108 protein-coding genes and 1 tRNA gene (1 of these 109 cut by a window edge) are annotated in these 111835 nt (G+C 68.1%); 43 read left to right on the top strand and 66 right to left on the bottom strand.

Going from position 1 to position 111835, the window contains the following annotated elements; all coding sequences use genetic code 11:
* From ACM14_RS09265 to purU, 3 genes are all read right to left on the bottom strand, one after another.
* Window positions 1-610, bottom strand: the start of a protein-coding gene (locus tag ACM14_RS09265) for an FAD-linked oxidase C-terminal domain-containing protein (protein WP_065345986.1). Its footprint begins 902 nt before the window's first position; 610 of the gene's 1512 nt are visible here — the first part of the coding sequence; its start codon is at window positions 608-610; its stop codon lies beyond the left edge, outside the window.
* A gap of 160 nt (window positions 611-770) precedes the next feature.
* Window positions 771-1694 (bottom strand): LysR substrate-binding domain-containing protein, encoded by a 924-nt coding sequence (locus ACM14_RS09260; protein WP_012203013.1) that lies wholly within the window; start codon window positions 1692-1694, stop codon window positions 771-773.
* Window positions 1695-1713: 19 nt separating this feature from the next.
* Window positions 1714-2562, bottom strand: a complete 849-nt coding sequence (gene purU / locus ACM14_RS09255) for a formyltetrahydrofolate deformylase (RefSeq protein ID WP_013804418.1) — start codon at window positions 2560-2562, stop codon at window positions 1714-1716.
* A gap of 73 nt (window positions 2563-2635) precedes the next feature.
* On the opposite strand from purU, the gene ACM14_RS09250 reads away from it, so the two are divergent.
* A complete protein-coding gene (locus ACM14_RS09250) occupies window positions 2636-4591 on the top strand; it encodes a bifunctional diguanylate cyclase/phosphodiesterase (protein WP_013804419.1) in 1956 nt (651 codons plus the stop codon).
* Between the two features lie 79 nt (window positions 4592-4670).
* On the opposite strand, the gene hmpA is transcribed toward ACM14_RS09250, so the two are convergent.
* Window positions 4671-5897, bottom strand: a complete 1227-nt coding sequence (hmpA, locus tag ACM14_RS09245; RefSeq protein ID WP_065345985.1) for an NO-inducible flavohemoprotein — start codon at window positions 5895-5897, stop codon at window positions 4671-4673.
* Window positions 5898-6017: 120 nt separating this feature from the next.
* Between hmpA and norR the strand changes: the two genes are divergently transcribed.
* On the top strand, window positions 6018-7601 hold the full coding sequence (gene norR / locus ACM14_RS09240) for a nitric oxide reductase transcriptional regulator NorR (RefSeq protein ID WP_065345984.1): 1584 nt from the start codon (window positions 6018-6020) through the stop codon (window positions 7599-7601).
* Here the strand turns inward: norR and ACM14_RS09235 are convergent.
* The 5 genes from ACM14_RS09235 to ACM14_RS09215 form a co-directional block, all read right to left on the bottom strand.
* Window positions 7585-8505, bottom strand: a complete 921-nt coding sequence (locus ACM14_RS09235; protein WP_034389992.1) for a DMT family transporter — start codon at window positions 8503-8505, stop codon at window positions 7585-7587. The two genes, norR and ACM14_RS09235, sit on opposite strands and share 17 nt — an antisense overlap.
* An 88-nt stretch (window positions 8506-8593) precedes the next feature.
* Window positions 8594-9013 carry an FKBP-type peptidyl-prolyl cis-trans isomerase gene (locus ACM14_RS09230; RefSeq protein ID WP_043820392.1) on the bottom strand — a complete coding sequence of 140 codons (420 nt, stop codon included), beginning with the start codon at window positions 9011-9013 and terminating at the stop codon, window positions 8594-8596.
* A 33-nt stretch (window positions 9014-9046) separates the two neighbouring features.
* The gene (locus tag ACM14_RS09225; RefSeq protein WP_013804424.1) at window positions 9047-10189 is read right to left on the bottom strand and encodes an alanine--glyoxylate aminotransferase family protein; all 1143 of its coding nucleotides are present in this window, start codon (window positions 10187-10189) and stop codon (window positions 9047-9049) included.
* Between the two features lie 100 nt (window positions 10190-10289).
* Complete coding sequence (locus tag ACM14_RS09220; protein ID WP_065345983.1) at window positions 10290-13583, bottom strand: carboxyl transferase domain-containing protein; 3294 nt, start codon at window positions 13581-13583, stop codon at window positions 10290-10292.
* Window positions 13584-13729: 146 nt separating this feature from the next.
* Window positions 13730-15328, bottom strand: coding sequence for an AMP-binding protein (locus ACM14_RS09215; RefSeq protein ID WP_065345982.1), 1599 nt, complete (start codon window positions 15326-15328; stop codon window positions 13730-13732).
* A 159-nt stretch (window positions 15329-15487) separates the two neighbouring features.
* On the opposite strand from ACM14_RS09215, the gene ACM14_RS09210 reads away from it, so the two are divergent.
* The gene (locus ACM14_RS09210; RefSeq protein WP_065345981.1) at window positions 15488-16210 is read left to right on the top strand and encodes a TetR/AcrR family transcriptional regulator; all 723 of its coding nucleotides are present in this window, start codon (window positions 15488-15490) and stop codon (window positions 16208-16210) included.
* A gap of 26 nt (window positions 16211-16236) precedes the next feature.
* Entirely contained in the window at window positions 16237-17505 is a 1269-nt protein-coding gene (locus ACM14_RS09205) for a branched-chain amino acid ABC transporter substrate-binding protein (RefSeq protein ID WP_065345980.1), read from the top strand.
* Between the two features lie 38 nt (window positions 17506-17543).
* On the opposite strand, the gene ACM14_RS09200 is transcribed toward ACM14_RS09205, so the two are convergent.
* Window positions 17544-18269 (bottom strand): YggS family pyridoxal phosphate-dependent enzyme, encoded by a 726-nt coding sequence (locus ACM14_RS09200; RefSeq protein WP_065345979.1) that lies wholly within the window; start codon window positions 18267-18269, stop codon window positions 17544-17546.
* Window positions 18270-18306: 37 nt separating this feature from the next.
* Between ACM14_RS09200 and ACM14_RS09195 the strand changes: the two genes are divergently transcribed.
* The 4 genes from ACM14_RS09195 (at window position 18307) to ACM14_RS09180 (ending at window position 22309) form a co-directional block, all read left to right on the top strand.
* Window positions 18307-19350 (top strand): type IV pilus twitching motility protein PilT, encoded by a 1044-nt coding sequence (locus ACM14_RS09195; protein WP_012202999.1) that lies wholly within the window; start codon window positions 18307-18309, stop codon window positions 19348-19350.
* Between the two features lie 31 nt (window positions 19351-19381).
* Window positions 19382-20014, top strand: a complete 633-nt coding sequence (locus tag ACM14_RS09190) for a cyclic nucleotide-binding domain-containing protein (RefSeq protein WP_012202998.1) — start codon at window positions 19382-19384, stop codon at window positions 20012-20014.
* Between the two features lie 121 nt (window positions 20015-20135).
* Window positions 20136-21272, top strand: a complete 1137-nt coding sequence (locus ACM14_RS09185) for a PilT/PilU family type 4a pilus ATPase (protein ID WP_012202997.1) — start codon at window positions 20136-20138, stop codon at window positions 21270-21272.
* Window positions 21273-21397: 125 nt separating this feature from the next.
* Window positions 21398-22309 (top strand): NAD(P)-dependent oxidoreductase, encoded by a 912-nt coding sequence (locus ACM14_RS09180; RefSeq protein ID WP_013804430.1) that lies wholly within the window; start codon window positions 21398-21400, stop codon window positions 22307-22309.
* 199 nt (window positions 22310-22508) lie between these two features.
* Here the strand turns inward: ACM14_RS09180 and ACM14_RS09175 are convergent, their stop codons facing one another.
* The 3 genes from ACM14_RS09175 to ACM14_RS09165 form a co-directional block, all read right to left on the bottom strand.
* Window positions 22509-23240: a BON domain-containing protein gene (locus ACM14_RS09175; RefSeq protein ID WP_063327425.1), complete on the bottom strand. Its 732-nt coding sequence runs from the start codon at window positions 23238-23240 to the stop codon at window positions 22509-22511.
* The gene (locus tag ACM14_RS09170) at window positions 23237-23845 is read right to left on the bottom strand and encodes an SIS domain-containing protein (protein ID WP_012202994.1); all 609 of its coding nucleotides are present in this window, start codon (window positions 23843-23845) and stop codon (window positions 23237-23239) included. Before ACM14_RS09170 ends, ACM14_RS09175 begins: the two co-directional genes overlap by 4 nt.
* A 73-nt stretch (window positions 23846-23918) precedes the next feature.
* On the bottom strand, window positions 23919-24335 hold the full coding sequence (locus ACM14_RS09165; RefSeq protein ID WP_043820402.1) for a YraN family protein: 417 nt from the start codon (window positions 24333-24335) through the stop codon (window positions 23919-23921).
* Between ACM14_RS09165 and rsmI the strand changes: the two genes are divergently transcribed.
* Complete coding sequence (rsmI, locus tag ACM14_RS09160) at window positions 24335-25276, top strand: 16S rRNA (cytidine(1402)-2'-O)-methyltransferase (RefSeq protein WP_065345978.1); 942 nt, start codon at window positions 24335-24337, stop codon at window positions 25274-25276. The genes ACM14_RS09165 and rsmI overlap by 1 nt on opposite strands.
* Here the strand turns inward: rsmI and ACM14_RS09155 are convergent, their stop codons facing one another.
* The 3 genes from ACM14_RS09155 to ACM14_RS09145 form a co-directional block, all read right to left on the bottom strand.
* A complete protein-coding gene (locus tag ACM14_RS09155) occupies window positions 25277-26533 on the bottom strand; it encodes an Hsp70 family protein (protein ID WP_043783186.1) in 1257 nt (418 codons plus the stop codon).
* Window positions 26534-26649: 116 nt separating this feature from the next.
* Window positions 26650-27489, bottom strand: coding sequence for a VOC family protein (locus ACM14_RS09150; RefSeq protein WP_065345977.1), 840 nt, complete (start codon window positions 27487-27489; stop codon window positions 26650-26652).
* A 25-nt stretch (window positions 27490-27514) separates the two neighbouring features.
* Entirely contained in the window at window positions 27515-28066 is a 552-nt protein-coding gene (locus ACM14_RS09145) for an OsmC family protein (RefSeq protein WP_013804436.1), read from the bottom strand.
* Between the two features lie 251 nt (window positions 28067-28317).
* Between ACM14_RS09145 and ACM14_RS09140 the strand changes: the two genes are divergently transcribed.
* The 7 genes from ACM14_RS09140 to ACM14_RS09110 are packed head-to-tail and all read left to right on the top strand — an operon-like array spanning window position 28318 to window position 35995.
* On the top strand, window positions 28318-29991 hold the full coding sequence (locus ACM14_RS09140) for a TIGR04028 family ABC transporter substrate-binding protein (RefSeq protein WP_065345976.1): 1674 nt from the start codon (window positions 28318-28320) through the stop codon (window positions 29989-29991).
* A gap of 28 nt (window positions 29992-30019) precedes the next feature.
* The gene (locus tag ACM14_RS09135) at window positions 30020-30967 is read left to right on the top strand and encodes an ABC transporter permease (RefSeq protein ID WP_043820406.1); all 948 of its coding nucleotides are present in this window, start codon (window positions 30020-30022) and stop codon (window positions 30965-30967) included.
* On the top strand, window positions 30964-31920 hold the full coding sequence (locus ACM14_RS09130; protein WP_065345975.1) for an ABC transporter permease: 957 nt from the start codon (window positions 30964-30966) through the stop codon (window positions 31918-31920). The genes ACM14_RS09135 and ACM14_RS09130 overlap by 4 nt, the downstream gene beginning before the upstream one ends.
* The gene (locus ACM14_RS09125) at window positions 31917-33608 is read left to right on the top strand and encodes an ABC transporter ATP-binding protein (protein WP_065345974.1); all 1692 of its coding nucleotides are present in this window, start codon (window positions 31917-31919) and stop codon (window positions 33606-33608) included. The genes ACM14_RS09130 and ACM14_RS09125 overlap by 4 nt, the downstream gene beginning before the upstream one ends.
* Window positions 33589-34719 carry a putative FMN-dependent luciferase-like monooxygenase gene (locus ACM14_RS09120; protein ID WP_065345973.1) on the top strand — a complete coding sequence of 377 codons (1131 nt, stop codon included), beginning with the start codon at window positions 33589-33591 and terminating at the stop codon, window positions 34717-34719. Before ACM14_RS09125 ends, ACM14_RS09120 begins: the two co-directional genes overlap by 20 nt.
* Window positions 34716-35411: a CMD domain protein gene (locus ACM14_RS09115; protein ID WP_065345972.1), complete on the top strand. Its 696-nt coding sequence runs from the start codon at window positions 34716-34718 to the stop codon at window positions 35409-35411. The genes ACM14_RS09120 and ACM14_RS09115 overlap by 4 nt, the downstream gene beginning before the upstream one ends.
* Window positions 35408-35995 (top strand): alkylhydroperoxidase domain protein, encoded by a 588-nt coding sequence (locus ACM14_RS09110; RefSeq protein ID WP_013804442.1) that lies wholly within the window; start codon window positions 35408-35410, stop codon window positions 35993-35995. The genes ACM14_RS09115 and ACM14_RS09110 overlap by 4 nt, the downstream gene beginning before the upstream one ends.
* Before the next feature lie 12 nt (window positions 35996-36007).
* Here the strand turns inward: ACM14_RS09110 and ACM14_RS09105 are convergent, their stop codons facing one another.
* A complete protein-coding gene (locus ACM14_RS09105) occupies window positions 36008-37513 on the bottom strand; it encodes a DASS family sodium-coupled anion symporter (protein ID WP_034389959.1) in 1506 nt (501 codons plus the stop codon).
* Between the two features lie 294 nt (window positions 37514-37807).
* Between ACM14_RS09105 and ACM14_RS09100 the strand changes: the two genes are divergently transcribed.
* Window positions 37808-38125, top strand: a complete 318-nt coding sequence (locus tag ACM14_RS09100) for a hypothetical protein (protein WP_012202980.1) — start codon at window positions 37808-37810, stop codon at window positions 38123-38125.
* A gap of 82 nt (window positions 38126-38207) precedes the next feature.
* On the opposite strand, the gene ACM14_RS09095 is transcribed toward ACM14_RS09100, so the two are convergent.
* The 25 genes from ACM14_RS09095 to ACM14_RS08980 form a co-directional block, all read right to left on the bottom strand.
* Window positions 38208-38284 (bottom strand) — tRNA-Met (locus ACM14_RS09095).
* A gap of 21 nt (window positions 38285-38305) precedes the next feature.
* Complete coding sequence (rplQ, locus tag ACM14_RS09090) at window positions 38306-38698, bottom strand: 50S ribosomal protein L17 (RefSeq protein WP_012202979.1); 393 nt, start codon at window positions 38696-38698, stop codon at window positions 38306-38308.
* Window positions 38699-38884: 186 nt separating this feature from the next.
* The gene (gene rpoA, locus ACM14_RS09085) at window positions 38885-39883 is read right to left on the bottom strand and encodes a DNA-directed RNA polymerase subunit alpha (protein WP_012202978.1); all 999 of its coding nucleotides are present in this window, start codon (window positions 39881-39883) and stop codon (window positions 38885-38887) included.
* A gap of 112 nt (window positions 39884-39995) precedes the next feature.
* The gene (rpsD, locus tag ACM14_RS09080) at window positions 39996-40619 is read right to left on the bottom strand and encodes a 30S ribosomal protein S4 (protein WP_012202977.1); all 624 of its coding nucleotides are present in this window, start codon (window positions 40617-40619) and stop codon (window positions 39996-39998) included.
* A gap of 90 nt (window positions 40620-40709) precedes the next feature.
* Window positions 40710-41114 (bottom strand): 30S ribosomal protein S11, encoded by a 405-nt coding sequence (gene rpsK / locus ACM14_RS09075; RefSeq protein ID WP_012202976.1) that lies wholly within the window; start codon window positions 41112-41114, stop codon window positions 40710-40712.
* 18 nt (window positions 41115-41132) lie between these two features.
* Window positions 41133-41498, bottom strand: a complete 366-nt coding sequence (gene rpsM, locus ACM14_RS09070) for a 30S ribosomal protein S13 (protein ID WP_012202975.1) — start codon at window positions 41496-41498, stop codon at window positions 41133-41135.
* A 22-nt stretch (window positions 41499-41520) separates the two neighbouring features.
* Window positions 41521-41634, bottom strand: a complete 114-nt coding sequence (rpmJ, locus tag ACM14_RS30570; protein ID WP_003050535.1) for a 50S ribosomal protein L36 — start codon at window positions 41632-41634, stop codon at window positions 41521-41523.
* A gap of 132 nt (window positions 41635-41766) precedes the next feature.
* Window positions 41767-43086 carry a preprotein translocase subunit SecY gene (secY, locus tag ACM14_RS09065; protein ID WP_012202974.1) on the bottom strand — a complete coding sequence of 440 codons (1320 nt, stop codon included), beginning with the start codon at window positions 43084-43086 and terminating at the stop codon, window positions 41767-41769.
* A gap of 24 nt (window positions 43087-43110) precedes the next feature.
* A complete protein-coding gene (rplO, locus tag ACM14_RS09060; protein WP_012202973.1) occupies window positions 43111-43542 on the bottom strand; it encodes a 50S ribosomal protein L15 in 432 nt (143 codons plus the stop codon).
* Window positions 43543-43553: 11 nt separating this feature from the next.
* A complete protein-coding gene (rpmD, locus tag ACM14_RS09055) occupies window positions 43554-43736 on the bottom strand; it encodes a 50S ribosomal protein L30 (protein WP_012202972.1) in 183 nt (60 codons plus the stop codon).
* A gap of 14 nt (window positions 43737-43750) precedes the next feature.
* On the bottom strand, window positions 43751-44272 hold the full coding sequence (gene rpsE / locus ACM14_RS09050) for a 30S ribosomal protein S5 (RefSeq protein WP_012202971.1): 522 nt from the start codon (window positions 44270-44272) through the stop codon (window positions 43751-43753).
* Window positions 44273-44287: 15 nt separating this feature from the next.
* A complete protein-coding gene (gene rplR / locus ACM14_RS09045; RefSeq protein WP_012202970.1) occupies window positions 44288-44653 on the bottom strand; it encodes a 50S ribosomal protein L18 in 366 nt (121 codons plus the stop codon).
* An 11-nt stretch (window positions 44654-44664) separates the two neighbouring features.
* On the bottom strand, window positions 44665-45198 hold the full coding sequence (gene rplF, locus ACM14_RS09040; RefSeq protein ID WP_013804444.1) for a 50S ribosomal protein L6: 534 nt from the start codon (window positions 45196-45198) through the stop codon (window positions 44665-44667).
* 24 nt (window positions 45199-45222) lie between these two features.
* Window positions 45223-45618, bottom strand: coding sequence for a 30S ribosomal protein S8 (gene rpsH, locus ACM14_RS09035; RefSeq protein WP_012202968.1), 396 nt, complete (start codon window positions 45616-45618; stop codon window positions 45223-45225).
* Between the two features lie 20 nt (window positions 45619-45638).
* Entirely contained in the window at window positions 45639-45944 is a 306-nt protein-coding gene (gene rpsN / locus ACM14_RS09030; protein ID WP_012202967.1) for a 30S ribosomal protein S14, read from the bottom strand.
* An 8-nt stretch (window positions 45945-45952) separates the two neighbouring features.
* On the bottom strand, window positions 45953-46492 hold the full coding sequence (gene rplE, locus ACM14_RS09025; protein WP_012202966.1) for a 50S ribosomal protein L5: 540 nt from the start codon (window positions 46490-46492) through the stop codon (window positions 45953-45955).
* A gap of 10 nt (window positions 46493-46502) precedes the next feature.
* Entirely contained in the window at window positions 46503-46823 is a 321-nt protein-coding gene (rplX, locus tag ACM14_RS09020) for a 50S ribosomal protein L24 (RefSeq protein ID WP_012202965.1), read from the bottom strand.
* Between the two features lie 10 nt (window positions 46824-46833).
* Window positions 46834-47202 (bottom strand): 50S ribosomal protein L14, encoded by a 369-nt coding sequence (gene rplN, locus ACM14_RS09015; protein WP_012202964.1) that lies wholly within the window; start codon window positions 47200-47202, stop codon window positions 46834-46836.
* A 687-nt stretch (window positions 47203-47889) separates the two neighbouring features.
* Window positions 47890-49479, bottom strand: a complete 1590-nt coding sequence (locus ACM14_RS09010; RefSeq protein WP_063327433.1) for a glycerol-3-phosphate dehydrogenase/oxidase — start codon at window positions 49477-49479, stop codon at window positions 47890-47892.
* Between the two features lie 343 nt (window positions 49480-49822).
* Window positions 49823-51556 carry an ABC transporter substrate-binding protein gene (locus tag ACM14_RS09005; RefSeq protein ID WP_012202962.1) on the bottom strand — a complete coding sequence of 578 codons (1734 nt, stop codon included), beginning with the start codon at window positions 51554-51556 and terminating at the stop codon, window positions 49823-49825.
* Between the two features lie 100 nt (window positions 51557-51656).
* Entirely contained in the window at window positions 51657-51965 is a 309-nt protein-coding gene (locus tag ACM14_RS09000) for a DUF2160 domain-containing protein (RefSeq protein ID WP_012202961.1), read from the bottom strand.
* Between the two features lie 182 nt (window positions 51966-52147).
* On the bottom strand, window positions 52148-52963 hold the full coding sequence (locus ACM14_RS08995; protein ID WP_013804448.1) for a carbohydrate ABC transporter permease: 816 nt from the start codon (window positions 52961-52963) through the stop codon (window positions 52148-52150).
* 75 nt (window positions 52964-53038) lie between these two features.
* Window positions 53039-53932 carry a carbohydrate ABC transporter permease gene (locus ACM14_RS08990; protein ID WP_013804449.1) on the bottom strand — a complete coding sequence of 298 codons (894 nt, stop codon included), beginning with the start codon at window positions 53930-53932 and terminating at the stop codon, window positions 53039-53041.
* Entirely contained in the window at window positions 53929-55011 is a 1083-nt protein-coding gene (locus ACM14_RS08985) for an ABC transporter ATP-binding protein (RefSeq protein ID WP_065345995.1), read from the bottom strand. The genes ACM14_RS08990 and ACM14_RS08985 overlap by 4 nt, the downstream gene beginning before the upstream one ends.
* A 1-nt stretch (window position 55012) precedes the next feature.
* Complete coding sequence (locus tag ACM14_RS08980) at window positions 55013-56092, bottom strand: ABC transporter ATP-binding protein (protein WP_065345971.1); 1080 nt, start codon at window positions 56090-56092, stop codon at window positions 55013-55015.
* Window positions 56093-56362: 270 nt separating this feature from the next.
* Between ACM14_RS08980 and ACM14_RS08975 the strand changes: the two genes are divergently transcribed.
* The 3 genes from ACM14_RS08975 (at window position 56363) to ACM14_RS08965 (ending at window position 59871) form a co-directional block, all read left to right on the top strand.
* A complete protein-coding gene (locus tag ACM14_RS08975) occupies window positions 56363-57127 on the top strand; it encodes a DeoR/GlpR family DNA-binding transcription regulator (protein ID WP_012202956.1) in 765 nt (254 codons plus the stop codon).
* A 73-nt stretch (window positions 57128-57200) separates the two neighbouring features.
* Window positions 57201-58697 carry a glycerol kinase GlpK gene (gene glpK / locus ACM14_RS08970; protein ID WP_012202955.1) on the top strand — a complete coding sequence of 499 codons (1497 nt, stop codon included), beginning with the start codon at window positions 57201-57203 and terminating at the stop codon, window positions 58695-58697.
* Window positions 58666-59871, top strand: a complete 1206-nt coding sequence (locus tag ACM14_RS08965; RefSeq protein WP_175403258.1) for an esterase-like activity of phytase family protein — start codon at window positions 58666-58668, stop codon at window positions 59869-59871. The genes glpK and ACM14_RS08965 overlap by 32 nt, the downstream gene beginning before the upstream one ends.
* 7 nt (window positions 59872-59878) lie before the next feature.
* On the opposite strand, the gene ACM14_RS08960 is transcribed toward ACM14_RS08965, so the two are convergent.
* Window positions 59879-60574, bottom strand: coding sequence for a GntR family transcriptional regulator (locus ACM14_RS08960; protein WP_065345993.1), 696 nt, complete (start codon window positions 60572-60574; stop codon window positions 59879-59881).
* 96 nt (window positions 60575-60670) lie between these two features.
* On the opposite strand from ACM14_RS08960, the gene ACM14_RS08955 reads away from it, so the two are divergent.
* The 4 genes from ACM14_RS08955 to proC all read left to right on the top strand — a co-directional run bounded on the left by ACM14_RS08955 (window position 60671) and on the right by proC (window position 65117).
* On the top strand, window positions 60671-62368 hold the full coding sequence (locus tag ACM14_RS08955; protein WP_065345970.1) for a thiamine pyrophosphate-binding protein: 1698 nt from the start codon (window positions 60671-60673) through the stop codon (window positions 62366-62368).
* Between the two features lie 64 nt (window positions 62369-62432).
* A complete protein-coding gene (locus ACM14_RS08950) occupies window positions 62433-63413 on the top strand; it encodes a tripartite tricarboxylate transporter substrate binding protein (protein WP_013804457.1) in 981 nt (326 codons plus the stop codon).
* A 40-nt stretch (window positions 63414-63453) separates the two neighbouring features.
* On the top strand, window positions 63454-64245 hold the full coding sequence (locus ACM14_RS08945) for a VOC family protein (protein WP_065345969.1): 792 nt from the start codon (window positions 63454-63456) through the stop codon (window positions 64243-64245).
* 32 nt (window positions 64246-64277) lie between these two features.
* Window positions 64278-65117 carry a pyrroline-5-carboxylate reductase gene (gene proC, locus ACM14_RS08940; RefSeq protein ID WP_065345968.1) on the top strand — a complete coding sequence of 280 codons (840 nt, stop codon included), beginning with the start codon at window positions 64278-64280 and terminating at the stop codon, window positions 65115-65117.
* Between the two features lie 74 nt (window positions 65118-65191).
* Here the strand turns inward: proC and ubiA are convergent, their stop codons facing one another.
* The 6 genes from ubiA to recG all read right to left on the bottom strand — a co-directional run bounded on the left by ubiA (window position 65192) and on the right by recG (window position 72294).
* The gene (gene ubiA, locus ACM14_RS08935; RefSeq protein ID WP_065345967.1) at window positions 65192-66061 is read right to left on the bottom strand and encodes a 4-hydroxybenzoate octaprenyltransferase; all 870 of its coding nucleotides are present in this window, start codon (window positions 66059-66061) and stop codon (window positions 65192-65194) included.
* A gap of 126 nt (window positions 66062-66187) precedes the next feature.
* Window positions 66188-66985, bottom strand: a complete 798-nt coding sequence (locus tag ACM14_RS08930) for a phosphatase PAP2 family protein (RefSeq protein WP_065345966.1) — start codon at window positions 66983-66985, stop codon at window positions 66188-66190.
* Window positions 66986-67044: 59 nt separating this feature from the next.
* Window positions 67045-67650, bottom strand: a complete 606-nt coding sequence (locus ACM14_RS08925) for a Dps family protein (protein ID WP_043822499.1) — start codon at window positions 67648-67650, stop codon at window positions 67045-67047.
* 120 nt (window positions 67651-67770) lie between these two features.
* Window positions 67771-68736, bottom strand: a complete 966-nt coding sequence (locus tag ACM14_RS08920; RefSeq protein WP_013804463.1) for a LysR substrate-binding domain-containing protein — start codon at window positions 68734-68736, stop codon at window positions 67771-67773.
* Window positions 68737-68962: 226 nt separating this feature from the next.
* Entirely contained in the window at window positions 68963-69736 is a 774-nt protein-coding gene (locus ACM14_RS08915) for an MHYT domain-containing protein (RefSeq protein ID WP_013804464.1), read from the bottom strand.
* A 335-nt stretch (window positions 69737-70071) separates the two neighbouring features.
* Window positions 70072-72294 carry an ATP-dependent DNA helicase RecG gene (gene recG / locus ACM14_RS08910; RefSeq protein WP_065345965.1) on the bottom strand — a complete coding sequence of 741 codons (2223 nt, stop codon included), beginning with the start codon at window positions 72292-72294 and terminating at the stop codon, window positions 70072-70074.
* A 194-nt stretch (window positions 72295-72488) separates the two neighbouring features.
* Here recG and ACM14_RS08905 point away from each other — a divergent pair, with 194 nt between their 5' ends.
* Together ACM14_RS08905 and queA are read left to right on the top strand one after the other, a co-directional pair.
* Entirely contained in the window at window positions 72489-73748 is a 1260-nt protein-coding gene (locus tag ACM14_RS08905; protein ID WP_065345964.1) for an HD-GYP domain-containing protein, read from the top strand.
* 98 nt (window positions 73749-73846) lie between these two features.
* Window positions 73847-74947, top strand: coding sequence for a tRNA preQ1(34) S-adenosylmethionine ribosyltransferase-isomerase QueA (gene queA, locus ACM14_RS08900; protein WP_034389929.1), 1101 nt, complete (start codon window positions 73847-73849; stop codon window positions 74945-74947).
* Between the two features lie 181 nt (window positions 74948-75128).
* On the opposite strand, the gene ACM14_RS08895 is transcribed toward queA, so the two are convergent.
* The 9 genes from ACM14_RS08895 to raiA form a co-directional block, all read right to left on the bottom strand.
* Entirely contained in the window at window positions 75129-75887 is a 759-nt protein-coding gene (locus ACM14_RS08895; protein WP_013804468.1) for an ABC transporter ATP-binding protein, read from the bottom strand.
* Window positions 75884-76882 (bottom strand): iron chelate uptake ABC transporter family permease subunit, encoded by a 999-nt coding sequence (locus ACM14_RS08890; RefSeq protein WP_065345963.1) that lies wholly within the window; start codon window positions 76880-76882, stop codon window positions 75884-75886. Before ACM14_RS08890 ends, ACM14_RS08895 begins: the two co-directional genes overlap by 4 nt.
* Window positions 76879-77862 (bottom strand): ABC transporter permease, encoded by a 984-nt coding sequence (locus ACM14_RS08885; protein WP_043780677.1) that lies wholly within the window; start codon window positions 77860-77862, stop codon window positions 76879-76881. The genes ACM14_RS08890 and ACM14_RS08885 overlap by 4 nt, the downstream gene beginning before the upstream one ends.
* A 46-nt stretch (window positions 77863-77908) precedes the next feature.
* The gene (locus ACM14_RS08880) at window positions 77909-78871 is read right to left on the bottom strand and encodes a siderophore ABC transporter substrate-binding protein (RefSeq protein WP_254662027.1); all 963 of its coding nucleotides are present in this window, start codon (window positions 78869-78871) and stop codon (window positions 77909-77911) included.
* A gap of 62 nt (window positions 78872-78933) precedes the next feature.
* A complete protein-coding gene (locus ACM14_RS08875) occupies window positions 78934-80700 on the bottom strand; it encodes an enterochelin esterase domain-containing protein (RefSeq protein WP_065345961.1) in 1767 nt (588 codons plus the stop codon).
* A 4-nt stretch (window positions 80701-80704) separates the two neighbouring features.
* The gene (locus tag ACM14_RS08870; protein WP_065345960.1) at window positions 80705-82894 is read right to left on the bottom strand and encodes a TonB-dependent siderophore receptor; all 2190 of its coding nucleotides are present in this window, start codon (window positions 82892-82894) and stop codon (window positions 80705-80707) included.
* A 240-nt stretch (window positions 82895-83134) separates the two neighbouring features.
* Window positions 83135-84091 carry an HPr(Ser) kinase/phosphatase gene (hprK, locus tag ACM14_RS08865; RefSeq protein WP_012202934.1) on the bottom strand — a complete coding sequence of 319 codons (957 nt, stop codon included), beginning with the start codon at window positions 84089-84091 and terminating at the stop codon, window positions 83135-83137.
* Between the two features lie 40 nt (window positions 84092-84131).
* Entirely contained in the window at window positions 84132-84605 is a 474-nt protein-coding gene (locus tag ACM14_RS08860) for a PTS sugar transporter subunit IIA (RefSeq protein WP_013804474.1), read from the bottom strand.
* A gap of 155 nt (window positions 84606-84760) precedes the next feature.
* Window positions 84761-85120, bottom strand: a complete 360-nt coding sequence (gene raiA, locus ACM14_RS08855) for a ribosome-associated translation inhibitor RaiA (protein ID WP_012202932.1) — start codon at window positions 85118-85120, stop codon at window positions 84761-84763.
* Between the two features lie 364 nt (window positions 85121-85484).
* On the opposite strand from raiA, the gene ACM14_RS08850 reads away from it, so the two are divergent.
* Window positions 85485-86408, top strand: coding sequence for a phosphoribosylaminoimidazolesuccinocarboxamide synthase (locus tag ACM14_RS08850; RefSeq protein ID WP_012202931.1), 924 nt, complete (start codon window positions 85485-85487; stop codon window positions 86406-86408).
* Window positions 86409-86565: 157 nt separating this feature from the next.
* Window positions 86566-87150: a DJ-1/PfpI family protein gene (locus tag ACM14_RS08845; protein WP_065345959.1), complete on the top strand. Its 585-nt coding sequence runs from the start codon at window positions 86566-86568 to the stop codon at window positions 87148-87150.
* A gap of 29 nt (window positions 87151-87179) precedes the next feature.
* On the opposite strand, the gene ACM14_RS08840 is transcribed toward ACM14_RS08845, so the two are convergent.
* On the bottom strand, window positions 87180-88040 hold the full coding sequence (locus tag ACM14_RS08840; protein WP_065345958.1) for a DMT family transporter: 861 nt from the start codon (window positions 88038-88040) through the stop codon (window positions 87180-87182).
* A 94-nt stretch (window positions 88041-88134) separates the two neighbouring features.
* Between ACM14_RS08840 and ACM14_RS08835 the strand changes: the two genes are divergently transcribed.
* Complete coding sequence (locus tag ACM14_RS08835) at window positions 88135-89031, top strand: LysR family transcriptional regulator (protein ID WP_065345957.1); 897 nt, start codon at window positions 88135-88137, stop codon at window positions 89029-89031.
* Between the two features lie 3 nt (window positions 89032-89034).
* Here the strand turns inward: ACM14_RS08835 and ACM14_RS08830 are convergent, their stop codons facing one another.
* Window positions 89035-89946 (bottom strand): LysR substrate-binding domain-containing protein, encoded by a 912-nt coding sequence (locus tag ACM14_RS08830; RefSeq protein ID WP_065345956.1) that lies wholly within the window; start codon window positions 89944-89946, stop codon window positions 89035-89037.
* 96 nt (window positions 89947-90042) lie between these two features.
* On the opposite strand from ACM14_RS08830, the gene ACM14_RS08825 reads away from it, so the two are divergent.
* On the top strand, window positions 90043-90849 hold the full coding sequence (locus tag ACM14_RS08825) for an aminotransferase class IV family protein (RefSeq protein ID WP_013804480.1): 807 nt from the start codon (window positions 90043-90045) through the stop codon (window positions 90847-90849).
* A 63-nt stretch (window positions 90850-90912) separates the two neighbouring features.
* Here ACM14_RS08825 and trxA read toward each other — a convergent pair whose 3' ends face one another.
* The gene (gene trxA, locus ACM14_RS08820) at window positions 90913-91869 is read right to left on the bottom strand and encodes a thioredoxin (RefSeq protein ID WP_012202925.1); all 957 of its coding nucleotides are present in this window, start codon (window positions 91867-91869) and stop codon (window positions 90913-90915) included.
* Window positions 91870-92144: 275 nt separating this feature from the next.
* On the opposite strand from trxA, the gene ACM14_RS08815 reads away from it, so the two are divergent.
* The 6 genes from ACM14_RS08815 to ACM14_RS08790 all read left to right on the top strand — a co-directional run bounded on the left by ACM14_RS08815 (window position 92145) and on the right by ACM14_RS08790 (window position 98171).
* On the top strand, window positions 92145-93131 hold the full coding sequence (locus ACM14_RS08815; protein ID WP_065345955.1) for an ABC transporter ATP-binding protein: 987 nt from the start codon (window positions 92145-92147) through the stop codon (window positions 93129-93131).
* On the top strand, window positions 93128-94516 hold the full coding sequence (locus ACM14_RS08810) for a hypothetical protein (protein WP_065345954.1): 1389 nt from the start codon (window positions 93128-93130) through the stop codon (window positions 94514-94516). Before ACM14_RS08815 ends, ACM14_RS08810 begins: the two co-directional genes overlap by 4 nt.
* An 83-nt stretch (window positions 94517-94599) precedes the next feature.
* Window positions 94600-95097, top strand: coding sequence for a 5-(carboxyamino)imidazole ribonucleotide mutase (gene purE / locus ACM14_RS08805; protein ID WP_012202922.1), 498 nt, complete (start codon window positions 94600-94602; stop codon window positions 95095-95097).
* Complete coding sequence (locus ACM14_RS08800; RefSeq protein WP_013804484.1) at window positions 95094-96257, top strand: 5-(carboxyamino)imidazole ribonucleotide synthase; 1164 nt, start codon at window positions 95094-95096, stop codon at window positions 96255-96257. The genes purE and ACM14_RS08800 overlap by 4 nt, the downstream gene beginning before the upstream one ends.
* An 11-nt stretch (window positions 96258-96268) precedes the next feature.
* Window positions 96269-97267 (top strand): L-threonylcarbamoyladenylate synthase, encoded by a 999-nt coding sequence (locus tag ACM14_RS08795; protein WP_065345953.1) that lies wholly within the window; start codon window positions 96269-96271, stop codon window positions 97265-97267.
* A 214-nt stretch (window positions 97268-97481) separates the two neighbouring features.
* A complete protein-coding gene (locus ACM14_RS08790) occupies window positions 97482-98171 on the top strand; it encodes an NYN domain-containing protein (RefSeq protein ID WP_225971041.1) in 690 nt (229 codons plus the stop codon).
* Window positions 98172-98207: 36 nt separating this feature from the next.
* Here the strand turns inward: ACM14_RS08790 and ACM14_RS08785 are convergent, their stop codons facing one another.
* Entirely contained in the window at window positions 98208-99107 is a 900-nt protein-coding gene (locus tag ACM14_RS08785) for a MurR/RpiR family transcriptional regulator (RefSeq protein WP_012202918.1), read from the bottom strand.
* Between the two features lie 100 nt (window positions 99108-99207).
* Here ACM14_RS08785 and iolC point away from each other — a divergent pair, with 100 nt between their 5' ends.
* From iolC to ACM14_RS08765, 4 genes are read left to right on the top strand one after another with little or no spacing between them, the layout of a single operon-like run.
* On the top strand, window positions 99208-101181 hold the full coding sequence (iolC, locus tag ACM14_RS08780) for a 5-dehydro-2-deoxygluconokinase (RefSeq protein WP_065345952.1): 1974 nt from the start codon (window positions 99208-99210) through the stop codon (window positions 101179-101181).
* A complete protein-coding gene (iolB, locus tag ACM14_RS08775; RefSeq protein ID WP_063327454.1) occupies window positions 101178-101981 on the top strand; it encodes a 5-deoxy-glucuronate isomerase in 804 nt (267 codons plus the stop codon). The genes iolC and iolB overlap by 4 nt, the downstream gene beginning before the upstream one ends.
* A 44-nt stretch (window positions 101982-102025) precedes the next feature.
* On the top strand, window positions 102026-103045 hold the full coding sequence (locus ACM14_RS08770) for a tripartite tricarboxylate transporter substrate binding protein (RefSeq protein ID WP_084027341.1): 1020 nt from the start codon (window positions 102026-102028) through the stop codon (window positions 103043-103045).
* 42 nt (window positions 103046-103087) lie between these two features.
* The gene (locus ACM14_RS08765) at window positions 103088-104068 is read left to right on the top strand and encodes a tripartite tricarboxylate transporter substrate binding protein (protein WP_065345951.1); all 981 of its coding nucleotides are present in this window, start codon (window positions 103088-103090) and stop codon (window positions 104066-104068) included.
* 10 nt (window positions 104069-104078) lie between these two features.
* Here the strand turns inward: ACM14_RS08765 and ACM14_RS08760 are convergent, their stop codons facing one another.
* A complete protein-coding gene (locus tag ACM14_RS08760) occupies window positions 104079-105053 on the bottom strand; it encodes a LysR family transcriptional regulator (RefSeq protein WP_034398090.1) in 975 nt (324 codons plus the stop codon).
* Window positions 105054-105135: 82 nt separating this feature from the next.
* Here ACM14_RS08760 and ACM14_RS08755 point away from each other — a divergent pair, with 82 nt between their 5' ends.
* Window positions 105136-106674 (top strand): CoA-acylating methylmalonate-semialdehyde dehydrogenase, encoded by a 1539-nt coding sequence (locus ACM14_RS08755; protein WP_013804491.1) that lies wholly within the window; start codon window positions 105136-105138, stop codon window positions 106672-106674.
* 64 nt (window positions 106675-106738) lie between these two features.
* On the opposite strand, the gene ACM14_RS08750 is transcribed toward ACM14_RS08755, so the two are convergent.
* The 3 genes from ACM14_RS08750 to dacB form a co-directional block, all read right to left on the bottom strand.
* The gene (locus tag ACM14_RS08750; protein WP_034389891.1) at window positions 106739-107410 is read right to left on the bottom strand and encodes an OmpW family protein; all 672 of its coding nucleotides are present in this window, start codon (window positions 107408-107410) and stop codon (window positions 106739-106741) included.
* Between the two features lie 31 nt (window positions 107411-107441).
* The gene (locus ACM14_RS08745) at window positions 107442-108575 is read right to left on the bottom strand and encodes an SGNH/GDSL hydrolase family protein (protein WP_065345950.1); all 1134 of its coding nucleotides are present in this window, start codon (window positions 108573-108575) and stop codon (window positions 107442-107444) included.
* Between the two features lie 252 nt (window positions 108576-108827).
* The gene (dacB, locus tag ACM14_RS08740; protein WP_238003595.1) at window positions 108828-110363 is read right to left on the bottom strand and encodes a D-alanyl-D-alanine carboxypeptidase/D-alanyl-D-alanine-endopeptidase; all 1536 of its coding nucleotides are present in this window, start codon (window positions 110361-110363) and stop codon (window positions 108828-108830) included.
* 102 nt (window positions 110364-110465) lie between these two features.
* On the opposite strand from dacB, the gene tsaB reads away from it, so the two are divergent.
* Both tsaB and rimI read left to right on the top strand, forming a co-directional pair.
* Window positions 110466-111206, top strand: coding sequence for a tRNA (adenosine(37)-N6)-threonylcarbamoyltransferase complex dimerization subunit type 1 TsaB (tsaB, locus tag ACM14_RS08735; protein WP_034398089.1), 741 nt, complete (start codon window positions 110466-110468; stop codon window positions 111204-111206).
* Complete coding sequence (gene rimI, locus ACM14_RS08730) at window positions 111203-111733, top strand: ribosomal protein S18-alanine N-acetyltransferase (protein WP_065345948.1); 531 nt, start codon at window positions 111203-111205, stop codon at window positions 111731-111733. The genes tsaB and rimI overlap by 4 nt, the downstream gene beginning before the upstream one ends.
* Window positions 111734-111835 lie beyond the last annotated feature (102 nt).

Below are 111835 nucleotides of genomic sequence, written 5' to 3'. Positions count from 1 at the left end.
CCAGCGCCGTGGAGCCGAACTCCACCGGCTCGCCCTCCACGGTGAAGCCGCGCACCTTGAGCACGTTGTGCACCGTCAGCCCGTACTTGAGGCAGTGCACGCCGCCAGAGTTCTCGGCCACGTTGCCGCCGATGGTGCAGGCGATCTGGCTGCTGGGATCGGGCGCGTAGTACAGGCCGAAGGGCGCGGCGGCCTCGCTGATGGCCAGGTTGCGCACGCCGCACTGCACCACGGCCGTGCGGCTGGCCGCATCGACCTGCAGGATCTTGTTGAACTTGGCCAGCGACAGCGTCACGCCCATGGGATGGGGCAAGGCGCCGCCCGACAGCCCGGTGCCCGCGCCGCGTGCGATCACGGGCACCTGGATGGCGTGGCAGGCTCGCAGCACGGCCTGGACCTGGGCCTCGGTCTCGGGCAGGCAGACCACCAGCGGGCGCTGGCGGTAGGCCGTGAGGCCGTCGCATTCATAGGGTGTGGTGTCCTCGGCATTCCACAGCAGGGCGTGGGCGGGCACATGGCGGGCCAGCGCGGCCACGACCTCGGCCTGGCGCCGTGCGCGCTCGGAGGTTGCAGGCTGTCGATGGGCGGCATCGGCGGCGGCCGACGCCATGGCGCCGGGAGCGGGGCTGGCTGGGGAGCTGGCGGGAGTCATGGAGCCTGACTTTAGGCGATGCCGCCGTCTTTGTGCAGCGGGGCTGCGCTGATGTTTATTGCAACGGCGCGTGAAATCCGTGAAATCCGTGAAATCCGCGAAATCAGTTATGGGCGCCTCAGCAGGCCATCGCCCTCTTCAACCATTCAGCAAAGGCCGCGCATTCCCAGCGGTCCATGGTGCCGGTACGCCAGCACAGGTAGTGGGCATGGGGGCTGGCCGTGTCCACGTCGAACAGGCGCACCAGGGTGCCGTTGTCCAGCCAGGGCGCGCCCAGCTTGTGGCGCACCAGGGCGATGCCCATGCCGGCCGAGGCCGCGTCGCACATCAGGCCGATGTCGTTGAACTGCGAGCCCTCGTGCGGCTCGGGCCAGTCCAGGCCGGTGGCGCCGAACCAGGTGCGCCAGGGCTCCAGCGGGCTGCGCAGCAGGGGCATGCCTTCCAGGTCCTGGGGCTGCTCGAAGGGGCCGTGCTCGCGGATGAAGGCTGGCGAGGCCAGCGGCGTGACCACGTCGCGCGCCAGCTCGATGTGCTCCACATCGGCATAGTGGCCGGGGCCGAAGCGCACCATCAGGTCGGCATCCTCGGCCACCACGTCCAGCAGCGGGATGGAGACCTGCAGGGCGATGTCGATCTCGGGATAGGTTTCCGTGAACTGGCGCAGGCGCGGGATCAGGATCACGCGCGCAAAGGTGGGCGTGACCGCAAGCTTGAGCCTGCGGCGGCCCGGCGCCGTCACCTCGCCCGGAAAGCGCTGCAGCGCGCCCAGGCCCTCGCGCACGTGGGACAGGTAGGCGCTGCCTTCGGTGGTGAGCGAAAAGTCCGAGCGGCCGAACAGCCGCGTGCCCAGGATCTGCTCGAGCTGGCGCACGCGGTGGCTGACTGCGCTGGGCGTGACGCACAGCTCCTCGGCCGTCTGCGTCACGCTGCGCAGCCGCGCCAGCGCCTCGAAAGTGAGCAGGCACTGTATGGGCGGAATGCGGCGGGCGCCGCTGCCGGGCGGGGCAAAGCCGCTGCCGGCGGCAAGGGTCACGTTCGCCATGGGCGGCCGGGAGCCGGCTTCAGCGGAAGACCACGGTCTTGTGGCCGTTGAGGATGACGCGGTGCTCGCTGTGCCACTTGACGGCGCGGGCCAGCACCTGGCTCTCGGTGTCGCGGCCGCGGGCCGTGAGGTCCTCCACGGTGTCGGTGTGGTCGGCGCGGGCCACGTCCTGCTCGATGATCGGGCCTTCGTCCAGGTCGGCCGTCACATAGTGGGCCGTGGCGCCGATCAGCTTCACGCCGCGGTCATGGGCCTGGTAGTAGGGCTTGGCGCCCTTGAAGCTGGGCAGGAAGCTGTGGTGGATATTGATCGCGCGGCCCGCCAGCTTGGTGCACAGGTCGTTGGACAGCACCTGCATGTAGCGCGCCAGCACCACGAGCTCGGCACCCTCGGCCTCGATGATCTCGAACTGCTTTGCCTCGGCCTGGGCCTTGGTGGCAGCCGTGACGGGGATGTGGTGGAAGGGAATGTTGTAGCTGGCCGCCAGCTGGTAGAACTCGCGGTGGTTGCTGATGATGGCGCGGATGTCCACCGGCAGCAGGCCGCTCTTCCAGCGAAACAGCAGGTCGTTGAGGCAGTGGCCTTCCTTGCTGACCATGAGCACGGTCTTCATGGCTTCGGCCTTGGTGTGCAGGCGCCACTTCATCTGGTACTGGCCGCCCAGGTCGGCCAGGGCCGCCCTCAGAGCCGCGGGATCGCAGCCGTTGCAGGCAAATTGCACGCGCATGAAGAACAGTCCGGTGGCCGGGTCGTTATACTGCGCGGCCTCTTCGATGTTGCCGCCTTGCTCGAGCAGAAAGCCCGAGACGGCATGTACCAGACCGAGCCGGTCGGGGCACGAAAGGGTAAGAATATAGGCTTGGGTCATAGCGGCGCAATTGTCGCAGCATGGACACGACCCTGCGCAAGTCACACGTTCTGGGAACGTTCTGAGGAACCACATGCAAGATCAGGGAGAGCAGCCCCGAATACCGCTCTGGGGCGCAATGACCCTGTACGTGTGCGCAGGTCTGCTGTGGCTCTGGGGCGTGGAATGGCTGCTGGCGCACCTGCAGATTCCGCCCGAGGCGGCGGCGCAGCGGCGCATGCTGTCCTCTGTGACCCTGGTGCTGGTCACGGCCGTGGGCGGCGGCTGGCTGCTGTGGCGCATGCGCCGTGGAGAGCGCACTGCCCATGCCGCGATGGCCGCCGGGCGGGAGGCCGACGAACGCCAGCGCCTGGCCGCCGCCGTGGTGGACAACACCATGGAGGGCGTGGTCGTCACCGACGCGCGCAGCCGCATCCTCTCGGTCAACAGCGCCTTCACGCGGCTGCTGGGCTATACCGAGCAGGAGATGCTGGGCAAGACACCGCGCATGTTCAAGTCAGGCCGCCACGACAAGGCCTTCTACGAGGCCATGTGGGACAGCATGCAGGCCACGGGCCACTGGCAGGGCGAGATCTGGAACCGCCGCAAGAACGGCGAGGTCTTCCCCGAGCGCATGTCGCTCAGCGCCGTCAAGGATGCACAGGGCAAGGTCACGCACTACGTGTGCATGTTCACCGACATCTCGGCCGAGAAGGCGCGCGAGGCCCAGCTCGAATTCCTGGCCCACCGCGACATGCTCACCGGCCTGCCCAACAGCGTGCGCTTCACAGCGCTGCTGGAAGACGCCGTGGCCGAGGCGGCCGCCGAGCAGGGCACGCTGGCCGTGATGCTGCTGAACATCGATCGCTTCAAGGACGTCAACGACAGCTACGGCCACGCCATTGGCGACCAGGTGCTGCGCCACATCGCCGCCCGTGTGCACGACTCCCTGGGACCCCAGGACCTCATAGGTCGCATGGCCGGTGACGAACTGGCCGTGCTGTGCAAGGGCATGAGCGAGCGCGGCGACGCCATCGCCCGTGCACGGCAACTGATCGCGGCGGCCGGCCAGCCCTGGAGCTCGCCGGACGGCCTGTCCGTCATGGCCGGCGTCAGCGTGGGCATCTGCATGTATCCCTCCCACGCCGGCAATGCCCAGGACCTGCTGCAGGGCGCGCACGCCGCCGTCTACGGCGCCAAGTCGCGCAGCGGCCGTGCCTGGTGCTTCTTCGAGGAAGACATGACCTCGGCCGCACGCGAGCGCCTGGCCATGGAGGCACGGCTGCGGCAGGCCATAGACCTGGGCCACCTGCGCCTGTACTTCCAGCCCCAGATCGACCTGGCCACGGGCCGCCTGGTGGGCGCCGAGGCCCTGGTGCGCTGGCTGGACCCGGACGAGGGCCTCATCTCCCCGGCACGCTTCATTCCCGTGGCCGAAAGCTCTGGCGTCATCGGCGCGCTGGGCCTGTGGGTGCTGCGCGAGGCCTGCGCCCAGGGCCAGCGCTGGCGCGATCAGGGCCTGCCCGAGATGACCATCGCGGTCAATGTCTCGCTGCACCAGTTCCTGCTGACCGACATTGCCGGCGCCACCGCCGACGCGCTGGCCGCCACGGGCTTCGCCCCGCACTGCCTGGAACTGGAAATCACCGAAAGCGCCCTGGCCGAGCGCCCCGAGGAGGCCCTGGCCGTCATGCGCCGCCTGCGCGCCCAGGGCCTGCGGCTGGCCATCGACGACTTCGGCACCGGCTATTCCTCGCTGGCCCACCTCAAGCGCTTTCCGCTGGACCTGCTCAAGATCGACCAGGGCTTCATCCGCGATATCCCGCACAGCGCGGACGACATGGCCATCAGCGGATCGGTGATCGCGCTGGGGCATGCCATGGGGCTCAAGGTTCTGGCCGAGGGCGTGGAGACGGCCGAGCAACTGGCATTCCTGCGCGGCAAGGGGTGCGACTTCTTCCAGGGCTATCTGTGCAGCAAGCCCTTGCCCGCACAGGCGTTTGGGGAGTGGGTGTCGGACAACCAGGGCATGTGGGCCGTGCAGGGCTGATCGCCCGATGCACGGCGGGCCGAGGCCCGACCCCTGCTCCACCACTCAGGCCAGGGGACCCGAGCGAATCGACGGCAAATCAGGCCAACGCCTCCGCCGGCCCAAAGAATTCATAGCGGACCTGCCCTTCCGGCACCCCCAACACCCGCAACGACTCCTTCACCGACCGCATGAACGGCCGGGGCCCCAGGAAATACACATCGGCATCCACTGAAGGCAGCCACTCACCCAACTGCCGGGCGGTCAGCAGTCCCTGCGCATCGACCTCATCGCCCTCCTCCACCCGGTCATAGCAGTAGTACCGGCTGAGCTGCGGATGCTCCGCGGCCAGCGCATCCACACGTTCACGGAAGGCGTGAACACCGCGCTCGCGTGCGCAGTGGATGAAGACCACGGGACGCTTGCTGGGCAAGGCCGCATCCAGCATGGGCAGGGTCGGCGTGATGCCCACGCCGCCGCTGATCAGCACCAGCGGACGCTCGCCGGGCTGCAGCGTGAAGTGTCCTGCGGGCGGGAACAGCTGCAGCGTGTCGCCGACGCGGACCCGGTCGTGCAGGAAGTTGGAGACCTTGCCACCTGCCTCGCGCTTGACGCTGATGCGCAGGCTGCGGCCATCGGCGGGCGCGGACAGCGAGTAGTTGCGCCGCTGCTCCTGCCCGTCAACCACCAGGCGCAGGCCGATGTACTGGCCGGGCTGGTGGGCGATGACGGGGCCGCCATCGGCCGGCACCAGGTAGAACGAGGTGATCTCGGCGCTTTCCGCCACCTTGTCCTCGACCACGAACGCACGCTCGCCGCGCCAGCCGCCCTCGGCCGCCGCCGTGCGGTCATAGGCCTGGCGTTCGGCGCCGATCAGGATGTCGGCCAGTTGCTGGTAGGCGGCGCCCCAGGCATCGATGACCTCGTCGGTGGCGATCTCGGCGCCCAGCACTTCGCGGATGGCGCGCAGCAGGCAGGTGCCGACGATGGGGTAGTGCTCGGGCTGCACCTGCAGCGCAACGTGCTTGTTGATGATCTGCGCGGGCAGATCGCCCAGGGCTTCGAGCCGGTCGATGTGCTTGGCGTACATGAGCACGCTATAGGCCAGGGCACGCGGCTGGGCACCGCTTTGCTGGTGGGCCATGTTGAACAGGGCGCGCACCTCTGGGTACTCGCCCAGCATGGTCTGGTAGAAGTGGGTGATCAGCGCCTCGCCGCCGGTTTCAAGCAGCGGGACGGTGGATTGGACGATGGCACGTTGGCGGTCGGTCAGCACAAGAAACTCCTTGGGTACGGTGACGGGCATGCCCGGTGCGATGCCGGGCATGCCTTGACAAAGGCAAGTGCCGTGCCAAGACTGCAGCCCTTGCAGAACAAGGGTTTGGCGTTTCATGCGTCAATATGACCTTCATCAAATCGAGTCTTTTTGACAGCGATTGCAGTCTTTATGACCACATCCACCGCCCTGCATGCCCTGACCCCTCTGGTGGCCGACCTGGCCCAGGACCTGCCCGAGCGCGAGCGCTTTCGCCGCCTGCTGGCAGCCCTGCGCGCCGTGCTGCCGGCCGATGCCGCCGCCCTGCTGCGGCTGGAGGGCGAGTGGCTGCGGCCCGTGGCCATCGATGGCCTGGTGCCCGATGCGCTGGGCCGGCGCTTTCGCATTGCCGAGCACCCGCGCTTTGCCCAGCTGCTGGCGGCGGGCCAGGCCATGCGCTTTGCGCCCGACAGCCCGCTGCCCGATCCCTATGACGGTCTGGTGGCCCAGGGCCACGGACCGCTGGAGGTGCACGACTGCATGGGCTGCGTGCTGCAGACGGGCGGCCTGCCCTGGGGCCTTCTCACGCTGGACGCGCTGGACCCCGGGCGCTTTGCCGACCCGGCCGCGCTGGCGGCGCTGCAGGCCTTTAGCAACCTGGCGGCGGCCACCGTGACCACGGCCGAGCGGCTGCGCCGGTTGGCGCGCAGTGCGCGCGCCCTGCCCGCGCCCGGCGCCGCCCCGGGGGGCGAGTCATCGCGTCCGCTGATCGGCCAGAGCCCGGCCATGCGCGCGCTGCAAAAGGACATCGCCCTGGTCGCGGCCAGCGACCTCAACGTACTGATCACGGGGGATACCGGCACGGGCAAGGAACTGGTGGCCCAGGCCGTGCATGCGCAGTCGGCGCGTGCAGGCCGGGCGCTGGTCAGCATCAACTGCGCGGCCCTGCCCGACAACCTGGTCGAAAGCGAGCTGTTCGGCCATGTGCGCGGCGCCTTCACGGGTGCGCTGTCCGAGCGCAGCGGCAAGTTCGAGCAGGCCGACCAGGGCACGCTGTTCCTGGACGAGGTGGGCGAGCTGTCCCTGCCCGTGCAGGCCAAGCTGCTGCGCGTGCTGCAAAGCGGCCAGCTGCAGCGCCTGGGCTCGGACCGCGAGCACCATGTGGACGTGCGCGTGATCGCCGCCACCAACCGCGACCTGGCCGCCGAGGTGGCGGCGGGCCGCATGCGCGCCGATTTCTTCCACCGCCTGAGCGTCTACCCGCTGCGCGTGCCCGCGCTGCGCGAGCGCGACAGCGACGTGCTGATGCTGGCCGGCTTCTTCCTCGAGGAAAACCGTTCGCGCCTGGGCCTGGGCGGACTGCGCCTGCACCCCGCCGCGCAATCGGCTTTGCTTGCCCAGGACTGGCCCGGCAATGTCCGGGAGCTGGAGCACCTCATCAGCCGCGGCGTGCTGCGGGCGCTGAGCCGTGCGCCCTCCGCCGCTCCAGCCGGTGGCCGGGCTCGCATGGTCACGCTGGGCCAGGCCGATCTCCGGGATGACGCGCAGCCCCCGGCGACGGCCACCCCGTCCCTGCCCGTCACACAGGCCGCATCGCCCGGCGCCAGCCCCCAAGGCCTGCGCGAAGCCGTGGAGAGCTACGAGCGCCATCTGATCGACGCCAGCCTGCAGCGCCACCACGGCAGCTGGGCCGCCGCCGCACGCGAACTGCAGATGGACCGCGCCAACCTGCAGCGGCTGGCGCGGCGGCTGGGACTGGTCAGGCAGGACGCCTGAGCGACTTCAGCCACCCATACCCGCTCACCAGCAACACCCCGGCCAGCACCATCAGTGCCCCGGCCAGGAAGTTGGGCTCGATGGGCTCGCTGAGCAGCCAGGCACCGAAGACCACGCCGAAGATGGGCGTCATGAACGAGAACACGCCCAGGCGCGAGGCCAGGTATTGCGTGAGCAGCCAGAACCAGACCAGGAAGCTCACAAAGCAGACCAGCACGGACTGGAAGGCCAGGCCGGCCCAGGCCAGCGGCGTGGGCTCGAAGCGGGTCTGGCCCAGCAGGAAGGCGGCGGGCAGCAGCAGCGCAAAGCCGGTGGCCAGTTGGTAGAGCAGGGTCTGCGCGGCGGGCAGCGATGCCAGCCGCGTGGTGCGGATGGCCACCGTGGTGGCGCCCCAGGCCACGCCGGCGGCCAGCGCCAGCAGGTCGCCCAGCAGCATGGCGGCGCCGGCTGCCTTCGAAGGCTTGCCGCCGCCCAGGAAGGCCAGCGCTATGCCGGCAAAGGCCAGTGCGATGCCCAGCCATTGCAGCGGCGCCAGGCGCTCCGAGGGCAGCTTCCAGTGCAGGCCCAGCGCCGCGAACACGGGAGCGGAATACAGGAAGACCACCACATGGGCGGCCGAGGTGTGGTTGATGCTCTCGCCCACCAGCAGGAATTCCAGAGCAAACAGCGTGCCCACGGCCAGGCCCGGGCGCCAGCTGCCGTCGCCCCACTGCACGCGCATGCCGCGCCAGCGCATGAACAGCCACACCAGCACGGCGCCCACGCCCGAGCGCAGCGCGATCTGCAGCGTGGGCGCAATGGCATCGGCCGTGGCCTTGAGCAGGATCTGCTGCAGGCTCCAGATCAGGCACAGCATGAGCATCAGCGCGGCGGCGCGCGCGTCCAGCGGTTTGCGTGAATCCACGGCATATCCCTTTCAACGACCGTAAAAAAGCCGGCCCGCAGGCCGGCTTTGCATCAAGCGGGGGCTGGCCCGGCCAGCGGGCCGGCCATCACTTGATGCCCAGCAGTTCCACCTCGAAGTTCAGCGTGGCGTTGGGCGGGATCACGCTGCCCGCGCCACGGCTGCCGTAGGCGATGGAGGGCGGGCAGGTCAGCTTGGCCTTGCCGCCGACCTTCATCTTCTGCACGCCTTCGGTCCAGCAGGGAATCACGCCGGTCAAGGGGAACTCGATGGGCTGGCCGCGCGTGATGGAGCTGTCGAAGTCCTTGCCCGTGTCGGGGAAGTAGCCGCGGTAGTGCACGCGCACCGTGTCGCTGGCCTTGGGGCTGGCGCCCGTGCCTTCCTTTAGGCTTTCATAGACCAGGCCGCTGGCCGTGGTCACGGGCTGGGCCGCATGGGCCGCCACGCCGGTCAGTGCGGCGAGCATCAGGCCGCAGGAGGCGGCCAGGGTGGTGAGGGTCTTTTTCATCAGGGTTCTTTCAATGCAATGTTTGCAGCGGGTTCACGCCTTGGCGGGGACACCGATGTCGTCCAGCGCTTTGGCGATGTGGCCGACGGTGCGATCCACGTTGTGCCATTTTTCCAGGCCGAACAGGCCGATGCGGAAGGTCTTGAAGTCCGGGCCTTCGTCGCACTGCAGGGGCACGCCCGAGGCGGTCTGCAGGCCGGCCTCCATGAACTTCTTGCCGCTCTGGATGCCGGGGTCGGTGGTGTAGCTGACGACGACGCCGGGAGCCTTCCAGCCTTCGGCCGCCACGCTGGGAAAGCCGCGCGATTCCAGCAGGGCACGCACCTTGGCGCCCAGGGCGATCTGCTCATCGCGCACCTTGGCGAAGCCGTAGGCACGCGTCTCCAGCATCACGTCGCGCAGGCGGACCAGGGCGTCGGTGGGCATGGTGGTGTGGTAGGCGTGCTGGCCTTTTTCGTAGCCCTCGGCGATCTGCATCCACTTCTTGAGGTCGCAGGAGAAGCTGGAGCTTTGCGTGTGCTCGATGGCTTCGCGCGCACGCTGCGAGAGCATGACCATGGCGCAGCACGGCGAGCTGCTCCAGCCCTTTTGCGGCGCGCTGATCAGCACGTCCACGCCGGTCTTTTCCATGTCCACCCACATGGCGCCCGAGGCCACGCAGTCCAGCACGAAGAGCGCGCCCACCTCGTGCGCGGCATCGGCCACGGTGCGCAGGTAGCTGTCGCTCAGCAGGATGCCGCTGGCCGTCTCCACATGGGGGGCGAACACGACCTTGGGTTTTTCAGTGCGGATGGCGGCGGCCACGTCCTCGGCCGCGCAGGGCGCCCAGGGGTCCTGGCTGCCCGGTCCCTGGCGACGCGCCTTGCAGACCACGGCTCCACCGCCCAGGCCGCCTTCCTCGAAGATCTGGGTCCAGCGGTAGCTGAACCAGCCGTTGCGCACGATGAGCACCTTTTCGCGATTGGCGAACTGGCGCGCCACGGCCTCCATGCCGAAGGTGCCGCTGCCCGGCACCAGCACGGCCGTGTGGGCGTGGTAGACCTCCTGCAGCGTGGTGAGGATGTCCTGCATCACGCCCGCGAAGCGCTTGGACATGTGGTTGAGCGCGCGGTCGGTGTAGACCACCGAGAATTCGAGCAGGCCGTCGGGATCGATATCGGGCAGAAGTCCGGGCATGGGGAGTCTCCAGGGGCAGCGGGGCCTGCACCGCAGGCCCGCCATCATGTTCGTCGGAAAGGCGGCCAGCTTAGCATGCCGTCCGTGGCGTTTTCAGGGCCTACCAGGTGTCCACGAAGCCGGCTTGGGCAGGCGCAACGCGCGCCCCTGCCAGGCCGCGCGACAGCCAGGCGCGCGTGTCGGCGGGGTCGATGACGGCGTCGATCTCCAGCGTGCCGGCCATGTGCATGGCCTCGCCGTGGGCGTACTGCTGGGCCAGCAGCCGGTCGAACAGGGCGTTGCGTTCGGCGCCCTCGGGCAGGGCCTCCAGTTCCTTGCGAAAGCCCAGGCGCACGGCGCCTTCCAGACCCATGGCACCGAACTCGCCCGTGGGCCAGGCCACGTTGAACACCGGCGCATGGAAGCTGCCGGCCGTCATGCCCATGGCCCCCAGGCCGTAGCCCTTGCGCAGCACCACGCTGAAATACGGCACGCGCAGCTTGGCCGCCGTGACGAACAGGCGGCTGACATGGCGCACCTGGGCCGTCTTCTCGATCTCGGGGCCGACCATGAAGCCGGGCGTGTCCACCAGGCTCACGATGGGCAGGCCATGGGCATTGCACAGCTGCATGAAGCGCGCGGCCTTGTCGGCCGCATCGGCGTCGATGGCGCCGCCCAGGTGGGAGGGGTTGTTGGCCATCAGCCCCACGGGCCGGCCTTCGAGGCGCGCCAGCGCCGTGTGGATGCCTGCGCCAAAGCCCGTGCGCAGCATCAGCAGGCTGCCTTCGTCCACCAGATGCGCCATGGCCGCACGGGTGTCATAGGCACGCAGCCGGTTCTCGGGCACCACATGGCGCAGGGCGCGCGTGTCGGGCGCGGTCCACTCCGTGGTGCGGCCCTGGAAGAAGGACAGGTAGTGGCGCGCGGCGGCCACGGCTTCGGCCTCGTCATCGACCAGCACGTCGATCACGCCATTGGCATGCTGCACGCTGCTGGGCCCGATCTGCTCGGGCCGGAAGACACCCAGCCCGCCGCCCTCGATCATGGCCGGCCCGCCCATGCCGATGCAGCTGGCGCGCGTGGCGATGATCACGTCGCTGCAGCCCAGCAAGGCCGCGTTGCCCGCGAAGCAGCGGCCATGGGTGATGCCGATCACGGGCACCTGGCCCGACAGCGCCGCATAGGCCGCAAAGGTGTGCACATGCAGGCCGGCGACCACGGGCGTGTCGGTGTCACCGGGCCGCCCGCCGCCGCCTTCGGCGAACAGCACCACGGGCAGCTTCTGCGCTAGCGCAATGCCCAGCATGCGGTCGGTCTTGGCATGGTTGCGCGCGCCCTGGGTGCCCGCCAGCACGGTGGCGTCATAGGACATGACGACGGCGCGCGAGCGCTCCTGGCCGAACTGCGCGCCGTTGATGGAGCCCATGCCCGTGACCATGCCGTCGGCCGGCGTGTTGGCGATCAGGTCGTCCATGCTGCGCCGGCGCGTCTGCGCGGCAATGGCCAGCGCACCGTATTCGATGAAGCTGCCTGCGTCGCAGAGGTCGGCGATGTTCTCGCGCGCGCTGCGGCTGCCCTGGGCATGGCGTTTGGCCATGGCCTCGGGCCGGGCAGCATCGCGCGTGAAGGCATGGCGGTCGATGACGCGCTGCAGGTCGGCGCGGATGTGGTCCGGGTCCTGTGCGGACTGCTGCGCGCGTGCGCCGGCCTGCACGCCTTCGGCGGCGGCCAGCACCAGCAGGGGCTGGTCCTGGGCCACATAGGCACCGGCCTCGGCCAGCCGTTGGGTGATGGTGCCGGCCTGCGGCGCCAGCAGAACATGCTCCATCTTCATGGCTTCGAGCACGCCCAGTTCGGTGCCTGCGGCTACGGCATCGCCCACGGCCACGCTCCACTGCACGATGCGCGCGGGCATGGGGGCCGTGATGGCGCCTTCGGGGACGGGCGCGCCAGCAGCCTCGGCCGCCGCCGGAACCTCGGCGCCCACAGCCGTGCGGCGCGCGCCTTCGGCCAACACCTGGGCGTCCGCCACCAACTCGGGAAGGGCCTCTTCAAGCCAGCGTGTGTGCACGGCCTGCGATGCCATCTCGGGCCGCCGGGCCAGCGCCTGCAGCAGCGGCAGGTTGGTGGCCAGCCCGTCGATGCAGCATTCGTCCAGTGCGCGACGTGCGCGGCGAAGCACGTCTTCAAAGCGCGGCCCGCTGCTGTGCACGATGAGCTTGGCCAGCAGCGTGTCGTAGTGCGGCGAGGGGCTGGCGCCCGCCACCGCATGCGTGTCGATGCGGATGCCGGGGCCGGCCGGCCACTGCAGTGCGCCTATGCGCCCGCTACCGGGGCGCGACTGGCCTGCGGCATCCAGCGTCTCGGCATTGATGCGCCATTGCATGGCATAGCCGCGCGGCGCGGGCGGCGTCCTGGCATCCAGGCCCAGCTCTCCAAGGTGATCGCCGGCCGCCACGCGGATCTGGGCCTGCACCAGGTCGATGCCGAAGACCTCCTCGGTGATGGTGTGCTCGACCTGCAGGCGCGGGTTGGCCTCGATGAAGACATAGGGCAGGGAGTCGGAGGCGGCATCGACCAGGAATTCGAAGGTGCCCAGGCTCTCGTAGCCGATCTCGGCGGCCATGCGCAGCGCGTCGCGCGTGATGCGCTCGCGCAGCGGCTGCGCCAGGCTGGGGCTGGGCGCGATCTCCACCAGCTTCTGGAAGCGCCGCTGCAGCGTGCATTCGCGCTCGCCCAGCGCGATGGGGCCTGCGCCGCCGTCGCCCAGGATCTGCACCTCGATATGGCGCGCGCCCGTCATCAGCCGCTCCACATAGACGCCGTCCACGCCGAAGGCGGCTCGCGCCTCGCTGCGGCAGCGCTCATAGGCGGCAGGCAGGTCCTCGGCGCGCGCCACGGCACGCATGCCGCGCCCGCCGCCGCCGCCGATGGCCTTGACCATGATGCCGCTGGCGCCCCCGGCCTGCTGCGCCTCGAAGAAGGCCTGGGCCTGTTCCAGCGTGACAGCCTCGCTGCTGCCCGGCATCAGCGGCACGCCGCAGCGGCGCGCCAGATCGCGTGCGCGGGCCTTGTCGCCCAGCAGCGCCAGGTGCTCCGGCGCGGGGCCGATGAAGCGCAGGCCCGCATCGGCGCAGGCCTGCGCAAAGCCCGCGTTCTCGCTGAGAAAGCCGTAGCCCGGATGGATGCCGTCGCAGCCGTGCTCGCTCGCAATGCGCAGCAGGTGGGCGCCGTCCAGGTAGGCCGAGGGGCCGCTGGCGTCCAGGGGCACAGCTGCATCGGCAGCGGATACATGGGGCGCCTGCGCATCGTCTGCGGCATAGACGGCCAGGCTCGGCACACCCAGCTCGCGCAGCGCACGCACGATACGCAGCGCGATCTCGCCGCGGTTGGCAATCAGGATCTTCTGGAACATGGGTAAAAGGTCCGGTATCAATGGTCAACAGCGTTTGCAACTGGCGCCCTCAAATGCAAGGGGCACCGAGGAAGGGCCGCCCCGCACCGAAGGTGTCGTCCCCCTCCCCCGCGAAGCGGGTAGAGAGGGGGAAGGCGCGAAGCGACTCAGGGGGTGTCTTTCAACATCCTGCGCAGCACTTTGCCCGCGCCGGTGGCGGGCAGCGCCTCGATGAAACGCACCTCGCGCGGCGCCTTGTAGCTGGCCATGTTCTCGCGCGACCACTGCACCAGGTCCTCGGCCGCGATCTGCTGGCCCGGCCGCGTGACGATGAAGGCGCGCACGACCTCGCCCTTGTGCGGGTCGGGCACACCGATGACGGCGGCCTGGGCCACGGCCGGGTGCTTGATGAGGATGGCCTCCACCTCCTCGGGGAAGACGCTGTAGCCCGAGACCTTGATCATTTCCTTGAAGCGGCCGATGAAGGTCAGGTAGCCATCGGCGTCGATGCGGCCCATGTCGCCCGTGTGCACCCAGCCATTCTTCAGGGTCTTGGCCGTGGCCTCGGGCTTGTTCCAGTAGCCCTTGAAGTTGCCAGGGCCGCGGATGGTGATCTCGCCCACTTCGCCGGCCGGCAGCGGCTCGCCCGTCTCGGGGTCGATGATGCGCACCTCGTTGCCAGGCAGCGGCTTGCCGTGCGTGCCCCAGCGGATGGCGTCGCCCGGCATGGAGGTGTCCATGGTGTGGGTCTCGCTCAGGCCATAGGCCGCCTCGCTGGAGATGCAGTTCGGGGTGAAGCGCTTCCACTGCCGCGCCAGCTCCTCGGTGTAGGCAATGCCGAAGCTGGTCACCGTGTTGCGGCGCAGCGCGGAAAAGTCCATGGCCTCCACGCCCGGCAGCTGCATCACGGCCACGTTCATGGGCGCGATGCTGTACCACCAGGTCACGCGGTAGCGCTCCAGCGCCTGGGCCACGGCCAGCGGGTCGAAGCGGTGCAGCAGCACGCAGGTGGCGCCGCTGTGCACGGGCATGTTCACGCCCATGGACATGCCGGCAATGTGATAGAGCGGCGCCACGGCCAGCAGCATGTCCCCGGCGTTCACGCCCGTGGCGCTGGAGGCGCCGGCCGTCTTGCTGGCCGCGTTGCCGTAGCTGAGCATGGCGCCCTTGGGCAGGCCCGTCGTACCCGAGGTATAGGTCATCAGCGATACATCGTCCATGGCGACATCGACGGGCACGGGCTTGGCGCCGCTGTGCATGACATCCCAGAACGATTCCACGCCCTCGGGCAGCGGCTGCACGGGGGCCTGCAGTTCGGGCGGCAGCGCCAGCGTGGCCGATTCAGGAAGCCAGTCGCCATAACGCACGGCCAGCACATGACTGAGCGCCGTGCTGGCGCGCACCTTGTCCACCACGGGCAGCAGCACATCGGCCGCGACGATGACGCGGGCCTTGAGGTCATCGAGCTGGTACTGCAGCTCATGCTCCTTGTTCAGCGGCCCGCAGGGGCAGACGATGGCGCCGATCTTCTGGATGCCGTAGTGCGCCACGATGTACTGCGGGCAGTTGTTCATGAACAGCGCCACGGGCTCGCCCCGGCCCACGCCCAGAGCCTGCAGCCGCGCGGCAAAGGCGTCGCTGGCCGCATCCACCTCGGCCCAGCTGATGTGGCGGCCATACCAGATGTAGGCGTCGCGGCCGGGGTGGTTGCGCGCATTGCGGCGCAGGGCCTCATGCAGGGGAATGAGGGTCTCGGAATCCGCCATGCTTGTCTCCTGGGTGTCTGGCCATCCCGGAACCAGTCCTAAGGGATAGCCTTGATTTGTTTTGGGGTCCAGCGGCTTGCCAATATATACCCGCTGGTAGAACATTGCTACCCATCGGTATAACCATCGCAGCCACCGACGCGACACGAGATTTCCCGCATGCCCAAGCCCCCTGTCACCCCGCGCGGCCGCCAGCGCCTTCCCACGGCCGGCTCCGATGAAAAGCGCGAACGCATCCTCAAGGCAGCCGAGGCCCTGTTCGACCGCAACGGCTACGCCAACACCACGATGGAGCAGATCGTCCAGGCCCTGGGCGTGACCAAGCCCTTCGTCTACTACTACTTCCGCAACAAGCAGGAGATCTTCGAGACCCTGTGCTGGGCGCCCACCGAGGCCTGCTTCACGGTGCTGGACTTCGCGGCCGACGATCCGCGCGCCGCGCACGAGAAGGCCGTGGACGGCCTGCAGCGCCTGATCGCGGCCACCATTGCCCACTATCCGGCGGCCTTCTTTCCGTACCGCGAGCCCCAGGCCTTCAGCCCTGCGTACATGAAGGCCTCGCGCACGCTGGCGCGCCAGTTCTATCGCCAGTTCTGCGCGCTGCTCGAAGAAGGCCGCGCCAGCGGCCACCTGGACTTTCGCGAGACGCGCATCACCGCCCAGGCCGCCTGCAGCCTGCCGGGCTTTCTCTACAACTGGTACCGCCCCGGCGGCCGCCTGGGCACGGCCGAGATGGTGGCCGAGCTGACCGAGCTGGCCAGCCGCGTGCTGGGCCTGCGCACGGCGCCAGCCACCACGCCCGAAGCCATTGCCGCATCCCCCGCGAAAAAGACGCCTGCACGGCGCAGCCGGCCCCGCGCCGAGCCGCCCGGCAAGGACTGACGACCATTCCTTCGAGGAGACAAGACATGCCCGTACGCCGCTTTTCCCGGCCATCCATCGTTCTCGCCACCGCCCTGCTGTGCGCCACGGCCGCCCACGCCCAGGGCGGCGAGACCTTCAAGATCGCCTTCATCGACCCGCTGTCCGGCCCCTTCGTCAGCACGGGCGAGCTGATGCGCGACCACGTGCAGTACGCGGTCGAGGACGTGAACGCCAAGGGCGGTCTGTTCAACGGCGCGAAGCTGCAGCTGCTGCAGTTCGACAGCAAGCTCTCGGCCCAGGAAAGCCAGGCCGCGCTGCAAGCGGCCATCGACCAGGGCGCGCGCGTGGTGGTGACGGGAGGTTCGGGCTCTTCGGTGGTGGCGGCGCTGGTGCAGGCGGCCTCGCGCCACAACCAGCGCAATCCGGGCAAGGAGGTGCTGGTGCTCAACCACTCCTCCATCGACCCCGAGCTGACGGGCAAGGCCTGCAGCTTCTGGCACTTCATGTTCGATGCCAACACCGCCATGCGCATGCAGGCGATTGCCAGCTACATCAAGACCCAGCCGGGCATCCGCAAGGTCTACCTGCTCAACCAGGACTACGCCCACGGCAAGCAGTGGGCGGCGTACGGGCGCCAGATGGTGAGCGCGGCCCGGCCCGATATCCAGTTCACGGGCGAGATGCTCCACCCCATAGGCCGGGTCAAGGACTTCGCGCCCTATGTGGCCAAGATCAAGGAAACGGGTGCGGACTCGGTGATCACGGGCAACTGGGGCCAGGACCTGACCCTGCTGCTCAAGTCCGCCGCCGACTCGGGCTATGACCTGCGCTACTTCAACCACAGCGCAGGCGGCATGCCGGGCACGGTGACATCCTTCGCCCAGACCCGCATCGGCCAGCTGACCTGGGTGGCCGAATGGCACCCGGGCCAGGCCGGCCGCCCGCTGGCCGACGCCCGCGCCCAGGAATACAAGGCCCGCATGGGCAAGGACTTCCTGGCCCCGCGCATGGACCTGGTGCCGCGCATGCTGGCTGCCGCCATGGCCAAGGCACAGTCCACCGAACCCGTGAAGATCGCGCTGGCCATGGAGGATTTGCAGATGGACACCGTGGTCGGCCCCGTGCGCATGCGCGGCAAGGACCACCAGCTGCTGCTGCCCCAGGTGGTCAACACCATCGCGCCCGTGGACGGCAAGCTGGTCAAGACAGGCTGGGAAGGCACGAACTACGGCTTTCGCACCGATGCCGTCTACACGCCCGAGCAGGTGGAATTGCCCACGGACTGCCAGATGAAGCGGCCTGGCGGGCGCTGAGGCGGCCTGCCCCGCCAGCCAGGCCAGCTACGCCCCGCTCAACGCGGGGCGTAGTTTCTCTGGCCGAAGATACCGCTGCCCACGCGCACCATGGTCGATCCGGCGGCCACGGCCGCTTCCAGGTCGCCGGTCATTCCCATGGATACCGTGTCGAAGCGCTCCAGCCCCGGCAGGCCGCTGGCGCGGATCTGTTCGAAGACGGCCGTGGCGCGCGCATGCACCTCGCGCTGGGCCTCGAAGCCCGCCACATCGTCGGGAATGCTCATCACGCCGCGCAGCGCCAGGCGCGGCAGCTGCACGATGGCGGCGGCCAGCTCCAGCGCCTGCTGCGGCGCCACGCCGGCCTTGGTCTCGCCGCCATCCACGTTCAGCTGGATGCAGACCTGCAGCGGCGCCAGGCCCTCGGGGCGCTGGGCCGACAGGCGCTCGGCGATCTTCAGGCGGTCCACGGTCTGGGCCCAGTCGAAATGCTCGGCCACCAGGCGCGTCTTGTTGCTCTGGATGGGGCCTATGCAATGCCATTGCAGGGCCTCGCCACCCGGCAGGCCCATGGCGCGCACGGCGGCGATCTTGTCCACGCCCTCCTGGATGTAGTTCTCGCCGAAGCTGCGCTCGCCGCCCAGCACGGCCTCGCGCACGGCGTCGGCGCCGAAGGTCTTGGAGACGGACAGCAATTGCACCGAGCCGGACGCCCTGCCCGCCTGCGCGCAGGCCGAGGCAATCCGTTCGTGAATCTGTTGAAGCTTGTTTTCAATCGTCGTCATAATTGCCGCCAGCGTACCAAACGAGGGAGCGAACTCCGTGGACATCACCCAATTGCTGGCATTCAGCGTCAAGAACAAGGCCTCCGACCTGCACCTGTCCGCGGGGCTGCCGCCGATGATCCGTGTGCACGGCGATGTGCGCCGCATCAATGTCGATCCGCTGGACCACAAGACGGTCCACGCCATGGTCTACGACATCATGAGCGACTCCCAGCGCAAGGCCTACGAGGAGTTCCTGGAGGTGGACTTCTCGTTCGAGATCGAGGGCCTGGCGCGCTTTCGTGTCAACGCCTTCAACCAGTACCGGGGCGCGGCCGCCGTCTTCCGGACCATTCCCAGCAAGATCCTGACGCTGGAGCAGCTCAACGCGCCGCGCATCTTCGGCGACCTGGCCCTGAAGCCGCGCGGCCTGGTGCTGGTGACCGGCCCCACGGGCTCGGGCAAGTCCACCACGCTGGCCGGCATGGTCAACCACCTCAACGAGACCGAGTACGGGCACATCCTGACGGTGGAGGACCCCATCGAATTCGTGCACGACTCCAAGAAGTGCCTGATCAACCAGCGCGAAGTCGGACCGATGACGCAGTCGTTCTCGGCCGCACTGCGCTCGGCGCTGCGCGAGGACCCGGACGCCATCCTGGTGGGCGAAATGCGTGACCTGGAAACCATCCGCCTGGCCATGACGGCGGCCGAGACGGGCCACCTGGTCTTCGGCACCCTGCACACCTCCAGCGCCGCCAAGACCATCGACCGCATCATCGACGTCTTCCCCGCCGAGGAAAAGGAGATGGTGCGCGCCATGCTCTCCGAATCGCTGCAGGCCGTGATCTCGCAGACGCTGTGCAAGACCAAGGACGGCCAGGGCCGCATCGCCGCCCACGAAATCATGCTGGGCACCAGCGCCATCCGCAACCTGATCCGCGAGGCCAAGGTGGCCCAGATGTACTCCACCATCCAGACGAGTCAGAATGTGGGCATGCAGACGCTGGACCAGAACCTGACCGATCTGGTGCGGCGCAACCTGATCAGCCCGGCGGAAGCCCGCGCCAAGGCCAAGATACCGGACAACTTCCCGGGCTGACCGCCACCCGCCCAGCCTCTCGCCACGCGCCATGAAAAGCATTTTCCGCAAGCTGCGAAGCGGCCAGGAGCCTTCGGCCCCGGCCTCCGAGTCGGCCTTCTTCACGACCACGCTGGCGGCGCATGGCTTCATGGACCCGCACACTCCTCCCGTTCCCTGGGAGGCGCGCGCCATCGAGGTCGGGGCCACGCGGCTGCCGCGCGGCGGCGGTGGCCAGCTGGAGCAGCTGTGGTCGCGCGACCGCTACCTGGGCCAGCTGGATGCGGCCAGCCTGCAGCGGCTCAGTGAATACTTCATCTACGCGGCCGTGGCACCGCAACGCGACGTGATCCGCCAGGAGGAGAACGGCAGCTTCATGGCCGTGGTGCTGTCCGGCCAGATCGCCGTGGAGCGCCAGCAGCCCTGGGGCGAGCGCATGCGCCTGGCGCAGACGCGGCCCGGCGACATCCTGGGCGAGATGTCCCTGCTGGACGGCGGTCCGCGCTTTTCCAGCTGCACCACGCTGACCGACTGCGAGATCGGCGTGCTCAGCGCCGAGGCGCTGGACGAGATGATGGCCAAGGACGCCGCGCTGGCCGCCAAGCTGATGGCGCTGCTGGCGCGCAAGCTCTCGTTCCGGCTGCGCGCCATCAGCGTGCGCCTGGGCGAAGAGCAGCACACATAGACAGTGAGTGAGTGAGTTGAATATGAGGACGCCTGGCCCCTGCGGGCCGGACCGGCCTACCTGCAAATAACAAAACAACCTGCGCGCCACAACGGCGCGCAATGCCCGGGGGAATACGGCAATGGAAAGAGATCAGGCCACCAAGTTCATCAACGACCTGCTCAAGCTCATGGTCAGCCGCAACGGCAGCGACTTGTTCATCACGGCGGAATTCCCGCCGGCGATCAAGATCGACGGACGCATCACCAAGGTGTCGCCGCAGCCGCTGTCGCCCGTGCACACGCTGACGCTGGCGCGCTCGGTCATGAGCGACAAGCAGATCGCCGATTTCGAGCGCACCAAGGAGTGCAACTTCGCCATCTCGCCGCCGGGCATAGGGCGCTTTCGCGTCAACGCCTTCATCCAGCAGGGCCGCGTGGGCATGGTGATGCGGACGATTCCGCTGGCCCTGCCCACCATCGACAGCCTGGGCGTGCCCCAGGTGCTCAAGGAGGTGGCCATGACCAAGCGCGGCCTGTGCATCCTGGTCGGCGCCACGGGCTCGGGCAAGTCCACCACGCTGGCCGCCATGGTGGACTGGCGCAACGAGAGCTCCTACGGCCACATCGTGACCATCGAGGACCCCATCGAATTCGTGCACCCGCACAAGAACTGCGTGGTCACGCAGCGCGAAGTGGGCCTGGACACGGACAGCTGGGACGCGGCGCTCAAGAACTCCCTGCGCCAGGCGCCGGACGTGATCCTGATGGGCGAAATCCGCGACCGCGAGACCATGGAGCACGCCATCGCCTTCTCGGAAACCGGCCACCTGTGCCTGGCCACGCTGCACGCCAACAGCGCCAACCAGGCGCTGGACCGCATCGTCAACTTCTTCCCCGAGGACCGCCGCCCGCAGCTGTTGATGGACCTGTCGCTGAACCTGCGCGCCATGGTCTCCCAGCGCCTGCTGCCCAAGCAGGACAGCAAGGGCCGCGTGGCCGCCATCGAGGTGATGCTCAACTCGCCGCTGATCTCCGACCTGATCTTCAAGGGCGAGGTCACCGAGATCAAGGAGATCATGAAGAAAAGCCGCAACCTGGGCATGCAGACCTTCGACCAGGCGCTGTTCGACCTGTTCGAGTCCAACCTGGTCACCTACGAGGATGCACTGCGCAATGCCGACTCGGTCAACGACCTGCGGCTGCAGATCAAGCTGGGCAGCCAGCGCGCCAAGTCGCTGGACCTGGCGGCGGGCACCGAGCATTTCGCCATCGTCTGAGGGGCGTGCCATGCACGCCCTGACCGCGCCTTCAGTGCGCTGAGCCGGCATGCCGGCTCCTTCCAGGGCCGCGCCGGACGCGGCCCTGCGCCACCCGCCTCCCACCACCTCTCAGGATTGCTTCCATGTCCGACTCCTCCATCGCCGCCCGCAGCTATGCGGACACCGCCCCTCTTTCCGTGGCCTTCCTCGGGCTGGGCGTCATGGGCTACCCCATGGCCGGCCACCTGGCCACGGCGGGCCACCGCGTCACGGTCTACAACCGCACGCCGGCCAAGGCCCGCGCCTGGTGCGAGGAGTTCAACGGCGGCCATGCGGCCACGCCGCGCGAGGCCGTGGCCGGCGCCGACATCGTGTTCAGCTGCGTGGGCAATGACGATGACCTGCGCTCGGTCGTGCTGGGGCCGGACGGCGCCTTCGCGGGCATGCGCCGCGGCGCCATCTTCGCCGACCACACGACGGCATCGGCCGAAGTGGCGCGCGAGCTGCATGCGGCCGGGCTGGAGCTGGGCCTGCAGTTCATCGACGCACCTGTCTCGGGCGGCCAGGCCGGCGCCCAGAACGGCCAGCTCACCGTGATGTGCGGCGGCGACCAGGCCGCCTTCGCCACCATGCAGCCCGTGGCCATGGCCTTCTCGCGCGCCTGCACGCTGATGGGCGACAGCGGCGCCGGCCAGCTCACCAAGATGGTCAACCAGATCTGCATCGCGGGCCTGGTCCAGGGCCTGTCCGAGGCCATCGCCTTCGGCCAGCGCGCGGGACTGGACATTCCCAGCGTGCTCGATGTCATCGGCAAGGGCGCCGCCCAGAGCTGGCAGATGGACAACCGTGGCCGCACCATGGCCGAAGGCAAGTTCGACTTCGGCTTTGCCGTGGACTGGATGCGCAAGGACCTGGGCCTGGTGCTGGCCGAAGCCCAGCGCAATGGCGCCCGTTTGCCCGTCACGGCCCTGGTGGACCAGTTCTATGCCGATGTGCAGCAGATGGGCGGCAGGCGCTGGGATACCTCCAGCCTCATCAAGAGGCTCACCCCCTGAGCGGCTTACGCCGCTTCCCCCTCTCTACTTGCTTCGCAAGGGAGGGGGACGACACCATCGCTGCGGGGCGGCCCTTGCTTGGTGTCCCTGGCTTTAGGCCCTGCCAGATTCAAGTGCTATGCCCTGAGGAACGAGATCTTCCTATGTCCAAAACAAAAAGCCGGAACATGTTCCGGCTTTTGCTTTCAGGCGGCGGTGATCACTTCACCGGGGTGGCGGTGGCGCCTGCGGGGGTGGACAGGCTGCTTTCCGAGAGGCTGGTGGGGGCGCTGGCTGCCGCGGCCTTGCCGGAGTCGTCGGTGACCACGGGGGCGGACTGGGGCTGCATGCGGGCCAGTTCGTCCTCGGAGATGACTTCCACCACGCGCACGACCTTGGTCACGTCGTTGATGCCGCGTGCAATCTCGGCACCGCGCTTGGCTTCGCGCGGGGTGACGATGCCCATCAGGAAGACGACCTTGTTCTCGGTCACGACCTTGAAGGCCGAGGCCTGGATGTCCTTGGCGTCCAGCAGGCTGGCCTTGACCTGGGTGGTGATCAGCGTGTCCTTGGAGCGCTGGCTCAGCGTGGAGGTGAAGGGAGCCACCACCACTTCGTTGAAGACATTGCGCACCGTCGGCTGCTCGCGCACGAGCTTCTCGATGGTCTGGCGGTCGGCCTCGTTGCCGGCCTCGCCGGTCAGCAGCACCTGGCGGTTGTAGCTGGTGACGTTGACATGGGCCTTGTCGCCCAGCACTTCGGCGATGCGGTTGTTGGCGCGCAGCTCGATGCCCTGGTCTTCCACCTGGGTGCCGGTGGTGCGGCGGTCCGCCACCGACATGCCGGCCATCACGGCGCTGCCGCCCACCAGGGCGACGCAGCCCGACAGGGCGGCGCCCAGGGACGCGACGGCGAGCACACCGCAGGCGGCGCGGGACCAACGGAACTTCATAGAGGCATCTCCTGTTCACCAAGTAACTGGGCATCCACGCCGTCGCACAGGCAGTGCAGCACCAGCGTATGGGTTTCGCGCACGCGCGCCGCACGGTCGTGCGGCACGCAGATCAGAACATCGGTCTCGCGCACGCGGCCGGCCAGGGAGCCGCCCGTGCGGCCGGTCAGCACCACGGCCATCATGTCGCGCTCATGGGCGGCATCCAGGGCCTCCAGCACGGCCACGTCGTTGCCCGTGGCGGACAGCACCAGCAGCAGGTCGCCGGGCTGGCCCAGGGCACGTATCTGGCGCGCCAGGTACTGGGTGGCGTTGCCGCCCGAGCCCGTGGCGCCCACGGTGCCCAGCAGGCCGCCGTCGGAGACCAGCGCCACGGCAGCCAGCTCGGGCCGGTCGCGTTCGAAGCCGGCCACGCACAGGGCGGCGAAGAGTTGGGCATCGCTGGCAGAGGCGCCCGCGCCGCAGGCCAGAACCTTGCCGCCACTGGTCACGCAGGCCAGCATGGCCTGCACTGCCGCCGCAATAGGCTGGCTCAGCGCCTGGGCGGCCTGGTATTTCAGGTCGGCGCTGTCGATGAAATGCTGTTGGATACGTTGCTCAAGCATGGAGGCCCGATGATAACTGCCGCCCTTGAAGTCTTTCGTAGCCAGGCGTTATTTGTGCTGCAGCGGTAACGGATCAGGCGCCTTCGGCGTCAAAGGCGGCCTGCAGCCACTGCACGGAGGGCCCGGCGCCGGGCTCGACCAGCACCACGTCGAAGCGGCACGGCGGCGGCGCGGACCAGCGCATCAGGTAGTGGCGCGCCGCAAATACGATGCGCCGCTGCTTGGTGGCACCGATGCTGGCGCCGGCACCGCCGAAGGCGCGCGTGCCGCGGCTGCGCACCTCGACGAAGACCACGGTGCCGTCGCGCGCCTGCACGATGAGGTCGATCTCGCCGCCGCCGCGGCCCGGCGTCCGATAATTGCGCTCGACCAGACGCAGGCCGGCCGCCTGCAGATGGGCCAGCGCCGCATCCTCGGCCTGCTGGCCCCGATGCCGGGTCGTGAGGGCAGACGGCCCCGCGCCTGCCGGCTTTTTCGCAAGGAAACCCATTGACTACCTCTTTCGCCACCGCGCTGGGCGCAGCCAAGGATGCTGCGGCATCCCAGCATTATCCGCAGGGCGCCCTCTACGTGGTGGCCACTCCCATCGGCAACCTGGCCGACATCAGCCTGCGCGCCCTGCATGTGCTGCAGTTGGTGGACTGCGTGGCCTGCGAGGACACGCGCCACACGCAGGGCCTGCTGCGCTCCTATGGACTGGACCGGCCCGGCAGCCAGCTGCTGGCCGTGCACCAGCACAACGAGGCCGAGGCGGCCCAGCAGATCGTGGCGCGGCTGCAGCAGGGCCAGCGCATCGCCTATGTCAGCGATGCGGGCACGCCCGGCGTCAGCGACCCCGGCGCACGCCTGTGCGCCGCCGTGCAGGCCGCGGGCCTGCGCTGCATTCCGCTGCCCGGCGCCAGCAGCATCACGGCCGCCATCAGCGTGGCCGGCGCGGTCACGCCTTCGCAGGGCGAGGGAGGTTTCGTCTTCGCAGGCTTTCTGCCCACCAAGTCGGCCGAGCGCCTGGCTGCCGTGCAGCAACTGGCCCTGCAGCCGCGCTGCACCGTGCTGCTGGAAGCCCCCCACCGCATTGCCGACTTGGCCGCCGTCCTGGCCACGCTGGGCGAGCGCCCGGTGACGCTGGCACGAGAGATCACCAAGCAGTTCGAGGACATTGCCACCATGCCCGCCAGCGCGCTGCCGGCCTGGCTGCAGGCCGTGCCCCAGCGCAGCAAGGGCGAATTCGCCGTGGTGCTGCACCCGGTGGCCCTGGGGGGTGACGAGGCCGACGGCGACGCCCTGCGCGTGCTGCGCCTGCTGCTGGCCGAGCTGCCCACCAAGACGGCCGTGCGCCTGGCCGCCGAGATCACGGGCGCACCGCGCAACCGCCTCTATGACGCCGCGCTGGCGATCAAGCAGGCCGCCGAGGAGGACGGCGACGCGGATTGATCAGGCATACGCCAGGCCGGTGGCCACGCCACCGAACAGATCGCCTTCGACCTGGGGCACGCCCGGGAAGGCCTCGCGCAGCGCATCGCGCAGCGTGCGCAGGGCCGATGAGCCGCCCGTGAGGTAGATGGCGTCCAGCGCCTGGGGCGCCACGCCGGCCAGGCGCAGGCAGTCCTGGGCGCAGGCCACGACCTGTTGCAGCGGGCCTTGCAGCTGCTCGTGCAGCACCTCGGGCGAGATGGCGGCGGACAGGCCCGACTCCAGCCAGCCCAGCTCGATGGCCGCTTCGGCATGGCGCGTGGAGGCCTCGATCTTGGCCTGCTCCACCACGGCGGCCAGGCGGTGGCCTTCGCGCAGTTCCAGCACTTCCATCAGGCGCTTGTGCAGGCGCTGGTCGCTGTAGTCGGTGCGCAGGTTGCGCGCCTCGGCCAGGGCCTTGGGCGAGTACAGCCACTGGATCAGGTGCCAGGTCGAGAGGTCGAAGAACACGCGGCTGGGCACTTCGCGGCCGCTGGGGCCGATGTGCCGGTAGCCCAGCAGCGGCATGAGCTGGGCCAGGTTGAGCCGGTGGTCGAAGTCCGTGCCGCCGATGTGCACGCCGCTGGTGGCCAGGATGTCGTCGCGGCGGTCGCTGCGGCCGGCCTGCTCGGGACCCAGGCGCACGACGGTGAAGTCGGAGGTACCGCCGCCGATGTCCACCACCAGCACCACGGATTCCTGCGTGAGGCGCTGTTCGTAGTCCAGCGCGGCGGCAATGGGCTCCATCTGGAAATCCACTTCGCCCAGGCCTGCGGCGCGGGCGGCATCGGCCAGGGCCTGCTGGGCCTGGCGGTCGCGCTCGGGATGGTCGTCCACGAAATGCACGGGCCGGCCCAGCACCACGCGCTCGGGCAGGCGGCCGTCCAGCGAGGCACGCGCCCGGTCGGCCACGCGGCGCAGGAACAGGCCGATGATGTCCTGGTAGCTCACGAACTGGTCGTGCACCGCCGTCTTTTCCTGCAGCAGCGCACTGCCCAGCAGGCTTTTGAGGGAGCGCATGAGCCGGCCCGGCTCGCCGTCCAGGTACTGGGCCATGGCGTCGCGCCCGAAATGGGTGCTGTGCTCGTCCGTATGGAAGAACAGCGCCGTGGGCATGCCGCAGGCATCGCCCTCCAGCGGCAGCAGGCGTGCGGTCTGGCCGGGGGCGCGCCAGGCCATGGCGGAGTTGGAGGTACCGAAATCTATGCCCAGCGTGGCAGGAGTGGAAGCAGTCGTCATGGCAAGCAGCGCCGCGCCGCGGCGCCCCTCAAGGAAGGCCGCGGCTGCAACGAAAACGCCCACCGGGGTGGGCATGGGTGTCAGCGGGGCGCCATTCTAGCGCCCACGCATTTCGCCTAGGCGGCGGCGGTTTCCCTGGCCGGGGAAACCTGGGCCAGCACGATGCGCGCGCCATGCGTGGCGGCCTCGTCCAGCGTCAGCGCAGACGCGGGCTCGCGTACCTGCAGCTCGATGGCATAAGGGCCTTCACCGCGCGTGGCCAGACGGTGGCCCAGGGCGCCCGTGGCAACGCCCTGGGCGGGCGCAGCCAGCACCAGCGCGGTGGCGCCCAGCGCAGTGGCGCCCAGCCTCAGCGATGCGCGGTAGGCGCTGCCGTCGTCCGACAGCCGGGCCTCGCCAATGTCGGCGCCCTCACCCAGCAGCGCGCGCCAGCGTGCCAGGCTGGCGCGCAGGTCATGCACGGCCACGTGCAGCCGGGCCACGCCGGTGGCGCCGTTGGGGTGCACGCGTGCATCGCCCTCGGGCACGCGCAGGGCGCGCGGCGTGAGGTCGCCGCAGAGAAAGGGCAGGTCCTGGCTGCGGGCGCGTGCATTGCGCCAGCGCAGCTGCGCGCCGTCGGGGCGCAGGCGGCCGCCTTCGTAGGGCGCCTCGTAGTCCAGACCGCGCGCCTGGGCGGCGGCAACCACGGCGCCAGTCTCGGTGGGCAGCAGCGCGAAATCGACAATGCCCTCGCCATGGCGCTGCAGCTGCTGCCACCAGCGCTCCTCGGGCGCGGGTGCGCGCCAGGCGATGAGTTCGAAATAGGCGCCGTCGGCAAACACCACCAGGGCGTTGTGCGTGGAGCGGCCCGGATGCTCGCCGCCGCGCAGCACGTTGAAGCCCAGCGCGGTGTAGTCGGCAATGGTGCGTTCCAGGTCCTGGACCGCGATGACGATGTGGTCGAGTGGCAGGGTCATGGCAGGGGTGCTTTCCGCACGGTGTTCAGGCTGCCAGGCGCGCGGCGGCGCTGGAGTCGGTGTGGCGCACTTCGGCGCGGATGTTCTGCGGATTGCGCAGCAGGTTGAGGATGGGGCAGGTGCGCTCCACGGCCTCGAACAGCGCATCGATCTCGGCGCGGCTGGCGGGCGAGTCGATGTGCACGGTGTAGCCGATCTCATGCGGCCAGATGGGCGTGGCCTCGTGGCCGGGCTTGCCGCCGCGCGGATCGATGATGCCCGTGACCTCGACCTCCAGGCTCTCCACGGGCACCTGGCGCTCGGCCGCCTGGATCAGAAAGATGTGGGTCACGCAGGTGCCCAGCACGCCCAGCTGCAGCTCGGGCGAGCTGGGGCCGAGGTTGTAGCCCGCGAAGTCGGGCGGGCTGTCGCTGATGACCTGGTGCTCGCGGATGCGCAGGCGGCGCACGCCGCTGCGGCCCTCGGCGCGCACATGGGCCTTGAGGTGGGCGGGCTGGGCCGTGCCGGCCGCGACGGCGGCGCTGCGGGCGAGCACGGCGGCGCGCTTTTCGGCGAGGTATTCGTTGAGATGGCTCATGGACGGGCTTTCGGTGAAGGAAGTACCAGCCCATTGTTGGGACCGCCGCATGCGCGGCAAACAAACGAATCCGTCTGCGCTTATGCACTGGGCAGATATGCGGGGGCCCAATCCCTTAGTCGTTTTCCAAATATCGATGCAACTCGATATATGAGCGCAAATATTTGGCATCGATAGCATGAAAAACATGGAGCCGGTCCTGTGGCCGGCAGTCTTGTTTTTCAGCGCCCCAGCGGCGGCGAGGTACGAACGTGTTTTCCCAATCGAAGGCGGCTCAGGTGGCATGGAAGGCCGCGATAGCGGTATTGGCGGGCAGCAGCCTGCTGCTGGCGGCGTGCTCCAGGCAGGCCGATACGGCCCAGGCGGGCGCGGCTGCCGGCCCCGTGGAAGGCGGCACCCTGGTCTACCTGGAGCAGCAGGCCCATACCAACCTCTATCCGCCGGCCGGAGGCTTCTATCCCAACGGCGGCGTGCTCAACCAGATCACCGACAAGCTGACCTACCAGGACCCGAAGACGCTGGAGATCCAGCCCTGGATCGCCGAGTCCTGGACCGTGAATGCCGACGCCACCGAGTACCGCTTCAAGCTGCGGCCCGGCGTCACCTTCTCCGACGGCACGCCGCTGGACGCGGCGGCCGTGGCGCGCAACTTCGACACCTATGGCCTGGGCAACAAGGCGCTCAAGCAGCCGGTGTCCGAGGTGATCAACAACTACGAGCGCAGCGAGGTGATCGACCCGCTGACGGTGAAGTTCTTCTTCAGAAAGCCTTCGCCGGGCTTTCTGCAGGGCACTTCGGTGATCGGCTCGGGCCTGGTCTCGCCGGCCACGCTGGACCGCCCCTTCGAGGAGCTGGGCGACGCCACGCGCATCATCGGCTCCGGCCCCTTCGTGGTGGCCAGCGAGACGCTGGGCAAGGAGCTGGTGCTCAAGGTGCGCAAGGACTACGCCTGGGGTCCCGCCAAGCTGGCCCACCAGGGACGCGCGCGGCTGGACGAGGTGAAGTTCATCGTCACGCCCGAGGACAGCGTGCGCATCGGCGCGCTGCTGGCCGGGCAGGCCGGGCTGATCCGCCAGATCCAGGCCTACGACGAAAAGCGCGTCGAGGACCAGAAGTTCAGCATCTACGCCCCGCCCACGCGCGGCGTGAACAACAGCGTGGCCATCCGCCCGGACAACGCCCTGGTGGCCGATCTCAAGGTGCGCCAGGCCCTGCTGCACGGCACCAATGCCAAGGAGATCGTGGAGACGCTGTTCTCGCCGCGCTATCCGCAGGCGCGCTCGGTGATTGCCTCCACGGCGGCCGGCTTCGTGGACCTGTCGGCCAAGCTGGCCTATGACGAGGCCAAGGCGAAACAGCTGCTGGACGAGGCCGGCTGGACGCTGGGCGCCAACGGCCTGCGCCAGAAGGACGGCCGCGATTTCGTGCTCTCCACCTACGAGTCCCTGCCCCAGCCGCAGAACAAGGAGACGCTGCAGCTCGTGGCCCAGCAGTGGGCGCGCATCGGGGTCAAGCTCAACGTGCTGTCGGGCGACGCGGGCAGCCGCGCCGTGGACACGCTGGACCCCGACAAGACCGGCGTGCTGCCCGGCATGGTGGGCCGCGCCGATCCCGACGTGATCAAGAGCAACTACTACCCGACCAACCGCAACGTGCTGCTGCAAAAGGGCGGCGTGAGCCAGAAGGTGAAATCCTTTGAGGACACCAAGCTCAACGGCCTGTTCGACGCCATCGCGGCCGAGACCAATGCCGCCAGGCGCCTGGCGCTGGCCGGCGAGGTGCAGAACTACCTGATCGACCAGGCCTATGTGATCCCCATCTTCGAGGAACCCCAGGCCTTTGCGGGCGCAGGCTGGGTGCGTGACGTGGGCTTCGAGGCCGTGGGCCGGCCCAGCTTCTACAGCACCTGGCTGGCCAGGCGCTGACCGGAACGCTCCCTGAGGAACCGCTCCCATGCCGCGCCGCTATCTGCTCAGCCGCATCGCCCAGGCCGCCCTGGTGCTGTGGGCGGCCTTCACGGTCTCGTTCATCCTGCTGCAGCTGCTGCCGGGCGACGCCGTGCTGATCAAGTTTCTGAACCCCGAGCTGGGCCTGGGCCCGCAGGAGATCGCCGACATCCGCGCCGCCTACGGCTCGGACCAGCCCGTGTGGCAGCAGTACCTGCACACGCTGGGCCAGTTCCTCACGGGCCATTTCGGCTATTCGCTGCAGGCCGGCGTGCCGGTGAGCCAGGGCCTGGCCACCAGCCTGCCGCCCACGCTCAAGCTCGCGGCCCTGGGCTTTGCCGCAGCCGCGCTGCTGGCCGTGGCGCTGGCGGCGGCTGCCAGCCTGGCGCCCCTGTCCTGGCTGCGCAACGCGCTGTATTCGCTGCCTTCGGTCTTTGTCTCGGTGCCCGTGTTCTGGCTGGGGATCATGCTGATCCAGGTGGTGTCGTTCCGCCTGGGCTGGATCGCCGTGATCAATCCCGGCCCCTGGGAAGGACTGGTGCTGCCCACGCTGACCCTGGCCGTGCCGATCTCGGCGCCGCTGGCCCAGGTGCTGCTGCGCAATATCGACGCCGTGCTGGCCCAGCCCTTCGTGGCCGTGGCACGGGCCAAGGGCGCCTCGCGCCGCTGGGTGCTGCTGCGCCATGTGGCACGCAATGCCCTGCTGCCCACGCTGACCATTGCCGGCGTGCTGTTCGGCGAGCTGCTGGCCGGCGCCGTGGTGACGGAGGCCGTGTTCGGCCTCAACGGCCTGGGCACGCTGACCCAGCAGGCCGTGGGCAACCAGGACACGGCCGTGCTCCAGGCCGTGGTGGTCGTCTCGGCCGCCGCCTTCGTACTCATCAACCTCGCCGTGGACCTGCTGTACCCGCTGCTTGATCCGCGCCTGCGCCATTCCGTGGAGAACCGGCCATGAACACTGCCGTCTCAAGCGCTCTTTCCCCGGCCCTGGATGCCCAGGCCGCGCCCGCCACTCCTACTCCCATTCCCATGGCGCTGCCAGCGTCGTCCCTGGCCCCTGCGCCAGCCGCCCCGCGCCGCGGCTTCGCCTTGCCGGCCCGCCTGCAATCCCTGAAACGCCTGCCGCCCACGCTGGCCCTGGCCTGGCTGGTGATTGCCGTGGCCGCGCTGTGGGCGCTGGCGCCCGGCTGGTTCGCCCACCAGAACCCGATCGCGGGCCAGGCCGGCCAGCAGTTGCTGGCGCCCAGCGCCGCGCACTGGCTGGGCACGGACGCGCTGGGGCGCGACCTGTGGGCGCGCGTGGTGCATGGCGCCGTGCATTCGCTGTCGGGCGCCTTCGTGGCCGTGGGCGTGGGCCTGGCCGTGGGCACGCTGATCGGCCTGCTGGCCGGGGCCACGGGCGGGCGCACGGAAGATGCGCTGATGCGCCTGGTCGATGTGCTGCTGGCCGTGCCTTCGCTGCTGCTGTCGCTGACCATCATCATCGTGCTGGGCTTTGGCACCATCAACGCGGCCATTGCCGTGGGCGTGGTCTCGGTGGCCAGCTTCGCGCGCCTGGTGCGCTCGGAGGTGGTGCGCGTGCGCCGCTCCGACTACGTGGAGGCCGCTTTCGGCAGCGGCGGACGCTTTGCCGCCGTGCTGTGGCGCCATGTGCTGCCCAACTCGCTGACGTCGGTCATCGCCATGGCGGCGCTGCAGTTCGGCTCGGCGATCCTTGCGATTTCCACCCTGGGTTTTCTGGGCTACGGCGCGCCGCCGCCCACGCCCGAATGGGGGCTGCTGATCGCCGAAGGCCGCAACTACATCGCCACCGCCTGGTGGCTGACCACGGCGCCGGGCCTGATCGTGGTGGCCGTGGTGCTGGCGGCCAACCGCATCGCCACGGCCTTCGCACGGAGGCCTGCATGAGCGCCGCCATCGAGGAACGCATCCACGCCGCACCAGCGGTGGCAACGACCGCCCCCGTGCTCGAAGTGCAGGACCTGGCCGTGGCCTACCGCGATGCCGCAGGCCAGGCACAGCGCGTGGTGCACGGCGTGTCGTTTTCCGTGGCGCCGGGCGAGGTGGTGGCCCTGGTCGGCGAATCGGGCTCGGGCAAGACCACCACGGCCCAGGCCGTGATCGGCCTTTTGGCCGACAACGGCCACCGCGAGCACGGCAGCATCCGCCTGCAGGGCACCGAGGTCTCGGGCTGGCCAGCCGCACGCTGGAACGCCATCCGCGGCCGCGTGGTCAGCCTGGTGCCGCAGGACCCCACCATGTCGCTGAACCCCGTGCGCACGGTGGGCGACCAGGTGGGCGAGATCCTGCGCATCCACGGACTGCGCGACCGCACGGCCGTGGAGGCGCGCGTGCTGGAGCTGCTGGCCCGCGTGGGGCTGTCCCAGCCCGCGCTGCGCGCACGCCAGTATCCGCACGAACTGTCGGGCGGCATGCGCCAGCGCGTGCTGATCGCCATCGCCATCGCGCTGCGGCCCGCCCTCATCATTGCCGACGAGCCCACCAGCGCGCTGGACGTGACCGTGCAGCGGCGCATCCTGGACCTGATCGATGCGCTGCGCCGCGAGACCGGCACGGCCGTGCTGCTGGTCACGCATGACCTGGGCGTGGCGGCCGACCGTTCGCACCGCTTGGTCGTCATGCAGGGTGGCCGCATCCAGGAGCAGGGTCCCACGCTGAAGCTGCTGCGCAATCCGCAAAGCGCCTATACGCGGCGGCTGCTGGCCGATGCGCCTTCTCTGGCGCCCGCGCCGCGCCGCACGCCCAGGCCCGCCACGGCCGATGACTGGGCCATCGAGGTCGAGGACCTGGTGCACGAATTCGCGGCGCCCGGCCATGCCTCCGCCCACGGGCGCGGCATCTTCCGTGCCGTGGACGGCGTGTCGCTGCGCGTGCGCCGGGGCAGCACGCATGCCATCGTGGGCGAGTCGGGCTCGGGCAAGACCACCACCATCCGCGCCATCGTGGGCCTGGGTCGGCCCACGGCGGGCCGCATCCGCATCGAAGGCACCGAGGTCACGGGCCTGCGCGGCGAGGCCCTGCGACAGCTGCGCCGCCGCGTGCAGCTGGTCTACCAGAACCCGTTCAGTTCTCTGGACCCGCGCCAGAGCGTGTTCGACATCATCGAGGAGCCCCTGCTGAACTTCGACCCGCTGCCGGCCGATGAGCGCCGCCGGCGCGTGCACGACATGCTGGAGCGCGTGGGCCTGCCGGCCAGCGTGCTGCAGCGGCGCCCGCATGCGCTGTCGGGCGGCCAGCGCCAGCGCGTGGCGATTGCGCGCGCCCTGGTGCTGCAGCCGCAGGTGCTGGTGCTGGACGAGGCCGTATCGGCCCTGGACGTGACGGTGCAGGCGCAGATCCTGGCCCTGCTCGCCCAGCTGCAGCAGGACCTGGGGCTGACCTATCTCTTCATCTCGCACGACCTTGCCGTGGTGCGCCAGATCGCCGACACGGTGTCGGTGCTGCGCGCGGGCCGGGTGGTGGACGCGGGCAGCGTGGAGGAAGTGTTCCAGCGCCCCACCAGCGACTACACGCGCGAACTCATGGACGCCATTCCCGGCAAAAGGAGCATTGATTTTGTCCCTCATACCGCCTGACACACACGCTGGCGTCGCCCCCCGCAGCGGCCCGCGCCTGGGCTTCTTCAGCCGCCTGCTCGACGATGCGCCGGCCGGCGAGCGCTACCGCCTGGTGGCCGAGCAGATCGCCCATGCCGAGGCCCAGGGCTTCGACTCGGCCTGGGTGGCCCAGCACCATTTCCATGAAAGCGAGGGCGGCCTGCCCTCGCCCTTCGTCTTTCTGGCCCATGTGGCGGCGCGCACGCGGCGCATCCGCATCGGAACGGGCGTGATCACGCTGCCGCTGGAAAACGCGCTGCGCGTGGCCGAGGACGCGGCCGTGCTGGACCTACTGACCGGCGGCCGCCTGGAAGTGGGCCTGGGCACGGGCGGCACGGCCGAATCCTTCGAGGCCTTTGGCGTGCAGGGCGCCGAGCGCGGCGCCGTCTTCGCACGCAACTTCGGCGTGCTGCAGGACGCCTGGGCCGGGCGCGCGCTGGCCGGCGGCGTGCGCCTGTACCCGGCCGCGCCGCAGCTGCTGGAGCGCGTCTGGCAGGCCACGTTCTCGGCCGAGGGCGGCGCGCGGGCCGGGGCCAACGGCGACGGCCTGATGCTGTCGCGCACCCAGCCACGGCCCGAAGGCGCGCCGCAGGCCACGCTGTCCGAGATCCAGAACCCCATCATCGACGCCTACCTCGCCCGCCTGCCCGCAGGGCGGGCGCCGCGCATCCTGGGCTCGCGCACGCTGTTCGTGGCCGACCGCCGAGACGATGCGCTGCGCTGGGCCGAGGCCGGCCTGCGCCGCGTGGCCCTGCGCCATGCCGCCCAGCCCTCGCAATGGGCGGCCCGCGTCGATCCGCAGGCGCCGCTGGCCGATCTCATCGCCGCCTACGACGTACATGTGGGCACGCCCGACGAGGTCATCGCCTCGATGCGCGCCGACACGGCGCTGGCGCGCGTGAGCGACATCGTCTTCCAGGTGCACTCCATCGATCCGCCGCACGCCGCCATCCTGCGCTCCATCGAGCTGACGGCCGCCCATGTGGCACCGGCCCTGGGCTGGCGCCGTGCCGATGAGTCCACATCCACGTCCACCCCAGCGCCCTCTTCCCTCCCCGCAGTCCGGGCCGGACTGCTGCAAGCCGCATGACCATGAACACCACCGCAACGCCCCGCTTTCCCGGCGACGTGATCGACCACCTCGCCGACATCACCCCCGGCAGCGCACTGGACCGCGTGCGCCGCCACCGCACCGAGGCACGCACGCAGGCCCAGCAAAGCTTTGCAGCCCTGTTCACGCCCGCCGAGCCCGTGCCCGGCACGGTCTCGCTGCGCGAGCGGCTGGCCCTGGCCGCCTTCACGGCCGGGCTGCATGGCGAGCCGCGCAGCGCCGTCTTCTATACACGCGCGCTGGCCACCGAGGATGCGGAACTGGCCGCCGTGGTGGCGTCCGAAGTGGTGCGTGGCCGCGCCCAGAGCCTGCAGGCCGGCAGCGGCCCGCATGGCCCCTACGGCAGCTACCCGGCAGGCCCGCTGAGCCGCGAGGACCAGCCGGGCCCCGCCTATGCCGTGGACCCGGCCCACGCCGCACTGCTGGGCCCGCGCCTGGCCGCGGCGCTGGCCCATGCCCACCTGCTGGCCTACCACCCGCGCGACGCCAGCGCCGGGGCCCTGCAGGCGCTGCAACAGGCGGGCTGGAGCGAGACGGACATCGTCATCCTGTCCCAGCTGGCGTCCTTCCTGTCCTTCCAGATCCGCGTGGTGGCGGGGTTGCGCGTGCTGGCTGCACGCCCCGCGCCCCAGGCAGCCCATCAAACCACCACCCTGCAAGCCCAGCCATGACCTCAACGAACTCCGCCGCTCCTCAGGTCTTCACCCAGGAACAACTCGACTGGCTGCCATGGATTGAGCCGCTGGAAGAAAGCGAGCTGACCGAACGCCACCATGCAGGCCTGGTCGATGCCTCACGCGCGCAGTCGCCCTACTTCCGCCTGCTGGCGCGCGACCCCGACACGCTGGGCGCACGCACGCGCACCGACAAGGACATCTTCTACAACCCCGACGCCGGCCTGCCGCGCGCCGAGCGCGAGCTGGCCGCTGCGGCCACCTCGCGCGCCAATGGCTGCATCTACTGCGCCTCGGTCCATGCGCGCTTTGCCACGCACTTCTCGCGCCGGGGTGGCGACGTGCAGCGCCTGCTCGACGAAGGCCCGGGCACGGACCTGGGGCCGCGCTGGAACGCCATCGTCACGGCGGCCGTGGCGCTGACCCAGACGCCGCCTGCGCTGGAGCCCGCCCACATCGATGCGCTGCGCACCGCAGGCCTGGACGATGCCGCCATCTCCGATGTGCTGCACGGCACGGCCTTCTTCAACTGGGCCAACCGGCTCATGCTGTCGCTGGGCGAGCCACGGACCACGGCTTGAGGGCGCCCGCCCTCACCACAGGCCCAGCAGCTTCCACCAGACACTGCCGACCACGGCAAAGATCAGCAGCTCGATCACGCACATGGCCGCGCCCACGCGCCACCAGTTGCCCAGCGTGACGTAGCCGCTGCCGAAGATGATGGGCGAGGTGCCGGTGGCGTAGTGGGTCAGCGTCATCATGATGGCCGAGCCGGCCGTCATCATCAGCATGAAGGGCACGACATAGTCGGCCGGAATCAGCTGCGCGCCCACGGTCAGGAAGGCCAGCATCATCGCGCTGATATGGGCCGTGGTGCTGGCGAACAGGTAGTGCGAGAACACGAACACGCCCACCAGGATGGCCGCCACCGGCAGCCAGTCCAGGCCGCTGGCGACGATGGCGTTCTTCATGCCCACGGCAAACCAGGACACCACGCCGAGCTTGTTGAGCTGCTCGGCCAGCATGACCAGGGCGCCGAACCACACAAGGGTGTCCCAGGCGCTTTTCTCGGACAGCACGTCATCCCAGTCGATGGTGCCCGTGATGATCAGCACGAACAGGCCCAGGAAGGCGACCACGGTGGGGTCCAGCACGAAGGCCGGGCCGAACAGCATCTGCGGCACGTTGGCCCACAGCAGCAGCATCAGGCCGAAGGTGCCCAGCATCACGCGCTCCTTGCCCGACAGCGGCCCCATGCGCGCCATCTCGCTGCGCGCGTACTCCACGGCATTGGGCGTGGCCTTGAGCTCGGGCGGCGACAGCAGGTAGATCACCAGCGGCATCAGCAGCAGGCACAGCAGGCCCGGCAGCAGCATGTACAGCGCCCAGGTGGTCCAGCTCAGGTGCAGGGCCTGGCCCGTGGCCTTGGCCACGAAATCCACCACCAGCGGGTTGGGCGCGGTGGCGGTCAGGAACATGGCCGAGGTGATGGGATTGGCGTGGTAGTTGACCAGGGCCAGGTAGGTGCCCACCTTGCCCTGCGTGCCCTTGGCCGGGTCCGACTCGAAGGCATTGGCGATGGACTTCATGATCGGGTGAACGATGCCGCCGCCGCGCGCCGTGTTGCTGGGGGTGAACGGTGCCAGCACCAGCTCGCAGATCGCCAGGCCGTAGCCGATGCCGATGGTGCGCTTGCCCAGCAGGGCGATGAACATCAGGCCGATGCGGCTGCCCAGCCCCGTCTTCTTGAGGCCGCGCGAGATCAGGATGGCCACCACGATCAGCCAGATCAGCGGGCTGGAAAAGCTGCTCAGCGCATCGGTGATGGCACCCTTGGACGAGCCGGAGGTGACCTGGGACAGCGAGACGATGACGATGGCCATCAAGGCCATCACGCCGATGGGCATGACCTTGAGGATGATGGCCACGATGGTGGTCAGGAAAATGGCGACCAGTTGCCAGCCCTTGGGCGTCAGCCCCTCGGGCACGGGCATCAGCAGCAGGCCGAACAGCACGGCGGTGGCGATCAGTGCCGGCACCAGCCGGAACGGCACGGCCGCCTTGAAATAGCGGAACAGCGAGGCGATCTTCTCGAGCATGTGGATCCTTTGCGTTGCCGGAGCGGCGCCGAGAGCGCATGGCCTGCCGGGAGCAAAAGCCCACCAGCCTGCACGGGCACTGGCGGCCGCGCCGCATGACTGACATCATGATGCAGTGCAGCATGAGCCCGGCTTCCAGCGGGCGCCTGCGCCACCGAAGTTTGACAGGCATCAAGGCCGGGCCAGTAAACCTGGCGACCCAGGCCACCGAGCCCCGCTCACATGACAGCATCCCCAGACCGGGTGCCTTTCGCCCCGGTGTACCCATGCAGTGAAAAAAGGAGAAAAGCCGACATGCCAGCCAACCGATTCTTGCCCGAGGAATGGGAATGCCGGCTCCAGGAGATCGACCTGGAGATCGCCCGCCACGCCGTCATCTGCAAGATCCCGCTGCTGCAGGCCGGTGTGGTGGAGCGCGTGCTGGCCAATGACGCCAGCGTCTGCGGCGCCGAGCACGAGGCCGCATTCAAGACCCTGCGCGGCCTTCTGTACATGCACTACACCGAGCTGCTGCACATCAGCGAAGTGCTCAGCCCCGAGGTCGCCCAGGAAATCGCCCACCGCGTGCGCCTGCGGCTGGGCCAGCGCATCGGCAACCAGTTGGGCGGCTGATGCCGGGCTGTCCGCCTGGCCTTTGCCCTGGCGCGAGGGCATGAAAAAAGGGCTACGACAGTTGTCGTAGCCCTTTTCAATTTGGTTGCGCGAGAAGGATTTGAACCTCCGACCTTTGGGTTATGAGCCCAACGAGCTACCAGACTGCTCCATCGCGCGGTATTCCAAAATTATAGCAGATTATTCAGCTGCCTTGGCTTCGGCGGCGCCTTCTTCAGCGCGCTCGACCAGTTCCACGAAGGCCATGGGGGCGTTGTCGCCCACGCGGAAGCCCATCTTCAGGATACGGGTGTAGCCACCAGGACGCTTTGCGAAGCGGGGGCCCAGCTCGTTGAAGAGCTTGGTCACGCTGTCGCGGTCGCGCAGGCGGTCGAATGCCAGGCGGCGGTTGGCAACGGTGTCGACCTTGGCCAGGGTGATCATGGGCTCGATCACGCGGCGCAGTTCCTTGGCCTTGGGAACGGTGGTCTTGATGGCTTCGTGCTCGATGAGCGAATTCATCATGTTCTTCAGCATCGCCAGGCGGTGCGAAGAGGTGCGATTGAGTTTGCGGAGGCCGTGACCGTGACGCATGGTGCTTTATTCCTAAAATATGTAATTAGGGCTTGCGCAAACAAGGATGCAAGCCTGGACCCGTTACCGGATCTGCAGCTTGCCTCAACCGAATTTGCGCAAGTTGTTGATTAATTCGTGCAGCCGTATCAGGTACTGCCCGAGGCACTGAGGCTCTCCAAAAAGGAGAGCCCGCAATTATAGTGCTTAGCGCTTTTCCAGGCCAGCAGGCGGCCAGTTCTCGAGCTTCATGCCCAGCGTCAGACCGCGGGAAGCCAGGACTTCCTTGATCTCGTTGAGCGACTTGCGACCCAGGTTGGGGGTCTTGAGCAGCTCGTTTTCGGTACGCTGGATCAGGTCGCCGATGTAGTAGATGTTCTCTGCCTTGAGGCAGTTGGCCGAACGCACGGTGAGTTCCAGCTCGTCCACGGGACGCAGCAAGATGGGATCAAAGGCGGTTGCGGCACCACGGCCACCGGCCGGAGCATCGAAGACGCTGGCGATATCGCCGCCGTCCAGCTGAGCGAACACGGCGAGCTGTTCCACCAGGATCTTGGCGGATGCGCGCACGGCGTCCTCGGCAGTGATCGCACCATTGGTTTCGATCTCCACCACCAGCTTGTCGAGGTCGGTGCGTTGTTCAACGCGGGCCGATTCGACGGCGTAGCTCACGCGCTTGACGGGCGAGAACGAAGCGTCCAGCACAATGCGGCCGATCGACTTCGTGGACTCGTCGCCATAGCGGCGCACGTTGCCGGGCACATAGCCGCGGCCCTTCTCCACCTTGATCTGCATGTCCAGCTTGCCGCCTTGCGACAGGTTGGCGATGACATGATCAGGGTTGATGATTTCCACGTCGTGGGGCGTCTGGATGTCGCGCGCCGTCACGACGCCTTCGCCATCCTTGCGCAGCGAGAGCGTGACCTCATCGCGGTTGTGCAGCTTGAACACCACACCCTTGAGGTTCAGCAGGATGTTGACCACATCTTCCTGGACACCGTCGATGGACGAGTACTCGTGCAACACACCAGCAATCGTCACTTCCGTCGCTGCGTAACCCACCATGGACGAGAGCAGGACACGGCGCAGGGCGTTGCCCAGCGTATGGCCGTAGCCACGCTCAAACGGCTCCAGAACAACTTTGGCGCGATTGTGGCCAAGCTGCTCGACATTGATCGTCTTGGGCTTCAGCAAATTGGTTTGCATGCAGACTTCCTCTCAATACCCCCGGCTCGTTACACCGGTAAGGCTGGTGAAGCACCCCAGCGCGATGCCTCGCGGCTGGGGGACGGTTTTACAGAAATGTCGCTGCGCGGAATTAACGCGAGTACAACTCAACGATCAGGGATTCGTTGATGTCTGCACCGAACTCGTCGCGGTCAGGCGACTTCTTGAACGTGCCTTCAGCCTTGTCGGCAGACACTTCCACCCATGCGGGGAAACCGACTTGACCAGCCAGTTGCAGGGCTTCGACGATGCGGGCCTGCTTCTTGGACTTTTCACGCACGGCGACCACGTCACCCACCTTCACCATGTAGGAAGGGATGTTGACGGATTGGCCGTTGACCGTGATGGCCTTGTGCGACACCAGCTGACGCGCTTCCGAGCGGGTCGAGCCGAAGCCCATGCGGTACACCACGTTGTCCAGACGCGACTCCAGCAGCGACAGCAGATTGGCACCGGTGTTGCCCTTCTTCTTGTCGGCGGCTTCGAAGTAGCGGCGGAATTGCTTTTCCAGCACGCCGTACATGCGCTTGACCTTCTGCTTTTCACGCAGCTGCAGGCCGAAGTCGGAAGTACGCTGACCGGAAGTGCGGCCGTGCTGGCCGGGCTTGGTGTCGAACTTGGACTTGTCGGCGATCGAGCGACGTGCGCTCTTCAGGAACAGGTCAGTGCCTTCACGGCGGGAGAGTTTGGCCTTGGGGCCGATATAGCGTGCCACTTGATTTCCTTTGTGTCATCTGCCGTGCACAAGCACGGGAGCCGCCCGCGATGTTACACATCTGGGCGGCGGTGGGCTTGGTGAAAAAGCTTAGATACGACGGCGCTTTTGAGGGCGGCAGCCGTTGTGGGGAACCGGCGTCACGTCCGCGATGGAAGTGATGCGGATGCCCAGGGCGCCCAGGGCGCGAACCGAGGATTCACGGCCAGGACCGGGACCCTTGATTTCGACGTCCAGGTTCTTGATGCCCTGTTCGATGGCAGCACGACCAGCCACTTCCGAAGCCACCTGGGCAGCGAAGGGAGTCGACTTGCGCGAACCCTTGAAGCCCTGGCCACCCGACGAGGCCCACGACAGAGCGTTGCCTTGGCGGTCGGTGATGGTGATGATCGTGTTGTTGAACGAAGCGTGCACGTGGGCAATGCCGTCCGAAATGTTCTTACGGACTTTCTTGCGAACGCGCTGTGCAGCGTTGTTTGCGGGAGACTTAGCCATAGTGATCTTTCAATCTCTTTATTTCTTCAAAGCCGCGGCACCCTTGCGCGGACCCTTGCGGGTACGTGCATTCGTGCGGGTACGTTGACCACGCATGGGCAGGCCACGACGATGACGGAAACCGCGATAGCAACCGATGTCCATCAAACGCTTGATGTTCATCGTTGTTTCGCGACGCAGATCACCTTCCAGAGTCAGGGAAGTCAGCTGATCACGGATCTTTTCCAGATCACCGTCAGTCAGTTCCTTGATTTTCTTGGAATATGCGATGCCAGCGGCTTCGCAGATCTTGCGTGCAGTGGTGCGACCGATCCCATAGATAGCGGTCAGGCCGATTTCAGCGTGCTGATGCGGCGGGATGTTAATGCCAGCGATACGTGCCATTATTCGTCCTCAAACTTTCCTATCAACCCTGGCGCTGCTTGTGGCGCTGGTCCGTGCAGATCACTCGCACCACACCTTTGCGGCGGATGATCTTGCAGTTACGGCAGATTTTTTTGACCGAAGCCGAAACTCTCATTTCATTCTCCTAAAACTCTACATCCGTTACGGCCTATCGACCGGGAAACATGCCCGCGATGGATAGATCGAGTGGGCGTCTACTAACTCTTACTGGACCCGCCGGCACCGCCGGCCAGGCCCATCACTTAGTTCAATTGCCAAGTGTCGCTTTGAAGTTCGCCTTTTTGAGGAGCGATTCGTACTGTTGCGACATCATGTAGTTCTGCACCTGGGCCATGAAGTCCATGGTCACCACCACAATAATCAGCAGTGATGTGCCACCGAAGTAGAACGGAACGTTGTACTTCAGGATCAGGAACTCGGGCAACAAGCACACGAATGTGATGTACACCGCGCCAGCCAGGGTCAGGCGAACCAGGATCTTGTCAATGTAGCGGGCCGTCTGGTCACCGGGACGGATCCCGGGGATGAAGGCACCACTCTTCTTCAGGTTGTCGGCGGTTTCCCGGCTGTTGAACACCAGGGCCGTGTAGAAGAAGCAGAAGAAGATGATGGCAGTGGCGTAGAGCATCACATAGATCGGCTGACCGGGGGTCAGCGTGCTAGCAATGTCCTTCAGCCAGCGCATGGATTCCCCTGCACTGAACCAGTTCACAACGGTCGCCGGCAGCAAGATGATCGAGGAAGCGAAGATGGGAGGAATGACCCCCGCCATGTTCAGCTTCAGCGGCAAGTGCGAAGACTGGCCACCATACACCTTGTTACCCACCTGACGACGCGCATAGTTCACCAGGATCTTGCGTTGTCCCCGCTCGACAAACACGACGAAGTACGTCACGGCTGCCACCACGAGAACGATGAAGATCGCGGCCAGGATGCTCATGGCACCGGTGCGCACCAGCTCCAGCAGACCACCGATGGAGCTCGGCAGACCTGCGGCGATACCTCCAAAGATGAGGATCGAGATGCCGTTGCCCAGACCACGTTCCGTGATCTGTTCACCGAGCCACATCAGGAACATGGTGCCGGCCGTCAGGCTGACCACCGCCGTGAGGCGGAAGCCGAAGCCAGGGCTCAGAACCAGACCTGCGGAGCTTTCCAGAGCCACGGCAATTCCCAGGGACTGAAAAATCGCCAGGCCCAATGTGCCGTAGCGGGTGTACTGGGTGATCTTGCGACGACCCGATTCACCTTCCTTTTTCAGCTGCTCGAATGTAGGGACCACGTAGGTCATGAGCTGCATGATGATCGATGCCGAGATGTACGGCATGATCCCCAGTGCGAACACCGTGAAGCGCGAGAGCGCCCCACCCGAGAACATGTTGAACAGATTGAGAATGCCGCCCTGCTGGCCATTGAACAGCTGCTGCAGCTGCGCTGGATCGATGCCCGGCACGGGGATATGAGCCCCGATCCGGTAAACGACCAGCGCGAGCAACAGAAAAACCAGACGGCGGCGAAGATCGCCGAATTTTCCGGTTTTTGCAATTTGAGCTGCGCTAGTAGCCACGGATGTCTTCTTTCAGATCATTAATCAGGCGATGCTGCCACCGGCAGCTTCGATGGCAGCCTTGGCGCCGGCGGTAGCGCCGATGCCGTTGAGCTTGACAGCCTTGCTGATTTCACCGCTCTTGATGATCTTGACCACCTTTGCGATTTCACCAACCAGACCGGCTTGCTTCAGAGCTGCCAGATCGACTTCGGCCAGGCCCAGCTGTTCCAGAGCGGACAGGGTCACTTCTGCATTGAACTTCAGCAGATGCGACTTGAAGCCACGCTTGGGCAGACGGCGCTGCAGAGGCATTTGACCGCCTTCGAAGCCCACCTTGTGGTAGCCACCCGAACGCGACTTCTGACCCTTGTGACCACGGCCGGCAGTCTTGCCCAGGCCGGAGCCGATGCCGCGACCGACACGGCGCTTGGCGTGCTTGGAGCCCTCTGCAGGCTTGATGCTATTGAGTTCCATCATCAATCCTTTCAGAGAACTTTGACCAGGTAGCTGATCTTGTTGATCATGCCGCGCACGGCAGGCGTGTCCTGCAGTTCGCTGATGCTGTTCAGCTTGCGCAGGCCCAGGCCACGGACAGTGGCGCGGTGCGATTCCTTGGTGCCAATGGGGCTGCGCACCAGTTGCACCTTCACGGTTTGTTGCGTTGTCATGTGATTGACTCCGATCAGGCGGTGAAGATGTCTTCAACCGACTTGCCGCGCTTGGCTGCCACTTCCGAAGGGGTCGTGGAGTGCTTCAGAGCGTCAAAAGTCGCGCGGACCATGTTGTAGGGATTCGACGAACCATGGCTCTTGGCCACGATGTCGGTGATGCCCAGCACTTCGAAAACGGCGCGCATCGGGCCGCCGGCGATGATGCCGGTACCCTTGGGAGCGGGGTTCAGCATCACGGATGCTGCGCCATGCTGACCCATCACGGTGTGATGGATCGTGCCGTGCTTCAAAGACACCTTGATCATGTTGCGACGGGATTCTTCCATCGCCTTTTGCACGGCTGCAGGCACTTCCTTCGACTTGCCCTTGCCCATGCCAACGCGGCCATCACCATCGCCAACCACGGTCAGTGCAGCGAAGCCGAGGATACGACCGCCCTTCACAACCTTGGTGACGCGGTTCACCGCGATCATTTTTTCGCGCAGACCGTCGTCACGACCTTCGTCTTGCACCTTGGGAGAAAACTTTGCCATTTCTATCCGCTCCGCTTAGAACTGCAGGCCGGCTTCACGAGCGGCTTCTGCCAAAGCCTTCACGCGGCCGTGGTATGCGAAACCAGCGCGATCGAAAGCCACTTTCTCCACGCCGGCAGCCTTCGCCTTCTCGGCAATGCGCTTGCCAATCAGCGTAGCGGCAGCCACGTTGCCACCCTTGCCGATGGCGCCCAGTTGGGTGCGCACTTCGGCTTCGGCGGTGGAGGCCGAAGCCAGCACCTTGGTGCCGTCTTCCGACACCACGCTTGCGTAGATGTGGAGGTTCGTACGGTTCACGCTCAGACGTGCCACGCCTTGCTGTGCAATGCGGATGCGGGTCTGGCGGGCACGACGGAGACGCTGCTCTTTCTTGGTCAACATAATGCAGCTCCTTACTTCTTCTTGGTCTCTTTGATCACGACCTTCTCATCCGAGTAACGGATGCCCTTGCCCTTGTAGGGCTCGGGAGGACGAACGGCACGGATCTCAGCAGCCATTTGGCCAACGGCCTGGCGGTCAGCACCCTTGACCAAGATTTCGGTCGGTGTGGGGGTGGTGACAGTGATGCCGGCCGGCATTTCGAAGTTCACCGGGTGCGAAAAGCCGATCGCCAGGTTCAGCTTGGAGCCCGAGGCCGAAGCCTTGAAACCCACGCCAACCAGCGACAGCTTCTTCTCGAAGCCCTTGCTCACGCCCACCACCATGTTGTTCACCAGCTGACGCATGGTGCCGCTCATGGCGTTGGCTTCGCGCGAGTCATTGACGGGCTCGAAAGACAGCTTGCCTTCGTTGTTGGAGATCTTCACCAGAACGTTCTGGGCTTGCGACAGCGTGCCGCCGGTGCCCTTCACATTGATCTGGTCGTCTTTGATGGACACATCCACGCCTGCGGGGATGGCCACGGGAGTCTTTGCTACGCGAGACATTTCAGTATTTCTCCTTAATGTCCGTTAGGCCACGTAGCACAGCACTTCGCCGCCCACGCCAGTGGCGCGTGCCTTGCGATCCGTCATCACGCCCTTGGGAGTGGTGACGATGGCAACGCCCATACCGTTCATGACCTGGGGGATTGCGTCACGGCCCTTGTACACGCGCAGGCCGGGACGGCTCACGCGCTCGATGCGCTCGATCACCGGACGGCCGGCGTAGTACTTCAGGGTAATTTCGAGTTCGGACTTGCCAGCGTCGGTCTTCACTTGGAAGCCGTCGATGTAGCCTTCATCCTTCAGCACCTGGGCGATGGCAACCTTGACCTTGGAGGAAGGAGCCGTCACGGTGGTCTTGGAGACCATTTGTGCATTGCGGATGCGGGTCAGCAAGTCAGCGATGGGATCACTCATGCTCATGTTTAATCTCTCCTGCTTGCTTACCAGCTGGCCTTGGTGACACCGGGGATGTCGCCAGCGAAGGCCAGTTCACGGATCTTGGCGCGGCCCAGACCGAATTGACGGAAGGTGCCACGGGGACGACCCGTGATCTCGCAGCGGTTGCGCTGGCGAGTGGGGTTCGCGTTACGGGGCAGCTTCTGCAGGCCCAGGCGAGCGGCGTCGCGCTCTTCGTCGCTGCGCTTTGCGTCAGCGGCGATTGCCTTCAGTTCTGCGTATTTGGCAGCGTACTTGGCTGCCAGCTTTTCGCGCTTGAGTTCGCGCTGGATCAATGCAACTTTAGCCATGCGCCACCTCAGTTCTTGAAGGGGAAACGGAAAGCGGCGAGCAGTGCCTTGCACTCATCGTCGGTCCGAGCTGTCGTCGTGATGCTGATGTTCAGACCACGCAGAGCGTCCACCTTGTCGTACTCGATTTCGGGGAAGATGATCTGTTCCTTGACGCCGACGTTGTAGTTGCCGCGACCGTCGAAAGAACGGCCGGAGATACCACGGAAGTCACGCACGCGGGGCAGAGCCACGGTGACGAAACGGTCCAGGAATTCATACATCTGAACGCCACGCAGGGTCACCATGCAGCCAATGGCCTGGCCTTCACGGATCTTGAAGCCGGCGATAGCCTTCTTGGCCTTGGTCACCACGGGCTTCTGACCAGCAATCTTGGTCAGGTCAGCCACGGCGTTGTCCATCACCTTCTTGTCGGCCACGGCTTCGCTCACACCCATGTTCAGGGTGATCTTGGTCAGACGGGGCACTTCCATGGAGGAGGTGTAGCCGAACTTTTCCTTGAGTTCAGCCGCGATCTTTTCGCGATACAGTTTTTGCAGTCGTGCCATGTGTTACCCCTTAGGCCGCCTTGATTTCGGCGCCGCTGGACTTGAACACGCGAACGCGTGTGCCGTCGGCCTGCACCTTGATGCCCACGCGATCAGCCTTGCCGGTCGCTGCATTGAAGATGGCCACGTTGGATTGGTGGATAGGCATGGCCTTTTCCACGATACCGCCGGTGGTGCCCTTCATGGGGTTCGGCTTGACGTGCTTCTTCACCATGTTGATGCCATCGATCAACAGGTGGGAGTCGTCCTTGCGAGCCGAGACCACGCCTTGCTTGCCCTTGTCACGGCCGGTCAGCACGATGATTTGGTCGCCCTTGCGAATCTTGTTCATGGTGCTTCCTTTAGAGAACTTCAGGTGCCAGGGACACGATCTTCATGAACTTTTCGTTGCGCAGTTCACGAGTCACGGGGCCAAAGATGCGGGTGCCGATAGGCTCCAGCTTGGCGTTCAGCAGAACGGCGGCGTTGCCGTCGAACTTGACGAGCGAGCCATCAGCACGGCGAATACCCTTCGCCGTACGCACCACGACCGCGCTGTAGACCTCGCCTTTTTTGACGCGTCCACGCGGTGCAGCTTCCTTGATGGTCACCTTGATGATGTCACCAACACTCGCATAGCGACGATGAGAACCGCCCAGCACTTTGATGCACTGAACAGACTTCGCGCCGGTGTTGTCGGCAACCTCTAACCGAGATTCTGTTTGGATCATTTCAATATTCCCAACTTGCTCCAGCAAACACTCGACAGCCCCAGAGTCTTCTCAAGGGCCGCGAGCAGCCAGTCAGTCTTGGGCCCGTCGTCCACGCCGAAAACCATTTCTCGGCGCTTCCACTGGGCAGATAACTTCACGATTTTCACGTGAAGCATGGGATTGTCCCAGAAATTCCTTTGCGCGTCAAACCCTTAGCTGCCTTTTCCACCCCTGGCCGGCAGCGTTGCGCAACCCCCACAAGAGCGCTATCAACCCAGGAGCAAGCTGGGCCTGCCGATGGCCGCACACCATCGGAAACGCCCATAAAAAAGCCGAGCCTGGCGGGCTCGGCAAAGGGTGGCAGACTCAACGCAATCGTCTGCTGCGGACTGGCCGCGCGTGCTACGGCGGCGCAGACATCGCAGCGGCTTGGGGCCACCGCGTTGGGCTCGGGCACGGCCCTTGCCCTGCGGAAAACGGACTTTCAAGCGCTTTCTTCATCATTCCCCCTCCCTCGTCAGCCTTGTGCTGGCTGCTGTTCGCCGGCACCGTTACGAGATGCCATGGGCAGCATTCTGATTCATAAAAACAATCAAAGATAGATATCCATCAATTTTGACAATCTTTCCTTGGCTTGCATCTGCCTCCAAAAGCAAAACGCCCTGCAGTGCAGGGCGTTTTGCTTGAGAGGGGCTTCAGCCGCGATCAGGCCGGCAGGTACTGGGCCGCCAGCGGCATGAAGTCCGCCAGGCCGGCGTCCTGCCCCAGCTCCTCCTGGAGGATGGCTGCCACGCGCGGCGCCACCTCGGCGGCCTTGCGCGCATCGAGGAACAGCAGGCGGCTGCGGCGCGCCAGCACGTCTTCCACGGTGCGCGCGTATTCGAAGCGCGCGGCAAAACGCACCATGGCTTCGTTCAGGCCGTCTGCCAGCCATTCGTCGTTGCCCGGCAACGCCTCCACCGCCGGGGCTTCCGTGCCATAGGAATGCAGGCCCTGGACCTGGTTCATGCGGTGGTGCACGGCGGATTCGGCCGGGGCGCCGGCCAGCGGCAGGCGGGCCGTGACGCCGCCGGGGCGGTGCGGCAGTCGGCCGATGGCAAAGCACTCGGAGAGCACGTCTTCGGCCATGGCGCGGTAGGTGGTCCATTTGCCGCCCGTGACGGTGACCAGGCCGGTGCGGCTGGACATGACCGTGTGCTCGCGGCTGATCTTCTTGGTGTTCTCGCCGTCGTCGTCCTGGGGCTTGACCAGCGGGCGAAGGCCGACCCACATGCTGCGCACGTCGGCCAGCGTGGGCTGGCGCGTGAGGTAGCGTCCGGCCTCGGTGAGGATGAAGTCCAGCTCCTCGGGGAACGGCAGGGGCTCGCGCGCCAGGTCGTTGCGCGGGGTGTCGGTGGTGCCCAGGATGACCTTGCCCAGCCAGGGCACGGCAAAGAGTACGCGGCCATCGGCCGTCTTGGGCACGAGCAGGGCGTGGTCGCTGGGCAGGAAGTCGCGGTCCACGACCACGTGCACGCCCTGGCTGGGCGCGACCATGGGCTTGACGGGACGGCCCTGGGCCTCGGCGTCCTGCTGGCGGAACAGGTCCACCCAGGGGCCGGTGGCGTTGACCACGCACTTGGCGCGCAGCGTGAAGCGCCGGCCCGATTCCGTGTCTTCGCAGACCAGGCCGGCGACCTTGCCGCCTTCATGCAGCAGCTCAAGCGCGGGGCAGTAGTTGACCAGCAGCGCGCCCTTGGCGGCGGCCGTGCGTGCCAGCGCCAGCGCCAGGCGGGCATCGTCGAACTGGCCGTCCCAGTATTTGACGCCGCCCTTGAGGCCTTGCTGGCGCACGGTGGGCAAACACTTGACGGTGCTGGAGCGCGAGAGGAATTCGGTGGCGCCCAGGCCTGCCTTGCCGGCCAGCGCGTCATACATCTTGAGGCCGATGCCGTAGAACGGCGTGTCCAGCAGCTTGTAGGACGGCATGACAAAGGCCAGCGGCTGCGCCAGATGGGGCGCGTTGTGCAGCAGCGTGGTGCGCTCATGCAGCGCTTCGCGCACCAGGGCAATGTTGCCCTGGGCCAGGTAACGCACGCCACCATGGACCAGCTTGGTTGCGCGTGAGGACGTGCCCTTGGCAAAGTCATGCGACTCCACCAGCACGACCTTGAACCCGCGCGCCGCCGCGTCCAGGGCTACGCCCAGGCCGGTGGCACCGCCGCCGATGATGGCCAGATCGTAGGTTTCAGGCTGGGCCAGGCGTTCCAGCAGGGCGGCGCGGCCGGTGGGCAGAGGGGAAGCAGCGAGGGACATGGATCTTCGACGAAGGAATGTGGGGCAAGTTAACAGGGCGCCATGTAGCCGCCATGTCAGCACCCGGGACGCCACGCCTGCGCCCAATGCGAAGGGGACGGAATCGGGTTTTCCGCTATTTTCGCTCGTTTTTGTATTTTTTTCTTCGCTATCTTTCGTTTCGTGTTTCTTGCAGTCAACGAATTTGGCGATAGGCCGGGAGACCAGCGCAGGGCATGTTGTCCAAAGCCGACACGGCCCAACTCAGGGACGCCGAGCAAGAGCCGCCTCGCGGCGAGGGCGTCGTCCCCCTCCCCCGCGAAGCGGGTAGAGAGGGGGAAGCCGCGCAGCGGCTCAGGGGGTGTCACCTCACCTTGCCGTTTTTCCAGGCATTGAGCAGCGTGTCATACGCAATCGTCTCGCCCTTGGGCTTTTCATTGGCCAGCTTCTTCCACGGCGCCTGCTTGTCGCTGAGCCACTTGGCCGGGTCGCCCTTGGGGTTGAGCTTGGGCGCGCAGTGCGCCATGCCGGCACGCTGCAGGCGGGACATGACCTGGTCCATTTCCTCGGCCAGGTTGTCCATGGCGCCCTGGGGCGTCTTCTCGCCGGTGACGGCCTGGGCCACGTTCTTCCACCACAGCTGGGCCAGCTTGGGGTAGTCGGGCACGTTGTTGCCGGTGGGCGTCCAGGCCACGCGGGCGGGGCTGCGGTAGAACTCGACCAGGCCGCCGAGCTTGGGCGCCATGTCGGTCATGGCCTTGGAGCGGATGTCGCTTTCGCGGATGGGCGTCAGGCCGACGATGGTCTTCTTGAGGCTGGTGGTCTTGGCGGTGACGAACTGCGCGTAGAGCCAGGCGGCGGCCGTGCGGTTGGCGTCATGGTCCTTGAAGAAGGTCCAGCTGCCCACGTCCTGGTAGCCGTTTTGCATGCCGTCCTTCCAGTACGGGCCGTTGGGTCCGGGCGCCATGCGCCATTTGGGCGTGCCGTCGGCATTGACCACGGGCAGGCCGGGCTTGGTCATGTCGGCCGTGAAGGCGGTGTACCAGAAGATCTGCTGCGCGATATGGCCCTGGGCCGGCACGGGGCCGGACTCGCCGAAGGTCATGCCCATGGCTTCCTTGGGCGCGTATTTCTTCATCCAGTCCACGTACTTGGTGAGCGCGAACACGGCGGCCGGCGAGTTGGTGGCGCCCCCGCGCGAGACCGAGGCGCCCACGGGCGTGCACTTGTCGTCGGCCACGCGGATGCCCCATTCATCGACGGGCATGCCGTTGGGAATGCCCTTGTCGGCCGCGCCGGCCATGGACAGCCAGGCATCGGTGAAGCGCCAGCCCAGCGACGGGTCCTTCTTGCCGTAGTCCATGTGGCCGTAGATGGGCTTGCCGTCGATCTGCTTGACGTCGTTGGTGAAGAACTCGGCGATGTCCTCGTAGGCGCTCCAGTTCAGCGGCACGCCCAGCTCGTAGCCGTACTTGGCCTTGAACTTGTCCTTGAGGTCCTTGCGCTCGAACAGGTCGGCGCGGAACCAGTAGAGGTTGGCGAACTGCTGGTCGGGCAGCTGGTAGAGCTTGCCGTCGGGCGCGGTGGTGAAGCTGGTGCCGATGAAGTCCTTGATGTCCAGGCCCGGATTGGTGAAGTCCTTGCCGGCGCCGGCCATGTAGTCGGTCAGGCTCATGATGCGGCCGTAGCGGTAGTGCGTGCCGATCAGGTCGGAGTCGGAGATCCAGCCGTCATAGATGGACTTGCCCGACTGCATCGAGGTCTGCAGCTTCTCGACCACGTCGCCTTCCTGGATCAGGTCGTGCTTGACGGTGATGCCCGTGATCTCGGTGAAGGCCTTGGCCAGCGTCTTGCTCTCGTACTCGTGCGTGGTGATGGTCTCGGAGACCACGGCGATCTCCTTGACGCCCTTGGCCTGCAGCTTCTTGGCCGCCTCGATGAACCACTTCATCTCGGCCATTTGCTGGTCCTTGGACAGCGTGCTGGGCTGGAACTCCGCGTCGATCCACTTCTTGGCTTCCGCCTCTCCGGCCCAGGACGCCTGCCCCGCCGCCAGCAGGGCCGCCGCGAGGGCGATGGTATGAAGTCGTTGTTTCATCTGCCGTCTCCTAGATTCTTGCTGTCTCCCCGACATGCACATGCACCAGCGGGCCCCGGGGGAGCTTCGGACCCGGCTGTCGATAAATGGAATGAAGTGATCAGCCTTTGCGCATCACGACGGCCAGCACGAGCATGGACAGCACCAGGCTGATCCACACCGAAGGCTCCGCCTCCAGCGAGAACCACTGCGCCATCCTCTCGCCCAGGCCCACCCAGGCCAGATTGACGTAGGCCGCCAGCAGCAGCCCGATGAACAGCCGGTCCCCGCGCGTCGTCGCCATCGGCAGCCAGCCCTTGCGCATCACGGTCGGGCTGCGCAACTCCCACAGCGTCATGCCCACCAGCATCAGCACGATGCAACTGAAGAACACCGCCACCGGCAGCGTCCAGGCCATCCAGGAAAACATTGACGAGTCCTTTCAGAAATCCAGCATCAATACCGCAGCTTCTCGAAACCGGCAGAGCCCAGCCCAGGGACACCGAGGAAGGGCCTACGCCGGCCGCGCCGCCCCGCCCCGAGGGTGTCGTCCCCCTCCCCCGCGGAAGCGGGTAGAGAGGGGGAAGGCGCGCAAGCGCCTCAGGGGGTGCCTCAAACCCTCCCCATGGCGAACCCCTTGGCGATGTAATGCCGCACAAACCAGATCACGATGGCGCCCGGCACGATGGTCAGCACGCCGGCCGCAGCCAGCGTCGCCCAGTCCATGCCCGAGGCCGAGACGGTGCGCGTCATGGTCGCCACGATGGGCTTGGCGTTCACGCTGGTCAGCGTGCGCGCCAGCAGCAGCTCCACCCAGCTGAACATGAAGCAGAAGAAGGCCGCCACGCCCACGCCGGCCTTGATCAGCGGCAGGAAGATGGTGAGGAAAAAGCGCGGGAAGGAGTAGCCGTCGATATAGGCCGTCTCGTCGATCTCGCGCGGGATGCCGCTCATGAAGCCCTCCAGGATCCAGACGGCCAGCGGCACGTTGAACAGCAGGTGAGCCAGGGCCACGGCGATGTGCGTGTCCATCAGGCCCACCGTGGTGTAGAGCTGGAAGAAGGGCAGCAGGAAGACGGCCGGCGGCGTCATGCGGTTGGTCAGCAACCAGAAGAACACATGCTTGTCGCCCAGGAACTGGTAGCGCGAGAACGCATAGGCCGCCGGCAGCGCCACCGTCAGCGAGATCACGGTGTTGATGGCCACGTAGATCAGGCTGTTGATGTAGCCCGAGTACCAGGAGGCGTCGGTGAAGATGGTTTGGTAGTTGGCCCAGGTGAAATGCTGGGGCCACAGCGAGAAGCTCGACAGGATCTCCTCGTTGGTCTTGAAGCTCATGTTGACCATCCAGTAGATGGGCAGCACGGCGAACAGCAGGTAGGCGACGAGGAACAGCGTGCGCTTGTGGAAACGGCGGTCTTCAGTCATGTCCGGCCTCCCGCAGGGCCACCCCAAGGGAGGCCGAGCCCCCTCGGGGGGCAGTGAACGAAGGGAGCGTGGTGATCATTCTTTTGCCCCTTCCTTGTCTGCCGTGCCCACGCGCTGCATCCAGTTGTAGAGGATGAAGCACAGCAGCAGGATGATGAGGAAATAGATCAGCGAGAAGGCAGCCGCCGGCCCCAGGTCGAACTGGCCCACGGCCTTTTGCGTCAGGTACTGCGACAGGAAGGTGGTCGCATTGCCGGGCCCGCCGCCCGTGAGCACGAAGGGCTCGGTGTAGATCATGAAGCTGTCCATGAAGCGCAGCAGCACGGCGATCATCAGCACGCCGCGCATCTTGGGCAGCTGGATGTAGCGGAACACCGCGAACTTGCTGGCGCCGTCGATGCGCGCGGCCTGGTAGTAGGCGTCGGGAATGGAGCGCAGGCCCGCGTAGCACAGCAGGGCCACCAGCGGCGTCCAGTGCCAGACATCCATGACCAGCACGGTGAGCCAGGCATGGGTGGCATTGCCCGTGTAGTTGTAGTCCACGCCCAGCGCGTTGAGCGCCGCGCCCAGCAGTCCGATATCGGCGCGGCCGTAGATCTGCCAGATGGTGCCGACCACGTTCCACGGAATCAGCAGCGACAGCGAGACCACGACCAGCACGGCCGAAGCCTTCCAGCCCTGGGCCGGCATGGACAAGGCCAGCGCGATGCCCAGCGGAATCTCCACCAGCAGCACGGCCAGCGAAAAGCCGATCTGGCGCAGCAGGGCCGAGTGCAGTTCCTCGTCGCGCATGACCTGGGCAAACCACTCCGTGCCCACGAACACGCGCCGGTCGGGACTGATGATGTCCTGCACCGAGTAGTTCACCACCGTCATCAGCGGGATGATGGCCGAGAAGGCCACGCAGATGATGACCGGCAGGATCAGCAGCCAGGCCTTCTGGTTGACGGGCTTGACGGTCTGGCTCATGCCTGCAGCTCCTCGTTGACGTAGTAGCAGGTGTGGGGCCCCTGCAATTGCACCCAGACGGTCTCGCCCACGGCCGGCAGCGCGGCATCGGCGCCGCAGCGCAGCTTGAGCAGCCGCTCGCCCAGGCGCGCCACCAGCAACTGGTGCGTGCCCACGTCCTGCACGCGCTCCACCGAACAGGCCACGGCGCCGGGCGCGTCGGCCGAGGCCAGTGCCAGGTACTCGGGGCGTATGCCCAGGCTCAGCGGCAGGCTGGGCGCCACGCCGGCCAGCGCTTCGGGCAGGGGCAGGTACTGGCCCTCGGCCAGCAGCCGGCCGCCGTCCTGCTGCAGCGGCACGAAGTTCATACCCGGCGAGCCAATGAAGTGGCCGACGAAGGCGTGGCTGGGCCGCTCGAAAAGCTGGGCGGGCGTGCCCACCTGCACGGCGCGCCCGCGCGTCATGACCACAACGTGCTCGGCAAAGGTCAGGGCCTCCACCTGGTCGTGCGTCACATAAATCAGCGTGAGCCGCAGTTCATGGTGGATCTGCTTGAGCTTGCGGCGCAGCTGCCACTTGAGCTGGGGGTCGATCACCGTGAGCGGCTCGTCGAACAGCACGGCCGACACATCGGGCCGCACCAGGCCCCGGCCCAGCGAGATCTTCTGCTTGGCATCGGCCGACAGGCCGGCCGCGCGCTGGTCGAGCTGGCCGCTCATCTCCAGCATCTCGGCGATCTGGCCGACCCGCGCGCGGATGCGCTCCTCGGGCATGCGGCGGTTCCTCAGCGGAAAGGCCAGGTTCTCGGCCACGGTCATGGTGTCGTAGATCACCGGGAACTGGAACACCTGGGCGATGTTGCGTTCCTGGGGCGTGGCGCGCGTCATGTCGCGGCCGTCGAACAGCACCTTGCCCTGCGAGGGCACCAGCAGGCCCGACATGATGTTGAGCATGGTGGTCTTGCCGCAGCCCGAGGGGCCGAGCAGCGCATAGGCGCCGCCGTCCTCGAAGACCATGCTCAGCGGCAGCAGCGCGTAGTCGCTGTCCTGCTGCGGGTTCGGCTTGTAGGAGTGGGCCAGATCAAGTTCTATGCGGGCCATCTCATCGTCCTCCGGGCCGCGCCGGCGCCAGCAGCAGCGCGCCGTCCGTGCCGAACACATAGGCATGGGCCGGGTCCAGGTGCAGCGTGACCGCGCTGCCCAGGTCCAGATGGTGCACGCCCGTGACCTGGGCCACCAGCTCACCCCAGGGCGTGGTGGCATGCACGAAGGTGTCGGAGCCCGAAATCTCGGCCAGTTCCACCACGCCCTGCAGCGCCAGATCGCCGGGCCGGGACTGCAGGCGCAGGGCGCTGGCGCGCAGGCCCAGGGTCAGTTGGCCGGACACGGCCAGGTCCGCAGGCAGCGCCACGGGCAGCCGCGCGCCGCCCGGCAGTTGCAGCCCGCCCTCCACGGCACTGGCCACGATCAGGTTCATGGGCGGATCGCTGAAGGCGCGCGCCACGCGCAGCGAATTCGGCTGATGGAAGACCTCGGCCGTGGGGCCGTACTGCAGCAGTTCGCCCTCATGCAGCACCGCCGTGTAGCCACCCAGCAGCAGGGCCTCACCGGGCTCGGTGGTGGCATAGACCACGGTGGAGTCGCCCGTGGCGAACAGCTGGGTCAGTTCCTCGCGCAGTTCCTCGCGCAGCTTGTAGTCGAGGTTGACCAGGGGCTCGTCCAGCAGCATCAGCGGAGCGCCCTTGGCCAGGGCGCGCGCCAGCGCCACCCGCTGCTGCTGGCCGCCCGACAGCTCGGCCGGATAGCGGTCCAGGAACATCTCGATGTGCAGCCGCTCGGCCAGGGCGCGCACGCGCTGCGCCACGTCGCGGTCGCCGCGCAGCTTGAGCGGCGAGGCGATGTTGTCCGCCACCGTGAGCGAGGGATAGTTGATGAATTGCTGGTAGACCATGGCCACGTTGCGCTCGCGCACGGGCATGCCGGTCACATCGACGCCATCGGCGCGCACACGGCCTTCGGTGGGCACGTCCAGGCCGGCCATGATGCGCATCAGGCTGGTCTTGCCGGCCTGCGTGGCACCCAGCAGCACGGTCACCGCGCCGCTTTCCAGTTCAAGGTGCATGGGGTGCAGCCAGGTCTGGCCGCCCACGCGTTTGCTGATTCTCTCCAACACCAGTTCCACGACCGCCCTCACTGACGAGGCCGCCTCGGGGGCAGCGATTGAACAAGGAGAAACATCTCGCTCAAGGCGGCGATTGCGCGCCATCCGAAAGCAACAACGTGATCATTTTTGTTCTTTCCAGATCGCAGCCCATCAACACATACCCTAGGTGCTGTTCTTTTTTCTTCGTTTTAAAGTTCCCCAACCCACGGCCGGCCAGGGGCAAATGCGCTATAAACCGGTCGCCCCGCCTTGTTTGCCTGAGAACGCACCAGATCTGGAATCGCCGCCGTGAACACCAATCCCCGACAACTACAGCTGCTCGACGAAGTGCGCAGCCGCCAGTCCACTTCGGTGGAGCAGCTGGCCGAGATCCTGGGCGTGACCCTGCAGACCGTGCGCCGCGACATACAGAAGCTGGCCGATGCGGGCCTGATGGTGCGCTTTCACGGCGGCGTGCGCGTGCCCAGCGCCACGGTGGAGAACCTGGGCCACACCCAGCGCCAGGTGCTGCATGCCGAAGGCAAGTCGCGCATTGCGCGTGCCGTGGCCGAGGCCATTCCCAACGGCTGCTCGCTGATCCTGAACATCGGTACCACCACCGAGGCCGTGGCCCAGGCCCTGCTCAAGCACCGGGGCCTGCGCGTGATCACCAACAACCTCAACGTGGCGGCCATCCTCAGCTCCAACGCCGACTGCGAAGTCATCGTGGCCGGCGGCGTGGTGCGCACGCGCGACCGGGGCATCGTGGGCGAGGCGGCCGTGGACTTCATCCGCCAGTTCAAGGTGGACATCGCCCTGATCGGCATCTCGGCCATCGAGCCCGATGGCAGCCTGCGCGACTTCGACATGCGCGAAGTCAAGGTGGCCCAGACCATCATTGCCCAGTCGCGCGAGGTCTGGCTGGCCGCAGACCACAGCAAGTTCCACCGCCAGGCCATGGTGGAGCTGGCACGCCTGGACCAGATCGACCGCCTGTTCACCGATACCGCGCCCCCCGCCCCGTTCGATGCACTTCTGCGCGAAGCAGAAGTGCAATGCGTGGTGGCGCAATAAGTTTTCCGCAGCCGCTGCGCCACCGCCCGCACAGGACACGCGCACCGACCCTGCTTTTCCTGGATACCGCACCATGACCTATCTGCTTGCCCTGGACCAGGGCACCTCCAGCTCGCGCAGCATCGTCTTCGACACCCAGGGCCGCATCGTGGCCTCGGCCCAGCTGGAGCTGCCGCAGATCTATCCCCGGCCCGGCTGGGTCGAGCACGATCCGCGCGAGATCTGGCGCACCCAGCTGGCCACGGCGCGCGAGGCCCTGGCCAAGGCCGGGCTGGCGGCGGCCGACATCCGCGCCCTGGGCATCACCAACCAGCGCGAGACCACCGTGGTCTGGAACCGCGCCACGGGCCAGCCCATACACCACGCCATCGTCTGGCAGGACCGCCGCGCCGAGCCGCTGTGCGCCCAGCTGCGCGAGGCCGGCCATGCCGACACCATCCAGCGCAAGACGGGCCTGCTGATCGACGCCTATTTCTCGGGCACCAAGCTGCGCTGGATCCTGGACAACGTCAACGGCGCGCGCGCCGCCGCCGAGCGCGGCGAGCTGGCCTTCGGCACCGTGGACAGCTGGCTGATCTGGCAGCTCACGGGCGGACGCCGCCATGTGACCGATGTCTCCAACGCCAGCCGCACCATGCTGTTCAACGTCCACACCAACCAGTGGGACGACGATCTGCTGGCGCTGCTGGAGATTCCGCGCGCGCTGATGCCCGAGGTGCTGCCTTCCGCCGCCGATTTCGGCCGCACGGCAGCCGAGGTGCTGGGCGGCGAGATCGCCATCGGCGGTGTGGCCGGCGACCAGCAAAGCGCCCTCTTCGGCCAGGCCTGCTTTTCGGCCGGCATGGCCAAGAACACCTATGGCACGGGCTGCTTCATGCTCATGCACACGGGCGGCGTGTTCCAGACCTCTGCCAACGGCCTGCTGACCACCGCTGCGGCACAGCCCACCGCTGCGCCGGCCTATGCGCTGGAAGGCAGCGTCTTCGTGGGCGGCGCTGTGGTCCAGTGGCTGCGCGACGGGCTGCGCGCCATCGAGCACAGCGGCCAGGTGCAGCAACTGGCCGAGAGCGTGCCCGATTCGGGCGGCGTGATGATGGTGCCGGCCTTCACCGGACTGGGCGCCCCCTACTGGAAGCCCGATGCGCGCGGCACCATCACGGGCCTGACGCGCGGCACCACCATCGCCCACATCGCGCGGGCCGCGCTTGAATCCATCGCCTTCCAGAGCGCCGCCCTGCTGCTGGCCATGAGCCGCGACGCGGTGGCCAGCGGCGGCGCGCCGGTGAGCGAACTGCGCGTGGACGGCGGCGCCTGCGTCAACAACCTGCTCATGCAGTTCCAGGCCGACCTGCTGGGCATTCCCGTCGTGCGCCCGGCCTGCGTGGAGACCACGGCCCTGGGCGCTGCCTACCTGGCAGGCCTGTCCTCGGGCGTGTACCAGAGCACCGAGGAACTGTCGGCGCTGTGGAAGGCCGAGCGCCGCTTCGTGCCCACGCTGGACAAGCACCGCGCCGACGAGCTGATGGCGCGCTGGGAGCATGCGGTGGCCCAGACCGCGCTGGCGGCCTGACAACGGGCTCACGGCCTTGTTCAAGGCGGCCAGCCTGGTGCTTTCCGGCCTGCTGCTGGCCGGCTGCGCCGCGCCGCCCCAGGCCCTGCCGTCCCCGCAGCCCACGGCATGCGCGCGCCTGCAATGGCTGGGCAGCACCACGATTGCGCGCGATGAACCCATCCATGGCGCCACCACCGGCGGCATCTCGGGCCTGGACTACGACGCCCGGCGCGGCGACTTCTTGGCCATCAGCGATGACCGCTCGGCGCGCGGCCCCGCGCGCTGGATGCGCCTGCGCATAGAGCCGCTGGACGCGGGCCAGCGCGCCGGCCCCAACCCCTGGCAGGCGCAGGTCACCGAAGTGCACCCGCTGCTGGATGCCGAGGGCCGCTGGCTGCGCCCGCGCCATGCCGCGCCCGCCACCCAGCCCGTGCCCGACCCCGAAGCCATCCGCCTGCTGCCGGACGGCGGCCTGCTGTGGACCGACGAAGGCGACCCGGGCCGGGGCTTTGGCACCTCGCTGGTGAGGACCGACGCCACGGGCCGCCAGATCGCGCGGTGGTTCTACGCATTCAAGAACGAGGACGGCAGGCCGGGCCTGCGCTCGAACTTCGGCTTCGAGGGGCTGGCCGTCACGCCGGACGGCCAACAGGCCTGGCTGGCCCTGGAAGCGCCGCTGCGCCAGGACGGCCCGCGCGCCAGCGCCGCCACGGCAGGCGCGCCCGTGCGCATCAGCCTGGTCAGCCTGGACGACGGCCGGCTGCTGCGCCAGATCGCCTACCAGCCCGATGCCGTGCCGGCCGCCAGCTGGGCCCTTCCCCAGCGCGAGGTCAACGGCATCAGCGAAATCCTGCCGGACGGCCCCGGCCACCTGCTGGTGCTGGAGCGCTCCTACAGCCCGGGCCACGGTTTTGGCGCGCGGCTGTACCGCATCGGCCTGGAGGCACCTGACACGCTGGCCCTGGCCAGCTTCGCGCAAACGCCGCCACAGGTGGCTGTCAAGCAACTGGTGGCCGATCTGTCCACCGTGCAGCCCGGCCGACTGGACAACATGGAAGCCATGTCCTGGGGCCCGCCGCTGCCCGATGGCACGCGCGTGCTGGTGTTCGCCAGTGACGACAACTTCAACCCGGCGCAGGCCAACCAGATCCTGATCACCGCCTACCGGCACTCGCCGCCCTGCGCACCCTGAAGGCGCTTCAGGGCGTGGCCTGCACCTGCTCCTGCGGCAGGTAGATGCGCGTCAGCCCGCGCGCAATGGCCTCCACGATCTGCTCGCGCCGCAGGCCGATGTGCTCGGCCATCAGGCGTTCGCTGGCCTGGGCGTCGCGCGCGCGCAGGGCCTGCAGGATTTCCAGGTGCTCGTGCTGGGTGGAGGCGCGCCCCACGCTCTCCATGTCGATCCACCGGATGAAGCGGATGCGCTCGTTCAGGCTCGCCAGCATGCGCCGCAGCTCGGCGTTGCCGGCCATGTCGGCAATGCGCAGATGGAATCCCTCGTCCAGGTCCACCAGCTGCCGGATCGGCGTATCGGAGGCCACGCGCTGGCTCTGCTCCAGGTAGGCCAGGGCCTCGTCAAGCTGGGCATCGGTGGCGCGCTCCACGGCCAGCCGCACGCATTCGCGCTCCACGGCCACGCGGGCCTCGTACAGGTCCAGCGACTCCTTCACGTCCAGTTCGCGCCGCATGTAGCCGCGGCTGGCCGGCAGCAAAAAGCCATCGGCCACCAGCCGCGTCAGCGCCTCGCGCACGGGCGTGCGGCTCACGCCCAGGCGCAGCGCCAGTTCGCTCTCGCTCAGGCGCTCGCCCGGCTTGAATTCGTAGGAGATGGCCATGTCCCGCAGCGTGCTGTAGACGCTGGAGCCCCGTTCATGGCGGATGTTGGAGATTTTCATGGCGCCATTGTGCCCTTTGGCGCTGCGCATTCTTTTAAGTATACTGAAATGGATTCTTAAAAAACCCGTCACCCAACCTGCCTGGAGACTCCCGACATGACCACCGCTTTCAATGGCGCCGACGCCATGGTCCGCATGCTGCAGCTCAACGGCGTCAAGCACATCTTCGGCCTGTGCGGCGACACCAGCCTGCCCTTCTACGACGCCATGGCGCGGCTGGACCACGGCATGGACCACATCCTCACGCGGGACGAGCGCAGCGCCGGCTACATGGCCGATGCCTATGCGCGCGTCACCGGCAAGGTGGGCGTGTGCGAAGGCCCCAGCGGCGGCGGCGCCACCTACCTGCTGCCCGGCCTGGCCGAGGCCAATGAGTCCTCAGTGCCCGTGCTGGGCATCACCTCGGACGTTTCCGTGGGTGCGCGCGGCAAGTTCCCGCTGACCGAACTGGACCAGCAGGCGCTGTACAGGCCGCTGACCAAGTGGAATACCACCATCGACCGCGTGGACCAGATTCCGCACGCCGTGCGCAGTGCCTTTCGCGCCATGACCACGGGCCGGCCCGGTGCCACCCATATCTGCCTGCCCTATGACGTGCAAAAGCACACGCTGGATCCGGCCGATGTCTGGGCCCAGCCAGGGCATGACCACTATCCGGCCTACCGGTCCGCGCCCGATCCGGCGGCCGTGGCCGAGGCTGCCGACCGCTTGGTGGCGGCCCGCTGCCCCGTGCTGATCTGCGGCGGCGGCGTGCTGATCGCGGGCGCCAGCGCCGCACTGGATGCGCTGGCCACCCTGCTCAACGCGCCCGTGTGCTCCAGCGTCAGCGGCCAGGGCAGCCTGGCGGGCAGCCATCCGCTCAATGCCGGCGTGGTGGGCACCAATGGCGGCGTGGAGGCCACGCGCGCCGTGGTGGCGCAGGCGGACCTGGTGATGTTCATCGGCGCCCGGGCCGGCTCCACCACTACCGAGCACTGGCAGATGCCCTCGCGCAAGGTGACCATCGTCCATCTGGACGTGGACGCCATGACCATAGGCACCAACTACCGCACCGACGTGGCCCTGGTGGGCGACGCCCTGCTGGGCCTGCAGGCGCTGCACGCGGCCGTGCAGCAGCGCATCGCCCGCCGCCCCGCCGATGCCGCAAACGGCGCCGCGCTGGCGGCCACCGCGCGCGCCGCCAAGCAGGCCTTCTTCGCGCCGCTGGCGGCCTCGCTGGAGCGCCCCATCAAGCCCGAGCGCGTGGTGGACACGCTCAACCGCCTGCTGCCCGCGCGCGCCATCGTGGTGGCCGACCCCGGCACGCCCTGCCCCTACTTCACGGCCTATTTCGACGCCCCCCAGGCCGGCCGACACTTCATCACCAACCGCGCGCACGGGGCGCTGGGCTTTGCCATGTCCGCCGGCTTTGGCGCCGCCATCGGCCAGCCCGATTCCGTGGTGGTCGCGGTCATGGGCGACGGCAGCTTCGGCTTCACCTGCGGCGAGCTGGAAACCATCGTGCGCCGCAACGTGCCGCTGAAGATGATCGTGTTCTCCAACAGCGTGTTCGGCTGGATCAAGGCCAGCCAGAAGTCCGGCTACGATGAACGCTACTTTTCAGTCGACTTCAACCGCACCCACCATGCCCGCGTGGCCGAGGCCTTCGGCGTCAAGGCCTGGCAGGTGCATGACCCGGCAGATCTCGAAGCCGCGCTCAAGGCCGCGCTGATGCACGACGGCCCGGCGCTGGTGGATGTGATCTCGCAAGAGCTCCAGGACACGGCCGTGCCGGTGAGCCAGTGGATGGGTTGACGCCAGCCCCACGCACAGATTCCCGATTTCCTGCCCGCCAATGCGCTTGAAAAGGAGCCTTCCCATGCCCCATCCACCCTCACGCCGCCAGCTGCTGCTGGCCATGGCCGCCGCATCCCTGCTGGGGCCGTCCGGCACGGCATCCGCGCAGGGCGCCGCCCCGCTCAAGCTGGTCATCACCTTCCCGCCGGGGGGCAGCACCGACATCGCCGCCCGCATACTGCAGCCGCGCCTGGGCGAAGTGGCCGGCCGCCCGGTGATCGTGGAGAACCGCCCCGGCGCCGCCAGCCAGATCGCCACCCAGTACGTGGCCAAGTCCGCTCCGGACGGCAACACCCTGCTGTTCAGCTTCGACACCCATGCCATCAATCCCATCGCCAAGTCCCGGCTGCCCTACGACACCTTCAAGGACTTCACGGGCGTGTCGCTGGCGCTGCGCTTTCCGCTGGTGATCGGTGCCTCGGCCTCGGTGCCCGCCAGGGACCTGGCCGGCTTCCTGGAGCTGGCGCGCCGCAACCCGGGCAAATACAGCTACGCATCGACCGGCCTGGGGTCCATGAACCACCTGGTGATGGAAGACATCAAGCGCCGCTCGGGCACCTACGTGCTGCACGTGCCCTACGGCGGCGGCGGCCCGGCCGTGCAGGCCGTGCTCGGCAATGTGTCCGACCTCACCCTGCTCAGCTATGCGGCGCTGCGCGGCCAGATTTCGGCGGGCAAGATCAAGCCGCTGGCGGTGACCGGCCTCAAGCGCCTGCCCGAGCTGCCCGACGTGCCCACCGTGGCCGAGTCCGGCTTCCCGGGCTTCGAGGCCTACTCGTGGATCGGCGTGTTCGCGCCTTCCGCCACGCCGGCAGCCACGGTGCACAAGCTCACCGAAGATTTCCAGGCCACGCTGAACACGCCCGACATCCGCAGCAAGCTCATGCAGTCGGGCTTTGAAGTCATGGCCACGGACGGACCCGCCCTCGACCGCTGGGTGCGCCAGGAATATGAGCGCTGGGGCCGCTTCGTGCGCGACAACAAGGTCCAGCTCGAAGACTGAGAATCCGGGCGGCACCCCCTTACACCACACAGGAGCATTCATGGCACTTCCGCTGGACCACATCGTCATCGCCGTGCACGACCTCCAGGCCGCCGTGGCGGACTACCGCGCGCTGGGCTTCCAGGTCGCCATCGGCGGCCGCCATCCGGGCCGCACCTCGCACAACGCACTGGTCGTGTTTGCCGACGGCGCCTACCTGGAGATCATTGCCTGGACCGCCCCGGCGCCCGAAGAGCGCTGGTACCGCACGCTGCGCGACCATGGCGAGGGGCTGGTGGACTTCGCCCTGCTGCCCCAAAGCACCGCCCAGGCCCTGGCCGAGGCGCGCGGGCGGGGGCTGGATACCCTGGTCGGCCCCGTGGACGGAGGCCGCGTGCGCCCCGATGGCGCGCAACTGCTGTGGCAGACGGCGCGCCACGCCACGCCCGACCTGCCCTTCCTGTGCGGCGACGTCACGCCGCGCGTGCTGCGCGTGCCCGAGGGCAGCGTGCGCGAGCATCCCAACGGCGCGCTGGGCGTGGCCTCGCTGACCGTCGCCGTGCACAACCTGGACGCCAGCCTGGACCGCTACCGGGCGCTGCTGGGCCCGGACCTGCCGCTGCAGAGGCTGGACGACCAGGGCGCGCGGCTGGCATTGCCGGGCTTCGATCTGCTGCTGCAAGGCGCGCAGGCACTGGCGGCCTCCGACGCACTGCGCCAGCGCCTTGCCACGCGCGGAGAGGGCCCTTGCGCGCTCGCCCTGCGCCAGCGGCCCGGCGCCCCGGCACAGCCCCTGGACCTGGCCGCCAGCCATGGCGTGGACATGCGCTGGCACGGTGGGAACACGCTCTAAACTCTTCGTTTCCCTTCTCCACCGCCACCAGCATGAACACCGTTTCCACAGCCTCCCCTGTCATCGCCTTCATCGGTGGCGGCAACATGGCCAGCGCCATCATCGGCGGACTGATCGGCCAGGGCCAATCCGCAGATCGCATCGTCGTCGTCGAACCATTCGAGGCTGCACGCGACGCGCTGCGCACGAACTTCGGCATCACGGCCCATGCCGATGCCGCGGCCGCCGCCAGCGCGCTGGACGGTGCCGGCATCGTGGTCTGGGCCGTCAAGCCCCAGACCTTCAAGGAAGCCGCCCAGGCCGTGGCGCCGCACACCGCCCAGGCCCTGCACCTGAGCGTTGCCGCCGGCATTCCCACGGACTCCATCGCCCAGTGGCTGGGCACGGGCCGCATCGTGCGCGCCATGCCCAACACGCCAGCCCTGGTGGGCAAGGGCATGACGGGCCTGTTCGCATGCGCCCAGGTCGATGCCGCAGGCAAGAGCGCCGTCGAGCAGGTGGTGGCCACCACGGGCCAGTTCGTCTGGGTCGACCAGGAAGCGCACCTGGACGCCGTGACCGCCCTGTCGGGCTCGGGCCCGGCCTATGTCTTCCTGTTCCTCGAAGCCATGACACAGGCCGGCGTGGACATGGGCCTCACGGCCGAGCAGTCCTACCGCCTGGGCGTGGCCACCTTCCAGGGCGCATCGGAACTGGCCGCCCGCTCCACCGAAAGCGCCGACGTGCTGCGCCAGCGCGTGACCAGCAAGGGCGGCACCACCCACGCCGCCATCACCCACATGCAGGCGCAACAGGTGCCCGAGCATTTCGTGGCCGCCATGCGGGCAGCGGAAACACGGGCCAAGGAGCTGGCCGCCGAATTCGGCCGCTGAGCCCGGCGCAGCGCGCCCCAGGCTCCATGCAAAAGGGAGGCACCGGCCTCCCTTGTTTTTTCAGCGCTGAGCCCTCAGCGCAGCGCAAACCCCAGCGCCACGCCCGCGAACAGGCTGGCACCGATCCAGTGGCTCTTGCTGAACGCGACGAAGCAGCCCTCGCGCGTGCGGTGGCGGATCAGGGTGAAGTGCCAGATCACCTGGGCCGCGGCCACGGCCAGGCCCAGCCAGAAAGGCCAGGCCAGGCCATAGGGCGCCAGCGCCCAGATAGTGAGCAGGCCGCAGAGCACGAAAAAGCCCATGACGGCCACCACGTCGAAGCGGCCCAGGGTGATGGCCGAGGTCTTCATGCCGATCCTGAGGTCGTCGTCGCGGTCCACCATGGCGTATTCGGTGTCATAGGCCAGCACCAGGAACATGTTGGCGAGCCACAGAATCCAGGCCGTGGCCGGCACCTGGCCCTGCACGGCGGCGAAGGCGATGACGATGCCGAAGTTGAAAGCAATGCCCAGGAAGGCCTGGGGCATGGCGAAGAAGCGCTTGGTGAACGGGTAGAGGATGGTGAACAGCACGGCGGGCACGGACCAGGCCACGGCCTCCCAGCGCGTGGTCAGCACCAGGCCCAGCGAGACCAGGGCCAGGGCCGCGCCCAGCAGCGCGGCCTCCTTGACCGAGACCAGCCCCGAGGTGATGGGCCGCTGCGTGGTGCGCTTGACGTGGCGGTCGAAGTCGCGGTCGGCGATGTCGTTGATGCAGCAGCCCGCGCTGCGCATCAGCACCGTTCCCAGCACGAAGACCACCAGCAGATGCCAGCCCGGAAACCCGCCCGCTGCCACCCACAGTGCAGCCAGCGTGGGCCAGACCAGGACCAGCCAGCCGGCCGGCCGGTTGAAGCGGACCAGGTCCAGATAGAGCGACAGTTTGCTGCGCCGGGGCGCAGGCATGGGCGTAGAGGAGGTGGTGGGCATGGCGTCTGGGCGCCGATGGCGGCCGTGGGCCGACCATCGCACGCATCACATTCGAAAATGCCCGCATTGTCGCCGCTGGGCGGGCGGGCTCGGCGGCGCGCCTCAGCAGCGCCTGCCGGCAACGCGGGTTTGCGCCCACTCCACGGCACAGATCACCAGCGCCATCCAGGCCAGGCCCAGCAGCCAGCCGGCCAGCACATCGCTGGCATAGTGCACGCGCAGCACCACGCGGCTGGCGCCCACGCCCAGGGCGACAGCCAGGGCCGCCAGGCCCACGGGCCAGCGCCAGGCCGGGCGCAGGTACGGCAGCAGCAGCCAGGCCAGCATCAGATAGAGCACGAAGGTGCCCGCGCTGTGGCCGCTGGGGAAGCTGAAGCCGCCTTCAGGCACCCAGCCACCCACGGGGCGCGGACGGCCCACGCTGGTCTTGATGGCGCGTATCCATAGGCCCACGCCAGCCGTGGCCACCACCCAGGCGGCCGCATGCAGCCAGTCGCGCCGCCACAGCAGCAGCGCCAGCACGGCGGCCGACAGCGACACCATCCAGGCCACATTGCCCAGCTGGGTGAAGGCGACCACGGGGCGCACCCAGGCATCGGTGGCATGGCCGGCCAGCCACAGGTGCAGGGCCTCGTCGAGCACCGGCCAGTCGGTGCAGTTGGCGCAGCCTGCGGGCTGGGCCAGGCCCAGCATGTCGCGCACCATCACGGCCAGTGCCAGCAAGGCCAGCACGCCGGCGGCAGCCAGGCCCAGCCATGCGGCCCGCGGCATGGGCAGGCCTGCGTGGCGCAGCCGTGCCATGGCAGGCAGGCGCAGATAGAAAAAAAGGCCGCCCAGGGCGGCCAGTACCAGGCACAGGCCGCCCGTGGCGGCGTGTGCGTCAATCCAGGTCCAGAGCATGCGGCGGCATCACTCCCGGGCCAGGGTGGGTACGCGGGAAGACTGGGGTTTGCGCAGCATCAGTCTTCGAGCAGGGCGCGCAGCATCCAGGCGGTCTGCTCGTGCACGGTCAGGCGCTGGGTCAGCAGGTCGGCCGTGGGTTCGTCGCTGGCCTTGTCGGCCAGGGGGAACAGGCTGCGCGCCGTGCGGGCCACGGCCTCGTGGCCGGCGACCAGGATGCGCACCATCTCCAGGGCCTTGGGCGGATCGTGGGGCACGTCGGCCAGGCTGGTGAGCTTGCCGAAGTCGGCATAGGAGCCCGGCGCGAAATGGCCCAGCGCACGGATGCGCTCGGCGATGGGGTCGACGGCGTTCCACAGCTCCGTGTACTGCCCCATGAACATGGTGTGCAGCGTGTTGAACATCGGGCCGGTGACGTTCCAGTGGAAATTGTGCGTGGTCAGATACAGCGTGTAGGTGTCGGCCAGCAGGGCCGACAGGCCCTTGGCGATGGCCGCGCGGTCCTTGTCGCTAATGCCGATATGGATGGCGGAGGAGCGCACGGACGCCGGTGCCACGTCGGCCAGTGCGGCCTTTGCAGGCTGCACTGCCTTGTCCGCCTTGTCGGCCTGCACGGCCTCTGGCTTCTTTGCACCGGACTTGTCTTTGCTGGCATTTTTGGCCATGGGATCCCTTTCAGCTTCGTACAAACGGAAGATGCTCCCGGCAGGTCGCCCGGGAGCCAGTTGCAACGATAACGCAAGCGCAGCGGCCCCACAGGCCCGACTCGCGCGCCGGTGCGGTCATCAGGACAGGCGTTTGACGCCGGGCAAGGCGCAGGCGTAGACGGCGTTGCGCAGGGCGGCGATGGCCTCGTAGCGCGTGAAGCTGCGGCGCCAGGCCAGGACCACGCGGCGTGTCGGCGGGGCCGAGCCGTCGTCCTCGAGGATGGGCAGGTAGCGGATGTGCGGCTCGTCGGTCTTGCGGCGGCGCGCCGTGGTCTCCAGCGCATCGGCGGGCACGGACAGGCGCGGCACCAGGGTCACGCCCATGCCGGCGGCCACCATGTGCTTGATGGTCTCCAGCGACGAGCCTTCGAAGGTGCGGCGAATGCCTTCGGCATTGCTGGCATAGCGTGCGAACTCGGGGCAGACCTGGAGCACATGGTCGCGGAAGCAGTGGCCCGAGCCCAGCAGCAGCATGGTCTCGTTCTTGAGATCGCTGGTGGAGACATGGTCCTTCTGGGCCAGCGCATGGGTGCTGGGAACGGCGGCCATGAAGGGCTCGTCGTACAGCGGCGCCAGCGCCAGGCCGGTGTCGGGGAAGGGCTCGGCGACGATGGCGCAGTCGATCTCGCCGGTGCGCAGCATCTCCAGCAGCTTGATGGTGTAGTTCTCCTGCAGCATCAGCGGCATCTGCGGTGTGCGCATGATGGAGTTGCGCACCAGGTCCGGCAGCAGGTAGGGGCCGATGGTGTAGATCACACCCAGGGTGAGCACGCCGGACAGCGGGTCCTTGCCGCGCTTGGCGATTTCCTTGATCTCGGCGGCCTGCTCCAGCACGCTTTGCGCCTGACGGATGATCTCCTCGCCCAGCGACGTGACCGACACTTCGCCGGCACTGCGCTCGAAGAGCTTGACATCGAGCTCCTCCTCCAGCTTCTTGATCGCCACGGACAACGTGGGCTGGGACACATAACAGGCTTCGGCGGCGCGGCCAAAATGCTTTTCACGTGCCACGGCCACGATGTATTTGAGTTCGGTAAGTGTCATTGGCGAGCTGTGTCTGGGAGGGAGCCTCGGAAAATACGATGGTCTTACACCAAGAACCTGTGCCGGAACCTTTGTGCAATCAGGCCTTGCGGCCCGCTTGCCGGGGTGCTCCCCTCAAAAGTTCCTGCACAGGTTCTAGGATTTGTCCTAATTCGATTGTGCCAGTCCTCGTCCGCGCATGACCACTGCGCGCTCCCCGACCCGCCGGCTTTTTGTATTTATCCACCTAGTGCAACGGCCGGCGCATCCGGTCGCGTTGCTGCATGAGCTGGTCCATGCCTATCAATGCAGCCAGGCCTATGGCCACGATCACGGTAAAGACCGGAAGGTCCAGGGCGCTGATCACGGCAAAGCCTTGCGGCCTAGCATAACGCTGTGTCTCTGAAATGCATACGAAGTCCGCTGCGGCCATGCCGGTGTAGTGCATGGAACAGACCGCCGCGCCCATGACGGCGGCGGCCAGCGCACGCATGCCCGGCGAGCTGGTGCGAAACGACAGCCACAGCGCGGCGCTGGCCGCGGCCACGGCGATGCCCACGGACAGCAGCACGGTGGGAACGGACCAGACGATGAAGCCCGGAAAGCGCATGCCATACATGCCCAGGTAATGCATGAAGGCCACGCCCAGGCCCAGCAGGGTGCCCGCGCCCAGCACGCGCGCCCCGCTTTCGGGCCGCCGCGCGACAAAGGCCAGCGCCACCGAGGTGGCGGCAACGGCGGCGCACAGGGACAGCAGGGTTTCGACCATGGAGTAGCCCGAACCCATGCCCAGGTTCAGCGCCAGCATGCCCGTGAAATGCATGGACCACACGCCGATGCCGCCCAGCGCCGTGCCCGCCGCCAGCAGGTTCAGCCAGCTGATGCCCTCGCGTCCCCGGATGCGCTGCGCCGCAGTCAGGGCCACGAAGGAGCCCAATACGGCAATGCCATACGACAGGACCACCAGGCCCATGCGCCAGGAGGTCTCGACGATCTCATTCGCTTGAACGGCTTCATTCATGTTGGCAGCTCCTCATTCGCAGAAAAATGGGACAACACAAGAGTGATCGCGGCCGTCCTCCCCGTGGGGGAGGCTTGGCAGGCCATCCCCTCCCGGATGGAGCTACCCTGTTTTTTGTGACTCAATGTACCAAAAGGTCACAAATATTCAATGCCGTAACGGGACGGCGCTGTCACCGCCAGGACGTCATGAAGCGCTCCATTTCGATGGCTACAACGCGCGTGGAAACCATGTCTGGCGCGGGCTGCAGGCCTGTGGAAGATGACGTTGCCAGGCAGCGCCTGGACACGTAAAAATACGTAACACAGCCACCCAGCGAAAATGGAACGAGCCGATCAGGCCTTGAGGAATTCGGCCTTGCCGCCCAGCCAGCGGCCCACATGGCGCTGCGCCAGTTGCGGGTGCTGCTCCAGCATGCGCGGCGCCAGTTCGCGGGCCCAGTCGAGCAGCATCAGGTCCTGCTCCAGGTCGGCGAAGCGCAGCATGGGCGCACCCGATTGGCGCGCGCCCAGGAATTCCCCGGGGCCGCGGATCTCCAGGTCGCGCCGCGCGATCTCGAAGCCGTCATTGGTCTCGGCCATGGCGCGCAGCCGGTCCTTGGCCGTCTCGCCCAGGCGCCCGCTGTCCCCCACCGAATACAGCAGCACGCAGGCCGAGGCCGCCGCCCCCCGCCCCACGCGCCCGCGCAGCTGGTGCAACTGCGACAGGCCGAAGCGCTCCGCATGCTCGATGACCATGAGCGAGGCGTTGGGCACGTCCACGCCCACTTCGATCACCGTGGTGGAGACCAGCACGCCCATGACCCCGGCGGAGAACAGCTCCATCACGGCCTTCTTCTCGGCCGTGGGCATGCGCGAGTGCAGCAGGCCGACCATGACGCCGGGCAGCATCTCGCTCAGATAGGCATGGGTGGCCGTGGCGTTGGACAGGTCCAGCGCCTCGCTTTCCTCGATCAGCGGGCAGACCCAGTAGACCTGTCGCCCTTCCGCGACCTGGGCACCTATGCGCTCGATGACCTCGTCCTTGCGGCTGTCGGCAATGAGCTTGGTGACGATGGGCGTGCGGCCCGGCGGCAGCTCGTCGATGGTGGACACATCCAGGTCGGCGTAGTAGCTCATGGCCAGGGTGCGCGGGATGGGCGTGGCGCTCATCATCAGCAGATGGGGCTCCATGCCCGAGGCCGCGAGCTTCTGGCGCAGCGCCAGCCGCTGGGCCACGCCGAAGCGGTGCTGCTCGTCGATGACGGCCAGCGCCAGGTTCTTGAACTGCACCTGGTCCTGGATGACGGCGTGCGTGCCCACGACCAGGGCCGCCTCGCCGCTGTGGACCAGCTCCAGCATGGCGGTGCGTTCCTTCTTCTTCTGCGCGCCGGCCAGCCAGGCCACGCGCTTGCCCAGCGGGGCCAGCAGCGGCTCCAGCCAGCCGACCAGCTTGCCGAAATGCTGCTCGGCCAGGATTTCGGTGGGCGCCATCAGCGCGCACTGCCAGCCGGCCTCGATGCAGGCCACGGCCGACAGCGCCGCCACCACGGTCTTGCCCGATCCCACATCGCCCTGCAGCAGCCGGTGCATGGGCATGCGGCGCTCCATGTCGGCAAGGATCTCGGCCACCACGCGCTGCTGGGCGCCGGTCAGGCCAAAGGGCAATTGGTCCAGGAACTGGCGCGCCAGGCCCTGGGCGCTGTCCATGGGCTGGGCGCGCAGCACGGGTGCCCTGAGCCGCGCGCGTTCGCGCTTGGCCTCGTATTGGGACAGTTGCTGGGCCAGCAGCTCCTCGGCCTTCAGGCGCTGCCAGGCCGGGTGCGAATGGTCTTCCAGCGTGGCCAGGGCCACATCGGGCGTGGGGTGGTGCAGGAACTGCAGCGCATCGCGCAGGCTGAACAGCGGCGGCAGCCCGCCGTTGCCATGGAACTGCGCCACGGGCGGATGCTCGCCCTGGGGCAGGGTATCGGAGAGATCGGCGCGCAGCATGGCCGTGACCGCCGCGCGGCGGATGTAGGCCTGGGGCAGGCCCGCCACCGTGGGATAGACGGGCGTGAGCGCCGTGGGCAGGTCGCCGCCCGCCGCGCGAAACGCCGGGTGCAGCATCTGCCGGCCCCAGAAGCCGCCCTTGACCTCGCCGCGGATGCGCAGCCGCGCGCCCACGGACAGGGTTTTCTGGTGCGAGGGGTAGAAGCTGAAGAAGGTCAGCACGCATTCGGCCGTGCCATCGTCCACCGTGACCTTGAGCATGCGGCGAGGGCGCAGTTGCACCTCGCTGTGGGTCACCGTGGCCTCGATCTGTACCGTATCGCCCTCGCGGGCATTGCGCAGCGCGGTGATGCGCGTCTCGTCCTCATAGCGCAGCGGCAGGTGCAGTGCCAGATCGATGTCGCGCACCAGGCCCATCTTCTGCAGCGCCTTCTGCGCGGCGCTGGCTGCGGGCTTGGCGGGCGCTGCGGGCTTGTCTCCTGCCTTGCCGCCCTTGCCTGCGGCCTTTCCCTTGCCGGCACGCGCGGCCTTGCCGCCGGGGGCGTCGCGCCCCAGATCTGGGAAGGCAGAGGAGACGTTCAAGGGCATGGGCTATCCTGTTTCAGAGCATGCGCATGGACATGGGTGGGCATGCAGCATAGTGTATGAATATACAGGTGTAGGCAACACGCCACGTTCATGCCGGATGCCCTTGCCCAAAGCACCCTTGAGGCCCCGGGTCTCTGGGGAAGCCGCTACCATGCACGCTGACGTTACGTAGTGTTACCCCGCCACCGAATGCCATGTTGAAGCGTATCAATGTCCAGCATGTCACTCTGGGCATGTTCCTGCACGAGTTCTGCGGCTCCTGGATGGAGCATCCTTTTTGGCGAACCCGTTTCCTGCTCCGCTCCGAGGCCGACCTCCAGCGCCTGCGCTCCACCTCCATCCAGGAGGTCTGGATCGACGTGCGCAAGGGCCTGGACGTGGGTGTCCAGGTGCCTTGCCTGCGCTTTGACCCGCAGGACGAGCTTCGCCACCAGATCCCGGACAGCGCCCGCCCTGTCTCCGAGCAGAGCACGGCCCCCATTTCCACCGCTACCGAGCTGCGCCGCGCCGCCCAGACCTGCGTGCAGGCCAAGCAATTGCTCAGCCGCCTGTTCAGCGACGCGCGGCTGGGCCGGCCCGTGGACGCCACGGCCGCCGGGCAGCTGGTGGACGATGTGACGGCCTCCGTGGCGCGCAATCCCCACGCCCTGATCGGCCTGGCACGGCTGAAGACGGCCGACGACTACACCTACATGCACAGCCTGGCCGTGTGCGCGCTGATGGTGGCGCTGGCCAAGCGCATGGGCCTGGACGACCACAGCCTGCGCAAGGCCGGCATGGCCGGTCTCATGCACGACCTGGGCAAGACCGCGATCCCGGTCGCCGTGCTCAACAAGCCCGGGCCGCTGGACGATGCCGAATGGTCGCTGATGCGCGCCCACCCACGCCATGGCGAGCAGCTGCTGCGCCCGCTGGGCCTGGACGACGAGGTCATCGATGCCTGCCTGCACCACCACGAAAAGGTGGACGGCAGCGGCTACCCCGACGGACTGCAGCAGGGCGACATCGGCCTGCTGGCGCGCATGACGGCGATCTGCGATGTCTACGACGCCATCACCTCGGACCGGCCCTACAAGAAGGGCTGGCCGCCCTCGGAGGCGCTGCGGCGCATGGCCGAGTGGAGCCCCCGCCATTTCGACAAGCGGCTGTTCGAGCAGTTCGTGCAGACCGTGGGCATCTATCCGCTGGGCTCGCTGGTGCGCCTGCATTCGCAGCGCCTGGCCGTCGTGGTCGATGCCTCGCCGGGCAGCCTGCTGGCGCCGCGCGTCAAGGTGTTCTATTCGCTGCGCCAGGCCTGCCGCGTCACGCCCGAGATCGAGGACCTGTCCGAGAGCCAGGGCAACGACCGCATCATCGCGCGCGAGGACCCGGCGAACTGGGACTTCCCGGATCTGGAGACGCTGTGGCTGGAGTTCGAGCGCCAGCCCCAGACACAGGCCCAGATGGCCAAGTGACCGCCGCGAAATTCCGGGGATGACCCCAGGGTTTGCGACAATGGCGGACTTCCGTTCAACGAACTTGGAACGGGCCATGTCCGGCCCTCAAGCACTGCATGTCCTCCCTGTCCCGTGTGTTTTCGCTCAGCGATTTCGACTTCGAGCTTCCTGAGAACCTGATCGCCCAGCATCCTGCCGCCCAGCGCAGCGCCTCGCGCCTGCTCGACGGCCGCGACGATGCCACCCCGCCCACCGACCGCATCTTCCACGAGCTGCCCGACCTGCTGCAGCCCGGCGACCTGCTGGTGTTCAACGACACGCGCGTGCTCAAGGCGCGCATCTTCGGCGAGAAGGCCAGCGGCGGCCGGCTGGAGCTGCTGGTCGAGCGCGTGCTCGAAGGCAACGATGTCGTGGCCCACATGCGCGTCAGCAAGAAGCCCCTGCCCGGCTCGCGCATCCACCTGTGCGGCGGCAAGAACCGCGGCGGCTTCGACGCCGTGCTGCGCGGCCGCTGGCCCGACGAGAACGGCCCGCTGTTCCACCTGAGCTTCGAAGGCCCGCGCGGCGAGACGCCGCACGAACTGATGGAGCGCTTCGGCCACCTGCCGCTGCCGCCCTATATCGAGCGCCACCAGGACACAGGCAACGACCCCGACGCCGCCGAAGACAGCGAGCGCTACCAGACCGTCTTCGCGGCCCGCCCCGGCGCCGTGGCCGCGCCCACGGCCGCCCTGCACTTTGACGACGCCGTGCTGGCCCGCCTGGCCGAGCGCGGCATCGAGCGCGCCAGCGTCACGCTGCACGTGGGCGCCGGCACCTTCCAGCCCGTGAAGACCGAGAACCTGGCCGACCACCAGATGCACAGCGAGTGGTACGAGATCCCGCTGGCCACGCTGGCTGCGCTGGAACGCTGCCGCCAGCGCGGCGGCCGCGTCGTCGCCGTGGGCACGACCACGGTGCGCACGCTGGAGTCCTGGGCCCAGACAGGCCAGTTCTCAGGCGACACGCGCATCTTCATCACGCCCGGCTTCGAGTACCAGGTGGTCGATCTGCTGATCACCAACTTCCACCTGCCCAAGAGCACGCTGATGATGCTGGTCAGCGCCTTCGCGGGCTACGAGCAGGTGATGGCGCTGTACCGCCATGCGATTGCGCAGGAGTACCGCTTCTTCAGCTATGGCGATTCCATGCTGTTGAAGAAGAAAAGCACCCCCTGAGTCGCTTCGCGCCTTCCCCCGTTGCACGGCGCCTCTCTACCCGCTTCGCGGGGGAGGGGGGTCATACGGGCAGCCGGCGACACCCTCGCGGCGGGGCGGCGCGGCTGGCTTAGGCCCTTGCTTGGTGTCCCTCGCCTCAGGCCGCGCCAGGTTCAAGCGCCAAGCCCGAAACGCCGCATGTTCAACCAAAGTAATGGCAGAGCCTGCGGCCCTTGACCTCGTGCACGCTGACGGGGATGCCGTAGAGGCTGCTGAGGACCTCGTCCTGCACCACCTCGGCCGGCGTGCCCGCCACGGCCAGGCGGCCGTCCTTGAGCGCGATGATGTGGTCGGCGTAGCACGAGGCGAAGTTGATGTCGTGCAGCACCATGACCACGGTCTTGCCGCGCTCGGTGACGGCGCGGCGCAGCAGGCCCATCATGCTGACGGCGTGGGCCATGTCCAGGTTGTTCAGCGGCTCGTCCAGCAGGATGAAGGGCGTGTCCTGGCACAGCACCATGGCGATGTAGGCGCGCTGGCGCTGGCCGCCTGACAGTTCGTCGAGAAATCGCTCGGCCAGCGGCGTGAGCTGCAGGTACTCCAGCGCCTCGTCCACATGGCGCAGGTCTTCGGGGCCCAGCCGGCCCTTGCTGTGCGGAAAGCGGCCAAAGCCCACCAGGTCGCGCACCGTCAGGCGCAGCGTGCTCTGGTTGTCCTGGCGCAGGATGGCCATGATGCGCGCCAGCGCCTCGGTGGGCGTGGTGGCCACGTCGAGGCCAGCCACCCGCACCTTGCCCGCCGTGATGGGCATCAGGCGGCTGACCAGGGACAGCAGCGTGGACTTGCCCGCACCGTTGGGCCCGATGATGGCCGTCAGCGCCCGCTCGGGCACATCGAAATTGAGCTCCTGCAGCACTGCCGTGCCGCCATGGCGCTTGAGCAGATCACGCACCTCGATCATTGGGTCCCCTTGCGCATGAGCAGCAGGATGAAGACGATTCCACCCAGGAACTCCACCACGATGCTCAGCACGGTATTGAATTGAAAAAGCTGCTCCAGCAGCACCTGCCCGCCCATGAGCAGCACGCAGCCCCAGAGCACGGCCGCAGGCAGCACCCAGGCATGGCGGCGCGTGCCCATGGCGTGATAGGCCATGTTGCTGACCAGCAGGCCGAAGAAGATCACCGGGCCGACCAGGGCCGTGGACACGGCCACCATGCAGGCCACCACGGCGAGCAGCCGCAGCACGCGGCCCTCGTAGTCCAGGCCCAGGCTGACGGCGGCATCGCGCCCCAGCGAGATCACGTCCAGCACGCGGCGCTGGCGCCAGATCCAGGCGCTGCCCAGGGCGATCAGCAGCAGCGACGGCAGCAGCAGCTGCAGGTTCACCGCGTTGAAGTTGGCGAACATGCGGTCCTGCAGCGCCGTGAACTCATTGGGATCGAGCACGCGCATGGCCAGCCCGGCCAGGCTGCGAAAGAAGATGCCGCCCACCATGCCCACCAGCAGCATCAGGTGCAGGCTGCTGGCATGGCCCACGAACAGCCAGCGCATCAGCAGCACGCTGAAGCCCATCATCAGCACGATGTTGAGCGCATAGCGCCCGACCTCGCCCATGGCGGACACGCCCGCCGCGCCCAGCATCAGCACCATGGACGCCTGCACGAACAGGTACAGCGCATCCAGCCCCATGACGGAAGGCGTGAGGATGGTGTTGTGCGACACGGTCTGGAACACCACGGTGGACAGGCCGATGGCACAGGCCACCAGCGCCATGGTCAGCACCTTGGCGCCCCGGTGCTCCAGCACGAAGGCCCAGTCGGTCTTGACGCCCACGGTCATGAAGGCCAGCAGGCACAGCAGGGCCAGCGCGCCCAGCAGCGCCAGGCGCGCGCCATGGCCCCAGCTGCGCGCTGCAGGCTCATCGGAAGCAACGGATTGCGGCAGGCTGCTCATGCACGGTCCTTGCGGCGGCGCAGGATCAGCGCCAGGAACAGGGCACTGCCCAGCACGCCCAGCACGGTGCCCACGGGGATTTCATAGGGAGCGATCAGCAGCCGCCCGACCAGGTCGCACAGCACGGTCAGGCCCGCGCCGATCAGCGCCACCCACAGCACGCTGCGGCGCACGTTGTCGCCCAGGACCAGGCGCACCACGTTGGGCACGATCAAGCCCACGAAGGGCAGGCTGCCGGCCGTGACCACCACGGCCGAAGTGGCCACGGCCACCACCACCAGCCCCTGCCACACCAGGCGCCGGTAGTTCAGGCCCAGGTTGGTGGCAAAGCTCTCGCCCAGGCCCGCCACGGTGAAACGGTCGGCCGCCAGGCAGGCCAGGGCCGTGACGCCCAGCGACAGCCACAGCAACTCGTAGCGGCCCTGAACCACCAGCGAGAAATCGCCGTTGGACCAGGACTTGAGCGCCTGCATCATGTCGAACTGCAGCGCCAGAAAGCTGGCGGCTGCCTCCAGCACGCCGGCCAGCACCAGGCCGACCAGGGGCACCATCCACGACGAGCGCAGCCGGATGCGCGAGAGCACGGCCAGGAACAGCGCCGTGCCCAGCAGCGCCGCCACGGCCGAGATGCCCATCTTGGCCATCACCGGCCAATGCGGCACCCAGAGGAACGCGGCCAGCATGCCCAGGCTGGCCGACTCCACCGTGCCCACGGTGGAAGGCTCCACGAAATGGTTGCGCGCCAGCATCTGCATGAGCAGTCCGCAGACCGCCATTGATGCGCCGGCCAGCACCAGGGCCAGCGTGCGCGGCACGCGGCTGTACACCAGCACCTGGCTGGCCAGGTCGTCCTCGCTGCGCGACCACAGCACGCTCCAGTGCATGTCGCCCGCGCCCACCATCAGGCTGGCCAGCGACAGCGCCAGCAACAGGCCCAACGCGAAAAGCCAGGCAAGGGCCTGGCGCGATGGGCGTGACATGGGCGCGGCGTGCGCGGTGGCGACAGGCGGGCTCAACGCTTTGAGGTCATGTGCGGGTGAAGGCATCCGACAGTTGCTGGATATTGGCCTTCAGCGCGCCCGGCCCGGCGTTGGACAGGGTGTACCAGTTGGCTGCGTTCAGATAGACCACCTGCTTGCCGCGCCAGGCCTTGGTGGCACGCACCAGCGGGTTGTCCAGCAGTTGCTGGGCGGTCTTGCCATCCTGGCCGATGGCCACGTCGCGGTCGATGACGAACAGCCAGTCGGGATTGGTCTTGAGCAGGAACTCGAAGGAGACCACCTGCCCATGGCGCGCCACCGTCAGGTTGTCGATGGCCGGCTTCACGCCGAACACATCGTGCAGCATGCCGAAGCGCGAACCCGGCCCATAGGCACTGAGCTTGCCGCCCGAGGTCAGCAGCACCAGCCCCTTGCCGGCGTCCTGCGCCTTGCCATGCAGTGCGGTGATGGCCTGCTCCACGGACCGGACCTCGGCCTCGGCCTTGTCCTGCAGGCCGTAGACGGCGCCCAGCGTGCGGATGTTGCGGTAGATGTCGGCCATCTGGTGCTGGTCGCTGACACTGAGGTCCAGCACGGGCGCGAAGCGCGACAGCTCCTTGTACTTGGCCTCGGAGCGGCCGCCCACGATGATGAGGTCGGGCGACAGCGCCTTGATGGATTCGTAGTCAGGCTCGAACAGGCTGCCGATGCGTGCGTATTTCGCATCGGCATAGCGGGCCAGCAGCGGCGGCATCTTGAACTCGGGCACTCCCCGCACCTCGCCGCCCAGCGCCTGCAGCGTGTCCAGCGCCGCCAGCTCGAACACCAGCACGCGCACGGGCTTGAAGGGCACCTGGATCTCGCCCTTGGCATGCGGCACGGTCACGGTCTTGCCAACCGCTGCCGTCTGGGCATGGGACATCTGCGCCGCCAGCGGCAGCGTGACCAGCACGCCCAGGCCCTGGCCCATCTTCGCCAGGATCCGGCGACGGGAATGATTTGCATTCATGGTGTTCATCTTTACAGTGATTGCTGTATTGCCAGGAAGTTCAAACATTGGCCTTTGCAGCATCAGGGAAGTGCCGGCGTGCCGTCCGGCATGCGCTCGCAGGCCGGCAGGCCCTGGGCAAAGCGCCCGGGGTTGAGCAGGGCCACCAGGCCGCAGGCCAGCGAGCCCTGCCACTGCAGGTAGTCATGGCTGGTCTCGTGCTCGGCCTGGGTGACTTCGTAGCCCTTGGCGCGCAGCACATCGGCCAGGTGGCGGTTGGTTTCCAGGATGCCGTCCTGCCCGCCGCGTGCGCGCTCGTAGCGGCCCGCATCCAGATAAAAGCGCACGGGCTGGCGCGGCTCCTGGGCATAGCGGCGCTGCACCCAGCCCGGCACCTCGCCGGCCGGCGACCACCAGAACGATCCCGACATGCTCAGCACGTTGCCAAACCAGCGCGCATTGACCAGGCCCGCATAGGCCGAGGCCAGGCCGCCAAAGCTGGAGCCACCGATCACCGTGCGCGCCGCCGGCTGGCCCAGGCCCCGTTCACCCACCCAGGGCATCAGCTCCTCATCCAGAAAGCGTGCGAAGGCGGTGTTGGGCGGCAACTCCCTGCCGCGCGCCTGCGGGCTGGCGTTGTCCACCAGCACCACGGCCGTGGGCGGGATCAGGCCGTCGGCCATGAGGTTGTCGATGAGGGTGGGCGTGGACACCTGCTTCGCATAGGCGTTGCCGTCGAACAGCACCAGCAGCGCCTCGGGCGCCTGGCCGCCCGCCGGGCGGTAGGTCCAGACATCGCGGCTGTTGCCCAGCACGCGGCTGGACAGGCGGTGCTGCACCAGCGCCCCCTGGGCCACGCCCGCGCGTGGCGCCACCCAGGGCTGGGGTGGGGCCTTGGGCAGCTCCAGCACGGAGGCGCCCTGGAAGGCGTCGATGAAGCCCCCCTCGGGGGGCTGCGGAAACACCTTGGGATTGAGCGGATCGCGCTGCGCCGTGGCCAGCAGGGCGCGGCGCTGCTCCATGGCCGAGCCTGCGATCAGCGGCACATCGGGCGCCAGGCGGTAACTGAGCCGCGCGTTGTCGGCCATGCGGAAGCTGGCCCACCAGACATCGCTGCCGGGCAGATGCTGCAGCGGATCATGGTTGCCGGCCGGGCTGCCGAACAGGCGAACCCCCTGCATGCCGGCGCGCGGCTGGCCACGCCACAGGAAGGTGACCAGGGACTGGCCGCCGGGCAGCGGCTCCACCATCGGCGCGCCCTCCTCCTGCACGCGCCGCCAGAAGGCGTCTGCCGCCACGCCCGAACCCGCGCCGCGCTGGATGGCCTGCGCCAGGGCCTGCAGGCGTGGGCTTTCCAGCGCAGGCCGCTCCAGGGCCTGCACAGCCTTGGCGCCCAACGGCGCAAGACTGGAGGTCAACCGCAGCGCAAAGCGGCCGGCTGCGGATTTCACCTCGCCGGCCATCAGCGCGTCCGTTGCGATGTGGCGCGCCACCAGCCTTTGCCTGCCGGCCCCCTCCGTGACCCACATCAGCGACTGCGCACCGCCATCGGGCCGCGCCAGGCGGCGCAGGTGCCGGCCCTGGGCATCCTCCAGGTCCAGGGCCACGCCCTGCCCTTCGAATTCACCCTGGACCACGTGGCCGGCGGGCAGATCGACGCGCCAGGACTCGCGCCCACCGGCAGCCAGGACCCCTGTGGCCGCCTGGCCCGGCGCCAGCGTGCCCGGCCGTGCGGCCAGGGCCTGCCGCGATGCGGCTGCCGTCATGTCTTCACCGGCATGGACGGCTGCGCCCAGCAGGCACAGCAGCGAGGCGGCCACGCACAGGCCTTGTCGTGCAGCTTGCGCCATGGCGTCAGAAGTCCACCGTGGCCGAGACACGCACCGTGCGCGGGCCGCCCGTGGTGGCGAAGTTGTCGTTGAAGCTGCCGGCCCAGTAGGACTTGTCGAACAGGTTCTCCACCGTGGCGCGGAAGGTGACGGGTTTGGCCGCGATGCGGGTGGCATAGCGCGCGCCCACGTCCACGCGGGTCCAGCTGGGCATCTTCAGCGTGTTGGCCGAATTCACCCACTGGGCGCCCGTGTAGATCAGGCGACCGGTGAGCGTGGCGCCCGGCAGCGCGGGCACGTCCCATTCGCCGCCCAGGTTGGCCGTCCAGCGCGGCACGCCGTAGACGCCGAAGCCATCGCGCGCGCCGCCCTGCGTCTTGCTCTGGATGGCCTGGGTGTAGGCCAGGCCGCCCAGCACGCGCGTGCCGCGCAGCGGCTCGCCGAAGACATTCCACTCCAGGCCCCGGTTGCGCTGCTCGCCATCCATCAGCAGGCGGTTGGTCGCGGTCTCCACCACGGACGAGGGCCGCTCGATCTGGAACAGCGAGACCGTCTGCGTGAAATCACCCGTGCGCCACTTGGCACCGATCTCGAACTGCTTGGTCTTGTAGGGCGCGAACACTTCGCCGGCATTGGCATAGGTGGCGCCGACGATGGAGCCCGCGCTCAGGCCCTGCACATGGTTGGCGTACAGCGAGACCGCATCGCCCCAGGGCTTGACCACCAGGCCCAGCGCGGGCGAGACGGCCTGCTCGTTGTAGCCCGCCATCTTCTGGTTCACGCGCTGCAGGCGTGCGCCCACGGTCAGTTGCACGGCATCGCCGCCCCAGCTCAGCGTGTCGGCCAGGGCCAGGCTGCTGAGCACGTCGTCGCGCTCCTGCTTGATGGCGCCGTAGGGGCCGGCCAGCGTGATGGGCGCGGGGTTGTAGATGTTGGTGATGTAGCTGGCGCTGGTGGCCACGGCCGCGCGCCCGCCCTTCTGGTTCATCCAGTTCAGGGAGGCCACCAGCAGGTGGTTCACGCCGCCCGTGCGCAGGCGCCCGCGCACGCCGAACTCGGCCGCGGTGCTGTCGGTATAGCCGTACTGGTTGTAGGTCTGGCCCACGGCCGAGCCGTCGCCCTGGGCGCGCAGCACCACGCGCGTGCCGTTGAGCATGCCGTCGTAGGCATGCTGCGCCGTGCCTGCGGAGCCGAACAGCGTCCAGTCCGCGCCCAGGTCCACCGAGCCGCGCAGCATCAGCGCATCGCTTTGCTGCTTGGCGTGTATGCCGGGGAACAGGTTGGTCGTGGCGTCGGGCGCCGCGATGACCTGCTTGAGGTTCTGCATGCTGACCATCATCGGGCTGCCATCGCGGATGGTGGAGCGGTAGCTGTAGGCATCCAGCCCCAGCGTGAATCCGTCGCCCTGGTAGTCCAGCGCCAGCGCGCCCAGGCCATGGCGGCGGTTCTGGCCGTCGATCTCGGTGTCGCCGCTCGAGGTGCTGCCGTTGACGCGTATGCCCAGGCGGCGCTCGGGGCCGAAGCGGCGCGAGACATCGGCCTGCAGGCCCAGCTGCGAGCCGCTGCTGAACATGGTGGTCACGCGCGTGAGATCCTGGGCCAGCGGGCGCTTGGTCACCAGGTTGATGGTGCCGCCCACGGCGCCGCCGGGCGTCATGCCGCTCATCAGCGCACCGGGGCCCTTGAGCACCTCCACGCGCTCGATCATCTCGACGGGCACGTGGCCGTCGGGCGCCAGGCCATACAGGCCGTTGAAGCCCAGCTCCGAGGCATTCACACCCAGGCCGCGGATGGTGAAGTTCTCGTAGGCATGGCCGGTGTTGGTGGTGAAGCGCACCGAAGGATCGTTTTCCAGCACCGACATCAGCGTGGCCGCGTTCTGGTTGGCAATGCCTTCGGCCGTGTAGGAGGTGATGTTGAACGGCGTGTCCATCACATCGCGCTGGCCCAGCACGCCCAGGCCCGCACCCTTGGCCACCTGGCCGCCCGGGGCCACCGTGGGAAGGGTCTGGGGATCGGTGGTGCCGCGCACCGTGACCTCGCCCAGCTCGGCGTCAGCGGCCCAGGCGCCCGCGGGCAGCGCCGCGGCAGCCACCATGGCGCAGACACGGGCGATGGTGCCCAGGCGGTGGAGCGTGCAAACAGGGGTGCAAACAGGGGTGAAGGGGCTGACGGCGCCTGCGCGCGGCAGGCCGATGCGGGTACGGGAAGACATCCGGGAGGGCTTTCGAGACGGAAGGAAATGCGCCGCATTTAGCCCGGAGCCACTCGGACACACTCGGACACAGGCCGGATACGGCATCTGCCCGAATTATAGAAAATGAGAATTATTCTTATTAAGAAAGCAGCAACAACGCACCGCGCGCAAACATGGGCGCACGGCCAGCAAACAATCGCGTTGAAAACAGTGGGGGCCAGGCAACAGGCGGCCCGGCCTCAGCGACGCCAGCGGCCACTAGAAGGTGTCGCCGCGCTCCATGGCGCGGCGGTGGCGCTGCACGAATTCCTGGTAGGTGTCGATGCCGCGCAGCTGCAAGATGGCATTGCGCACGGCGGCCTCGACCAGCACGGCGATGTTGCGGCCCGCCACCACCTGGATCACCACCTTGCGCACGGGCACGCCGAGCACATCCTGCGTCAGCGGCTCGGCCGGCAGGCGCTCGTACTCGCGCTCCATGGTTTCCTTGCGCACCAGGTGCACGATGAGCTTGAGGCGCATCTTGCGGCGCACGGCCGTCTCGCCAAAGATGGCGCGGATGTCCAGCAGGCCGATGCCGCGCACCTCCAGCAGGTTCTGCAGCAGCTCGGGGCACTTGCCCTCGATCGTGGTCTGGTTGATGCGATACAGGTCCACGGCATCGTCGGCCACCAGGCCGTTGCCGCGCGTCACCAGTTCCAGCCCCAGCTCGCTCTTGCCCAGGCCCGACTCGCCCGTGATCAGCACCCCCATGCCCAGGATGTCCATGAACACGCCGTGCATGGTGGTGCGGTCGGCGAAATGCTTGGCCAGGTAGGCGCGCAGCACATCGATCACGAAGGCCGACTGCTCGCGCGTGGAGAACATGGGAATGTGGGCGCGCTCGCACATGGACAGCAGCGCCTCGGGCGCCGTCTGCCCGTCGGCCAGCACCAGCACGGGCGGCTCCAGCGTGACGATGCGTGCCACGCGGCGCTGGCAGTCCTGCGGCGTGGCATTGCTCAGATAGGCGATCTCGCGCTCGCCCAGCACCTGCAGCCGGTAGGGATGGATGTAGTTCAGGTAGCCGACGAGGTCCGCGCCGGAGCGCGCCGAGCGCACGGCCATCTCGTCGAAACGGCGCTCCGAGGCTCCCAGGCCCGCCACCCACTCCCAGCGCAGGCTGGAGCGGAACTCCTCGAACAGGACATCGGCGCTGATGGCACTGGGTCTCATGGCAAGGCCCGTGAAAAAGGGAAGGAAAAAGTCTGGAAGACTAGACCAGGGGCGCAGCGGAGGACTGCCAGCCCGCAATCATTCCATGCAGCCGGGCCGCATCGGCGCAGGACTTCAGGCGCTCACGCAGCTGGCTGTCGCTGAGAAGCTCGGCGATTTCGGACAGGATTTCCAGATGCTTCTGGGTGGCCGCTTCGGGCACCAGCAGAAAGATCAGCAGGCCCACGGGCTGCTCATCGGGAGCATCGAAACCAATGGGATTGTCCAGCTGGAACACGGCCGCCATGGGAGCGGTCAGGCCCTTGATGCGCCCATGGGGAATGGCCACGCCGTGGCCGAGCCCCGTCGAGCCCAGGCGTTCGCGTGCAAACAGGCTGTCGGTGATGAGTGCGCGGGACAGGCCATGCAGGCTCTCGAAGAGCAGACCTGCTTCTTCGAAAGCGCGCTTTTTGCTGGTGACGTCGACGCTCACGAGCACTTGAGCGGCGGGCAGGATGGAGGCAAGACGGTTCATGGTTCGGGAAACAATTATGCACCGCAGTGCCGGAAACCGTGGGGAAACCCTGACCCCCATCAAAAACCGCCCCGAAGGGCGGTGGTCGTGCGTGGCTCATCAGCCACATAAGCGCAGGTATTGTAAGCGCCCGCACAGGGCAGACGCCTTACCTGTCACCCGACTGACGCCAAGGTCAGCCCAGCATCATCGAGTCGCTTGGCCGAACCATAGCGGCTGCCCTGCTGGCGGGTCTTGTAGCGCACCACCACGCGGTCCAGCTTGTCAGCCAGCGCATCGACGGCGGCGTAGAGATCGAAGTGAGAGGTCTCGACAAAAAGATCCTGGCCCTTGACGCGCAGCGTGCAACCGGCACGTTGGCGCTTTTCCTTCTCCTTTTGGTTATGAACGGTCAGCAAGACCTTTACATCCACCACCTGGTCAAAGTGTCGAAGAATGCGTTCGAGCTTGGCCATGACGTAACTGCGCAGCGAGGGAGTGACCTCCAGGTGATGCCCACTAATCGTCAGATTCATATCTAAACACTCCTTGCTCTGGATGAAAACAGCCCGGTCCACCGGGAGACGATCCGCCGGGACAGGTGCTTGCAGGCCGGAATGCGCATTCGTTTGCTTGCGAATCCACTATGCGCCGGGGTCTGCCCAAAAGCAACGCCGCAAGCCGATAGCGCAGGACGGTGCAGGGCCTTGGAGGCGGGTTTTGCGCGCCATGCAATTGGGCGCACAATCGGCGGGTTTGCCAGGCTGCGCCCCTGGGGTGGGGCTTGCCAAGGGCCGCCCGTCACCGTGAGGCGCCGTTGGTTAGAATCGCGCTCCTGCGCGTGCCGCTTGCAGCCATCCGGCCGCTGCAGCCTCTTTGCCAGATTGCCCCTTGCCTCACATGACCACCCAGTCCCGCCCCTCCGCCCTGCACACTTCCAACATTGCCTCGCTGCCGCTGCTCGCGCGCGGCAAGGTGCGCGACAACTATGCCGTGGGTGATGACCGCATCCTGATGGTGGCCTCGGACCGCCTGTCGGCCTTCGACGTGATCATGGGCGAGCCCATCCCCGGCAAGGGTGAGCTGCTGACGCAAATGGCGCTGTTCTGGTTCGACAAGCTCGGCCACATCTGCCCCAACCACCTGACCGGCGAAGCGCCCGAGTCCGTGGTCACGCCCGCCGAAGTGCCCCAGGTCACGGGCCGCTCCATGCTGGTCAAGCGCCTCAAGCCCGTGCTGATCGAGGCCGTGGTGCGCGGCTACCTGGCCGGCAGCGGCTGGAAGGAATACCAGGAATCGCGCTCGGTCTGCGGCGTGCCCCTGCCCGAAGGCCTGACCAACGCCGCCAAGCTGCCCGAGCCCATCTACACCCCGGCCGCCAAGGCCGAGATGGGCGACCATGACGAGAACATCACCTACGAGCGCACGGTGGAGATGGTCGGCGAGAAGCTGGCCTCCCAGATCCGCGATACGGCCATCCGCATCTACAAGGAAGCCGCCGCCATCGCCCTCGAAAAGGGCATGATCATTGCCGACACCAAGTTCGAATTCGGCCTGGACGAGAACGGCGAACTGGTGCTGATGGACGAAGTCCTCACGCCCGACAGCTCGCGCTACTGGCCCGTGGAGGGCTATGCCCAGGCCCTGGCCAATGGCGAGAACCCGCCCAGCTACGACAAGCAGTTCGTGCGCGACTGGCTGGAGCAGGCCCAGGTCAACGGCAAGCCCTGGGACAAGAAGGCTCCGGCCCCGCGCCTGCCCCAGGAAGTGACCGAGAAGACGGCCGCCAAGTACCGCGAAGCCCTGCAGCGCCTGACGGCCTGACGGCCCGCCGTAGCCCGGCCCCGCGCGCCTTCCCCGCAAAAGAGAGCTTCGGCTCTCTTTTTCGTTGCGGGCCTGCGTTTTTGCAGCCGGTCATGCCTGCGTCACCGACGCTGCCACAATGTTCGCTTCCTCTGACTTTTTCTGAAGGAGCAAGCACATGGCTGGCAAGAAGATTCTGATGATCTGTGGCGACTACTGCGAGGACTACGAAACCATGGTCCCCTTCCAGGCCCTGCAGGCCGTGGGACACACGGTGCATGCGGTCTGCCCCGACAAGAAGGCCGGGGACCACATCAAGACGGCCATCCATGATTTCGAGGGCGCGCAGACCTACAGCGAGAAGCCCGGCCACAACTTCACGCTCAACGCCAGCTTCGCCGACATCAAGCCCGAGCAGTACGACGCCCTGGTGATCCCCGGTGGACGCGGCCCCGAGTACCTGCGCAACTACGACGCCGTGCGCGCCGCCGTGCGCCACTTCTTCGACAACAACAAGCCCGTGGCCGCCGTCTGCCATGGCGCCCAGCTGCTGGCCGGCGCCGGCGTGCTCAAGGGCCGCACCTGCTCGGCCTACCCGGCCTGCCGTGCCGAGGTCGAACTGGCCGGCGGCACCTACGCCGACATCGGCGTGGACCAGGCGCATACCGAAGGCAACCTGGTCAGCGCCCCCGCCTGGCCCGCACACCCGGCCTGGATCGCCCAGTTCCTGACGCTCCTGGGCACGCGCATCAGCCACGGCTGAGCACGCAGCGCCCGTTGGAGCCGGGCGGCTCAACCGCCCCAGCGCACCAGCACGATGCCGCCGAAGACCAGGGCCGAGGCCAGCATGCGCACGCGGCCCAGGCGCTCGCGCATCAGCCAGGCGGCAATCCAGCCCGCAAACAGCACGCTGCTTTCACGCAGCGCAGACACCAGCCCCATGGGCGCCTGCGACAGCGCCCAGGTCGCCATCCAGCTGGCACTCAGCTGCATGGCGGCGGCCAGGGCGCACAGGCGCCAGGTGCGGGCATCGGCGCGCAGCACGGCAGGACCGCGCCGCCAGGCGACGATCAGCACCGTGGCCAGGCCATCGCCCAGCGTGAGCAGGGCCGCATAGAACAGCGCGGAGCCGGATGCGCGCGCCCCCAGCCCGTCGATGACCGTATAGCAGGCAATCATGGCGCCCGTGGCCAGCGCATAGCCGCTGCCGCCATAACCGCTGGCCGCGCCGCTGCGCACCGACAGCGCCAGCACGCCCAGCGACAGGCACAGCACGCCGGCCAGCCCGGTCGCGCCCGGCCACTCACCGGCCAGCAGCGCCGCGCCCAGCGTGACGAACAGTGGCGCACTGCCCCGCGCCACCGGGTAGACCACGCCGAACTCGCCATGCTGGTAAGCGCGCGGCAGCACGAAGTGATAGACGGTGTGCACGGCCACCGAAGCCGCCAGCCACCACCACACCGATGCGTCCCACAACCCCGCCGCGCGCCAGTCCAGCCAGGGCAGCACCAGCAGCGACCACAGGCTGGCCAGCCCCGTGGTCAGCGCCATGGCGACCATCTTGTCGCCGCCCAGCTTGATGGCGCTGTTCCATCCCGCATTCATCAGCGCGGCCCCCAGGGCCGCGGCCAGCACCGCATTGCTCAATTCCATTCCATGGCCTCGTTCTTGATACGGGACGGGATGATGGATTCGCATCCAGATTAGATAAAGTCGAATCTTCGGAACCTCATCTTCAGGAAACCTGATGCGACGCCTGAACCTTGACCAGCTCCAGACCCTGGTGGCCGTGGCCGACCTGGGCACGCTGGCTGCCGCCGCCCAGGCCCTTCACCTGTCGCCGCCCGCCGTCAGCCTGCACATCCAGGAGCTGGAAGCGCGCCTGGACACCCCCCTGCTGGTGCGCGGCAAGCGCCAGGCGCAGCTGACGCCCGCAGGCGCTCTGCTGGCCGAAGGCGGACGCCGCCTGCTGGCCGACAGCGAATCCCTGCTGCGCCAGGTGCGCAAGCGTGCCGAGGGCTTTGGCGCCAGCGTGCGCATAGGCGCCTCGGCCGGCGTCAGCCCCCTGCTTTTGCCCGAACTGCTGCAATGGCTGGCCGAGCACGCGCCCGGCGTGGAACTGCGCCTGGAAGTCGTGAGTTCCGCCCAGGCCATGCAGCGCCTGGCGACTGGCCACCTGGACCTGGCCCTGGTCGGGCTGCCCCAGCCCGTGCCTTCCGGCCTGGAAATGCGCGCCTGGCGCAACGACCCCATGGAGCTGTTTGCCCCGCCGCAGATGCCGCTGCCCGACCAGATCACGCCCGAATGGCTCAACGCCCAGCCCTGGATAGGCTTTGCCGCCGGCACCCAGATGCACCGCCTGCTGTCCCAATGGTTCGCCCAGGCGGGCCTGCTGCCCCAGCCACGCATGGAAATGAGCTTTCCCGAAGGCATACGCGCCCTGGTCGCCGCAGGCCACGGCCCCACGGTCCTGCCGCGCGAGGAGCCAATGGACGCCGTCAGCCGCACGCTGCAGCAGCGCGGACTCAGCCCCGCCCTGACACGCCCGCTGGGCCTGGCCTGCCGCAGCGCCGCGCAACAAGACCCGGCCGTGCAGGCCGTGGTGCGCGGGTTGATGCGATTTGCCGATCCCGTACGGCAGTAGGCGCTACAGCCCGGCCTCCTGCAGCACCCACGCACGCAGCGCCTCGATGGCCGGCTGGCCCTGGCTGCGTTGGGGGTAAAGCAGGTGGTAGGCGTAGGCCGGTCCCAGGCCCACGGCGATGTCGAACAGGCGCACCAGGCGGCCGCGGGCCAGGTCTTCGGCCACCAGGTCCTGCTCGACCAGACCCACGGCGCCACCGTCCAGCACGGCCTGCACGACATGGCTGGAGTCGGTGAAGGCGATGCAGCGGCCTGCGTCCAGGCCCTCCACGCCGGCCGCCGCCATCCACATCGGCCAGTTCGGCCAGACCTGGCCGTCCACCCGGCAATCGACATGGCATAGCGTGTGCGCCAGCAGGTCAACGGGCCGGGCCAGCGGCGGGCCGGACTGCAGCAGGGTCGGGCTGCAGACGGGGATCACCCTGGCATCGAACAGGCGCACCGCCAGGGTGTGCGGATCACGGCCGGTGCCGAAGCGGATGGCCACGTCGATGTCATCGGCGTCGAAGTCGCGCACCTCGTCGCAGATGTCGAAGCTCAGTTCGATCTGCGGATGCGCAGCGCGAAAGCGCGGCAGCCGGGGCAGCAGCCACTGCGTGGCAAAGCGCGCGCCCAGCGACAGGCGCAGCCGCGTCTCGCCCCGGGCCAGCTGGCGCGCCCGGCCGGTGGCGCGCCGCAGCAGGCCCAGCGCCTCGGCCGTGGCCTCCAGCAGCACGCTGCCTGCGGGCGTGAGCTGCATGCTGCGGCTGTTGCGCGTGAAGAGGACGAGGCCCAGCTGTTCCTCCATCTCCTTGATCTGGTGGCTGACCGCCGCCGGGGTCAGCCCCAGTTCGTCGGCCGCGCGCGTGAAGTTCAGGTGGCGCCCTGCAGCCTCGAAGCTGCGCAGGGCGCGCGTGCCGGGTGGAAGCTGGCGCATGGATCTTCAAATTTTTCTTGATAAAGCCCCGAATACTACTTGCTTCCTCTTTTGGGACCGCCATCGAACAATCAAGAAAACTTGATGGATGAACCCATGGAAACCGCCTCTTTTTTCACCAGCCTTATCGATGGGCAGCCCGCTACGGCGGCCGAACTCGCCGCCCTGGCCTTTGCCGGCCATGCCCATTTCACGGCCATGCAGGTGCGCGGCGGCAGGCTGCGCGGGCTGGACCTGCATCTGCAGCGTCTGCGCCAGGCCTCGCTGGAGCTGTACGGCCAGGCCTTGTCCGATGACCATGTCCAGGCGCAGCTGCGGGCGGCGCTTGCCAACGGCCCGCAGGATGTGTCGCTGACCGCCACGGTGTACTCGCCTGCCGGGGAATTCACGGCCGCCGATGCGCGGCCGCGCATGCTGGTGCGCACCTCGGCACCCGCCTCGGGCCCCGCCGGGCCCTTGAGCCTGGCGCTGTTCGAGCATGAGCGCATGCTGCCCCACCTCAAGCATGTGGGCGAGGTGGCCAAGACGCATCTGCTGCGCCGCGCCGTGGCCCAGGGCTTTGACGACGCCGCCTTTGCCGACCGTCACGGCCGCATTGGCGAGGCCACCATCTGGAACCTGGCCTTCTGGGATGGAGATGCCGTGGTCTGGCCGCGCGCCCAAGTGCTGCCGGGCACGACCGAGTCCATGCTGCGGCGCCAGTTGCAGCGCCTGGGCGTGGCGCAGCGCCAGGCCGTGCTGACCCGGGCCGACCTGCCATCCCTGGCCGGCGCCGTGGTGATGAATTCGTGGTCCCCGGGCATTCCGGTCAGGCGCCTGGCCGATGTGCATCTGCCCGATGCGCCCGGCTTCGTGCAGTTGCTGCACCGCGCGCATGCGGCCGAGGAACCGGTTGCACCCTGAGTCCTCGCCATGAAAAAAGGGAGCCGCAAGGCTCCCCGTCTCTTCACCCGTGCAGCGCCGGTCTCAGTTCAGCGCCATGCTGAGCTTGCGGCGGTAGCTGTTGACCAGTTGCGTGGCTTCGTCCTGCTCGGCGCCAGCCTTGCCCAGCAGCTCGATGCCGCCGCTGCTCTTGCCGGGGATGGCGTCCTGCTTCTTGGGCTTCGGGGGCGTGAGCAGCTCCAGGATGCCCACGTAGAGCTTGCGCGCGGCCTGGCCGTTCCAATCCTTGTCGCGCATGATGATTTCCAGCAGTTCGTCCATGCTGGCTGCCCATTGGCCTTCGGCGGCCAGGGCCCGGGCCTTGCCGAAGCGGGTGTCGAAGTCGCGCTTGTTCTGCGCGATGACGGCGTCGAACTGCGCAAACTCCCAGTTGCCACGCTCGTCGTTGTGCACGAACAGCATGCACTGCAGCCACTGGTTGAGCGCCTCGAAGCGCGTGGCCTGGGGAATGCGCTTGAGCGGCTCGGCCAGCAGGGCACCGGCCTCTTCGTAGCCGCCCGTGGCGATCAGCAGGCGCACGTAGTCGAAGCGCGCATCGTCGTTGGCCGGGTCGGCGGCCAGGGCGTCGGCCAGCTTTTGCAGGGCGGCCTGGGTGTCGCCGGCTTCCAGCAACTGGTGGGCCTCGTCGGCTTCGGCCTCGGCGGCCAGCTCGCCTTCGGAGGGCAGGTGCTTGTCGAGGAACTCGCGCAGCTTGCCTTCGGGCTGGGCGCCCATGAAGCCGTCCACGGGGCGGCCGCCCATCATCAGAATGCAGGTCGGGATGGAGCGGATGCCGAACATGCCGGCCAGTTGCTGCTCCTGGTCGGAGTCGATCTTGACCAGCTTGAAGCGGCCTTCGTAGGCCACTTCGAGCTTTTCCAGGATGGGGCCCAGCGTCTTGCACGGGCCGCACCAGGGCGCCCAGAAGTCGACGAGCACCGGCACCTGCATGGAGGCGGCGACTACTTCGGCTTCGAAATTCTCAATGGTGACATCAATCATGTGATCAGACCCTGTGGCAAGGCGCGCGGCCAGGGCGCGCGGACTGTGGCGGTTCGGATTTCGGCGGCCGAATGCCTCCGATGCGGACCGTGTGATTCTCCAGCAATTCCAAGGCCCAGGGCGTGAACGCCATGGGCGGCAGCCACCCCAGATGGGAGCAGGCTGCGCGCATTTCAAGCCGCCCGGCCGAGGGCGCGGCGTGGCAGCGCTGGGCTATATTGGCGCGCTGTGCCGCCATTGCGGCCTGCCATCAACGCAATGAGGGAGGGCTCGCCTTGATCAAGGTTTCGCAGCTGGTGTTCGAGTACCCCGGCCACCGCGCGCTCGATGGCGTCAGCGTCCATATCGCCGCAGGCACCGTCACGGCCCTGGTGGGGCCCAACGGCGCCGGCAAATCCACGCTGATGCGCTGCATCGCCGGGCTGGACCAGCCGCTGTCGGGCCAGGTCGAGGTGCATGGCATTGCCGTGCAGGAGCAGCCCCGCGAAGTGCACCGGCACCTGGGCTATCTGTCGGATTTCTTCGGCCTCTATGACCGCCTGAGCGTGCGGCGCTGCCTGCAGTACGCGGCCCTGTCCATGGGCGTGCCCCCGTCCGAGGCGCCCCAGCGCGTGGCGCACGTGGCCGGGCAGCTGGGCCTGGCCGATCTGCTGGAGCGCCTGCCCACCGAGCTGTCTCGCGGCCAGCGCCAGCGCGTGGCCATCGGCCAGGCCATCGTCCACCAGCCGCGCGTGCTGCTGCTGGACGAGCCGGCCAGCGGCCTGGACCCCGAGGCCCGCGCCAGCCTGTCCCAGCTGATGCGGGCGCTGCAGGCCCAGGGCATGACCCTGATCGTCTCCAGCCACATCCTCAGCGAACTCGACGAGTACTGCACCCACATCCTGAGCCTGCGCGGCGGCCGCGTGGAAAGCCACGAGGCCCTGCACGGCGGCATCAAGGCACCTGCCGCCGGCGGCGATGTGCCGCTGGCGCTGTACGCGCTGGAGCTGGCACCGCCCCCGGGTGCCTCGGCCGGGTCGCTGGCACGGCAACTGCATCTGGTCCTTCCCGACACCCCCGTGCCGCAGCCCGATGACCAGGGCCTGGTCCATCTGCAGCTGTGGCTGCCCACGCCCCCACGCGAACGCGCCGATCTGCTGGCACGCCTGGTTGGCGCCGGCCTGCCCGTGGCCAGCCTGGCGCCTGTGCGCGAGCGCCTGCAGGACCGCTACGCGCGCGGCCTGCAGGCCGCAGCCCCCCTCACCCCTGCGGAGCAGCCATGACGCACAACCCCGAATTCCAGCGCCAGCTCTGGCTCAACTGGCGGCCCGCCCAACTGGGCTGGAGCCTGCTGCTCACCGCCTTGCTGCTGGCCACGCCAATGGTTCTGGTCCAGCCCAACGATCGCCTGCATGCCCTGCTGGTCGCCGCCCTGATCGGCATGTGGATCGCCGCGGCCGGCCTGGGCAGCGTGCTGGCCGGGCGCGGCCTCAACGAAGAGGCGCACCAGCACACCTGGGACTGGCAGCGCCTGTCGGCCTTGACGCCCTGGCAGATGGCCTGGGGCAAGCTGCTGGGCGCCCCGCTGGCGGCCTGGCTGTACATGCTGTGGTGCGCGCTGGCCGTGCTGGCCACCTCGGCGGGCCAGCCGGGCGGGCTGGCCTGGGGCGTGCACGCCGTGCTGCAGGCCGTGCTGTGGGGCCTGGCCCTGCAGGCCTGGAGCATGCACTCCGTGCTCATGGGCTGGGGGCCGAAGGAGCAGCCCGCGCGCCGCATCCGCTTCGTGCTGGTGCCGCTGCTGTTCGTGATGGTGCTGCCCGGCCCCATCCTGGGCCGGTTGACAGAACAGCTGGGCCGCGAGGAAGGCCGCCCTGTGCTGTGGTGGTCCGTGCCGCTGCACGGGCGCGGCGCCATCTACCTGTTCGGCGCCATCGCGCTGGGGCTGGGCCTGCTGGCCCTGTGGCGGCTGCTGTGCACGCGGCTGGATGTGCGCACCCTGCCCTGGGCCTGGCCGCTGGGCCTGTGCGTGGCGGGCCTGGCCTTTGGAGGCATGCACCTCGATGCAATGCAGTTGCAGGGCCCCGGCCCGGCCTCCTTCTTCGCTTGGACCACCGGGCTGGCGCTGGCGGGCACGGCCTATGTCTGCCTGCACGGCATGGACGAGGGCCTGCGCAGCTGGCGCCAGGTGCAGTGGTGCGTGCTGCAGGGGCGCTGGCGTGGCGCGCTCGAAGCGCTGCCGCTGTGGCCCGTGAGCTGGCTGCTGGCCGTGCTGGCCTGCGCGCTGTGGCTGCTGTGGCCTGCGGGCGGCCAGCCCATGGTGCCGGGCGCGGCCCAACTGGCGGCGCTGGCCACGGCGCAGTTGCTGCGCGATGCCGCGCTGGCCACGGGCTTTTCCCTGCTGGCCGGGCGCATCAAGTCGCCGCTGGCCGCGTTTGCCGTCACCTGGCTGCTGGTCAACATCGTGCTGCCGCTGCTGGCCTTTGGCCTGGCCGGGGCCGATGCCGCCGTGCTGGCCCAGCCGCTGGCAGCCGGCCTGACAAAGCCCGTCACCAGCGGAATGTGGCTGTCGCTGGCCGTGCAGGTGGGGCTGGCCCTGGCCTGGCTGGCCCATGTGTTTCGCCAGCGCGTGCTGGGTTTTGCGCGCGAGCAGCACACGGCTGTGCGGTGATTTGGCGCATGGATTACGCGAATTAGGACTAAAAAAGTAAAATCGCGGGTTCCACTAGGCCGGGCCGCAGGCGCCCTCACGACATGAACTCCATCCAGATCGGTGTGGTCATGGGCTCCAGCAGCGACTGGGAGACCATGCAGCACGCAGTTGCCATTCTTCAGCAATTTGGCATCGCCCATGAAGCCCAGGTCGTCTCGGCCCACCGCATGCCCGACGACATGTTCGCCTACGCCGAGGCCGCTGCCGGCCGTGGCCTGAAGGCCATCATCGCGGGTGCGGGGGGCGCTGCCCACCTGCCCGGCATGATTGCCGCCAAGACCGTGGTGCCCGTGCTCGGCGTGCCCGTGGCCAGCCGCCACCTGCAGGGCGTGGACTCGCTGCACTCCATCGTGCAGATGCCCAAGGGCGTGCCCGTGGCCACCTTTGCCATCGGCGCGGCCGGTGCGGCCAATGCGGCCCTCTTCGCCGTGGCCCTGCTGGCCAATGAGGACCCGGCCCTGCGTACCAGGCTCGAAGCCTTCCGCGCCGAGCAGACCGCCGCAGCGCGCGCGATGACGCTTCCCCCGGTGGCCGTATGAGCGCAGATGTGATCCTGCCGGGCGCCACGCTGGGCGTGCTGGGTGGCGGCCAGCTGGGCCGCATGTTCGTGCAATCGGCCCAGGCCATGGGCTATTTCACGGCCGTGCTCGACGCCGACCCGACCAGCCCTGCCGGCCTGGTCAGCCACCACCACATCCGTACCGGCTACGAAGACCCGCAGGGCCTGGCCGAACTGGCGCGCCTGTCGGCCGCCGTCACCACCGAATTCGAGAACGTGCCCGCCGCGGCGCTGAACCTGCTGGCCGCCCAGCGGCCGGTCTCGCCGGCTGGCTCGTCCGTAGCCATTGCCCAGGACCGCGCCCAGGAAAAGGCCCACTTCGTGCGCTGCGGCGTGCCCTGCGCGCCCTACGCGGTGATCGAGACGCCCGCCCAACTGGCGGCCGTGCACGCCAGCCTGCTGCCCGGCATCCTCAAGACCGCGCGCATGGGCTACGACGGCAAGGGCCAGGTGCGCGTGAAGAACGCCGCCGAGCTGGCCACCGCCTGGGAGCAACTGGGCCGCGTGGCCTGCGTGCTGGAAAAAATGCTGCCGCTGGCCCATGAATGCTCGGTCATCGTGGCGCGCGGCCGTGACGGCTCCATGGTCAACCTGCCCGTGCAGCGCAACCTGCATCGCGAAGGCATCCTCTCCGTCACCGAAGTCTACGAAGGCAACCTGCCACAGGCCCAGGTCGAGCAGGCGCTGGCCGCCGCACGTTCCGTGGCCGATGGCCTGGACTACGTGGGCGTTCTCTGCGTCGAATTCTTCGTGCTGCAGGACGGCATGCTCGTGGTCAACGAGATCGCGCCGCGCCCGCACAACAGCGGCCACTACAGCCAGAACGCCTGCGATGTCTCGCAGTTCGAGCTGCAGGTGCGCTGCATGACCGGCCTGCCGCTGACGCAGCCGCGCCAGCACAGCCCGTCCATCATGCTGAACCTGCTGGGCGACCTGTGGTTCAAGGACGGCGAACAGGCCAAGGCGCCGGCCTGGGACCAGGTCCTGGCCCTGCCCGGCTGCCACCTGCACCTGTACGGCAAGCACGACGCCAAGCGCGGCCGCAAGATGGGCCACCTGAACGTCACCGGCCCCTCGCCCGAGGCCGTGCGCTCCACCGCCCTGCAGGCCGCTGCCATCCTGGGTATAGAGCCGTTCTGAAGGCCCGCGCGATGATTCTTGATGGAACGCTGGCGGCCTCTGTCCAGGCCGCCGCGCAGGCGCTGCAGCGCGGCGAACTGCTGGGCCTGCCCACGGAAACCGTCTACGGCCTTGCGGCCGACGCCGACAACGACGCGGCCGTCGCGCAGATCTTCACCGCCAAGGGCAGGCCGCCCAATCACCCGCTCATCGTCCATGTGGCCGACAGCGGCGCCATCACGCGCTATGCACGCGAAGTGCCGCTGTTCGCACAGCAGCTGATCGACGCCTTCTGGCCCGGCCCGCTGACCCTCATCCTGCCGCGCCTGCCCCAGGCCGCCCGGGCCTCGACCGGCGGCCAGGACAGCGTGGGCTTGCGGTGCCCCTCCCACCCCGTCGCCCATGCCGTGCTGGCCGCCTGCCAGCAGCTGCAGCCGCCCGTCTGGGGCGTGTCGGCGCCCAGCGCCAACAAGTTCGGCCGCGTCAGCCCCACCACGGCGGCCCATGTGGCCGGCGAGTTCGGCGACACGCTGCTGGTGCTGGACGGCGGCGCCTGCGAAGTGGGCATTGAATCGACCATCGTGGACTGCACGCGCGGCGTGCCCGTGCTGCTGCGCCCCGGTGCCATCACGCGCGACGACATAGAACACGCCTGCGGCCAGCGCCCCCTGTCCAAGGAAGAGCTGCAGGAGAACACGCCACGCGCCTCCGGCACCCTGCTGGCCCACTACGCGCCCAATGCCCAGGTGCGCCTCATGGACGCAAAGCAGCTGCAGGCCGGGCTGGACGTGCTGGGCGCCGACGCCAAGAACCTGGCCGTCTACCACCGCACACCGCTGCGCACCGCCTCGCGCGCCGTCACGCTGCGCGCCATGCCAACCGACGCCGCCGCCACCGCGCGCGAGCTGTTCGGCGCCCTGCGCGACTTCGATGAAGTCGGCGCCAGGCTGATCTGGATCGAGACCCCGCCCGACACGCCGGACTGGGAAGGCGTGCGCGACCGGCTGCTGCGCGCGGCGGCTGCGGGATAGAAGAGGTCCCCTCGGGACTGCAGTGCCGCATCGGGCATCAACCCGCGCGCCTGTCCAACGGCGTGCGGCGCAGGAACAGGTGCCGTTCCAGGCCTTTGAATGGCAGGAGTTGGTAGAATCGCGCTACACAATCCCTTCGCGGTGTCATTCAGTTGGCTCAGGCTTAGGGCGAAAAGGCCACCGCAAGGTGGTCTTTTCATTGGTGGCTTGGACATTGACCAGAACAACCATCTACATCGACGGCTACAACCTCTACTACTCACGGCTCAAGGGCACGCCGTACAAGTGGCTGGACATTGCTGCGCTGTTTCGTGATCGCATCCTGCTGCCGCAAGACCCTGGCGCAGAGGTTGTCGCCATCAAGTACTTCACGGCCCCCGTCAAAGCCTCGTACGCCCGGCATGGCGAGGCATCGGTCCAGGCACAGACCCAGTACCTTCGCGCCCTGCAGGCACGAGACCCTGGCCTGATCCAGATCGTCAACGGCTTCCACGTCTTCGAACCCACATCCCTGCCGAGCTACCAAGCGGGCGCCAACCCGAGCAAGAACAACGTGTCGCGCGTCTGGATGATCGAAGAAAAGCAGACCGACGTGAACCTTGCGCTGCACGCCTACCGTGATGCAGTACGTGGCGAATGCGACCAACTGGTGATCTGCTCCAACGACAGTGACGTGGAACCCGCACTGCGCATGCTGCGCGAGGACGTGCCCGCCGCCAGGCTGGGGCTGGTCATGCCATTGCGCGACAGGACCGCAGCAGACGGCAAAGTGCCCAACAAGCGCTTGACGGCGTTGGCGCACTGGGTTCGCCATCACATCAGGGACGACGAGCTGGCGCAATCGCAGTTGCCGCTGAACGTGCAGACGCGGAAAAAACCAGCCAGCAAGCCTGCGCATTGGTGAACCCCCACAAAGCGGCGCTGGGCGGAACGCTGCCGCCTAGGACCTCTTCACCGAAGGCTCGTACGCCAGCTCCATCCGGTAGGCCAGCGCCAGGAACAGCGACTGCGCCAGGGTCAGCGTGCTGGTCAGGGAGCGAAAGCCGAAGGTGGCTGCGTCCTGGGCCAGCAGGGTGACGGTGGCGCGGGATGCCAGGGGGCTGAGCTGGCTGTCGGTCAGCGCCAGCAGGCGCGCGCCGCGTGCCAGGGCCGCGTCCACCACCTCCAGCGTTTCGGGCGCATAGGGCTCGAAGGAGACGGCCAGCATCACGTCGCCGGGCGCCAGCGCGCGCAGCTCGCCCTTTTGCATGGCGCCCAGGCCGTGCAGCCAGTGCACGGGCTTTTCGGTGTGCTGCAGCGCATAGGCCAGGTAGGCGCCCACGGGGAAGGCCCGGCGCGAGGCGGCCAGCCACAGCGAGGGGGCATCCAGCATGAGGTCCACCGCCGCCTCGAACTGCTCGGGCGGCAGGCCGCGCTGCAGGGCCTGCAGGCTTTCGATGCTGCCTTCGATGACCTCGTGCGCCAGGCGCGCGCTGCTGCGAGGCTCGTTGCCCGAGGCGATCAGGCCCCGGATGCGGTCCTGGTAGTCATGCTGGGCCGAGAGCTGGCGCGCCGCATCGGCGCGGAACAGCGCCTGCAGTTCAGAGTACCCCGAGAACCCGAAATGCTTGGCAAAGCGCACCACGGCCGAAGGCTGCACGCCACATTGCTCGGCCGTGGCCTGGATGCCGTCGAAGGCCAGGCGATCGCCCTGCATTTCCACATGGCGGCCGATGGCCTTGAGCTGGCGGCTCAGGGCCTCGAAGCCTTCGCGCAGCACGGTGAGGAAGGCGGCGCGGTCGGCGTAGGGGCCGGCCAGCGAAGGGGCGCCTGCATCGCCAAGGGTTTTTCTATTTTTCATATATATGGAAAACTTTTTCTATTTCGATCTATGATCGCATGCACGCAACGATTATGGACAGGCCCGCACGCGGGTGTCCGCAACGCACAGGCCTATGACGATGAGCATGCTGAACTTTCCCTCCGACCGGCCGCTGGACGTGGCCTGCCTGGGCCGACTGGCCGTGGACCTTTACGCGCAGCAGATCGGCTGCAGCCTGGAGGAGGCCAGCAGCTTTGCCAAGTACCTGGGCGGCTCCTCCGGCAACATGGCTTTCGGCACGGCGCGCCTGGGGCTGCGCTCGGCCATGATTTCGCGCGTGGGCGATGAACAAAATGGCCGTTTCCTGGTCGAGACGCTGCGCCGCGAGGGCTGCGACACCAGCCAGGTGCAGGTCGATGCCCAGCGCCTGACCGGCATGGTGCTGCTGGGCATCAAGGACCAGGAGACCTTCCCCCTGCTCTTCGCCCGCGAGAACTGCGCCGACATGGCCCTGGACGCCGAGGCCATCAGCGAGGCGTTCCTGGCCCGCTGCCGCTGCCTGGCCATCACGGGCACCCACCTGAGCGCACCCGGCGTGCTGGCCGCCAGCCGCAAGGCACTGGAGATGGCTGGCCGCCACGGCCTGGTGCGCGTGCTGGACATCGACTACCGGCCCGTGCTGTGGGGCCTGGCCGGACGGGGCGATGGCGAGACACGCTATGTGGCCAGCGCCGAGGTCAGCCGCAGGCTGCAGGCCGAGCTGGGCCAGTTCGAACTCATCATCGGCACCGAAGAGGAATGGCTGATCGCCGGCGGCGTGGAGGGCGACCTGATCGCCAGCCTGCGCCGCGTGCGCGAATGCAGCCGCGCCGTTTTCGTGGTCAAGCGCGGGCCGCTGGGCTGCTCGCTGATCGAGGGCGAGGTGCCCGATGCGATCGCCGATGCGCCCACGGTGCTGGGCGAGCGCGTGGAGGTGCTCAATGTGCTGGGCGCGGGCGATGCCTTTGCCTCGGGCCTGCTGTCCGGGCTGCTGCGCGGCAAGAGCCTGGAGGAATCTGCGGCGATTGCCAACGCCTGTGGCGCCATCGTGGTCTCGCGCCATGGCTGCGCGCCGGCCATGCCCACGCAGGCCGAGCTGGCGCACTGGTTCTCGGGCCACCGCCATCCGCGTCCCGACCAGGACCCCGAGCTGTCCCACCTGCACCGCGTCAGCCGCGCGCGGCCGCAGTGGCCCGCGCTGTGCGTGCTGGCCTATGACCACCGCAGCCAGTTCGACGATCTGGCGCGCGAGGCCGGCGCAGCGCCCGCGCGGCTGCGCCCGCTCAAGCGGCTGATCAACGAGGTGGTCGCCCAGGTCGAGCGCGATCCGGGCAACGCGGGCCGCATGGGCGTGCTGATCGACGGCCGGCACGACCTGGGCGAGGCCGCCCTGCACGATGCCACGGGACGCGGCTGGTGGATAGGCCGGCCCATCGAGCTGCCGGGCTCGCGCCCGCTGCGCTTTGACGGCACGGACTCGCTGGCTTCCGAGCTGCTGCACTGGCCGCAAAGCCATACCGTCAAATGCCTGGTCTTCTACCACCCCGACGACACGCCCGCACTGCGCGCCGAGCAGGATGCCTGGCTGCAGCAGGTCTGGACCGCCACGCGCGCCAGCGGCCATGAATTGCTGCTGGAAGTGATCCCGCCAAAGGACACGCTGGCGCCCGACGACCGGGGCGAGGCCGTGCTGCGCGCCATACGCCATTTCTACGACCTGGGCCTCAAGCCCGAATGGTGGAAGGTCGGCACCATGGCGCGCGAGAACTGGGAGGCGCTGGACGCCCTGGTGAACGAACGCGATCCCTGGTGCCGGGGCGCCGTGATCCTGGGGCTGTCCCAGCCCGTGGAGCAACTGGTGCAGGGCTTTGCCCAGGCGCGGGCGCCCGTGGTCAAGGGTTTCATGATCGGCCGCAGCGTCTGGGCCGGACCCGCGCTGCAGTGGCTGCGCAACGAGCTGGACGACGCCGCGCTGCGCGATGCCGTCGCCGCCAACTTCCGCGCGCTGATCGCGGGCTGGGATGCCAGCCGCGTGGACGCGCGCCAGGACATCACCGAAGGAGCCGCGGCATGAGCCTGCTCGTCAAGGCCGCGCCCGGCCGCATCGTCACCGACATCACGCCCGCCAGCGCGGGTTGGAAGCACATCCACTTCAAGGCCCTGAGGCTGCAGGCGGGCGAGCAGGAGGAGCTGTCCACAGGACCGCTGGAATACTGCATCACCGTGCTCACCGGCCAGGTGGACGTGCAGGTCGGCAGCCAGGCGTTCAGCGCCCTGGGCAGCCGCGCCAGCGTGTTCGAGGAGAGTGCGCCCACGGCCGTCTACGTGCCGCCCGGCCAAAGCCTGCGCATCACGGCGCGCGGCCCGGCCGACATTGCCTTGAGCGCCGCACCCGCCACGGGCCGCCATGCCACGCGCGTGATCGCGCCCGAAAGCATGCGCCGCAGCGTGCGCGGCCAGGGCAGCAACACGCGCCATGTCTGCGACATCCTGCCCGAGACCGAGGCGGCCGAGTCCCTGCTGGTGGTCGAGGTCATCACGCCCGCAGGCAACTCGTCCAGCTATCCGCCGCACAAGCACGACAGCGCCGACCCCGCCGCGCCGGACGCCGAGACCGTGCTGGAGGAGACCTACTTCCACCTGCTCAACCCCAGCCAGGGCTTTGCCTTCCAGCGCGTCTACACCGATGACCGCAGCATCGACGAAGCCATGGCGGTGGAGCACCGCGACACCGTGATGGTGCCGCGCGGCTACCACCCCTGCGTGGCCCCGCACGGCTACGACCTCTACTACCTCAACACCATGGCCGGGCCCGAGCGGCGCTGGGCCTTCCGCAACGACCCCGCGCACGAATGGATGCTGCGGCCGCGCTGACGCACGGCGCAACAGACACCCATAAAAACCACCGGAGACAAAAAATGCTGTTCAACCCAATGGCCCTGCACCGCAAGGCCTGGCTTTCCTGCGCCCTGCTGACGCTGGGCATGGGCACCGCCCAGGCGCAATCCGCCCCAGCCCCGTCCTCCCAGAGTGCGCCAGCCTGGCCCACCCAGCCCGTCAAATGGGTGGTGCCCTACGCACCGGGCGGCACCACCGACGTGATCGCGCGCCAGCTGGCCGTGCAGATGGGCAAGGACCTGGGCCAGCCCGTGGTGGTGGACAACCGTCCTGGCGCGGCCAGCATCATCGGCGCCACGCTGATCGCACGCGCCCCGGCCGATGGCTACACGCTGGGAACGGCCGACTCGGGCACGCTGGCCTTCAACCCCGCCATGTATGCGCGCCTGAGCTATGACGCGGGCAAGGACTTCAGCTACATCGGCGGCCTGGGCCGCATGCCGCTGGTGCTGGCCGTGCATCCGTCCTTCCCGGCGAAGAACGTGCAGGAATTCCTGGCGATGGCGCGCAAGGAGCCGGGCGGCATCTCCTCGGCCTCGTCGGGGCCGGGCTCGCCGCTGCACGTGGCGCTGGAGCTGTTCAAGCAGCGCACGGGCACCCAGATCCTGCACGTGGCCTACAAGGGCTCGGCCCCGGCGCTGCAGGACCTCATGGCCGGCCAGATCCAGTCCATGTTCGTGGACCTGCCGCCCAGCATCTCGGCCATCCGCGCGGGCAAGCTGCGCGTGCTGGCCGTGGCCACGCCCCAGCGCCTGTCCATCCTGCCCGACGTGCCCACCATGGCCGAAGCCGGCGTGCCCGGCTTCGAAGCCTATGCCTGGCAGGGTTTCGTCGGCCCCGCCCACCTGAGCCCTGCGCTCACCGAGCGCCTGAACAAAAGCCTGGCCACCGCCCTGCGCCACCCCGAAACGCGTGCCAAGCTCGAAGAGATCGGCATACAGCCCATGGAGATGACGCCGCAGCAGTTCGCAGGTTTCGTGCGCTCGGAACAGGCGCTGTGGAGCGGCGTGATCAAGGCCGCCAACATCAAAATGGATTGAAGCGCAGACATCGCCACATAACAAAGATCCCGGAGACAAGCCATGACCCTCGCATCCCGCCGCCAATTCATCCACTCGCTGGCCGCCCTGGCCGCAACGCCGGCCCTGCCCGCCATGGCGCAGGCACCGGCCGGCGCCTGGCCCCAGCGCCCCATTGAACTCATCGTGCCCTTTGCCGCTGGCGGCGGCACCGACGTGCTGGCACGCGCGCTGGCCGAGGTGGCGCGCAAGCACCTGCCGCAGGACCTGATCGTCCTCAACCGCGCAGGCGCCAGCGGCGCCGTGGGCTGGACCGAGCTGGCCAATGCCCGGCCGGATGGCTACAAGATCGGCATCATCACCGTCGAGCTGACCATGATCCCGCACATGGGGCTGACCAAGATCAGCTCCGACGCCCTGCTGCCCGTGGCCCGCCTGAATGCCGACCCCGCCACCATCGCCGTGCGTGCCGACTCGCCCTATCGCAGCATCGAGGAACTGATCGCCGCCGCGCGCAAGGACGAGGCCGCCGTGCGCATCGGCAATGCCGGCCCCGGCTCGCTGGGCCACCTGGCCGCCGCCGCGCTGCAGGACAAGGCGGGCGTGAAGTTCAACCACGCGCCCTACCGCGGCGCCAACCCTGCCGTGCTCGACCTGCTGGGCGGCCACATCGAGGCCGTGGCCGTCACGCCCGTGGAGGTGGCCACCTATGTGGCGGCCGGCAAGATCCGCCCGCTGGCCATCATGGCCGAGCAGCGCATACAGGCCGGCTGGGAAGCCGTGCCCACGCTCAAGGAGCGCGGCATCGACCTGCTCATCGGCGGCTGGCGCGGCCTGGCCGTGCCCCGCAACACGCCCGACGCCGTAGTCCAGACCCTGCGCAAGGCCATGGCCCTGACCCTCAAGGACCCCACTTTGCGCGAGACCATGGCCAAGCAGAACATGGGCGAGGGCTACCTGGACCAGCCCGAATTCAAGGCCGTGATCGACCGCGACAACGCGGTGTTCAAGCAATTGGTGGACAAGCTGGGGATCAAGGCCTGAGGGCTCGCCCTCAGCGGATGAACCCCGCCGCAAACGACGCCCGCAGGAACTCCACGAATACCGCCACCGCGCGCGGCACGTGGCTGGCGTAGGGGCGTATCGCGAACAGGTGTTCGCCGAAGGCATCAACGGGCCGCCAGCCGGGCAGCACCTCGCGCAGGTGGCCGGAGGCCAGGCCCGACTGGGCGCTGAAGTCGGGCACCAGGGCGATGCCCAGGCCTGCCATGGCGGCGTCGCGCAGCATTTCGCTGTTGTTGGCGGCAAAGCCGCCGGCCACGGGAACGACGGTGCGTACTGCGTCTGCACTGGCGTCTGCACCGGCGTCCGCACCGGCATCGGCGGGCACGAAGCTCCAGGCCATGGCGCCCTGGGTGCGCGGGTAGTGCAGGCACTGGTGCGCGGCCAGGTCCTGCGGGGTGGCCGGGGTGCCGTGCGCGGCCAGGTAGTCCGTGCTGGCCACCAGCAGCGAGCGCGTGGGCGCCAGCGCCCAGGCCACATGGGTTTCGGGCGGGGTGGAGGCATGGCGCACGGCGATGTCGAAGCCCTCCATCGCCAGCGAGCGCAGGTGGTCAGACAGGTCCAGCTCCAGCCGGATCTGCGGATGGGCACGCAGGAAGGCCGGCAGCCGGGGCATGAGCTGCTGGCGCGAGAAGGCCACGGGCGCGGTCACGCGCAGCAGGCCGCGCGGCTCGGCCGCCAGGTCGCGCACGCCCGCAAAGCTGTCGGCGATGTGCTCGAAGGCGCCGCGCGTCTCGTCCACCAGGCGCTGGCCCGCTTCGGTCAGGCGCACGCTGCGCGTGGTGCGTGTGACCAGGGCCACGCCGGCCGCGCGCTCCAGCTCGGCCACGCGCTGGCTCATGGCCGCCTTGCTCACGCCCAGGCGCGCGGCGGCCGAGGTGAAGCTGCCTTGCTGCTCCAGCACGACCAGCCAGTGCAGGTGGCTCCACAAGGCCTCGGCCTTGGCATCGGGTTTTTCATTTGCCATGCAGGGATTGTTCAGCAAAATGAACAATCAATTCAAGCGCAGCGCCTAGGCAGGCCGAAGGCGCACTCCTAGACTGGCCGGCATGAACACCGCAAACACCTCCTTCGCTTCCATCGTCCATTACGTCAACGGCCAGCGCACGGCAGGTGCCAGCGGCCGCGAGCAGGACGTGACCAACCCGGCCACCGGCCAGGTCACGGGCCGCGTGGCCCTGGCCTCGCGCGCCGATGTCGATGCCGCCGTGGCGGCCGCCCAGGCGGCCTTCCCCAAGTGGGCCGACACGCCGCCGCTGCGCCGGGCGCGCGTGATGTTCCGCTTCCTCGAACTGCTCAACCAGCACAAGGACGAACTGGCCCACGCCATCACGGCCGAGCACGGCAAGGTCTTCACCGATGCGCAGGGCGAGGTCAGCCGCGGCATCGACATCGTGGAGTTCGCCTGCGGGATTCCGCAGCTGCTCAAGGGCGATTTCACCGACCAGGTCTCCACCGGCATCGACAACTGGACGCTGCGCCAGCCGCTGGGCGTGGTGGCGGGCGTGACGCCGTTCAACTTCCCCGTGATGGTGCCGATGTGGATGTTCCCGGTGGCCATTGCGGCGGGCAACACCTTCGTGCTCAAGCCCAGCCCCATCGATCCCACGCCCTCGCTGCTGATCGCCGACCTGCTCAAGCAGGCCGGCCTGCCCGACGGCGTGTTCAACGTGGTCCAGGGCGACAAGGAAGCCGTGGATGCGCTGATCGAGCATCCCCAGGTGAAGGCCGTGAGCTTTGTCGGCTCCACGCCCATTGCCAACTACATCTATGAGACGGGCGCCCGCCACGGCAAGCGCGTGCAGGCCCTGGGCGGCGCCAAGAACCACATGGTGGTCATGCCCGACGCCGATATCGAACAGGCCGTGGACGCACTGATCGGCGCCGGCTACGGCTCGGCCGGCGAGCGCTGCATGGCCATCAGCGTGGCCGTGCTGGTGGGCGATGTGGCCGACCAGCTGCTGCCGCGCCTGATCGAGCGCACCAAGGCGCTGAAGGTGCTGGACGGCGAGGACCTGGCCGCGGAAATGGGCCCCATCGTGACGCGCGCCGCGCACGATCGCATCAGCGGCTACATCGACCTGGGCGTCAAGGAAGGCGCGCAGCTGCTGGTCGATGGCCGGGGCTTCGACGGCAAGGCGGCCGGCGCCGCCACGGGCACCGACACCTCGGGCGGCTTCTGGCTGGGCGGCACGCTGTTCGACCACGTCACGCCCGACATGCGCATCTACAAGGAAGAGATCTTCGGCCCCGTGCTGGCCGTGGTGCGCGCCAAGGACTTCGCCGAGGCCGTGCAGCTGGTCAACGACCATGAGTTCGGCAACGGCGTGGCCTGCTTCACGCGCGACGGCAATGTGGCGCGCGAGTTCGGCCGCCGCATCGAGGTCGGCATGGTCGGCATCAACGTGCCGATTCCCGTTCCCATGGCCTGGCACGGCTTCGGCGGCTGGAAGCGCAGCCTGTTCGGCGACATGCATGCCTACGGCGAGGAAGGCGTGCGCTTTTATACCCGCCAAAAGAGCATCATGCAGCGCTGGCCCGAGAGCACGCCCAAGGGCGCGGAATTCGTGATGCCCACGGCCAAGTAGGCGCAGGCCCGCTCCATGAAAAAACCAGCCCGCGGGCTGGTTTTTCTTTGGGGACTGCGACCTGTCAGAAGCGGTATCCGATGCCGATGGCGTAAACGTTCGGGTTCAGCTTGAGCGACACGCTCTGGCCCGAGGACAGGTGTGCCGTGGTCTTCAGGAAGCTCTTGTAGTAGGCCACGTCCAGGAACCAGCGCTCGTTGAAGTTGTAGACGAAGCCGATCTGCGGCGTCAGGCCCCACTTGCTGTCCACCGAGGCCGTGGTGGGGTTGGCCAGCGTGCCGCCGGTCAGGCCGTTGAGGGAGGCCGTGGTGCGCTCGCCGAAGAACTTGGCATAGGTCACGCCCAGGCCCAGGTAGGGGCGGAAGGCGGAGTTGGCCTCGCCGAAGCGGTACTGCGCGAACACGGTGGCGGGCAGCACCTTGGTGCGGCCGAGCTTGCCCGTGCCGGAGATGGCGCCATCGCCCACGAAGTCGTGCTTGAACGGCAGGCCCACGGGCACGTCGATGGCCCAGTTGTTGGTGACCATGTAGGTCACGCCGCCCGTGAGCTGGCTGTTGGCCTTCACGTCCACGCGGGTGTCGGGGAAGCTGGGCGTGCTCAGCCAGCCGCTGCTGGTCTGGGGATCGATGCGCGTGGCGCCCAGGCGCACGCTCCAGGTGCCGGCGGACTGGGCGGTGGCGGCCATGCAGGCCGTGGCCATGGCCACGGCGGCGGTGATACGCAGGAATGTCTTCATGGATGTGTCTCCTCGTGCTGCGTGTCTGCTATCACAGCCAGCCGGCGCGGGCCAGGGTGCGGGAGGCCAGCTGGCTCATCTGCTGGTGGCCATAGGGCGTGGGGTGGAAGCTGTCGGCAAAGGCATAGCTCTTCCACCAGTTGGCGCTGGTCTCGCCCACGGGAATGGAGGCGGACAGCGCGGCCTCGGTGCAGGTCGGGAAGCTGTAGGTGGGCAGGCCGTCGGCGCCCACGCCGGTGGCCGGGCAGGCCGGCTTTTTCACGTTGGTGTAGGCGTACTGGGCGGGGTCAGCCATTTGCTGGCGGAACTCGCTGTAGAAATCGATGATGGCCACGCGGCTCTCACCCGTGAAACCGGCCGCGACCTGCTGGTTGAAGGCCTTGACCCAGCCGTCGAACACGGTCTCCAGCTGCGCCGCGGCGGCCGAGCCCTGCTGCTGGGCCACGGACTGCAGCACCAGCTGGAAGCGCGGCGTCAGCGTGATGGCGGGCACGTTGAGGATGGCCACGCGCGTGGCGCCCTTGCCCAGCACATTGGTCTGGATGCTGGAGACAAAGCCCTTGGCCAGGTTCTGCATGTACAGGCCACCGGCCTGGGCCATGCCGGTCTGGCCCTGCTGCAGCAGCGCGCCCAGCGTGGCCGCGTCGATCTTGGTGGACAGCAGCGCCTTGAAGTTGGCGCCCTGGTCCCTGGAGGCGGCCAGGAAGGCGCCGATCACATCGGCCGCGTCATTGGCGCCGCCGTCGATCACCGCCAGGTCATCGGCCGTGAAGCCTGCCGCGCCGGCCAGCAGGATCTGCTGCGTGATGGAGATGGGCGCCGTGGGCGCGCTGGTGTAGTTGATGCGGCCGCCGCCCACGGCGTAGTTGTTGCACGAGGTGTTGGGCGTGAAGGCCGTGCCGTTGAAGCGCGGGCACAGGGAGATGTTGTACAGGCCCGCCACGCGCTCGGCCCAGACCTGGTTGGAGCCTGCGCCCGTCAGCGTGGCGTTCTGCACGGTGAACTTGTAGCCGAAGGTGCCGCTGTCGGAGAGGCTGTCGCCCATCACCTTGACGGAAGTGATCTTGGCGCGGGGAGTGGTGTCAGCGCCGCTGCCGCCGCCGCAAGCGACCAGCAGGCCGGCCGTGGCCAGAGCGGCCGCGAGGATTCGATAACGATTTGCCAAGATGGAATCTCCGTGAAGTGTTATGAATAGCACGACCGTGCTTTTTTGCTAAAGCCATCGTAACGACACTTGCGCATTGGCGACACCGGGCAACTACGGATAGAAATCGCACGCCGACAAGGCAATTCGCACGCGGGCGAACAGACGATAAGGATCGCCGCATGGCCCGTGGGTAGGACAACGTCCTTGCTGGAAAAACAATGAAAAAGGGCCTGCGAAAGCAGGCCCTGCACAAGACGCGAAGGCGCCCGGTCAGCGGTCGCGCGCCGTCCAGTCCACCAGCGCATCCCAGGCCGCGCGCGCGGCCGGGGCGTTGGTGTGGTTGGCCATGGCCACCAGCACGTAGCGGCGGCCGCTGGCCCCGTCCACATAGCCGGCCAGGGCCGAGGCATCGCGCAGCGTGCCGGTCTTCAGATGCGCCATGCCCTGGGCCCGGCTGAGGCTGCGGCGCAGCGTGCCATCCACGCCGACGATGGGCATGGAGGCCACGAACTCCGGCATCACCGGCGAGGCCCAGGCCTGCTGCAGCATGCGGCCCAGGCCGGAGGCGGTGATGCGCGCCTCGCGGCTCAGGCCGGCGCCGTTGTCGGCCACAGGCTGCTCGGCCGCGCCCCAGCGCGCCTGCCACCACTGGCCCAGGGCCTGGCGCGAGGACTCGAAGCTGGCCACGCCCGTGCGCTGCATGCCCATGGTCAGGAACACCTGCTGGGCCATGACGTTGTTGCTGTACTTGTTGATGTCGCGCACCACCTCGGCCAGCGAAGGCGATTCGCTCTGGAATGCTGGCTGCAGCCCGGCCGGCACGCGGCCGTCGTGCACGGTGCCGGTGAGCTTGCCGCCCAGCTCGCGCCACATGCCCTCGATGGCGCGGGCCGCGAAGGCCTCGGGCTGGGCCGGCGCCAGCGACCAGCTCTTGTCGCCGCAGCTGGCCGGGAACGGGCCGGCAAAGGCGATGCGCAGCGGGTCGGCCATGTCCAGCTGCAGACGGGCGCGCCAGTCGCCGCATTCGCTGCCGGCTGGCGCCAGCGGCACGGTTTCCTGCTGCTGGATGCCGGCCAGCGGCGGATCGTATTGCAGCCGCGCCACGCCCGCCGCCGCGTCGGGCGTGAAGCCCACGGTCACGGCCTTGTAGTTGACCAACAGCGCGTCGGGCGCCACGTTGTAGGGGCGCCAGGGCTCGTTGTCGAAGGTGGCCGCGTCATGGCCGCTCACGGAAAACGCGCTGCGGTCCAGCACGATGTCGCCCACGATGACCTTGATGCCCATGCCCTGCAGGCGGCGCAGCATCAGCCACAGCCGCTCCATCACGAGCTTGGGATCGCCCTGGCCCTGGATGTACAGCGGCCCGCGCAGCACGCCGTCCTGCACCGGCCCGCCCAGGAAGACGGGCGTGCGCCAGACATGCGCGGGACCCAGCTGGTCCAGCGCCGCATACGTGGTGACCAGCTTCATGACCGAAGCGGGGTTCATGGCCACGTGGCTTTGCCAGTCCAGGCGCGGGGCGGCCCGGCCATCGACCTCGACCACCAGGGCCGAGACCGCGTCGCGCGGCAGCTTGGCGCGCGCAAGCGCCGCCTCCACGGCCGGGGGCAGCCGGCTTTCGCGTGCAGTCTTGGTGGACAGCGAGGCCGGCGAGGTGGGCGCATCTGCCTGGGCGCTTGCCACGCCGGGCAGGACAGACGCCGCCAGCAGCGCGGCCGCCAGGCACTGGCGTGAACGCGGCGTTCCGAGTGAGAAGGCGGAGGAAATCGAGGAAATAAGGGAAGAAGACGTCGAAAGATGCAACATGGCCGGCAAGTCTACGCCGGTCATTGCAGCCCTGCCGGGCGCGGGACGGGCGGGGCACCGATAATCCTGCACTTGCTGCGGCACCGCCGCCTGCCCCAAGCCATGAATCTTCTTGCCCTAGACACCAGTACCGACACCCTCTCCATCGCCGTGCAGCGCGGCGATGCCGTCTGGGAGCACAGCGGCCCCGGCGGCCCGCAGACCTCGACCGAGCTGATCCCCGCCATCCTGGCGCTGATGGCCCAGGCCGGCCTGGAATTCGCCGAGCTGCAGGCCATCGTCTTCGGCCGGGGTCCGGGCTCGTTCACGGGCCTGCGCACGGCCTGCTCCGTGGCCCAGGGGCTGGCCTTTGCCGCCCGCGTGCCCGTGCTGCCCATGGACAGCCTCCTGGCCGTGGCCGAGCAGGCCCGCATGCAATACGGCTGCACCGACCTCATCGCCGTGATCGATGCGCGCATGAACGAGGTCTACCACGCCGCCTACCACTGGAGCGACGGCCGCTGGAACGACATTGGCGAGCAAAGCGGCGACTTCGGCCTGTGCGCGCCCGAGGCCCTGCAACTGCCGCCCGGCACCGTGGTGGCCGGCAACGCCCTGGCCGCCTACGGCGAGCGCCTGGCGCCCCAGGCCAGCCACCTGGCCGCCCTGCCCACCGCCGCCGCCATGCTGCGCCTGGCCCCGGCCCTGCTGGCGGCCGACCGCGCCTTGCCGGCCGACCAGGCCCTGCCGCGCTACATCCGCGATAAAGTCGCGCAGACCACGGCCGAGCGGGAGGCTGCCAAGGCGGCCGCCGCGCTGGCCCTGGCCACGCCCACTCCAGAGGCCACCCCGCCCGCACCATGAGCACGCACACGCCACAGCCCTCGCGGCCGCAGCCGCCCCTGACCGACGCTCCGGCTCCGGCGCCGGAGCGGGACAGCGCGCGCTTCGAGCCGCTGAACGTGCTGTCGCTCGACATGCTGCTGCCCGTGGAGCAGCAGGCCTACTCGCATCCCTGGTCCCGTGGCAACTTCATCGATGCCATGGCGGCCGGCAATGAAGCGCAGCTGCTGGTCGATGCGCGAGGCGAACTGGTGGGCTACTTCGTCGCCATGATCGTGCTCGACGAGGTCCACCTGCTCAACATCACCGTGGCCCCGTCGCGCCAGCGCCAGGGCTGGGCCCGCATCCTGCTGGACGCGCTGGCCCTGTGGGCGCGCCAGCGCAAGGCCCAATGGATCTGGCTGGAAGTGCGCGAGAGCAATGTCCGCGCACGCAGCATCTACGCCGCGCATGGCTACCAGGAGGTGGGCCTGCGCAAGAACTACTACCCCATGCACGACGGCCCGCGCGAGCATGCCGTGCTCATGAGCCTCAAGCTATGGCCCTGAATCTAGACACCCGCCAGCGGGCCATGCTGCACGCCATGGGCATCACCGTCTGGCTGCCCGAGCCCGAGACCGCACCCGCCGTGCTGTCCGAGGCCCTGGCTG

It is taken from the genome of Delftia sp. JD2, from assembly GCF_001682645.1.
Lineage (GTDB): Bacteria > Pseudomonadota > Gammaproteobacteria > Burkholderiales > Burkholderiaceae_C > Comamonas > Comamonas acidovorans.
The sequence above is the reverse complement of the archived record's forward strand: the minus strand, read 5'-3'. Positions and strand labels throughout refer to the sequence as shown.

Coding starts and splice junctions, on each gene's coding strand:
- ACM14_RS09260 (WP_012203013.1), bottom strand. CDS start 1,694: ATGGCGAACGTGACCCTTGCCGCCGGCAGCGGCTTTGCCCCGCCCGGC.
- purU (WP_013804418.1), bottom strand. CDS start 2,562: ATGACCCAAGCCTATATTCTTACCCTTTCGTGCCCCGACCGGCTCGGT.
- ACM14_RS09250 (WP_013804419.1), top strand. CDS start 2,636: ATGCAAGATCAGGGAGAGCAGCCCCGAATACCGCTCTGGGGCGCAATG.
- hmpA (WP_065345985.1), bottom strand. CDS start 5,897: ATGCCCGGCATCGCACCGGGCATGCCCGTCACCGTACCCAAGGAGTTT.
- norR (WP_065345984.1), top strand. CDS start 6,018: ATGACCACATCCACCGCCCTGCATGCCCTGACCCCTCTGGTGGCCGAC.
- ACM14_RS09230 (WP_043820392.1), bottom strand. CDS start 9,013: ATGAAAAAGACCCTCACCACCCTGGCCGCCTCCTGCGGCCTGATGCTC.
- ACM14_RS09225 (WP_013804424.1), bottom strand. CDS start 10,189: ATGCCCGGACTTCTGCCCGATATCGATCCCGACGGCCTGCTCGAATTC.
- ACM14_RS09220 (WP_065345983.1), bottom strand. CDS start 13,583: ATGTTCCAGAAGATCCTGATTGCCAACCGCGGCGAGATCGCGCTGCGT.
- ACM14_RS09215 (WP_065345982.1), bottom strand. CDS start 15,328: ATGGCGGATTCCGAGACCCTCATTCCCCTGCATGAGGCCCTGCGCCGC.
- ACM14_RS09210 (WP_065345981.1), top strand. CDS start 15,488: ATGCCCAAGCCCCCTGTCACCCCGCGCGGCCGCCAGCGCCTTCCCACG.
- ACM14_RS09205 (WP_065345980.1), top strand. CDS start 16,237: ATGCCCGTACGCCGCTTTTCCCGGCCATCCATCGTTCTCGCCACCGCC.
- ACM14_RS09200 (WP_065345979.1), bottom strand. CDS start 18,269: ATGACGACGATTGAAAACAAGCTTCAACAGATTCACGAACGGATTGCC.
- ACM14_RS09190 (WP_012202998.1), top strand. CDS start 19,382: ATGAAAAGCATTTTCCGCAAGCTGCGAAGCGGCCAGGAGCCTTCGGCC.
- ACM14_RS09185 (WP_012202997.1), top strand. CDS start 20,136: ATGGAAAGAGATCAGGCCACCAAGTTCATCAACGACCTGCTCAAGCTC.
- ACM14_RS09180 (WP_013804430.1), top strand. CDS start 21,398: ATGTCCGACTCCTCCATCGCCGCCCGCAGCTATGCGGACACCGCCCCT.
- ACM14_RS09175 (WP_063327425.1), bottom strand. CDS start 23,240: ATGAAGTTCCGTTGGTCCCGCGCCGCCTGCGGTGTGCTCGCCGTCGCG.
- ACM14_RS09170 (WP_012202994.1), bottom strand. CDS start 23,845: ATGCTTGAGCAACGTATCCAACAGCATTTCATCGACAGCGCCGACCTG.
- ACM14_RS09165 (WP_043820402.1), bottom strand. CDS start 24,335: ATGGGTTTCCTTGCGAAAAAGCCGGCAGGCGCGGGGCCGTCTGCCCTC.
- ACM14_RS09155 (WP_043783186.1), bottom strand. CDS start 26,533: ATGACGACTGCTTCCACTCCTGCCACGCTGGGCATAGATTTCGGTACC.
- ACM14_RS09150 (WP_065345977.1), bottom strand. CDS start 27,489: ATGACCCTGCCACTCGACCACATCGTCATCGCGGTCCAGGACCTGGAA.
- ACM14_RS09145 (WP_013804436.1), bottom strand. CDS start 28,066: ATGAGCCATCTCAACGAATACCTCGCCGAAAAGCGCGCCGCCGTGCTC.
- ACM14_RS09135 (WP_043820406.1), top strand. CDS start 30,020: ATGCCGCGCCGCTATCTGCTCAGCCGCATCGCCCAGGCCGCCCTGGTG.
- ACM14_RS09130 (WP_065345975.1), top strand. CDS start 30,964: ATGAACACTGCCGTCTCAAGCGCTCTTTCCCCGGCCCTGGATGCCCAG.
- ACM14_RS09125 (WP_065345974.1), top strand. CDS start 31,917: ATGAGCGCCGCCATCGAGGAACGCATCCACGCCGCACCAGCGGTGGCA.
- ACM14_RS09115 (WP_065345972.1), top strand. CDS start 34,716: ATGACCATGAACACCACCGCAACGCCCCGCTTTCCCGGCGACGTGATC.
- ACM14_RS09110 (WP_013804442.1), top strand. CDS start 35,408: ATGACCTCAACGAACTCCGCCGCTCCTCAGGTCTTCACCCAGGAACAA.
- ACM14_RS09105 (WP_034389959.1), bottom strand. CDS start 37,513: ATGCTCGAGAAGATCGCCTCGCTGTTCCGCTATTTCAAGGCGGCCGTG.
- ACM14_RS09100 (WP_012202980.1), top strand. CDS start 37,808: ATGCCAGCCAACCGATTCTTGCCCGAGGAATGGGAATGCCGGCTCCAG.
- rplQ (WP_012202979.1), bottom strand. CDS start 38,698: ATGCGTCACGGTCACGGCCTCCGCAAACTCAATCGCACCTCTTCGCAC.
- rpoA (WP_012202978.1), bottom strand. CDS start 39,883: ATGCAAACCAATTTGCTGAAGCCCAAGACGATCAATGTCGAGCAGCTT.
- rpsK (WP_012202976.1), bottom strand. CDS start 41,114: ATGGCTAAGTCTCCCGCAAACAACGCTGCACAGCGCGTTCGCAAGAAA.
- rpsM (WP_012202975.1), bottom strand. CDS start 41,498: ATGGCACGTATCGCTGGCATTAACATCCCGCCGCATCAGCACGCTGAA.
- rpmJ (WP_003050535.1), bottom strand. CDS start 41,634: ATGAGAGTTTCGGCTTCGGTCAAAAAAATCTGCCGTAACTGCAAGATC.
- rplO (WP_012202973.1), bottom strand. CDS start 43,542: ATGGAACTCAATAGCATCAAGCCTGCAGAGGGCTCCAAGCACGCCAAG.
- rpmD (WP_012202972.1), bottom strand. CDS start 43,736: ATGACAACGCAACAAACCGTGAAGGTGCAACTGGTGCGCAGCCCCATT.
- rpsE (WP_012202971.1), bottom strand. CDS start 44,272: ATGGCAAAGTTTTCTCCCAAGGTGCAAGACGAAGGTCGTGACGACGGT.
- rplR (WP_012202970.1), bottom strand. CDS start 44,653: ATGTTGACCAAGAAAGAGCAGCGTCTCCGTCGTGCCCGCCAGACCCGC.
- rplF (WP_013804444.1), bottom strand. CDS start 45,198: ATGTCTCGCGTAGCAAAGACTCCCGTGGCCATCCCCGCAGGCGTGGAT.
- rpsH (WP_012202968.1), bottom strand. CDS start 45,618: ATGAGCATGAGTGATCCCATCGCTGACTTGCTGACCCGCATCCGCAAT.
- rpsN (WP_012202967.1), bottom strand. CDS start 45,944: ATGGCTAAAGTTGCATTGATCCAGCGCGAACTCAAGCGCGAAAAGCTG.
- rplE (WP_012202966.1), bottom strand. CDS start 46,492: ATGGCACGACTGCAAAAACTGTATCGCGAAAAGATCGCGGCTGAACTC.
- rplX (WP_012202965.1), bottom strand. CDS start 46,823: ATGAACAAGATTCGCAAGGGCGACCAAATCATCGTGCTGACCGGCCGT.
- rplN (WP_012202964.1), bottom strand. CDS start 47,202: ATGATCCAAACAGAATCTCGGTTAGAGGTTGCCGACAACACCGGCGCG.
- ACM14_RS09010 (WP_063327433.1), bottom strand. CDS start 49,479: ATGTCCCTCGCTGCTTCCCCTCTGCCCACCGGCCGCGCCGCCCTGCTG.
- ACM14_RS09005 (WP_012202962.1), bottom strand. CDS start 51,556: ATGAAACAACGACTTCATACCATCGCCCTCGCGGCGGCCCTGCTGGCG.
- ACM14_RS09000 (WP_012202961.1), bottom strand. CDS start 51,965: ATGTTTTCCTGGATGGCCTGGACGCTGCCGGTGGCGGTGTTCTTCAGT.
- ACM14_RS08995 (WP_013804448.1), bottom strand. CDS start 52,963: ATGACTGAAGACCGCCGTTTCCACAAGCGCACGCTGTTCCTCGTCGCC.
- ACM14_RS08990 (WP_013804449.1), bottom strand. CDS start 53,932: ATGAGCCAGACCGTCAAGCCCGTCAACCAGAAGGCCTGGCTGCTGATC.
- ACM14_RS08985 (WP_065345995.1), bottom strand. CDS start 55,011: ATGGCCCGCATAGAACTTGATCTGGCCCACTCCTACAAGCCGAACCCG.
- glpK (WP_012202955.1), top strand. CDS start 57,201: ATGACCTATCTGCTTGCCCTGGACCAGGGCACCTCCAGCTCGCGCAGC.
- ACM14_RS08965 (WP_175403258.1), top strand. CDS start 58,666: ATGCGGTGGCCCAGACCGCGCTGGCGGCCTGACAACGGGCTCACGGCC.
- ACM14_RS08960 (WP_065345993.1), bottom strand. CDS start 60,574: ATGAAAATCTCCAACATCCGCCATGAACGGGGCTCCAGCGTCTACAGC.
- ACM14_RS08955 (WP_065345970.1), top strand. CDS start 60,671: ATGACCACCGCTTTCAATGGCGCCGACGCCATGGTCCGCATGCTGCAG.
- ACM14_RS08950 (WP_013804457.1), top strand. CDS start 62,433: ATGCCCCATCCACCCTCACGCCGCCAGCTGCTGCTGGCCATGGCCGCC.
- ACM14_RS08945 (WP_065345969.1), top strand. CDS start 63,454: ATGGCACTTCCGCTGGACCACATCGTCATCGCCGTGCACGACCTCCAG.
- proC (WP_065345968.1), top strand. CDS start 64,278: ATGAACACCGTTTCCACAGCCTCCCCTGTCATCGCCTTCATCGGTGGC.
- ubiA (WP_065345967.1), bottom strand. CDS start 66,061: ATGCCTGCGCCCCGGCGCAGCAAACTGTCGCTCTATCTGGACCTGGTC.
- ACM14_RS08930 (WP_065345966.1), bottom strand. CDS start 66,985: ATGCTCTGGACCTGGATTGACGCACACGCCGCCACGGGCGGCCTGTGC.
- ACM14_RS08925 (WP_043822499.1), bottom strand. CDS start 67,650: ATGGCCAAAAATGCCAGCAAAGACAAGTCCGGTGCAAAGAAGCCAGAG.
- ACM14_RS08920 (WP_013804463.1), bottom strand. CDS start 68,736: ATGACACTTACCGAACTCAAATACATCGTGGCCGTGGCACGTGAAAAG.
- ACM14_RS08915 (WP_013804464.1), bottom strand. CDS start 69,736: ATGAATGAAGCCGTTCAAGCGAATGAGATCGTCGAGACCTCCTGGCGC.
- recG (WP_065345965.1), bottom strand. CDS start 72,294: ATGCCCTTGAACGTCTCCTCTGCCTTCCCAGATCTGGGGCGCGACGCC.
- ACM14_RS08905 (WP_065345964.1), top strand. CDS start 72,489: ATGTTGAAGCGTATCAATGTCCAGCATGTCACTCTGGGCATGTTCCTG.
- queA (WP_034389929.1), top strand. CDS start 73,847: ATGTCCTCCCTGTCCCGTGTGTTTTCGCTCAGCGATTTCGACTTCGAG.
- ACM14_RS08895 (WP_013804468.1), bottom strand. CDS start 75,887: ATGATCGAGGTGCGTGATCTGCTCAAGCGCCATGGCGGCACGGCAGTG.
- ACM14_RS08890 (WP_065345963.1), bottom strand. CDS start 76,882: ATGAGCAGCCTGCCGCAATCCGTTGCTTCCGATGAGCCTGCAGCGCGC.
- ACM14_RS08885 (WP_043780677.1), bottom strand. CDS start 77,862: ATGTCACGCCCATCGCGCCAGGCCCTTGCCTGGCTTTTCGCGTTGGGC.
- ACM14_RS08880 (WP_254662027.1), bottom strand. CDS start 78,871: ATGAATGCAAATCATTCCCGTCGCCGGATCCTGGCGAAGATGGGCCAG.
- ACM14_RS08875 (WP_065345961.1), bottom strand. CDS start 80,700: ATGGCGCAAGCTGCACGACAAGGCCTGTGCGTGGCCGCCTCGCTGCTG.
- ACM14_RS08870 (WP_065345960.1), bottom strand. CDS start 82,894: ATGTCTTCCCGTACCCGCATCGGCCTGCCGCGCGCAGGCGCCGTCAGC.
- hprK (WP_012202934.1), bottom strand. CDS start 84,091: ATGAGACCCAGTGCCATCAGCGCCGATGTCCTGTTCGAGGAGTTCCGC.
- ACM14_RS08860 (WP_013804474.1), bottom strand. CDS start 84,605: ATGAACCGTCTTGCCTCCATCCTGCCCGCCGCTCAAGTGCTCGTGAGC.
- raiA (WP_012202932.1), bottom strand. CDS start 85,120: ATGAATCTGACGATTAGTGGGCATCACCTGGAGGTCACTCCCTCGCTG.
- ACM14_RS08850 (WP_012202931.1), top strand. CDS start 85,485: ATGACCACCCAGTCCCGCCCCTCCGCCCTGCACACTTCCAACATTGCC.
- ACM14_RS08845 (WP_065345959.1), top strand. CDS start 86,566: ATGGCTGGCAAGAAGATTCTGATGATCTGTGGCGACTACTGCGAGGAC.
- ACM14_RS08840 (WP_065345958.1), bottom strand. CDS start 88,040: ATGGAATTGAGCAATGCGGTGCTGGCCGCGGCCCTGGGGGCCGCGCTG.
- ACM14_RS08835 (WP_065345957.1), top strand. CDS start 88,135: ATGCGACGCCTGAACCTTGACCAGCTCCAGACCCTGGTGGCCGTGGCC.
- ACM14_RS08830 (WP_065345956.1), bottom strand. CDS start 89,946: ATGCGCCAGCTTCCACCCGGCACGCGCGCCCTGCGCAGCTTCGAGGCT.
- ACM14_RS08825 (WP_013804480.1), top strand. CDS start 90,043: ATGGAAACCGCCTCTTTTTTCACCAGCCTTATCGATGGGCAGCCCGCT.
- trxA (WP_012202925.1), bottom strand. CDS start 91,869: ATGATTGATGTCACCATTGAGAATTTCGAAGCCGAAGTAGTCGCCGCC.
- ACM14_RS08810 (WP_065345954.1), top strand. CDS start 93,128: ATGACGCACAACCCCGAATTCCAGCGCCAGCTCTGGCTCAACTGGCGG.
- purE (WP_012202922.1), top strand. CDS start 94,600: ATGAACTCCATCCAGATCGGTGTGGTCATGGGCTCCAGCAGCGACTGG.
- ACM14_RS08800 (WP_013804484.1), top strand. CDS start 95,094: ATGAGCGCAGATGTGATCCTGCCGGGCGCCACGCTGGGCGTGCTGGGT.
- ACM14_RS08795 (WP_065345953.1), top strand. CDS start 96,269: ATGATTCTTGATGGAACGCTGGCGGCCTCTGTCCAGGCCGCCGCGCAG.
- ACM14_RS08785 (WP_012202918.1), bottom strand. CDS start 99,107: ATGAAAAATAGAAAAACCCTTGGCGATGCAGGCGCCCCTTCGCTGGCC.
- iolC (WP_065345952.1), top strand. CDS start 99,208: ATGAGCATGCTGAACTTTCCCTCCGACCGGCCGCTGGACGTGGCCTGC.
- iolB (WP_063327454.1), top strand. CDS start 101,178: ATGAGCCTGCTCGTCAAGGCCGCGCCCGGCCGCATCGTCACCGACATC.
- ACM14_RS08770 (WP_084027341.1), top strand. CDS start 102,026: ATGCTGTTCAACCCAATGGCCCTGCACCGCAAGGCCTGGCTTTCCTGC.
- ACM14_RS08765 (WP_065345951.1), top strand. CDS start 103,088: ATGACCCTCGCATCCCGCCGCCAATTCATCCACTCGCTGGCCGCCCTG.
- ACM14_RS08760 (WP_034398090.1), bottom strand. CDS start 105,053: ATGGCAAATGAAAAACCCGATGCCAAGGCCGAGGCCTTGTGGAGCCAC.
- ACM14_RS08755 (WP_013804491.1), top strand. CDS start 105,136: ATGAACACCGCAAACACCTCCTTCGCTTCCATCGTCCATTACGTCAAC.
- ACM14_RS08750 (WP_034389891.1), bottom strand. CDS start 107,410: ATGAAGACATTCCTGCGTATCACCGCCGCCGTGGCCATGGCCACGGCC.
- dacB (WP_238003595.1), bottom strand. CDS start 110,363: ATGTTGCATCTTTCGACGTCTTCTTCCCTTATTTCCTCGATTTCCTCC.
- tsaB (WP_034398089.1), top strand. CDS start 110,466: ATGAATCTTCTTGCCCTAGACACCAGTACCGACACCCTCTCCATCGCC.
- rimI (WP_065345948.1), top strand. CDS start 111,203: ATGAGCACGCACACGCCACAGCCCTCGCGGCCGCAGCCGCCCCTGACC.